Here is a 115,343-nt window from a genome sequence, read left to right on the forward strand (position 1 = left end):
CAATAACAAATGATGTTCCATTAATCGTAATACATATCGCCTTAAACTCATGCGATACATCGTTACACCCATATCATTTCTACTTCTACCAATATGCATATTACTTACAAAATCGCATTTCGCTTCTTGAGAAATTAAATGTTCGACTAAAAAAAAGAGATCTTCATGCTGCTCTGTATAGAGCAATTGCTCTTCTGGAATTCCCTCTACCTTTTTTAATGCGTGTAATATAACTTTAGCTTCTTCCTTTTTCATTAAATTTTCTTCTGTCAGCATCGCAATATGTGCTTTATGCACTTGAAACATATCTTTCAATAAGTAATTTCGTTGAAAATTAAATACATGTTGTAATACACAATCCACATATGTTTTTCCAGGGAAATCAGCGCCTTCACTCTTTATAAACTCTTCTTTACTCTGTTTCATCACCTTTTCCCCTCTCACCTAAGTATTACTACCCATCATACCCAGAGATAGAAAAAAAGTGCTTGTACATAAAAATAAACTCGGTGCTCTCTGCACCGAGTTTATTTAATAAAAGTCGCATCATACTTATCACTTTGCAACACTTGGAAATGTAAGTTTGCTAAATGTTTCCGTATTTCTGCACTATCGTCTTCATTTAAATTATTCGCCAAAAACACAATCTCCGTACAGTTTCCACGTTTATCCATAGCGTAAACTGCTTTTGTAACCGTCCACGGTGTGTAACCATTCTTTTGCCCAGCATGTCTGAATGTTTTACGGTATTTCTTGGCACTCATGTCTGTTTCAACGATATTTGCCCACACTTTTTCTTCAGCCTCTGTCAAGCCACCTTTATGGTTTGCCTTTTGAAGTAATACCATATAATCATTTGCAGAAGCTGCTGGTAATCTATCTGACCAAATTTTGTCGTAACGTTCCTCTAAATAAAGCGGAATTTCCTTCTGTAATAATGGTCCCTTCTTCTTTAAGCGTTCATGAATAATCATCGCATATTCACGATATTGCTCTTGAGACATTTCTTTTAACTTTTTCTCTATTTTATATTTTGGAACATGTAATTCTTTATGCAAATATCCCGGGATATACAAAGATGAAACGATTGGAAATAGTGGTTGATGTGCAGGAAGTGATAAACTTTGTAAATTTCGATTGATGTTATCTAATCCTAACAATTCCATTAAGTATTCAGCATTTGCATTCGAACTAAACTTAACCATTCCTTTTGCCACTTCTTCTAAAGAAACCGCTCCTTCAGTTATCTTGCCCGTCTTCTCCAAATACTTTTGCCATCTATCTTGTGCACCACCATCTGTATTCGGCACATAATAACGATTCACATCATTAATTGACACGAAACTAGAAGAATCAATTTTCCCTTCAGTAACTTGTTTCGTATATTCAAGCGCCACAATTAATTTCATCGTACTAGCAACTGGCAATACAACATTTGGGTTTACAGAATAAACAACTTTATCATTTCTCTTTACTAAAAGCGCACTATTTTTTTCATCTTTATGTTCTTCAATAAAAGATGCAATATACTGTGCATCATCATTATTTGAACTCCACACTTTTTTCACTAAAAAGTTACCCGATATTAGCAAAACAAAAATACCCACAATTACTGCGCATACTATAGTTTTTTTCAAGTAAAATTCCTCTCCTATTGTGTAACTCTTCTCTATTTATCATTTAAAAACAAAATAATGGAGATGGTCATTTAAATAACCATCTCCATTATTTTAACTTGTATGCTCCTATTATGTCTACGTCATAAATTTCACAAAATCCTCAAGAAACTTTTTATAATGTAACGACCAACCAATTCGCACCCAATTTTTTAATGCTTTTGCATCAGGTTGAGGCCGAAAATCAGCAATACTCTCTCCTTTTGCAATTCCAACTGTATCTACATCGACACGACGATATACATAATCTAAAAGGGATGGATTTGCCGCAACCATCATTGTAACGACGTCATGTACTGGACTTCCTTTTATTTTCGGATTTAACTTTCTATAAGCTTTATAATAGTACGTAAATATCGGCTCGATTAACTTATTAAAACTCGTTTTAGAGTGTTTCGTAATATATTTTACCATTTCCGGTGTAATAATTGCTTCAGATGTAACGTTAAGTGGCACTAATGTTACATTTTTGGCATTTTGCATAACTAATTGTGACGCAATGGGATCACCATGAAAATTCGCCTCTGCGACTGGTGTTACATTACCAGGCATTAAGAAAGCACCGCCCATTATATAATATTCTTTCACATACTTCATCATCGGCTTTTCTAAAATAAATGCTGTCGCTAATGTTGTTGATCTACCAGCATCGACTATTATTAATTCTCCTTTATATTTTTCAAGAAGATCAAAAAATGTACAAAAAGGCTTTATATTTGGTGAAAAAGTTTTTGGAGGTTTAATTGGCCCTAAACCGTCTGTCCCATGAATTTCTGGATAATACGTCGTAATATCTCCGGATAAAGGAATTTTCGCACCATTAATAACAGGTATATCTTCCCGTCCTGCCATTTGCAATAAATATGCGGCATTACTTGTCGCCTTTTCTTGTGTTACATTTCCATATCCCGTTACTACACCAACAATATCAATATCAGGATGCAACAATCCATACATAATTGCTAAAGAGTCATCAATGCCTGGGTCTCCTAAAAATAATACTTTTTTCATCGACCTCAACTCCATCCCCTCAGTTGTTATTAATTTATGAATAACCGTGGATATACAGAATAAAAAATGAACAAATTCACACAAAAAAACGCAGTCTTATAAGGACTACGTTTCTTCAGCTAACCTATACTGTTTTTTTTACAGCACTCATACTTCCAATGATGTAAGCGATAAACGCAAAACAAATCGGGAAGACAACTGTATGTATACCGAACGGATTTGGATAGAAAAGATGAATACACATATATGAGCCTACCCCAACTAAAATAGACGCAAGCGCTCCTGTAGCATTTCCTTTCCTCCAATATAACCCTAATACGATTGGCCAAATGAATGCTGCTTCTAATCCACCGAAAGAAAATAAATTTAGCCATATTAAAAAATCTGGTGGTTTAATTGCCGCTGCATAAACGAGTAGTCCTACAATACCCGTAATCCACAAACTTCCTTTTTTTATCGTACTGTCTGCTGCATCTTTATTTATGTAATTTACGTATATATCTTTAATAATTGACGAGCTTACAAGTAATAATAAAGAGTTTACTGTAGACATAATCGCTGCCATCGGTGCAGCTAAGAAAACTCCAGCTAACCAAGGTGGCAACACTTCCATCGCAAGTAGCGGCATTACTTTATCTGGTACCGTTATACCTGGAAGTACTACTCTTGCAAATACACCTGTTAAATGCATACCGATCATAATTGTGCCAACGACAACGGTTCCAATTATTAAAGCTTGGTGCATCGCTTTTGAATTTTTATAAGACATGGCACGCACGCTAATTTGCGGCAAACCGACAACGCCAATTCCAATTAAAATCCAAAATGATGTAACATATGATTTCGTTAAACTGCCATCTGCTCCGAATGGTGTAATTAACTTTGGATTAATTTGAACAAGTTCCTGCATAATCTTTTCAATTCCACCACCAGCAATGACAGTAGCAATTAAAATGATTGTTGTTCCAACTAACATAATGATTCCTAATAATGTATCTGATAGAGCAACTGCACGAAATCCACCAATTAATACGTACACAAGTACAGAAAAAGTAAATAAAAATAGTGCTGTTGTATACGATAGCCCCGTTAGTGACTCAATTAATCGTCCACCACCGACCCACTGGGCTACTGTCGCTGAAAATAAAAAGATAATAATACATAACGCAGAAAGTATAACAACTGCTTTATTATTGTATCTCCCTTTTAAATAATCGATAAGAGTAATTGCTTCCATCTTCCTAGCGATAATTGCAAACTTTTTACCGATAACCGTTAAAACGATATACCCTGTTACAACTTGAATCGCAGATAACAGTACCCATCCAAGACCCATATTGTAAGCAATACCAGGGCCACCAATAAAGCTACTTGCACTACCGTACGTAGCAATCATTGTCATCGCTAATAATAAACCGCCTAGCTCACGCCCACCAAGAAAATATTCTTGCAAAAATTTATTATGAGCAGTTGCTTGCACGCGTCTTGAAGCATATACACCAATTAAAAATACAACGATAAACGAAATTATCATTGGAATGATTACATACCAATTCATCTATTATTCCTCACTTTTTTCTTCCTCATCGAGTGAAATATCTTGAAATACAAAACGAACAACTAAACTAAGTAAAATAACCATAACGATAAATCCAACGATACAGCTATAAAAAAACCATGCGGGAAAACCTAATACATATGTATATTCATTCGGATTTTTACTACCAAGCCCATAAGCAAATCCGTACCAAATTATAAAATTAATAATAGCAAGTCCAAGACCAATTAACGCTTCTCTATGGGCTATTCGAAAGCGTGGATCATCATGATAATCTTTCATTTTTACCCCTCCTCTCACGATGTATTATTGTACCATTGTTCTTCTAGTTTTTCCTACTAGAAAGCAAAAACAAGCAGGATTTTTTTATAATCATATAGAAGATTCTCTTACATTACATATTTTTTACAATTGTAACACAAATGAAATTTGAATTTTCAGTATTTCTTAATTATGATTTTAATTAGAGGCTTTCCATCTAGTTTCCACATCCTTGATTTCGGAATAAGCGCCGTCTCGTACTGCGTTTACATTATATTTTCAAGGGGGTTATACAATGAGTCAACTAGCTGTAAATCTTCATGAAAAGGTAGAGAAGTTTCTTCAAGGTACAAAAAAGTTATATGTGAATGGATCTTTCATTGAAAGCGCTTCCGGTAAAACATTTAAAACACCTAACCCAGCAACTGGTGAAACACTTGCCGTCGTTTCTGAAGCTGGTCGCGAAGATATTCATAAAGCTGTAGTCGCAGCTCGTATGGCTTTTGACGAAGGTCCTTGGTCTCGTATGAGCACTGCTGAGCGAAGCCGTCTCATGTACAAGTTAGCTGATTTAATGGAAGAACATAAAGAAGAGCTCGCACAGCTCGAAACATTAGATAACGGAAAGCCAATCCGTGAAACAATGGCAGCAGACATCCCACTTGCAATTGAGCATATGCGCTATTACGCTGGCTGGGCTACGAAAATCGTTGGTCAAACAATTCCTGTTTCCGGTGATTACTTTAACTATACACGCCATGAAGCTGTTGGTGTCGTTGGTCAAATTATTCCTTGGAACTTCCCGCTTCTTATGGCAATGTGGAAAATGGGAGCAGCGCTTGCTACAGGATGTACAATCGTTTTAAAACCTGCAGAACAAACTCCACTATCTGCTCTATACTTAGCTGAATTAATTGAAGAAGCTGGATTCCCGAAAGGTGTTATTAATATCGTACCTGGATTCGGTGAATCAGCTGGACAAGCTCTCGTTAATCATCCACTCGTTGATAAAATTGCATTTACCGGTTCTACTCCTGTCGGTAAACAAATTATGCGACAAGCATCCGAATCATTAAAACGCGTTACACTTGAGTTAGGCGGTAAATCACCAAATATCATCTTGCCGGATGCTGATTTATCTCGCGCGATTCCTGGTGCACTTTCTGGTGTTATGTTTAACCAAGGACAAGTATGCTCTGCTGGATCACGTTTATTTGTTCCGAAGAAAATGTATGATAATGTCATGGCTGATCTCGTCCTCTATTCTAAAAAACTAAATCAAGGTGTCGGTCTTAACCCTGAAACAACAATTGGTCCTCTCGTTTCTGAAGAACAACAAAAACGTGTAATGGGCTACATTGAAAAAGGGATTGAAGAAGGCGCTGAAGTACTTTGCGGAGGAAGTAATCCATTCGATCAAGGCTACTTCGTTTCTCCTACAGTATTCGCTGACGTAAATGATGAAATGACGATCGCAAAAGAAGAAATTTTCGGTCCAGTTATTTCTGCAATACCATTTAACGATATTGATGAAGTAATTGAACGTGCAAATAAATCACAATTCGGCTTAGCGGCTGGTGTGTGGACAGAAAATGTTAAAACAGCACACTATGTTGCAAGTAAAGTACGTGCAGGTACAGTGTGGGTAAACTGTTATAACGTGTTTGATGCAGCATCTCCATTTGGAGGATTTAAACAATCTGGTCTTGGCCGTGAAATGGGATCTTATGCATTAAATAACTATACAGAAGTAAAGAGCGTTTGGCTTAACTTAAATTAATGAAAAGAACCTGACCTATCCGGTCAGGTTCTTTTCATTATGTATTCCTTTAAACTTGCAGTCCTCCGCTCACATTTAGTACTTCACCTGTAATATAAGATGCGTATTCTGATGCTAAAAAGGCTGCTGCGTTCGCAATATCTTCTGGCGTTCCAATTCTACCAACTGGAATAGCGCCAACCATCTTTTCTTTCACTTTATCTGGTATCGTTTTGGTCATATCTGTATCCATAAACCCCGGACAAATCGCATTACAAGTAATACCGAAACTTCCAACTTCTTTCGCTGCTGTTTTTGTTAATCCTACAACTCCAGCTTTCGTTGCAGCATAATTTGCCTGTCCAATATTCCCCTCTCTACTTATAGAAGAAATATTAATAATTCTTCCATATCCTTGTTGTCTCATATAAAGAAGTGCTGGTTGCATACAATAAAAAACACCAGTTAAATTCACTTGTAATACTTGTTCCCAAGCAGATTTCTCCATTTTATGTAACATTGCGTCTCTTGTAATTCCAGCATTATTCACCAAAATATGTAATGTACCAAATTTTTGAACCGCATATTCAATTAATGACTTTGCTTCATTTTGATTACTCACATCACATCGATATGAGCACACTTCATATCCTTCATCTGATAACTCACGTGTCGTTTTTTGTAGCTTCTCTTCATTTACATCGCTAATTAATACTTTCGCCCCTAGCTTTGCATAAACCTTTGCAATCTCTTTTCCAATTCCCTGTGCAGCTCCTGTTACAACAGCTGTTTTCCCATTTAAAAACTCCATTCCTATCCCCCATTTCTATTACTTATACTGTATATTTCGGCTTTTTACTTTCCAACTCCTCTTTGTATAAAAAAGTCTATTTGTGTCAAACTAACTTTGCAACGTCGCATAAAGTGAAACTTTAATTAGTGGGAAGTTTGTTCATCCCCCACTGATTATCAGCCCTCACCAATCGGGCATTTACGGACAGTTAATCTCCCACCTAGCTTCTTTGTTCCATCTGAGTTTTAAGGTGGGGGTTTTACTACCCGTTATGCGGGATAAAGTGCAAGGAGATTGTGTCGAATGAATAAAAAGAATTTCAAACAAAGCAAAGCAACTGATGGCATTGATGTTGAGTTCTCTCGCGAACTCGCTGACCACAATGACTTAGAAGCAAACGCACGTGCAAATGCCGCTGATGCACGTCAAAAGCGCCAACCAACCGAAAAATAAGGTACATCACAACCTTCTTCTTTTCAAAAGGGACCTACTACCCAACAAAATAAACCGAGAGACATCTCTCGGTTTATTTTCTATATTTTTTTGCATAATGAGCCAAAGTAAGCAACGGATATATATGAGCATAACTATGATAACGAATATAAAACCCACCTGGTAAACCTGTTCCAGTAGGATATTTTTCATTTATATAAGGGTTGGAGAGCAAATATGAAATACCTTTTCGAATAACTGACGTTTCTTTATCATAGTAAGAAATGAGGGCATCTAACGCCCATGCTGTTTGGGATGGTGTACTAAATGGCAAAGTAACAAATCTTTTTTCTACACTACTTTGGCAAGATTCTCCCCAGCCACCATCTTCATGCTGTATATGTTCAAGCCATAAAGCTGCTCGTTTCAATGATGGATCGCTAGATGGTATTCCTAGTGACCGTAAACCAGTCAACACTGCCCACGTACCATATATATAACAAATTCCCCATTTCCCATACCACGATCCATTTTCTTCCTGTACATTCATTAACCAATTTATCGCACTTTGTTTTTGTTTCTCGGGCAATTCATTTTGCGTATACGTCCCAAAAAATTCTAGCACTCTTCCTGTAATATCTGGTGTAGAAGGATCTGTAATCATATCACTTGCATTCTCGATTGGTAAATTTGCTAATATACGGCTCGTTACCCCTTTTTCAAAAGCTCCCCAACCACCATCATTATTTTGCAATCCTTTAACCCAATTAACCGCTCGCTTCCAAGCATTATCTACATTTTCGTTCCCTCTACTTCGCGCCAACGCTCTTAACACAGCAGTTGTATCATCAATATCTGGAATCGTCGTATTCACATCCGAAAAGCCCCAACCACCTGGGAAGAGATCCGGTGCATGTACACTCCAATCTACTTTCTTCGTTTGCTGTTTTCTTAGTAAATACGCTGATGCATTTTGAATCACTTTACTTACTTTCGGAACTTGAGCTTCTTGCAAAGCATAACTGAGTAAAGCTGTATCCCATATAGTTGACGGAGAGTTTTGCAAATGGCTCCCTCTCTCCATCTTCCATATATAAGATGTAATTCCCATTATAGCCTTCTCAATAATTGGTGATTGAATAGAATGTCCTAATGCAAGTAAAGCATAAATCATATAAAACGAGGCAGTTGCGTAGCTATATAATGTTCCATTTTCATCAATACGCCCTTTCATAAAACGTTCTACTTCCTCATATCCTTTATGATGCAAAGAAAGTGGATACGTTATAATTTTCTTCACGTCACTTACTAACGTTTGAAAAACTGGAGACCGATCCTCCCGAAACCATTCTCCGCCCCCGCCTGCAATGTGATTTAAATTTGGCAATAACTTTTTCCCTACTCGAAATCTTTTATTTAAACACAACATCATCGGAATTAAATGAATACGTGCTGAGCTACTCAGTTCAAATATACTGAGAGGGGAATCATTCTGCAGAAACATAATTGGTGTTGGCAAATGAAAGAGAAAAGGATATTCATATTCTCCATGAATCGCTAATAAAAACTTCGTCATAAAATGAGCACGCGCTACCCCACCGCGCTCATTTATAAACATTTCCGCTCGCTTCATATTCGCATCTTCTTTTGTATATTTTTCCGATGCAAGTAAGGCAGCATAAGATTGAATGGTAGCAGATAAATTACCTCCCACCTCATCTTCATACAATTTCCATGTTCCTTCATTTGTTTGAAGTGATGCTAATCTTTTTACAAACGGTTCTATCTCTTTATCTCTACCTAATAATTTTAATAAAAAAATCATATGGCAATCTGTTAATGGAGCTCCTTCAAAACAAAACCGCCACGTACCATCTTGCCGTTGCATTGTTTGAAGTGCAGTTGTTCTTCTCGCTATTTCTTCATGCACTTTTTCATATAATAACAAGTTACTCACCCACCCTTTCGAAATCCGTATAACGATATTCAAAAAGGTAGCTGAATATGTATAAAAACAAAGAAAAGCAGAACATATAAAATGTTCTGCTCATAAACAATACCCTACTCCGACAATAATTCCTAATAAAGCACCGACTACTACTTCATACGGTGTATGCCCAACAAGTTCATTTAACTTCTTATATTCTGTTTCTCTACCGTGAAAAAAGTCATTCAATATTTTTGCTTGTTTACTTACTGCGAGCCTTACTCCTGAAGCATCATACATAACAATAATGGCAAAAATAGTAGCAACCGCAAACATCGAGCTTTCCACACCTTCCACTACTCCAACTCCTGTAGCAAGCGCTGTAACTGTTGAAGCATGAGAACTTGGCATCCCACCTGAAGCAAAAAACTTTGCAAAATCAAATTCACCTGTTTTAACTAATTTAAAGACTACTTTCGTTAATTGTGCTAAAAACCATGAAATTACAGCTGCCATAAGCGGATCATTATGTAAAATTGTTTCCATGTTCTCAGCTCCTTACTAGCTATAATGGAAATCCTATATAGTATCAGTATAAAGAAAAATGCGTAGAAAATACTACGCATTATGATACTTTTGCTGATTTATTTTTTATAAATTTCGGTTGTTTCTGCACTAAAAACTTAGTCTTCGCTACCGAGAATACAAATAATGCAACCCATATACAGAAAAATGCAATCATATGAGTAGATGTGAAATGTTCACCAAATACGAATACACCTAAAATTAAGCTAATTGTTGGTGCAATATATTGTAAAAAACCTACCATATAAAGCGGAATAAGTTGGGCTCCTTTTGCAAAATAAAAAAGTGGTAGAGCTGTAACAATACCCGCTCCTATTAATAGTAATGTCGATAACATTGAGATAGAGCCAAATGAGCCGAAACCATGTACTCCTGTCATTACTAGATAAATAATCGCAAACGGCGTTACTAACATCGTTTCCATCGTAAGTCCAATTGTCGCATCATAGTTTAACAATTTTTTCGTTAATCCGTATAATCCAAATGAAAGGGCAAGTGATAAAGAAACCCACGGGATAGCCCCGAAACGTACTGTTAAAATGATAACCCCCACTCCAGCTAAACCAACTGCAACATATTGCCAGAAGTTTAACTTTTCCTTTAAAACGACTGTACCAAGTAAAATACTAATAAGCGGATTAATATAATAGCCAAGACTCGCTTCAATAACATGATTATGATTAACGGCCCATATGTAAACAAACCAGTTTCCGCTAATCAAGACTGAAGCTATTGTTAATGACATTAATAATTTAGGTCGTTTAAAAAGATTCACAAATTCCCCAATAAACTGGCGAAACCTCTTCGTAACACCTAATACGAGTAACATAAAAACAAACGCCCAAACGATGCGGTGTGCTAATATTTCATCTGCTGGAACTTCCTCAACCCATTTCCAATAAATCGGTAGGATTCCCCACATCGTGTAAGCACCAGCCGCATATAGTATCCCTTTTTTTTGCTCTGCTGATTGACTCCCCATCTTCCTTTTTCTCCTCTTCTCATTTTTTCTCCATTATACGGTCTCACATGCTCACTTTACCAATAATCAATCTGCATTTCTTTCGACATTTCTCATACAACGAATAATAAACATACCGTTATTACAACAAGTAACGGTATGCCGAAAACAAATTTCTTTTTATGAGTTTTATGATGAAACATATACATGCCAATCCAAGCTCCAACTGCTCCTCCAGCTGCCGCTGATAAAAACAACGTACTTTCTGGCGTTCTCCACTGTTTCTTCTTCGCTTTTCGTTTATCAAGCCCCATAAGGCTAAAAGCTATAATGTTAATAATAAGAAAATAAATCCATTTCATCGCTTTCTCTCCTTATGAAAAATTCGCTTAATGGTAACACGAAAAAACGACGGAAACAACTGAAGAACTCTTTTTATCCAACTAGTTTCATTCCTTTTTCTTAATTAGTTACCTTCATATTTACATAACCAACTAAAATCGCAGTTAAAGCATTTAATATAGAAAAATGTTATGAGCAGAATCCTATATTTCATTACATTCATCCACTACCATATCATCAAAAAAATTGCTCTCAATCACTTTCTCATCAAAACGAAGAACTACAATTAGCCCTACATATAAAGAAACAAAATTTAGAAACCATTCCCCATTCTCATCTTTCTTAGCTAAGCATTTAAATATCTCTTGAAATTGCATACGCTCATCTGTCGCAACAACCGGTCGCACGCCAAAATATTTCAATACAAGATGTAGGTTGAGCTGCACGGATAATGATAAAATATACTTTAATAACTCGGTATAATGAGCAACATTTTTTTGACTATATAACTTCACAAGCTCTTGATGTAAAGTAGAAATTGATAATTCTTCTTTAGTCACTTTTGTTGCTTCTATCATTTCAATCATCTTTTTCATATCCATTCCATTTACCCCTCCTGTTACAAAACAAAAGCCAAAGTATACTTATTTTATAATCAACAATAATTGATTATTTCTCGTCTCTCTTTCTTCTTCACTTACTAAGTCATACTTTTTTAAAAGATGAAATACATCATTTAATATTTCTTGTGAGTGATTACCTTGTAAAAAATTTTTTAACCCTTTAAAAATCCCTTCTGATAAAAAACTCTTTTGACTTTCAAGCTTATTCATCACATCTTCAATAGAATGATCAATGTTACATGCCATACTAAACTTCCCCCTCTATCCTCTATAAATAATATCCTCAGCTAACGATGTAAACACTTCTCCAACAAGAGAATCTTCATCATATACAGATGAACCATTATTTTCTTCACGTTTCGCAAAAGGTATTTGAGCAATTACTTCTGTTTGCAATTGTTCTGCAAGCATTTCGCCGCCGCCTTTTCCGAAGAGATAATTTTTCGATCCATCTTGTTCTTCATAATAAGCCATATTTTCCACAATACCTAAAATCTCATGCTTCGTATGTTTTGCCATTACACCGACTCTTGAAGCAACGAATGAAGCTACATTGTGCGGAGTTGTAACAATTATTTCTTTCGCTTGCGGAATCATCGCTGCAACATCGATCGCAACATCTCCTGTACCTGGTGGTAAATCAAGTAATAAATAATCTAATTCTCCCCAGTGCGTATTCGCAAGAAAATTTTGAATCCATTTATTTAGCATCGGTCCGCGCCACATAACTGGGTTATTTCCTTCTGTAAAAAATCCCATCGACATGATTTTAACACCGTGACTAATGACTGGAATTGCCGTTTGATCAATCATCGTTGGTTTCTTATTCGTTTCCATCATAGCTGGAATACTAAAACCATATATATCTGCATCTAATATCCCCACTTTTTTGCCCATACGCGCTAGTGCAGTTGCAAGATTAATTGTCACCGTTGATTTTCCAACTCCGCCTTTTCCGCTCGTTACAGTAATAAAACGTACTCCTGAATCCGGGCGAAGCATGCTCGGCATACCAGTTTCTGTTCTAGTATTTTTCTTTAATTTCTCTGTTAAAGCTGTACGTTCTTCTTGTGTCATAGAACCAAATGTTACCTCCACTTTAGAGGTACCAATTGCATGAAGTGATTCTTCAATATCTTGTTGAATTTTTGCTTTTAACGGACAACCTTGGATTGTTAGTACTACTTCAAGTTTAACCTCTGTTCCGTTCATTTGTATATTTCTAACCATATTTAATTCTACAACACTTTTGTGTAACTCTGGATCCTCTACATGTTTTAATGCATTCATTATTTGTTCTTGAGTAAGCATAGAACTCATCCCTTCTCTTATTCTAATTTATATACAACATTTTCTTGGCGCTTCATCTGGTGAAAAAGCTTATCATCCACCGCTAACAGGCGGGATTAATGCGACTATATCTCCAGCTTTTATCATCTCTTCATTCATTACAAACTCTTCGTTAACAGCGACCATCACTTTATCCAACGATTGTAAACAATAGCTGGCTTTAAGCCATTCTTTTAATTGTTGCACTGTCATTTCTTGCTTTTCTGAAATCACTAATCGATCCGATCCAACTTCCTCACGCAAATTTGCAAACAATAAAATTATAATCATTTTCTCATTCTTCCTTCTTTGGTTTTCCTTCTGGATATGGTGTATTTTCAAGTTGATCTCCAATCCACATCGTTCCATCTTCCCAAAATTCTTTTTTCCAAATTGGAACAATTCGTTTTATACGTTCAATCGCGTACTCATTCGCTTCATAAGCTACTTTACGATGCGGTGATGAAACTGCAATGACTACCGCAATATCCATTATTTCTAGCCGCCCTACACGGTGCGTAATTGCTACTTTTGTATCCGGCCATCTTTCACAAATTTCTTCTCCAATTCTCATAAGTTGTTTTACTGCCATCGGTTTATATGCTTCATACTCTAAATGTAGCGTTCGTTTTCCTTTTGTTAATTCTCTCACCGTACCAATAAATGTTGTAATCGCACCTGCTTCTCTTCTTGCGACTTTATTCGTTACTTCTTCAACTAAAATCGGATTATCTACAATCTCAAATAGCACTTGTTCCATTAAAACCACCTCTCACTTTATGAAATGTCCAAGGCCATTCACTACCTTCGTTATCTTCTAATAAAAGAACATCGACAAACATATCTTTTTTATATCCTCTTGTCCCGCCCGGCAATACGATAAACGCGTTGGATTCTGCCAATGAAGAAACTGAGCTAGATTTATCAAACCCTGATGGATAAGCGATTAATTTCCCCTCATCATATTGCAATTTTGCTCGTACAAATCTTGTAAATGGATTCGGTTTTAGAAAATCTTCTCCTAATAACGCTTTTTCTCTTTTTAAATGTACTTTTTCACTAAACATATACGTCCGAATACACGGTCTTACGAATAATTCAAACCCTACGTAACAAGCTGATGGATTTCCTGATAAACCAAATAATAACTTGCCATTTAATTGTGCTACAGTCGTAACACTTCCTGGTCGCATTGCAACTTTATTAAAAAGAACAGATGCACCTAACTTTTCGTAAATAGCTGGTAAATAATCATAATCTCCTACTGATACACCACCCGTTGTAATTAACATATCTACTTGGCCAAGCGCTTCTTTCACAGCTGTAAAACACGTATTAAAATCATCACTAAACTTCCCAAAATATTTTACTCTTCCGCCCGCTCTTCGAATTTGAGACAATATCATGTACGTATTACTGTTTCGGATTTTCCCTGGCTGTAATGAATCATTGACATCCAGTAATTCACTCCCAGTCGCTAACAGTCCAATTACAGGCTTTCTCGCAACTGGTACTTCACTATAACCGAATGTAGCAAGAAGAGCTGAAATACCTGGATTAATGTACGATCCCTTCTTTGCAAGAACTGTTCCTTTACGAGCATCTTCACCTTGAAAAGAAATATTGTCGCCCGTTTTGAATGATCGCTTCACTTCCATATAATTGTTGCCATTCTTCTCATATTGACGAGTCAGCTCTAACATAACAACCGCATCACACCCATTCGGAATTTGTGCTCCCGTCATAATTCGAACTGCTTGAAACGGACCTACTTTCTCATGGAATAGCGATCCTGCGCCAATTTCACCCATTACTTCAAATACAATTGGCGTTTCATAACTTGCTAAATTAGTATCTTCTGCTCGAATAGCAAATCCGTCATATGGCGAACGATTAAATGACGGTACATCATGGTCAGCTACTAAATCCTCTGCTAATATACGTCCATAAGCTAATTCAATTGGTAATAGCTCCTTTAAGCCTTTATCAGCAAATCCCATCACTTTACGAACAGCTTCTTCAACCGTAATTGGCACTCTTCTTTCCATTGTTGACACCCTCTCTATTAACCGAATACGCGATAATATAGTTGTTTCGCTTTCGAAATATCATTTGTACCATGAATAAAAACACGACCATCTCGAAAAACAACCACGCGGTAATCATCGAATTGGCAAGATAGTAAATACGGATTCCGATCTACTTTCCCCAATTTTTGTAATACTTTTTCTATATCATCAAAATTGTATTTCCTATTGTCTACTGTTCTAATTTGAACTGTATTTCTTCCGCATAAAACAGCTGCTTTCGTTTGGTTTTCGTATGATAAATAAGGATAAGTTCGATTTGAACCGCATGAGAGACAAGCGTCTGTTTTTATTTTCCCTAATTTTATAAAATGATTTTGATTACTCCATATATCAAACATGAAAAATGTTTTTCTAATTGCTGAGAAATCTTCCACTAAAATTTTGAGTGCTTCTGCCACTTGATATGCTGCGACGATTTGAACAGTAGGGCTAATAATTCCAGCGGTATCACATGTCACACCTGTAACAGGAATATTTTTAAGCATACAATGTAAACACGGTGTCTCTTGTGGAATAATTGTATAACTCATACCATACGATCCAACGCAAGAACCATATACCCACGGAATATTATGTTTTTGTGATAAATCATTTATTACAAATCGAATATCAAAATTATCTGTTGCATCAATGATTACATCTACATTTTTTAATAGACCTTCCATATTTTCTGAAGTTGCATCCATTACGAAAGCATGTATTTGTACTTCCGAATTAATTTGTTCTAACCGATTTTTTGCAGCAATTGCTTTCGGCATTTTCTCTCTCGCATTTTGTTCAGAGTACAATTGTTGCCTTTGTAAATTACTCCATTCAACGTAGTCACGATCAATAATCGTCAACTTGCCAACACCTGCACGTACGAAACTTTCGGCACTTGCACTTCCTAATGCGCCTGCCCCTACAATTAACACATGTTTATTTCGAATTTTTTCTTGTCCTTTACTCCCAATTGGTTTGAACAACTGTTGTCGTGAATACCGATCAGCCATTACATACCCTTCCTCTCAAGAACTCTATTTCATATTAGAATGTTGTTTCTGATAACAAGCAAAGTAAGCAAAACCAACAAACCCAGCTCCTCCAATTACATTTCCGATAAAAACAGGAACAAAATTTTTAGCCAGATCCATCCACGTTAGATGACCAGCAAAAATAACAGCGGAAATGACAAACATATTTGCTACTACTTGCTGAAATCCAATCACTACAAATGCCATAATTGGAATCCAAATTCCGATGATTTTTCCGACAAAATCACTCGTCCCGTAAGCGAGCCAAAGAGCAAGACAAACGAGCCAATTACAACCAATTGCTAAAATTAAAGTTCTCCCAAATGATTCATGTAACTTCCCTTCCGCTATCGCTACCGTTTTATTTAAATACTCTCCCTCTGTTAATCCGCCAAGATGCCCAAAGCAATACGCAACGAAAATTGCCCCAATAAAATTCATGAGAGTAATCCAAACCCAGTTATTCAGTACGCTTATCAATGTAATTTTCTTTGCATAAAGCGCCATAGACAGTGACATCATATTTCCCGTAATTAATTCTCCTCCTGCTAATACTACGAGCATGAGTCCAACAGGAAATACTGCTCCTCCTAAAACATTCACTAGACTTCCCCAGCGCTCAGGTAAATTCCCTAAAACTCGAATGTTAAGTAAAAAACCTATCGCAATAAACGCTCCTCCTAAAAAACCGAGAATAAGCATCGCTGGCAATGTCTGTCTTACTTTTTGAACACCGGCCTCAATGACAAGCTCAGCAATTTGTTCCGGCTTATGAAATGCCATTACCCATTCCTCCATTTTCTCCAAATAAAAAAGCAGCTTCAAAAAACCTCCTCAAAATAAAGGTTTTTGAATGCTGCTTAATTTCTCTGCACATCTTTTACAGAGATATCAATCATCACTTTTACTATAAAATAGAAAACCCACAACTCTTGTAAATTTTCCATTTTTCACTATGAAGCTAGCTTTATATATTAACCACCGATATGTGACATTTCAATTTTAGGTATTGTTTTCTTATTTGTATGATTTAAGCGTTCATCTGAATAACGATCTTCCCTATTATTCCATATATCGCGTACTACATCTGTAATGTCCTCATCTGTATGTTCAGAACGAAGCAATTCCCTTAAATCATTTCCTATAGAAGCAAATAAGCAAGTATATAATTTTCCTTCTGCAGAAATACGAGCTCTCGTACATGATGAGCAAAAAGAATCTGTTACTGATGAAATAATACCTATTTCCTCATCGCTTCCTATATAACGATACCTAGTAGCCACTTCACCAGAATAATTTGCTTCTATCCGTTCTAACGGCATAACTTGATGAATCGTATCTACTATTTCTTGTTTAGAGACGACCTCTTTTAAATCCCAACCATTATAATTTCCAACATCCATATACTCAATAAAACGAAGAATATGCTTATTTTCCTTAAAATATTGCGCCATCTGCAAAATGTCCTGTTCGTTTTTCCCCTTTTGAACGACCATGTTTATTTTAATTTTCATTCCAACTTCAGCTGCAGCCTGTATTCCTTCCAGAACCCTTTGCACTTTGCTCCTATTACCATTTAAATAGAAAAACCGCTCTTCTTCTAAGGAATCTAAGCTAACTGTTACACGTGATAGTCCCGCCTTATATAAATCAGGAGCAAACTTTTTAAGTAACGATCCATTGGTTGTTAAACCGATATCTTCTACACCATCAATTTTATTAAGGCGCTCAATAAGCTTTGGAAGCCCTCTTCGAAGTAACGGTTCTCCGCCCGTAATCCGTAATTTTCTCACACCTAAAGAAACGAAAATACGTGTTATCCTTTCAATTTCATCAAAAGATAAAATTTTATCATTAGACAAAAACGAGTAATCAGGACCAAATATTTCTTCTGGCATACAATATCGACAGCGAAAATTACAGCGATCAGTAACTGAAATACGTAAATCCTTTAACGGACGTTGCAACTTGTCTAATGTAACTGATTTCATCTTCATTGCCTCACTTTTATTTTATATTTAAAACACGTTCTGGATGGGTATATACATTTAAGGAGTGATTACGAATAAATCCTATTGTCGTAATACCTAAATCTTCCGCTAGTTGCAAAGCTAACTCAGTTGGAGCTGATTTTGATAGTATAATTTCACAACCGATTTTTGCAACTTTCAATAATATTTCCGAAGAAATACGACCACTAAAAACAATGATTTTATCTTTTATAGAAATATCGTTTCTTAAACAATAACCGTAAATTTTGTCTAATGCATTATGCCTACCAATATCCATTCGACTTAAAATAATACCATTCACATCACATAAAGCTGCATTATGAACCCCACCAGTATGATGAAACGTATCCGCAGATTGCTGCATTTCTTTCATTAACCGAAAACAATCCTCTGCAGCAACCTGTACATGGACACCCTTCATTTTTTTTGCACTTAGTGCATCATTTGCAAAAACAAACCCTTGCCTACTCATACCACAACAAGACGTAATATAGCGTTTATTTTGCATTTGTTCATAATACGGATTTACTTTTGTCGTTGTTACATGCACAAATCCTTCTTTCTCCTGCACCCATACACTATCAATATCTTCATACTTCCGAATGATTCCTTCAGACGCTAAGAAGCCTATTACCATATCTTCTATATATTCTGGAGTACTAACCATTGTAACAAACTCCTGTCCGTTCATTTTAATGGTGACAGGAAACTCTGTTACAATGCTGTCCTCTATATGTTTAAATGCTCCTTGTTCATAACGAAAGATTTCTCTTTCTACCTGTATCGGTTTCACGATCAGTATCCTTCTCTCACGTTATATTTTTATCAAAAACAAATACAGAAACTGCAATATCTTCTTCTACTTTCATATCTGAAAACAAATTCACTAATTTCGCTCCAACAAGTTCCTCCAAATGTTCACGTGAATTCACAGCATACACTTCTTGAATCATTTTCGTTCTAGCCATATGAACCATTTCCGCACCGTCCATCGTACTTGAAATAAATTTTTCAGTAGGTGTTAAGTTTCCATAAAGAGTCGCTATAGCCATATTTTCCGCAAAAACAGTATGAATTCGTTCTGGTCCTTTTCCGAAAAGTTCCTTTCGAAGTTTTCGTATCATATCATTAAATTCATGTACTTTTTTTGACATACAATTATACCTCCCAAAAGCCTCATTTTACTTTATTATATATTTTACCAAAATGAGCCTTCCGCCCAAACTATTTCGTACAAATATTTGGGCAGAAAGGTTCACTTCATGAAGTTTATTCGTCTTTTAACCCTTTCCCCATACCTTTTAAGAAATGAAGCCCAAACCCGATAGCACGGTTAATATCTGGGTCTTTCAATACTTTCATAAGATCGAATACCCCTACTTTTTTATTACTTTCTAGATGTTCATTACCTTCTTCTAGTCCGACTAATAAACTACCTATAAGCTTTTTCGTAAGTTCTGGGTCAAGTTCAGTTAACGCCCCTGCAGCACCCATCATATTATTAATTAAATTTGTAACAGGCTCACGAGTTACTTGACCTAGAACAATTTTCGCAATTGGTTCTTTCGCTTTTAGCATTGAATTTGCAGCTTCTAGCATTCCAATGTCATTTAATTCTCCTACTATATTAAACATCTGATTTAGAGCTTCCTCATTATTAGTTAGAAGCTCTTTTAAATCATCTAACTTTTGCTGTTTTATTTCTTCCTCAGTTAATTCTTGTTTTTGAATCATTTTTATAGGTGCAGCCATAGTTTTCTCCTCCTACTTATCCGTTAAATGCACATACCCTGGACGTGCCCACTTACGATGTACCTCAATTCCAGCTTGAGGGTGACGTTTTTTATTGCGTGGGTTCGCTTTTGGCATCGGATTTTCGCCATCAACTTCTAACACTTCCATACGCACTTTCGTTTGTTTATACGCAGGTGTATTCGTACGTACATCCACAGCAGGACCTGTTAAGAAATTAATTGCCGTTTCGTTATCTGTAGAGTTCATCGGTAAATATAACTCATTCGCTTTTACACGATTTGTAACGAGTGCACGTAATTTTAATGCTCCAAAAGGAGAGACAAGACGAACTAACGAACCTGTTTTTACGCCACGTTCTTTTGCAAGGTCTGGAGAGATTTCAACGAAAACACCAGGTACTTTCGTTTGAATACCTGTTGATTTATTTGTCATATTCCCTTCATGGAAATGCTCAAGCATACGACCGTTGTTAATGTGAAGGTCGAACTCAGCTGGAAATTCAGCTGGACGTACCCAGTCAGCAATCGCAAAACGAGCTTTTTTATCTGGGAAGTTAAATCCATCTTGGAACAGAAGCGGTGTATTTGTTCCATCAAAACTTCCCCAATGGAAACTGTTCCATCCTTCAAGCACTTCATAGTTCGCTTGCGAGAATAATGGTGATAAACTTGCCATTTCAGCAAAGATTTCACTTGGGTGGCTATAATTCCAGTTTGCCCCTAGTTTATTCGCAACCTCCTGGACGATCCACCAGTCTGGTTTCGCATCTCCTAGCGTAGGAAGCACTTGATATAATCTTTGGACACGGCGCTCTGTATTTGTAAAAGTACCTTCTTTCTCAAGAGATGGCGCTGCTGGTAATACAACATCTGCATATTGAGCAGTTTTAGAAAGGAAAACATCTTGCACAACGAAGAAATCAAGGCTCGACAACACTTCATGTACATGATTTGCATTAGAATCTACAAGAGCCATATCTTCTCCGACAAGATACATTGCTTTCATTTTTCCTTCGTCAATTGCGTGAAGCATTTCAATATTATTAAGACCTGGTTCACTATCAATTTTCACTCCGTAAGCAGTTTCAAATTTCGCACGTTCCATTTCGTTAGTAACGTGCTGATATCCTGGAAGCCATCCTGGTAAAGTACCCATATCACAAGCACCTTGTACGTTATTGTGACCTCGAAGTGGGTATGCACCTGCTCCTGGACGACGATAGTTCCCTGTTGCAAGAAGTAAGTTTGAAATTGCAGCGGAAGTATCAGAACCACCTGTATTTTGCGTTACCCCCATACCCCAAAGGATACATGTACCATCTGCATCACGAATCATTTCAGCCATTTGAATAAGTGTTTCTTTTGAAATACCTGTTACTTCTTCTGCATATTCAAGTGTATATTCTTCTAGGCTCTCTTTGAAATCTTCAAAGAAGTTTACATTCTCATTAATAAATTCCTGATCATGCCAACCTTGATCGATCATATATTTCGTAACAGCCATTAACCATACTTGATCTGTTCCTTGTTTTGGACTAATAAAGACATCTGATCGCTCTGCCATTTCGGTTTTACGAAGATCAGCTACAATTAACTTTTGTCCGTGTAATTTATGTGCACGTTTAATACGTGTAGCTAGAACAGGATGACCTTCTGTCGGATTACATCCCACAATAATAACAAGACCAGATTGCGCAATATCTTTAATCGTTCCGGCATCACCGCCCATACCAATTGTACGGAACAAACCATCCGTTGCTGGTGATTGGCAATAACGTGAGCAGTTATCAATATTATTCGTTCCAAATACTTGTCGAGCTAATTTTTGAATTACATAATTGTCTTCATTTGTAATTTTAGAGGAAGAAATAAATCCGATAGAACCTTTACCGTACTCTTCTTTAATAGCGCCTAATTTATTTGCAACTACATTCAGTGCTTCTTCCCATGTAGATTCAACAAACGTTCCATTTTTACGAATTAAAGGTTTTGTTATTCGTTCTTTAGAATTTACGAAATCCCAACCAAATTTCCCTTTTACACAAGTGGAAATTGCGTTAACTGGTGCATCTGAAGATGGCTGTACTTTAAGGATTTTACGCCCCTTCGTCCACACTTCAAACGAACAACCTACACCACAAAATGTACATACTGTTTTCGTTTTCTTCGTACGAGTATCACGCATGGCCGCTTCCACTTCTGATACCGCAAAAATACCGCTATACCCAGGCTCAACTTCTTTAATTAAATCTACCATCGGTTCAAGAATATCTGGTTTTAATCCCGTCATAAATCCAGCTTCACCGAGCATCGTTTTCTCCATTAAAGCGTTACAAGGACAAATCGTTACACATTGACCACAGCTAACGCATGAAGAATCATTAATATTTACTCCTTTATCCCAAATAACTCGTGGGCGTTCCGCTTCCCAGTCTATCGATAACGTTTCATTTACTTGTAAGTTTTGACACACCTCAACACATTGACCGCATGCAATACATTGATTAGGATCATAGCGATAAAACGGATGCGTCATATCAACTTCACTTACATCTACTTTCGGTTCATACGGATATTTTTGATGTTCGATTTCCATTAATTCTGCTGTATTATGCAGTTTACAGTTCCCATTGTTGTTGTCACATACTGTACAGTATAATAAATGATTTTCTAGTAACCGATCCATCGCCTCTGTTTGTGCTTCTTTTGCGCGAACAGAAGCACGTTCAATGTTCATACCTTCCGTTGCTATCGTCGAACAAGAACGCATTAACTTTCCGTCAACTTCTACAATACAAGTGTCACATGTTTGAATAGGATCTACTTCTGGCACGTAACAAATTTGCGGATGTTCAATCCCGTTCTCATTAATAACACCCAATATCGTTGAACCGGGCTCCGCTGTATACTTTTTTCCGTCAATTGTAATATGAACCATGTTGTTATTCATGGTCTTTCCCCCTTTTTGAGAATAAAAAAACTCCACCACGAAAATATACGCACCACATTTCGGCACGTTATTATCATGGTGGAGTAGTTTATTAGCACATCTTGCTAAAATACCAATCCATTTATTCATAAATAAAACGATAGAGTCATAACAGGTCATATCACGATTCCATCTTTAACACTATAATTATAGCGTTAAAGTTAAAAATATACAATATAAAATTTAAACTACGCATATGTCAGCTTGTAACTATCCATAATAATCCATATAAAACATAACAAGGAGTAAGCGAACAAATGGGGTCTTTTAATAAATGGATTCGTGGTGAAAAATCTTTTTCTACCCAAGAGCAAGCTAATCACACATTAAATAAATCTATCTCTTCTTCCCTTTCCCTTAATTTAAAGCACTTGTCCAAACTGTTTAGCGGTATTCCAGAATTAATAACACGCACTTTTCCATTAAAAAACGGACAGGAAGCTGCACTTATATATATGGAAGGACTTGTAGACAAAACTGTTATTAACGTAAACATTCTTCGTCCTCTCTTATTTAAAGAGTGGAATGAAGACGATTTTTGGGAAGCCTCTGTTTCTATCGGAAATATTAAAAAAGTTCAACAGTGGACAGACATTGAACAATCTCTTTTACACGGCAAAAGTATTTTATTTATAAACGGGCAACTATCCGCTTTAGAGCTTGATACGCAAGCGGCACCAAAAAGGAGCATTGAAGAACCTACAACAGAGAGCTCCATAAAAAGCTCACACGAAGGATTTAATGAGGTAGCGAGCGACAGCCTTGCACTTATTCGTCGATATATTCCAAATCGCGAATTGAAAGTGAAGGAATTCACTGTTGGTGAACGAGCTACTTCAAAGGTTTTTTTGCTTTATCTAGCAGATGTTGCGAACGAAAATGTCGTAAAAGAAATGGCATCCCGTATCGAGTCAGTAAAAGTTGATGCGATTCTTACTACTGGTGAATTAGAAGGATTTGTTGAAGATAATTCCTTTACTCTCTTTCCGCAATTATCAATAACTGAACGTCCTGACACAACAGCACATTATATTCTAGATGGGCGAATTGCCGTTATTGTAGATCGCTCACCAGGCGTATTAATAGGACCTATGACCTTTTCATCCTTTTTTCAGACGATAGATGATTACAGCTTCAGACCTATGATTCCATCTTTTATACGACTCCTTCGTTTCACTGGACTATTTATTGCAATATTTGCTCCTGCTCTTTATATTGCTATGATTTCCTTTCATTATGAAGTAATTCCACTTAAATTATTGTTAACAATTGGAGAATCTCGAGCCAAAATTCCTTTTCCGCCTATATTAGAAGCACTTTTGATGGAATTAGTACTTGAAATGCTACGCGAAGCTGCAGTTCGACTTCCCGGTCCCGTCGGACAAACAATTGGCGTCGTAGGAGGGATTGTTATTGGACAAGCTGCAGTTCAAGCAGGAATCGTAAGTAATGTTATGGTTATCGTCGTATCTATTACCGCAGTCGCTTCTTTTATCATTCCCAATCTGGAAATGTCAGCAGGAGTTCGGATTCTTCGCTTTCCAATGATGATAATCGCTTCTTTATTCGGAGTCATTGGAATTATGGTTGGAATGTCAGTTATCATCATCCATATTCTTTCTATGGAATCACTTGGTGTTCCTTACGGTAGTCCTTTTTCTCCATCATTTGCTACGGATTTAAAAGACGTTCTTGTGCGCTTGCCATGGAAACTAATGAAGAAACGACCACTATCCCTTAACTTAAAACAAGAAAATCGACAACCGGATATAGAAGAAAAGGAGGAAGATAAGTGACAAAGCGTGTAAAGAGGGAGATTAGTTTATTTCAATACATTTTAACGATTAGTGGTGTTCAAGTAGGATTCGGTGTACTTACACTGCCACGTGAAGTGGCCCAAGGGGCGAATACAGATGGCTGGATGTCTATTATTATAGGATGCGCTATCACTACTTTAGTCAGTCTATGTATTGTAAAAATCATGGAGAAGCATCCTGGTTACCATTTACTTGATGTGCTAACTCGTTATCTTGGAAAATGGTTAGGAAGAGTAGGAATGATTTTTTGGATTTTATATGCTGTTCTTGCAGCGGTTTCTTTAATTTTTTCCCTCTTATACGTTATTCACATTTGGATTTTGCCTAGATCTCCAATGTTTTTAATCATGATGCTATTATCTATTCCAATGGTAATGCTCGCATGTAAAGGTGTTCTTATTATTAGCCGCTATGCTGTTTTTACTGTCTTATTTACACTCTGGATGCCATTACTATTATTTATCCCACTTAAAGATGGGCATTGGATCTATCTTCTTCCTCTCCTTAAAGAGGGATGGATACCAGTTTTCAACACAGTAAAATCAACTATTATTGCCTTTCTCGGATTTGAGTTTGCATTCGTCCTTTATCCTTACCTCAGTAATAAATCATCTGCAAAAAAAGGGATTGTTATTGCAAATATGATTACTTTATTCGTTTACCTGCAAGTGACGTTCGTTTCTTTCCTTTATTTTAGCCCAGATGGTATAACTAAGTTTTTATGGCCTACCCTTTCTCTCGTTACACCATTTCACTTCTCATTTCTTGAGCGATTTGAAATTATCTTTTTGTCATTTTATCTCTTTATTATTTTTGATTCTTGCATTCCTTATATTTTTACTGCTTCAGATGGAATCAATCAATTACTTAACAAAAAAAGGAGTTCATTACCTATTTATGGTTTATTATTCGGGTGTATCTTCATCTTATTCTTTTATATCCCTTCCTCTTACCAAATAAGTGCGTTGCGAGAATTTTGGGGAACTGCAAGTTATTTTATCGTTTTTCTATTCCCGGTCGTATTTCTCTTATACATGACACTTTATCAGCATTGGAAAAGGAGAAGAGTTTAAATGAGGCGCTTTATTCATTTCACTATACTTTACTTTCTCATAACCTTTTTAACAGGCTGTGGAGATCGACTCGACTTAGAAAAACAATCGATTTCATTAATTTACGGCTTTGATGCAAAAGCAAAAGGAAAATTAATTGTGTACCACGTAAATCCTATTTTTAATGAAGACGTAGAAAAAAAGTACGAAACACATGAAGCGAAAGTACGTACACCTCGAGAAGCAAAAGCAACGTTTAATAGTTCAAGTGGCGGTTTAGTATCTACAGAAAAGTTACAGCTCATTTTATTTAGCACAAATTTTTTAAAACAAGAAGGGGCTATGCCTTACCTTGATGTTTGGTATCGTGATCCTAAAAACACTGGAAACATGCGCATGGTTGCAGTAGACGGTCCAATTTCTTCAGTTATATATAATAACTTTAAAGATAAGCCTGCCCTTCCCGAGTATTTAACAGATTTAATTAATACGAACAAACTGTACAATCGGACCGTTTTTACGACATTCCATGAATTTCACAGGCAAACGTTTAATAAAGGTATAACACCTGCTATTTCAGAAATAAAAAAAGGTAAAAAGGATGTTATCGTTACTGGTTCCGCGCTATTAACTTCTCGCGGAATTTATAAAATGTCATTAAATCGTTATGAAAGCGCCCTTCTTCTTTTGTTACAAAAGAAAGCAAATACACCGGTTTCGCTTACATTGAAAATCCCTTCTACTTCAGTTGAAAGTAATAGTGATTTAAAAGATACCGATGGCGGCGATTTCGTAACAATAAATGTTCTTAGCATGGATCGTGATATCCATACAGATTATAGCGATAACCACTTCAAATTTCATGTTAAAATGGATTTGAAAATTGCTGTCTCTGAACTTACATTCAATATGGATATAGACAAAGATAGAAAGAAATTAACTTCTCTTATTACAAAACAACTAAACAAAGATTTGAACGATTTAATCCACAACATTCAAAAACAGCAACTTGATCCATTCGGATTTGGTGATTATGCGAGAGCGTTTCAATATAAAGAATGGAAACAAGTCGAAGATGATTGGCCGAGTGCCTTTTCAAAAGCTAATGTGAAAGTGGCACCAACTATTAAAATTTTAGAAAATGGGATTATTAAATAGAAAAAACACGCTACTTGTTCTTATATGAATAAGTAGCGTGTTTTCATTTCCATTACAAGTATTATTTCAATGGACTATACTTTATTTCTATTTCTAACATTACTATGTTTTTTAGCATATACAAAATATATGAAAACCCCTATTATAATCCATGCCACAAAACTAATTAAAGTAAGCTTAGAAAGGTTCAATGCCAAATATATACAACTTACTATTGAAACGATAGGTAAAAAAGGTACTAGAGGGGCACGGAATGGCCTCTTCATATTAGGATGTGTCTTTCTTAATACAATGACAGCTATAGATACAAACACAAATGCTGTTATCGTTCCCATATTCACTAAATTAGCTAATAAATTCAAATCCACTAATCCCGCTAATAAAGCTGCTAGTATACCTGTAACCCACGTATTAAAAAATGGAGTTTGTAAACGTTTATGGACACTTGAAAGTCTTTTTGGTAACAGTCCATCTCGACTCATCGAGTAAGATACACGAACAAATGCAAACATAGCTACTAACAGAACTGTTGTTAGCCCTGCTATCGCTCCCACCGATAACAACCCAGCAATTCTATCTTCTCCTACAGTGCGCAACGCATATGCAACCGGATCAGCAACATTTAATTCCGTAAACGGAACCATTCCAGTTAGCACGAATGAAACACCTACATATAGAACGGTACAAATGAACAAGGAAACAAGTAGCCCAATTGGCACGTTACGTTGTGGACGCTTCACTTCCTCTGCGGCTGTTGCAACTGCATCAAATCCTAAAAAAGCAAAAAATACAGTAGCAGCGCCCCCTACCACACCGTGAAAACCAAACGGTAGAAATGGTTGCCAATTCTCTGGTCTTACATATTGTGTCCCTACAACAATAAATCCTACAATAACAGCCAGTTTAATAATAACCATTATATTATTAATTCGTGCACTTTCTTTTGCACCACGGCTTAATAAAAATGTAACAACTAAAATAATAAGAACTGCTGGTAAATCAATGATTCCACCCTTCCCCATTCCTGGTGCCGAAGCAAAAACCGTAGGAATGTGAATATTAAAACCTAGTAGCAATGACTGAAAATATGCTGACCAGCCTGCTGCAACCGCAGAAGTCGCTAATAAATACTCCAGCATAACACACCAGCCAACTATAAATGCAAAAATCTCACCTAGTGTCATATATGTATATGAATATACACTTCCCGAAACTGGAACTGTAGATGCAAATTCAGCATAACAGAAAGCTACACATGCACATATAATTGCCGCTAATACAAAAGATAATACAATCGCCGGACCAGCATGTTTCGCTGCTACAATACCAGTTAATACGAAAATACCTGTACCAATAATTGCTCCAATACCTAAAAGAGTTAAATCAATCGCTCCTAAAGTTTGATTCAATACTTTTTTCTTTTCTTCATCCATTGCTTTCTTTATGAAAAGACTCATTCTTTGAAACCTCTTTTTCAAGTTTATCTCTTACTTGTTACATTCTTTATTACTGTTCTATTTTAAAAATAAAAATATACATAGTTCACTTCCCCTATAGACTTAGTAACCCGTCTCAATAAAAACAGAAAAATCAATCTCTTTATACCGTATTGAATTTTCAAAATATTAACCATACCAAAAAACCATTAAGAATGCTGATTGAATTTATCATACAATTAATTATATTGTCAATAATAAATCACTCAAAAATAATCGGCTGATTATGTATCAAATGTTATTTTTATACATAATTATTTTCTCAAAAACATTGTTGTTTTCCACCTTAATATTCATATGCATTTTATTACATTGATTTTCATACAATTTTCATTACATACAATGCAATAAAAATCATAATAACCTCAAATAAATTATTATTTTTAGATAATAATTTATTTGAGGTTATGTCACCATTTTAATACTAACAAAAAAGTGCAGATTTTCATCTGCACTTTTTTTATTCTTCCACTTCAGCTTCTGCACTACTATTTTCAAGATGCTCCTTCTGAGCTTCCTCTTGCAACTCTGCTGAAATCATCCCATAATAAAGTTCCGGATATAACCCAAATATTTGATATACACTTCCTAAAAACGGCATCAGAATCCCTCTTTTCTAAAGTTGTATTGCCACTTTTAAGGATTCCCTTTTCATTCATTATACATTCGTTTTTGGAGTTTCTTCTTCATCTTGAACACTTAATAAATTTTGCCATTTTTTATACGGAGCGCTATTTGGATCTACATATCCTTTTGCATGCGAGCGATCCCACAATTGTTTAATAAACATTTCTTTCTCTTTCTTTGCCACCATATCGGCACCTGTACCGTAATAGTTCTGGAAATACAACTCGATTTCATCGAGGAATAGTCTTAATAATTCATCTGATGTTTCTTCTAATGTCGGATCATACTTCGCTTCACGGTCATACATTAAAATCATATCTAAAAGATTGTGGACATGTTCTTTTCTAAGCCATCTTACATCTTGGGCTCCTAATACGAACGGATGTGTATATAAATGTCCACCTTGTATCATCGCCTTTTCTTGCTCTTCTTCAAATCGTGACAAGATGTTTTCATAAATAAACGGATTATGAAGCAATGCTCTGTGTAATTTATAACTTTCGCTTGAAATATTTTTCCCCATCGACTGAATTAAAAAGCTACGTCCTACACCGTTATATTGATACACAAATTGTCCATCAACAGCAACTAAACTAATCCAGCGATACATATATGCGTATAGTAATGCACGATTACATTTATCATAATCTAATTTTGTTTGAGTCGCGTTTAAATCTGGCATAAAGGCTGGTAAGTGCCAATACTTATCTAAATGCGGCGTTAAACTAGATTTTTTACTATTTAATTTATTTACACGGCGATAATACGATTGGAAATAGTCACCTTTATCATTCATAAATCCGTTTGAAATATGTCCTGATGATAATTTAGGAAAATCTTGCAGCGATAAGCCGTAATGCGCTCGATAACAGATTACTTCAAATGGCGAAAAGGCTTCATGTACTGTATCTTTTTCTTTAAACATTTCTTGAATTAATTCCTCTTGCAGCTCTTTCTTTAAAGAAGGATGTATACCCCAATATTGTAATTCCCTATGATGAGCAACTTTCGGAACGAATGGACTCGCTAAATGGAACAGATCTTCAATTTTTTCACGAACGTATTCATCGCGATCACGTTTCTTATAATCTGCTTCTTTTCGCAACGCTTCAATGATATTCAGTTCTAATTTATCACGATAGCGTACTTGCAGTTCGTCATAACAATAGCTCAGTATATGTTCTCGGTAGAAATCCTCTACCTTTTTCGACTGAATCTCTTCTGTTTTCGCATCACGACAATATTCCCCGTACAAACTCATATAAATTTCCGCTGATATATCTTTCGGTAGTACACCTAAATTTAAATGTTGCTGCATATCTTGCCATATCTTTTCTTGCAGCTGTTCCTCAGCTAATACATATACATTCGTCGGGTTTGTTTTCCCTTCAAATTCCTTACTGCGCTTTTGGATTTCAAACAGTAAATTTTCACGTGTTTCATGTAAATTATCAAAAAATCTTTCCCAATATTGAATCATTTTATTAACTGCTTGATATAGCGATTGATATACAAGTTCTAATAGCATTTCTTTTCGATATTCATTTAATTTGTGTACATATTGCGTTATGATGTCTTCAAATTCTCTTTTGAATAAACGTTGCTGATTATTAATCATTTTTCCAAACCAGCCTTGTTGTTGAGCAATTTCTACTCGGCGTACAGCCGTTACCGTTCCATCGATATTACCCACATTAAATTTTTTATCGTAGTTTTGAATTACATTTCGCTTTTGTTCATTATTTTCATGTAGTCGATTCATTTTTTCCACTAACTGCTTTCGAATTTCATATAACATAAAACGTGCTGCTACTGGGTGAACTGGATCTGTTTTCTTTAAAAACCATGTATTTAATTGATAGGACTGCCCTTCAGAACCACTTGGTGAAAAGCGGTCTGATTCAATCATGTCATATAAAAGTGTCGTTACATGTTCATGTACACGGCTCGGAATCGCATACGCATATAAACGAACCGCATGATCCACTCTTGCCACTTCACCTTTCATTTGTTCCATCATTTTCAGTTTCGCAGCTGAAATTTTACACTCATGTTGCAGACGATTTAATTCCTCATCTTTTTGCACCGTTCGTTGTACATAACTTTCTACAGCTTCTAAAAACAGTTTTGATTTCGCAACTCCGAGCTTACCACCCTCTGCTCCTTCACGTGTTTCATTGTACATTTGTCTATAGAAAATATGAGCTTGCTCTGGACGGGTAGCAAGATGTTCCAAGTCCTCTAAATAACTTTTACCTCTCTCCGGCTTTTCACGCTGCATCCCACGTTTTACATCTTGGTCATATCTTTGCTTCTTCTCTTGAAACAGTTGATCTAAATGAAGCCACGATTCATCTAAACCTTGCACAGCCCATTTTAAAGCACAATATTTTAACACATGCTCATACGGATAAATGAGTTTTGCCGTTCCTGCCCCGCAATATCGTCCTTTTCCGCTTGATTCTGCTAATTGCTGAATTTGATTGTCTTCTTGTGCAAAATGACTTGTGGACATCGGGCTAAATAACTGTAAATAAATTGTATTTGCCATCTGTTCCATATAATCTGATAAATTGTGTAAATGGTGTCCATGTAGGTTTTCATAATCGTATAAGAAACAATAATTGTACGGTAAATGATGTTGTTTAATTGTATGATTCGTTCTTCCGTCTTCATCTACTTGATCAGGGCGATACTCTAATTCAATTGTTACACCGCCGCGTTTTGATAATTCTCCAGTAGAACCGAGCGTAATAGCATGTAATTCTTTTAACGATGCATAGCCATTTGCTTGCACCGTTTCAAATTCTTTCCCACTAACTGTTCTCGTCTTTACTAAAACATCCGGCATTAAAAACGCACCGCGTATTAAAATGTTATGATGCTGCAATTTCTTCCGAAGCATTTCACGTAAATATAAAGCAATTTGCAGAAACATCCCTGAACCTGTTCCGCCTGCTAGTGATGTTACTATAATGACACGCACACCATATTCCGTTTGATCACTTGTAACCGGAAAAATTTTCTCGATTTCTTGCCAAAAAGACGTCAATTTATCTTCTTTCATCGCAGCACGTAACGCTAAACGTGAAATAACGCGTAACTGTCCTGCTCCTTCTGTTAATGGCTTATCAAGTATAGTCGGATCCATCGGAAACCACTCTGGGATCGTTGGATCTCCTGCAATATACTCCCTGGGCGTTTTACTAGAACTTGTTTGTGTCTTAAACTTTCGAATATGATCAAATTTACTTAATGTATTCACATCTGTATCAAATACGTGCATTGCTACCTTTTTTCGGCGCTCTTCAGGCAGTTTTTCATATATTTGATGCGTCACAGTACTACCGATTCCACCTAAACCAATTAATATTGTTGGAACTTGTAATGTCATGTGAACCACCTTCCTATTCTTGCTTGTTTGAAAAAAGGGAAAGAGAATCAATACTCCATCCCCTTCTTATCCCTACCTACTATTCACATTCGTACTTGTAAATCTCCTTACCATATCCCCTATCAATTAGTAAAAGTTCATTTGGATATAGTGTCTTATGTTCCATTCCTACTTCATCCTCTGTTATAAACATTCCATCAATAATCATTCCAACTACTTGTGATTCTTTCGCTACAAAGACAGATTTCGAACCTTTCTTCGCTATAAATGTAACGGATTGCACAGTTTTTCTTTCTGCTCTAAATGGGATACCAAAATAATGGTTCCACCATTTATTTCGAAGTAATTCTGGTTCAGATTGATATAGCCAATCTTTCGCTACCTCTTGATCCCATTCATAATACAGTAGTGCTTTCCGGTGAAATCTTGGCCGAACAATCCATCCTAAAACAATGATTCCTACTACTAGCAGTAATAAAGTGATAGGAATGACAAACTTAAAAATAAGCGCATATTTTTCATAAAACGGAGCATCTTGAATATGGAATGTTATGTTCTTCTTTACTTCTTGTAACTTTGAATCCTGCATTACGATGGTAGCTTCTACGGTGCCGGTATCTGTAAAATTAAATGTGTCGGAGTAATAGGGACGAGGATAAACATAGATTTGATTTCCATGTTGCTTTATTTCATAATTGATTGATTGTTTAGATGTGACACCAGTAGATTTTAATAGTTTTTTTACAGCTTCTTCTGTCATCGGCTTACCATCTAACTGTGGTTGTAAAACAAATGGTTTACTATTCTCTAAATTTGTCACTTTTTCTTCATAATCTTTTGTAACAGTTTGAAGTGATAATTTCGGTTTCTCAGCTGTTTCAATTTTAAATTCTTTCGTCTGTCTGTAAAATCCCTTTATGTTCATATGAACTTTCCCACGCACTAGCCCTTTAGCAATCTTCATTTCGTAGTAAAATACATGTTTTTTATCGTCCCACTTCATCGGGTACTGTTTTCCTTCTATTTCTAATTCTGCCTGAAAGTAAGAAGACTGAACTGGCAACTCCGTAGGCTTTGCTTCAATAACAGCAGTAACACCTTCATACATTTTCTCTACATTTTTTTGACTACTATCATCTTTGGCATAAGTAGAAACCGTATAATTAAGCGCTGGTTCAACTAGTACTTGTAGTCCTTCTTTCTCAATGTCCTGGTCCACTTCTATCGTATAAGTTCCTGGTTTAATAACTTCCTCATTTTCCGTACTTATATGAACTATATTTCCGAACAATTTTGCTTCTCCTGGTGCATGTATGGAAAAAGAAGATTGTAATTGTAATGGTTTAGAAATTTGTGTGACCTGATAATCGGGCAGAGAAGGCGATTGTCGTACAAGCGTCATACGCTTTAACGGAAACGGTGTTGTAATCTCTACTCTTTTCCCCACTACTTTCGTTTTTACAATCGATTCAACAGAGGAGAATGGATCACGATTTGCAACTAATGCTGCCACTTGATTTACACTTTTTACAATGCCATCTTCTCCGCTTGACGGCATCGTAACACCATTTATCTCTTTCTTCCATATTTCCTTGAACGTATTTAGTTGTTCTTTTTCTTGTTGTCCTAAATCTTCTTCCATCGTAATTAAGACTGGATGTAACGATATCTTTTTTGCATCCATTTCTTTCTTAAACTGGGCTAATTTCTGCAAAATTTGTTCTTTTCCGCCAACCTTATCTTTCTCTAAATCATTAAATGCCCCGTCAGTTAATACAATAAGCCAAAATTCACGTTTTCCATCTATATCTGCTTCCTTTTTTATAGATTGCATCGCCGTTTCTACCGCGCTAAATGGAGTATTTAAATACGTTTTCCATGCTCCAATTCCCTCAATTTCTGTTTGCCTTTTATCCTTCGTTAACGAAATGTTTAATGGCTCATTCGGCTTACTCATTGGAACGTAAGAAAATTTATCTTTTTCATCCAATAGCGCAACTAAACTTTGCAAAGCATAATTGGCATATTTCCAGCGATCGTTATTTCTCATGCTGCCCGAATCGTCATATACAAGTGAAACGACCCTTTCCTTTGCCTCCTCTCCTTTTGCAAAAGCTGATAAAGGTAAACATATAAATAGAAACAACATGAACGTGGCACAAATTCGGATTTTCATGATGAGGCTTCGCCACCTTTGTAGACAAATTCCTATGTTTAAATTTATGAGAGGAAACAAGATATATGACTTGTATTTTAGGACAACGAACCCAGCATAATTTTATTATGTAAACAGTTATAAGAACTGAATATTATTCCTTCTAGCGTTTTCTATCCGATACTATAAGTAAAAAAGCCTGTTTAAGCTCCACACTTAAAACAGACTTTTCCTACTTTTTATTTTAAAAACACATAACAAAAAGTTTGATTTTTGACTTAACACATCACTTCTATTGTAAATCCACCAGGTGCTTCAACGTAAAACGTATACGCATGGACATGCTTAGGAGGCTCGACCAAAAATCCATCTTCCTTCAATCTTCGATTTATCTTATCTACTTGTTCTTCACTTTCTTGTGGAAATCCTACGTGAAATGTTCTTGGATACTGAACTTCTTTTCCTTTCATTAAAGTTAGTATAAATCCATCATTATCACGCATAACTGCAAAGCCATTTCCCCTTGTTCCACTACAAATTAGACCAAAATACTTCTCTAAAAACTCTCTAGCTGCTGTTACATCTGTAACTGTTAAATTAAGATGTTTAATTCCCAATCCTTCACCTTCTTTCTCAATTTTCTAACATTTTATCATACAAATAAAAAACACGCCTTCCACAGCGTGTTTCATTGCTTTACATACACTTCAACAATCGGATTCTCTTTATTATCCGCATGCAAGCGTATATTCTCTTCACTTGTATTATAAATACTAGCTAATAACATTATCGTTAACACATTAGGTGTCTTCGCATCACTTCCGTATTTTCTCTCAAGCGCTTCCTTATATTCAAAATCTAAATCCCCCTGCACATATGTATACACTTCAAAACCATCTTCTAAATTGCAAACTACTGTATCAATAATATCTGTCCCTACTTGCTTCTTCATTTCCTCTCGTAACGCTTCAATAAAATCTTCCCATGGTACTTCGTATGTCTGAAACTGATCTGTAGATTTCATGCCTTTTCCTCCTTATATATCCTCTTCTTATATTTCCCCTTTCCTATAACAATTATGATAGATAGGGCATTCGTACAAGCCGCACTTGTCCCCCTTACATATCGTATTACTGTAATGCGGAAGGAGGAAAGAATATGCATAGACAAAAATGTTATGATACATGCCAACGTTATTTCGGAAAAGTTGTTCGGATTGAAGACCGTGATGGCCGTATACATTTAGGTAAAATAATCGATGTGACACAAAACTCTGTATGGATCGAACCGGTGCAACAGCGCTCATCTTTTGATTCAGGGTTCGGATACTACGACGCTTATGCAAACGGTGGTTGTGACCTTTGTGGAGGCCTTAGCAGGTGTGATAGTTGTGGATTCGGATGCGGTGGTGGATTCAGCAGCTGCGGATGTGGTGGTCGTGGTTGTAGTAGTTGTGGTTGCGGCGGCTGGGGAGGCGGCGGTTGTGGCTGGGGTGTTGAACTCGGATTTGGTTTCATCTTCGGAATTACATTAGCTGCATTATTTTTCATTTAACATAGTAAAGAGTTGGCTACCTTTAGCCAACTCTTTTTCTTTATTTTTCACATATAAAAATACGATGCCCTAAAATGTGTTGGTACATAAGCCGTACATTTTCATGCTGTACCCACGCCTCATATAACTCATTCGGAATATGTGAGGATACATTCCATTCTGGCTCTTCTACATAGCCAGAGATCGTTTCTGCAATCGTGCCACCACCAGCAATTGTAATTCTTTTAAAATTTGCTTTCTGAAATAATTGTACCCACTCATTCTCAGTTAATAGTTCTTTCATACCATATAATTGGGCGATTTTTTCTTCCTCACCCTTATCAATGTGCCTATCAATAATCATTTCAATGACAACAAGCTTACCGTCCTGCTGTAATACACGATAACACTCCGAGATAACCCTTTCTTTGTCTGTAAAAGCGATGATTGATTCTCCAAGTACGAACTCAAATGAGTTATTCAAACACGGTAAATTCTCTACATTTCCTTCAATTAATTGTATATCTAACCCTTCAAACAACCATCTATCTTTTGCCTTTTGAATCATAATTTCATTCTTTTCAACCGCTGTTACTTTATAACCAAATTCCCTTGTCATATATGCCGCTGTTTTCCCTGTACCGCAACCTATCTCCAGGACATTCGCTCCATATTTAAAAGGCAGTTGTGCTAACAATTGTTTTGTTAACGTAAAACCACCAGGATGAGCACTTCCTATTCCGTAATAAGCTAGGAAATCGATGTATGTGTTTCGCTTCATGGGATTCTCCCTTTTTTATTTTATATATTCGAGGACGGAAGAAAAGTGCATAGAAAAAGGGGCGTATTGTACGCCCCTCATCTTACTTATCCTCTGTAATATATGCCCATTTATAGCTGTAGTCTCCACCAACTGGATGGTGAACAATACCTTTTACTTTAGGTCTTTGAACGATAGCATCACCACGTTGATATAATGGTGCAATTGCTGCATCTTCCAATAACATTTTCTCCGCTTTTAGTAAGCTATCCCAACGCTCTTTCGTTTTCGTTAATAGCTCACCTTTACCTTTTTGTACAATTTCATCATATTTAGGATTTGAATATCCTGTTTGGTTATGAGGGCCATTTGTAACGAACATATCAATGAATGTCATTGGATCTAAGTAGTCAGGTCCCCAACCAGCGTAAGATAAATCATAATCTAGATCTGATTCTAACTTTAACTTTTGTTTAAATGGCTGGTTTTTCAAATTCACTGTTAAACCTGGTAAGTTTTTCTCAAGTTCTCCTTTTAAGAATTCTCCTACTTTTTTCGCACCATCACCATCATAGTTTAATAGTTCTACTGTAATTGCATCTTTTCCAAGTTCTTTTTTCGCTTTTTCCCAATGCTCTTTTGCTTTTTTCACATCTGTTTTTAAAATATCTCCATTTTCTTTACGGAAGTCTTTTCCATCTGGGCTCTTAGCAAATTCTTTTGGTACTAAGTAATCTGCCGGTGTAGATCCGTCATTTAAAATAACGTTCGTTAAGCCTTTTTTATCATATGCCTTTGCAATCGCTAAACGTAAATCTTTGTTCTTTAATACTGTATCTTGCCCACCACGTTTTTGGTTTAAACGTAAGAAGAACGTTGATGGTGTTTTTTGTGTAAAGAAGTCGGGGCTTGATTTATATTTGTCAACAAATTCAGATGTAAGTCCTGAACGATCGATTTGTCCACTTTCATATAAATTAACACGTGTACCGCTATCTTTTACTACGTTAAAGTTGATTTCATCTAACTTAACTGTTTTATTATCCCAATATTGTGCATTTTTCTTTAACTTCCAACCTTCTTCATGTTTCCAGTCTGTCAATGTAAACGGTCCGTTGTATAACGTCGTATCTGATTCTAAACCGTACTTTTCACCTTTTTCTTTTACAAATTTCTCGTTTAATGGATAAAATGTTCCAAATGAAGTTAATTCTACAAAGTAAGGAACTGGATTTTCTAATTCTACTTCTAACGTATAGTCATCTACAGCTTTTACTCCTAACGTATCTAGTTCAGCTTTTCCTTCATTAATCGCTTGTGCATTTTTCAAATCAAACATAATGTATGCATATTCTGCTGCTGTATTTTTATCTACCGCACGTTTCCAAGCAAACACGAAATCTTTCGCTGTTACAGGCTCTCCATTTGACCATTTTGCATTTTTATTTAATGTAAATGTATACTTTTTACCATCATCACTCTTTTTATATGATTCAGCAACTCCTGGTGTTGCTTTATTATCTTTATCAAGTCGATATAAACCTTCCATTACGTTGTTTAAAGCTAGAAACGATACTTGGTCTGTCGCTTTAGCAGAGTCCATAGATGGAATCTCTTGAGACTCTGTTAAATTAAGCACTTGCTTCGCCGCTAGCTTTCCGCCTTCTTTTTCCCCGCTTTTTGGTGTTGTGCTTGCCTTCTCTTTATCTCCTGATCCAGAGCAAGCTGTTAATGCCATACTCATTACTAAAACTGGTGCTACGACCGCTGTCAATTTTTTCATCTTTTTTCTCTTCATTTTTTTGTACCCTCCCCAATTATATGTACGATATTAACATTTAGAAATTCTCTACTAACTTTCGTTATCAGAAAATTCTTATTAATTAATATTCTACTGTTTTTTTAAATTTTGTAAAGTATTTTTGTAAATTTTCTAAATATTTATTTTTTTATTATAGTAACTTGTTGTTTTAACTACTATATGAATTATCCCCCGTCTACTATATGTAAACATCTCTCCCCTTATTCCACTCTATTACTACGTTCTATATTTTTCTTATTAGCATGAGGTCTCTTACTATCATCTGTATTACTACTTACTGACCTCTCTAAATTCCTCCGATAGAACCTTCCTAATTACCTACCCGATTCTCAATAGACTAACGAGATTTATTCCCTTATACATACTAAAAAGCATTTCAAAAGCAGCTCAGCCACTTTTGAAATGCTTTCACTTTATTTTTTTCCGCCATCCTCAGTTACATACGCCCACTTAAAGCTATATTCTGGACTGATGTTATGTTTCACAATTCCTTTTACATTCGGTTTCATTACATACGATCTTCCTGTTTGATATAAAGGAACTAACCCTGCATCTTCTTCAAGGAATAATTTTTCAGCTTTCCCTAACGTTTCCCAGCGTTTTTTCGCATCACTCATTAATTCATTACCTGCTTTTCCTACCATTTCATCGTATTTTGGATTTGAATAACTCATTTGGTTGTACGGGCTCTTCGATTCAAACATATCAATAAATGTCATTGGATCCGCATAGTCTGGACTCCAACCTGCATAAGAAATTTCATAATCTTGCGCAGTTTCTAATTTTAATTTTTGTTTGAACGGCTGAATTTTCGTATTAATCGTTACACCTTTTAAATTTTTCTCAATTTGATCTTTTACATAGTCAGCAATCTTTTTCGCAGTTCCATCATCATAGCTTAGCAATTCAATTGTAACTTGATCTTTTCCAAGTTCTTTTTTCGCTTCTTCCCACGCTGCTGCTCCTTTTTTCGGATTATATTTCAGACCATTTTTAAATGTATCTTGATAATCTTTACCATCTGGCCCTGTCGCAAGTCCTTTTGGAACCAATTGATCTGTTGCTTTTGAACCATTATTTAAAATTACATTTGCCAATCCTTTTTTATCAACTGATAATGCAATTGCTTCACGAAGTTTTTTGCTCTTTAAAGGCGTATCTTGTCCGTTACGTTTTTGATTTAAACGTAAGAAGAATGTACTTGATTCCGCATACTCACCATATTCTTCTTTGTTCGATTTATATTTATCTACAAACTCTCCTGATAGTAATGTAAAATCAATTGATCCTGTATCATATAAGTTTACTTTCGTTGCAACCTCTTTTACTACACTATAGTTAATTTCTTCTAATTTCACAGTCTTTTTATCCCAGTACTTATCATTTTTCTTTAGCTGCCAACCTTGTTCATGTTTCCATGAAGACATAACGAATGGACCGTTATACACAGTTGTATCTGCTTCTAAACCGTACTTATCACCTTTTTCTTTTACGAATTTTTCATTTAATGGATAGTATGATGGGAATGCTAATAAATTTAAGAAATACGGTACCGGTTTTTCTAATTCTACTTCTAGCGTGTAATCATCTACCGCCTTCGCTCCTAATTCAGTTACAGGTTTTTCTCCTTTATTAATCGCTTCTGCATTTTTAATATAGTAAGCAATAAATGCATATTCTGCTGCAGTATTCTTATCAAGTAAGCGCTTCCAAGCAAAAACGAAATCTTTCGCTGTTACAGGATCACCATTTGACCATTTTGCATCTTTTCGCAGTTTAAACGTATACTTTTTACCATCTTCACTTTTCGTACTAGACTCTGCCGCAGCAGGAATTGGCTTATTATCTTTATCAAGGCGATATAGGCCTTCCATCGTGTTCCCTAAAATTTGCGAACCTAATGTATCAGTAGATTTAGAAGTATCCATCGTCGGAATTTCTTGGTTTTCCGTACGATTTAATACTTGTTTCGCTGCATATTTAATATCAGATTTTTTTTCTTCCCCACTATTTGATGTAGTAGTCGTTTTCTTTTCCCCACCTGACCCAGAACATGCTGTCAATGCAACACTCATCGCTAAAACTGGTACTACAACTGCCGTTAACTTTTTCATCTTTTTTCTCTTCATTTTTGTACCCTCCCTAATTATATGTACATTACCAACCCTTGAGAGACCCCTTACTAAAGATTTATTTTTCAGAAAATTGCAACTAATGTTATTCTACTCTTTTTTTCGTATTTGTAAATAGTTTTTTAAATATCCTGGTTTTTTTTAATTTAGTAGGATTTATCCCCCATCTACTATATGTACATACTATACACCTTATTCTCCTCTATTTAACCACACTAAAAATTAGTATTTTAAGCTCACAAAAAAAGCATTTAAAAGTAGCTAAGCCACTTTTAAATGCTTTTTCAACTCTATTATTTTTCAGTCACATATGCCCACTTAAAGCTAAATTCTGGACTGATATTATGTTTTACTACTCCCTTTACATTTGGTTGTAAAACATAAGAATCTCCTCGTTGATATAAAGGTACAATCGCTACATCTTCTTCAAGTAATGTTTTTTCAGCTTTTCCTAACTCTTCCCAACGTTTTTTCGCATCGCTCATTAATTCCGTTCCAGCTTTTTTCACCATGCCGTCATATTTAGGGTCAGAGAAGCTCATTTGGTTATGAGAATGTCCAGTCTCAAACATATCTAAGAACGTCATTGGATCTGCATAATCCGGATTCCATCCGCCATACGAAATATCATATTGTTGTTCAGTTTCTAATTTTAGTTTTTGCTTAAATGGTTGAAGTTTAATGTTAACTGTTACACCTTTTAAGTTTTTCTCAATCTGATCTTTAATATATTCGCCAACTTTTTTCGCATTACCAGTATCGTAGTTTAAGAATTCAATTGTAACTTGGTCTTTACCTAGCTCTTTTTTCGCTTCTTCCCAAGCTGCAGCAGCTTTTTTAGCATTTGGTTTTAAACCATTTTTAAACGTTTCTTGGAAGTCTTTACCGTCTGGTCCAGTTGCTAAACCTTTTGGTACTAAGAAGTCAGCTTCTTTTGATCCATCATTTAAAATTACGTTTGCTAAATTCTTTTTATCAACTGATAGTGCAATTGCTTCACGTAACTTTTTACTCTTTAATGGTGTATCTTGTCCATCACGTTTTTGGTTCATACGAATGAAATACGTACTCACTTGTGAATATGTTCCGAATTCATCTTTCTTATTTCTGTATTTATCTACGAACTCTCCAGTTAATAAAGCAAAGTCAACTTGACCGCTATCATATAAATTGATAAGAGTTGCTGGTTCTTTAACAACACTGAAGTTAACTTCTTCAAGTTTTACAGTCTTTTTATCCCAATATTGATCATTTTTCTTTAATTGCCATCCTTGTTCATGCTTCCAATCTTTAAGAACGAACGGTCCATTATAAACTGTTGTATCAGACTCTATACCGAACTTCTCGCCCTTTTCTTTAACGAACTTTTCGTTTAATGGATAATATGATGGGAATGCTACTAAGTTTAAGAAGTACGGTACTGCTTGCTCTAACTCAACTTCAAGCGTAAGATCATCTACTGCTTTTACTCCTAATTCAGTTACAGGTTTTTCTCCTTTATTTACTACTTCTGCATTTTTAATCGGGAATGCGATAAATGCATACTCAGCAGCTGTTTTTGGATCTAATAGACGTTGCCAAGCATATACGAAATCTTTCGCCGTTACTGGATCTCCATTTGACCATTTTGCATCTTTACGTAGTTTAAATGTATATTTTTTACCATCTTCACTTTTCGTGCTAGATTCTGCTGCAGCTGGAATAGGTTTATTATCTTTATCAAGACGATATAATCCTTCCATCGTATTCCCTAGCATTTGTGAAGATACTGTATCTGTTGATTTAGAAGAATCCATCGTTGGAATCTCTTGGTTTACTGTTCGATTCAACACTTGTTTTGCCGCTAATTTTCCCTCTGACTTGCTATCTCCACTTGAGTTTGTGCTTGTCTTTTTATCTCCGCCTGATGTAGAACATGCTGTTAGTGCCATGCTCATTGCCAAAACCGGTACTACAACTGCTGTTAGTTTTTTCATTTTTTTCTTTTTCATTTTCTGTACCCTCCCTAATTCTAAACGATAGCTATTAAAGAATTTTCTGATAATTCTGTTTTTCTCTATATATTTATCAGACGATTCTTACTAATTCTTATTCTACTAATTTTTTAATTTTTGTAAAGTATTATTATTGAAAATTTTTAAAAAATTATTTTTTTACAGTAATATTCATAAAAATTCCATATGTTGTTCAAACCTTATTTTGCATTCATACACATTCGTTGTTTTAATCACTTCGATCTCATTTACCGCTTGAATACTTGTTAATTATTGCTAATAAATAATGCATATATGTAAAAACATCTTTTCTACAAAAATAAAAAAGCAGACATTTCGTCTGCTTTAATTCTCCTCAATTTGCTTTTCACTTAACCCTAGATGTGTTCTAAGAGTATTACTCAAACTCTGTAGATCTTTTTTATTAGGATTATAATAATATACACGTTTCCCGTTTGGGCCATTAGGTAAGTATAAATCATCACCAGCTAATTGTATTTTTTCAACTGAACCGTTTAAACCGTATTTATAAAAAGATAAAATATCATCCATTACTAAATTTGTTTTAAAATCACCATCAACCGCCTCAACTATTTTTTCTAGCTTCGTAATCGATCCTACACTTTTTAATTTACTTAAAATCGCTTCAATAACAAGTTGTTGGCGCTGTCCTCTCATTGCATCACTATCAATATGGCGCGTTCTTGCTAGTGCAAGTGCTTCTTCCCCATTTAATTTTTGTAATCCTTTTTTCAAATGAATCGCATCAGGTTCATCTTTACTATTTTGCTCCGTAAATTCAACTGGGACATCCACTTCAATACCATCTAACCCATCAACAATTTTAGTAAAGGAACCAAAATTAAATTTCACAAAATAATCAACAGGCACCTGTAACAATTTTTCTACCGCTTCCACAGAAGCTTGCGGTCCTCCATCTTTACCATTTTTAACGAAACCACTTCCATATGCATGGGTTATTTTATCTTTTTTCTTTTCAACTGGAACATATGTATATGTATCACGCGGTATGCTTGTTAATTTCACTGTTTTATCGTCTTTATTAAAAGTCGCTAACAATAATGCATCTGTATGAAATGCACCATTATATTCCTTTTGTCGTTCTTGATTTTCATCAATTCCCATAATTAAAAGTGAAACATGATTTGCAATTGGCTTTACAGATTTCTCACGTAAATTGGATTTTTCACCTCGTGCTAAATTCAAATTAGATTTTTGTACAAGACTAGAAGTTTTCATATATACATAGGCTCCATAGCCAATTCCACCAAATAGTAATACCGCCAGTAGTAAACTTGTTATCTTTTTCTTTTTATATTTTTGCTTATTTTTCTCTTCTCTTAAAGATGAATGATTCCCCATTTACTCTCCTCCTGTTTCTATTGATCCAATATGTTTCTCATTTTTTCATATTTAGCGCTATCCTTTTGAAACATACTTTCTTTCAATCCCTTATCTATTTGTATCCATTCAGTCGTAACTGAATATTGAATCAAGCCTTCTTGAAAACTAAGAAATTTCAACATAATCCCTGTATTTTTCTCCACAACCATTTCGAATTTCCCTCTTAAATCTTCAGAGGTGCTAACAGGCATCTCTATGTTTATAACTCCTTCAATTTTGTAACAATCTAATCCAAGATATTTCGTTTCTTTATAATTCCAATCTTTATATCGAATTAATAAATCTGCGAATTCTGATTGAATACTATATTTAGCTAGCCCTACATATTCATCATCATATCTCTTTTTCTCATCTGATTTTCTCACTAACCTTTCCGTAGGATTTAATTTTAATAGTTCATTGTTTCTTTCTTTCGGGTTCCATTTTGTCTCTTTATAGGTATACTTCTCATCATCAAACTCTTTTTTCTTGCCCTCGTTATATATAATTGTTCGTTTTTTGGCTAGTTTATCTTCTTTCGAAGAGATACCTCTTTGTTTCTCCGTATCAATCGCATACTTATATGTTGTAGCAATTCTTGATGAGCTAGAATATTCCTCAAATTGTCCTGAAATATTTTTAAAATAATCAATAGAATCTAGCATTTTTTGATGAATCTTTTCTTTATCTGGATAATGTACATTCGATTTTATTTCTTCTTCATTTTCATAATCAGAAAACGCTTTTTTCTTTACATATTCAAATACTCCACCATTTTGCGCAAAACTTTGTATAGAAAACTCAGACATAGATACCACTGAAAGTATACAAACCGCTGCACTAATTATCATCATATGAATTTTGTAACTCTTCTTTTTTACCTTAAGATTATGTAGCGTACCATTAATCTTTTCATTTAACTCTGGAGGTACTATAACATTTTCATCTTTGATTCTCTTTTTTAATTTCTCATCAAATAATTTTTCATTATCCATCCTTTACACCCCCTATTCCATCTTTAATCGTTTTTGTAGTTGTTCCCTCGCGCGTGATAATCTTGATTTCACTGTTCCTTTCGGTATTTCTAACAGCTTTGCTATACTCTCTTGATTCATATCTTCATAATAATAAAGCACCGTAACAGCTCTTAATTCTTCATGTAACGATTGAATCGCATTACACAAATCTATATCTTCATACTGATCACACGCACTCATATTGTAATCATTCTCTTCTGTCACAATTACATTTTTATACGCTCTAATAATATTGTTACACTCATTTATTAGTATTCGAATTAACCAAGTGTGAAAAAATTCTTCTTTTTTTAATTTTTTTATATTTTCATAGGCTTTTAAAATTGTTGTCTGTATCGCATCCTCTATATTTGTCTCATCACGTAACATCGCCTTTGCTATTCGATACATCTTCACTTTTTCTGTATGTATAAGCGCTATAAAGGCTTCATGATCACCTTTTTTCGCTAAAGAAACATCCGTTTCTTCTTTTATAACCATTTTATATAAAGGGATTACTTTCACAATCGCTCCTCCTGCTTCATCCTCACTTCATCACTTCCAATTTAACTTTACATGTATTAGACGTATGAACCTAGAAAAAGGTTCACTTTTTTGAATATTTTTGTAATTAAAAAGATAAATATCCTTTATAAGGATGCAATAAACATACTAGTTTAAATTTACAAATAAAAAAAGCCCACTTTCTCAGTGGACTTTCTACTCTATAACGGTAAATCCCTCTTCCTAAATACTACAATCGCTACGATAAAAATACAAAGCGCTACAGCAGTTAAACCTATGCTTACCGGCCATATATTATATGATCCTTCAGCAATTTCTTTCGGACGAAACAGCGTGAATAATGATAGGTTTTTCATCCATTCTAACTTATCACTTAACTTCCCTACCATATCCAATACGAAAAATAAGATAGTTAAACTCGCTGAATAACTTAGTGCTTTTCTTTCGTCATTACATATACAAGAAAAGAAAAATGAATACGCACTAACGACTAAAAATATGAGCCCTCCGACTACATTTATCTTCAAAAATAACTCTTTATTTAAGTTATTATCTTGTAAAAACCATTCTGCACCTACTAACCCAGCTACATACGTAACAGATACAATAATCAGAAGTCCCAATATGAGAACAGCAGCTTGTGTAATCGCAATTTGCACTCTAGATACAGGTGTTGCTAGCATGTATGCCATTGCTCCTTTATCTACATGACGAGCAATTAAATGTGTCGCAACTGTTACGCAAAAAATTGTTAAAATGATAATAAACAATAAACTATAGTATTCGCCCGCTAGAAAATCCATTACGTTTTGAATCGGACTTTCCATACCAACGATTTTTTTCACACTATCAGGCATGGCACCTATTAATTCATTTAGCCCTTTCGCTGATACCATTGACGGGAATATCCAAATTAATAACCACAGATATAAAGCTGCACCAGACGCATAACTCAAAATACTTTTTTGTGTTTCTTTCAAACTAGCTAAAAATAATTGCTTATTCATGCGTTATCCCTTCTTTCTTATCGTAATAATGCATAAATAAATGTTCTAAATCCATCGCTCTCGTTTGAAGTGCCGTTACATTGTAGTTTGAAAGTGTTTGTAAAACAGTTTGATAGTTTCCTTGTACAATGATAGATGCCTCTCTGCCTTTTACCGCTTCAAATTGCAAATTACACTTTGTAAGAGACTCAATCTCTTCTTGTGATGATACTGTTACATCTATCACTTGTCTTCTCATACTTTGTAAATCGTGAATATTTTCAACTGTTACGAGTCGACCATCTTTAATAATAGCTACTCTGTCACAAGTTCTCTCAATTTCAGTGAAAATATGCGAAGACATAAGAATTGTTTTTCCTCTTTGCTTTTCCTCTAATATTAAATCTATAAACACTTGCTGCATAAGTGGATCAAGTCCAGATGTTGGTTCATCTAAAATTAACACCTCTGGATCGTGCATAAATGCAGCGACTATCCCTACTTTTTGCTTCATTCCTTTAGACATTTTGCGAATCGGTGTTTTCACATCAAATTGCAGACGCTCTATCAGTTCATCTCGTCTTTTCGTATCCTTTAATCCACGCATTCCTTGCATTAACTTTAAAAACTCTAATCCATTCATTCCTTCAATAAAAGAAATTTCTCCTGGTAAATAGCCAACTTCCCTTTGAATTTTCGCTGCTTCATTCCAACAATCTAATCCGAAAATTGTCGCTTTACCAGCTGTCGGTTTTATAAATCCCATTAAATTACGAATCGTCGTTGATTTTCCGGCACCATTCGGTCCTAAATAACCAAATACTTCTCCCTCTTTTACATCAAATGTAATATGAAACAAACCTTTTCCATTCGAAAACTGTTTTGTGACATCTTGAACTGAAATCATAATTCCACCTCATTTTTTGAAATATTTAATATGTGATATTTCAAAATTATTGTACTCCTCATCTTTCATATTCGCAACAACTTTTTGAAATATTTATCAGTCTATATTTCAAAATTATTGTTTTCCATTATTTTTTCTTGTATATTTTAAGTGAGGTGATTGCATTGAACGGCTTTGAAAGAGTAAAAGAAAAGAAAAAGCGTGCCATTAAAGAAGCAGCATTCTTATTATTTTCAGAACGTGGATTTAATGAAGTGAAAATAGAACATATCGCAAAAGAAGCAAACGTTTCTCAAGTTACAATTTATAATCATTTCGGAAGTAAAGATGCGTTATTTAGGGAGCTTATACAAGAATTTATCATATCTGAATTTCAATATTATAAAGAGCTTGCAGAAGAAAAATTACCTTTTCATGATATGATGCAAAAAATGATTGTAAGAAAAATGAATACTGGCGGATTATTTCAACCTGATATGTTACTACAAATGATGCAAAGGGACGAAGAACTCCGTAAGTTTATTTATAGTTATCAAAATGAAAAAATCCTACCCTGGTATTTAGAAATATTAGAACGAGCTCAGCGCAAAAACGAAATTAATCCACACCTTACTAAAGAAATGATGTTACTTTACATTCAAATGTTTACAAAATTAGGTGATGAATTTGGAGCACAACTTCTTGAAGGAGATCGGGAAAAACATATAAAAGATATCGTTACGATGTTCTTCTATGGTCTTTCTGTTCCACAAAAGTAATTTTTCTAAAGAACAAATAAAATCACCAAAAAGCCCCTTGGATATTTAAATCGCAAGGGCTTTTTCATATCAAAAAATGACTAAAACTAACTTTATCTTAAAGAAGTTAAATGCTGCTTTATAGATAACACCTTATTATAGATTAACTCTTTTAGCATCACAGGCTGAATTGAAATAATCGTTTCACCAAAATTTAGAAAATAACTTGAAATAAACTCAACTTCTTGCTTGTTAAAATAGCCTGTTATACTATAATTTTCATTTTCTTTTTGTATCCTCATGGAAGGATAATTCTCTTTATCAAAAATATCTTTTCCTTTTTGATTAACAATGACACTAAAATCAATTGCATCAGGTTTTCTGTGAAAGTTTGTAAGATAACTTAATAGTTCTTCAAGAGTTTTTGAATTCGTGTTGCTTGTTTCCTCAATAGAAAGAATTTTATCACATCTAATTATTTGAACATCATTTGTCTCAAAATTAAAGATTTTAGCATACCACTGGCCAAATTTAGATTCGATTCGAATAAATTGGGCGACCAATACTTTCTCCTCATCTTTTTTTAAATATGTTAAATAATAAACTCGCTCAGCAAAAATCCCCTGTAAAATTTCTTTTAAGAACGGACTAAAATTACTATGATTTGTTACTTCAAAGGAAAGCGTTCGTTCCATAATCGAAATGTTTTTACTCACATTATCAGGTAGTACATGTTTAAATTTATTTTCAAGCGCAATACTTTCTATATTAAATGGTTTTGTCTTGTATCCATTTAGTGTAAGAATCGAAAAGTATAACGCATACATTTCATCCACACTAAAATAAATTGGCGATAACACACTGTTTTCTATAATTTTATAACTTCCATTTCTACCTAGTTCAGAGTATATGGGTACACCTATTTCTTCCAATGATTGAATATCTCGTAAAGCTGTACTTTTAGAAATATCATATCTAACCATTAAATCTTTTAAATTAAAATTTCTTTTATTATTTAAGAAAATAAGCATATCATTTATTCGTTCCGTTTTTTTCATATTTACCTCCCGAAAGGTGTCATGTATTGAAACCTTTTTAGTCTATATTATAATTATTAACTAATAAAGGAGTTGTAAATTTATGACATTAGAAATAGCTATTTTTCTCTCAATGAATGGGCAAGCAAAGGAGGCAATTAACTTTTATACACGTAATTTAGAAGCCAAAAAATTAATGGTTGTTACGTATGAAGAACTGGCGAAAAGAGATCGTTCTTTTAAAATTACAAGTGAAAATAAAGAACATATCGCTCACTCTGTTTTACAAATTGGGAATACAAAGCTAATGATAGCAGAAGATACAATGAATACTAATGAACGTTATAACGTTGGAAATAACATGTCACTTTGCATTCAAAGCGCTAATTTAGAAGAAATACAAAGGTTTTATAATAATTTAATTTCCGATAAGCATGTGAAAATAATCTCTCCGCTAGAAAAAAATATATTTAGTGAAGCATATGGTATTATTGAAGATCCTTATGGCATACAAATCCAATTAATGTATGATAAACGACTAAACTAAATAATTAATCATATTCACATATTCCTAATAAAAAGACACGAATTTCGTGTCTTTTTATTTTATAGAAATGACTCTACCTTTTTCACTGCTTTCAATCGCTAATTGAATCAGTTTAATAACATCTAAACCTTCTTTTGCTGTTACAGGTAGTTTCTCACCATTTAATATACTATCTCGTACACCTTTATAATAATTGTCATAACAACCGACTTCTGTTGGAATACGCTCTAAGCTTTCTTCTGTTTCTAAAGTAGCAAAATTCTCTTCATCGTCTACTCCATAACCGTTATCACCTGGCTTCATTCCATTTTTTAATTGCTCTTCCTGCGAATCCATACCGTACTTCACGATAGAACCTTTCTCTCCATGCACTATAAAATGCGGTCCAGCTTTTTTCACATAACTGCTACTACGTAAAATGACACGTTTAACTCCGTAATGAAGTACTATGTGGAAATAATCATCCACCTCTGCACCTGGTCTTTGTTTTATTACATCTGCACTTATCGCATCGGGTTTCCCGAATATTGATAACGCTTGGTCAATTAAATGCGATCCTAAATCGTATAATATACCGGAGCCTGGTAGATTTTTTTCCCTCCATCGATCACGTACATGTGGACGGAAACGATCAAAATTCGATTCATATGCGTATACATTCCCTACTCTGTTTTCTCCTAACAATTTCTTAATTGTTAAGAAATCATTATCAAAACGACGATTATGATATACGCTTAACATTACATTATGCTGCTCTGCTAATGAAATAAGCTTTTCCCCTTCTTCAATTGAGACAACAAATGGTTTTTCTACAACAACATGCTTACCGTTTAAAATTGCTTCTTTTACATATGGAAAATGAGTTGTATTAGGTGATGTAATAACAACTAAGTCAACATCAGCTCGCTTCACCAATTCATCAATTGTACTAACAACATTAGCATTTGGTAATGTTTCTTTTACTACCTCTTCTTTTGAGGATAATACAGCACGAATATCATATTCTTCTATCGTTTGTAATAGTGGGATATGAAATGTCGTACTAGAAAAACCAAATCCTACAATCCCTACACCTATTTTTTTCATGTTGCCCCTCCATTTGTCCCGCTTTAACAGGCAGTAAGATTCCTAACCAAAAATTCAGCGAAAGCTAAGGAATTAGGTGAGAAATCAACTGCTTGTTAAAGCCCGATTGGTTCAACTAATAATCAGTGTGGATAAAGAAAATCCCCATTGATTAAAGTTTCACTTTATGAGAACGATTTCATTGAGTTATTATAACAAGATTATTATTATTTACATAATAAATTGCCTAGAAAAAAGCATCTTGCTATTATTCATAGCAAGATGCCCTCTTTATTCTGGTCTTTTCTTCGTCCACGTTTCTACTACTTCACCAGTATCATTAACATCTAGCACTAGGCTACCATTACTATACCGGTCTTTATTTCGATACGCTTTCGGATCAATCTCTTCTACAATGTTTTTCTCTGTCTTCATGTAAACTAATTCATCGTCCCGAACAATTTCAATACCGACAATGCGGTACGGATTACGTTTTAATTCTTTGAAAATAACAAGACCTCGTTTCGCCCTCGTTGATTTTTCAATTTCTGATGCTTTTAGACGTTTTACAGCACCGCGCTGTGTTACGAGAATAAGTTGATCTTTGTCACCATTTAACGGTTTACCAGAAGCGACATAGTCATCTTCTTTTAAATTAATTGCTTTCACGCCAGCAGCTCTTACACCGACTGGACTTACTTCATCTTCATGGAAAATAAGTGCATATGCACCGTGTGTAGCAAGAACGATATCACTCGTTCCATCTGTCGCAAATATATCGACAACTTCATCATCTTTTTTCAAGTTTACAGCAACGAATGCCCTTGAATAACGCTGAACTTTATATTGATTTAATTCTGTTTTCTTTATCATACCATTTCTTGTTACAAATACGATAAATCGTTTTTCTTCCTCAAAGTTCTGTACAACCGTTGCCCAAATGATTGTTTCATCCCGGTCGAGTGAAACGATATTAGCAACGTGCTGACCTAAATCTTTCCAACGAATATCTGGCATTTCGTATACTGGCAGATATATATAGTTTCCTTTATTCGTAAATAAGAGGACTGTCTCTGTCGTATTCGTATCGAATCGTTCAAGTAAGATGTCACCCTCTTTCATACCGAAGTCTTTGCCGTTTGAGGCATTGTGTGAGCGCCATCCAGTACGTTTCACATACCCTTCTTTCGTTACAGTAACGATGACATCTTCTTGTGGGATCATCACTTCTACATCGATTTTAATTTCCTCGATTTGATCTTCAATAATTGCGCGTCGATCATCACTATATGTTTTCTTAACTCTCTTTAAATCTGTTTTAATTACTTGAAGTAATCTTTTTTCACTTTGTAAAATTGCCTGTAGCTCAATAATTTTCTTATTAAGCTCATCTGCTTCTTCTTGTAACGCCGTAATGTCTGTATTCGTTAAGCGATATAATTGCAAGGAAACAATTGCTTCTGCCTGTGCTTCTGTAAAGCCAAATTTTGCACTTAAATTATCTTTCGCGTTACGTTTATCTTTTGAAGCTCGAATTGTTTCAATTACTTGGTCTAAAATCGATAATGCTTTCTTTAAACCTTCTACAATATGTTGACGATTTTCTGCTTTTCTTAATTCATATTGCGAACGTCTCGTAATAACCTCTTTTTGATGTCCAATATAAGCATCTAAAATTTTCGGTAATGTCATAAGTGTTGGACGACGATTATTGATCGCTACCATATTAAAGTTATATGGAATTTGCAAATCTGTATTTTTATATAAATAATTTAAAATACCTTCGGCGTTTGCTTCTTTCTTTAATTCAACAACAATTCGTAAACCAGTACGATCTGTCTCATCACGCACTTCAGCAATACCATCTAACTTTTTATCTAGACGTAATTCATCCATTTTCTTTACAAGATTTGCCTTATTCACTTCGTAAGGAATTTCAGTGATTACAATTTGTTGTTTCCCACCGCGCACTGTTTCAACTTCTGCTTTTCCGCGAATAATAATTTTACCTTTACCTGTTTCATACGCCTTTTTAATACCATCAATCCCCTGAATAATACCGCCTGTTGGGAAATCTGGTCCTTTCATAACTGTTAATAAATCATCAACAGTACTATTTGGCTTATCAATACGCATCATTGTAGCATCAATAACTTCTCCAAGATGATGCGGAGGAATTTCTGTTGCATAACCAGCGGAAATCCCTGTAGATCCGTTCACTAATAAATTCGGGAACGCTGCTGGTAATACAACCGGTTCTTCACTCGTATCATCAAAGTTTGACACGAATTCAACTGTTTCTTTATCAAGATCACGTAATAATTCAGATGCGATTGGTGATAAACGAGCTTCCGTATAACGCATCGCTGCCGCTGGGTCCCCATCAACACTACCGTTATTACCATGCATTTCAACTAAAACATTACGTACTTTCCAAGTTTGGCTTAAGCGTACCATTGCTTCATATACAGAGGAATCTCCATGTGGATGATAATTACCGATAACATTACCTACTGTTTTAGCTGATTTACGAAACGCTTTATCATGTACATTACCTTCTACATACATAGAATATAAAATACGTCTTTGTACTGGCTTTAAGCCATCACGTGCATCTGGAAGTGCACGATCTTGAATAATATATTTACTATAACGTGCAAAGCGATCACCTAACACGTCTTCAAGCGGGAGGTCATGAAACTTCTCTGCTTGCATGTTATTCCACCTCCGTCTCCATAATCATTTCATTTTCTAAAATATTTCCTTCTTCTTGCATACCAAACTGTACATTACGTTCAATCCATTTACGGCGCGGTTCTACTTTATCGCCCATTAATGTTGTAACGCGACGCTCTGCTCTTGCTGCATCATCAATTTTCACGCGAATTAATGTACGCGTTTCAGGATTCATTGTTGTTTCCCATAATTGATCCGCATTCATTTCACCAAGTCCTTTATAACGTTGTAGCATATAGCCTTTTCCAACTTTTTTCGTTACACCGTCTAATTCCTCGTCTGACCAAGCGTATTCAATTACCTCACTCTTACCTTTTCCTTTACTTACTTTGTATAAAGGAGGAAGCGCGATAAACACTTTACCAGCTTCGATAAGTGGCTTCATATATCTGTAGAAGAACGTTAATAACAATACTTGAATATGAGCCCCATCCGTATCGGCATCGGTCATAATTACAACTTTATCGTAGTTAATATCTTCAACATCAAATTCATTTCCTACACCGCCGCCAATCGCATAAATGATTGTATTAATCTCTTCATTTTTAAAGATATCAGCAAGCTTTGCTTTTTCTGTATTAATTACTTTACCACGTAACGGTAATACGGCCTGGAAACGTCGGTCTCGTCCTTGTTTCGCAGAACCACCGGCAGAGTCACCCTCTACTAGGTACAGTTCATTTTTTTGCGGGTTACGTGATTGTGCAGGTGTTAATTTCCCGCTTAACGTACCTTCTGATTTTTTCTTTTTCTTACCACTACGCGCTTCTTCTCTTGCTTTACGGGCTGCTTCACGGGCTTGTGCTGCTTTAATTGCTTTTCTCACAAGAAGTGTAGCTACATCAGGATTTTCTTCTAAAAAGTATGCTAAATGCTCAGATACAATGGCATCAATTGAAGAACGCGCTTCACTTGTACCTAGTTTCCCTTTCGTTTGCCCTTCAAACTGAAGCACTTCTTCTGGTACACGTACCGAAACGATAGCCGCTACACCTTCACGAATATCTGTGCCTTCTAAGTTTTTATCTTTTTCTTTTAATAGTGCTACTTTACGAGCATACTCGTTAAACACACGCGTCATCGCTGTTTTAAATCCAGCTTCGTGTGTTCCACCATCTTTTGTACGTACGTTATTTACAAACGATAAAATGTTTTCTGAGTAGCCATCGTTAAATTGAAATGCTAGTTCTGCTTCAATTCCATTTTGTTCACCAGTGAAATATACAACTGGATGAATGGAATCTTTTTCTTCGTTTAAATATGAAACGAAAGCTTCAATTCCCGTTTCATAATGAAATACATCCTCTAAATCATTTCGTTCATCTTTTATTGAGATTTTCATTCCTTTTAATAAGAATGCAGATTCACGTAATCTCTCACATAATGTTTCATAATTATAATTTGTTGTGCTGAAAATCGTTGTATCTGGTTTGAAATGCATCGTAGTACCAGACTCTTTCGTCTTCCCGATTTTCTCAAGCGTCGTTACAGGAACACCGCCATTTTCAAAGCGTTGTTCGTAAATATTTCCGTCACGCTTAATCGTTACGACTAACCATTCTGATAAGGCATTTACAACCGATGCCCCAACACCGTGCAAACCACCACTCGTTTTGTAACCACCTTGACCAAACTTACCACCGGCATGAAGTACAGTTAAAATAACTTCAGGTGTAGGTTTCCCAAGTTTATGCATTCCCGTAGGCATTCCTCGCCCTTTATCTATAACGCTAATACTATTATCTTTATGTATTACGACTGAAATTTCGTCGCCAAATCCCGCTAACGCTTCGTCAACGGAGTTATCTACTATTTCATATACTAAATGATGCAATCCACGGCTGTCCGTGCTCCCGATATACATACCCGGGCGTTTTCGAACGGCTTCAAGTCCTTCTAACACTTGAATCGCATCTTCATTATATTGGAACTGATGCTTCGCCAAACTCCTTGCCCCTTTCCTAATCCAAAATCAGAACATATGTTTCTATTATAGAATAACGCCTCGACTATAGTTTTGGCAAGTTATCTTATCTCTTTTATATACCATTTTCAATAGAAAAATCCTTGTTTTCTCACAAGGATTCCTCTAGGCTACTATTTCAGAAAAATAATCGTTTGTCAACGAGAAATGGATATGTATTCCAAGATTACACATTCCAAACCTTTATTATGATCCAAATGATCAAGATCCAAAATGGGATTACAAATAACAACCCCCAAAAACAGCCTTTAAAAAATCTCATGATGAACACCTCGTTCATCGGCCCTACTTATCTATAATGAGGGCTGAATCAATCTTTCTACCTTTAAATCTATACTATTTTGTCATCGCATGTTCTACTTTAATACAACGATCCATTATTACAGTATAGTCTTTTTCTTTTAAAAATTTGTATGTATCCTCATCTTGTACTCCTAATTGTGCCCAAAAAACATCTGCATCAATCTCTACAAATTCTTTTGCAACATCCATTAAAAACTCTGAGCGACGAAATACATTTACTATGTCAACGTGTTCCTTAATATCCTTTAGTGAAGAAACTGCCTTTTCTCCAAGCACCTCATCTACTGTTGGATTAACTGGAATAATGCGGTATCCAGCATCTTGCATTGCTTTTGAAACCATATACGATGTACGTTCTGGCTTATCTGATAATCCAACAACCGCAATTGTTTTGCTTTTCTTTAACACTTCACCAATTTCCGTACGAGTTGGGTTTTCAATTGTCATAATTAATCCCTCCTATTCCTTTAGTATAGCCGATAAAGAAAGTCTCTTTCAATATGAAAGAGACTTTCTTTTATTTCGATTATTGATTCTTTGTAGCTGAATTATCTGCTAAAGTAGCCGATTTCGTCATTTTTTGACCGTTACGGTAGAATGTAACTTCTACTTTCTCGCCTACTTTTTTCTTTTCATATAAATATTTACGGAATTGAAGCGCATTCTCTACTTTTTGATTATCTAATGCTACTACAATATCATATTGCTCTAAACCAGCTTTTTCAGCCGGTGATATTGGGTAAATTTTACCTAATACAACACCATTCGTTACTTCTTTCGGTACTTTCAATTGATTGACTGCATAAGCTTGCACATCTTCTAATGAAACGACACCTACTCCAAGCGCTGGACGTTTCACTACTCCGTCTTTTTCAAGTGATTCAATAACTGGCTTTGCGATATTAATTGGAATAGCAAATCCAATTCCTTCAACTTCTTGTTGTGCAATTTTACTTGAATTAATCCCAATTATTTCACCATTTTGGTTAAATAATGCACCACCACTGTTACCAGGGTTAATCGCTGCATCTGTTTGAATAACTTGTGCTTGCCAATCTGGTCGTTTATCGCCATCAATATCAACTGGAATTTCACGTTCTTTACTACTGATTATACCTTCCGTTACACTTCCATCAAAACCTAGTGGGTTACCGATTGCAATTGCTTTTTCACCCGCGCGGATTTTACTTGAGTCACCTAAAGTTGCAACTTTATTCACATTAGCCCCGTCAATTTCAACAACAGCTAAGTCTAACCAAGGATCTTTCCCTACTAACTTTGCATCTACCTTTTTACCATCACTTAGTTTTACAGCAAGTTTATTTGCACCATCTACTACGTGGTTGTTTGTTACGATATATGCTTTATTCCCTGCTTTTTTATAAATAACACCTGATCCTGAACCAGCTTGTTGTTCTTGACCTGTCGGTTGCATTGCAAATGGATCAACACTTTGTTGCATATTAATAACACCTACAACAACATCTTTCGCCCCTTCAATCATACCAGGTAAATCAGTTTCATTTTTCGCTTTATTTACAACAGGAACTACAGTACCTTCTACTTTTGAATCCGAACTAAATGATGATACTGGCGCTCCATTATTTTGAGCCCATGGCATATATGGTGCTGCAAAACTAATCGAAACCGCTCCGACTACAGCCCCCACTAAACCTGTGAAGAAATAGCCTTTTTTACTACCTGATTTTCTCACTTCTCTCGTTTCACTATGCTCTTCATTTAAATTTGGTCCGTCGTAATATCCCATGTTTTATTTCCCCTCTCTGGTGAATTCGTATTTTCAGTATAGTCACGTTTTGTGTCCTTCTTGTGAACTCATCGTGAAATCTAATTAAAAAAATACTCCTATCTAACATTGTAGACAAAAAAAGTATTTTTTGTACATTCTACCTTCAAAAGAGAGTATAAAATCGCCATTTCCCTAGGCTAAATTACACAAATCGTTCTAGATTATTCTTCAAATTTATAACCAACTCGAATAACAGTACCGATATGCTTCGCTTTATCTCCTAGCTTATTTCGAAGTTTTTTAATATGGGTATCAACCGTTCTGTCATCACCGTAATAGTCATATCCCCATAACTGATCTAATAAATGTTGACGTGATAACACGATTCCTTTGTTCTCCATTAAATACACAAGAAGTTCAAATTCTTTATGTGTCAATATAATTTCTTCTCCATCTACTAAAACAGTTCTAGATAGACGATTTACTTCTATTCCAGCTAAAGACATAGCATTTTCTTCCGCTACTCCTACCGCACCATCCGCACGTTTCAATAACGTCTTTGCGCGAGCTACTAATACTTTCGGGCTAAATGGTTTCGTTACATACTCGTCTGCACCTAATTCGAAACCTAGCAATGTATCATCCTCATCCGAACGTGCTGTCAACATAATAATTGGTACTGCTGATTCTTTTCTAATTCTTCTACAAACAGACCATCCATCTATTTCCGGTAACATAATATCTAACATAATTAAATCAATTTCATGCTCTGCAAATAACTCTAACGCTTTTTTTCCATCTTCTGCTTCGATTACTTCAAAGCCTTCATTACGAAAATAATCACTAACAATTTCACGTAATCTTCTTTCATCTTCAACAAGCAATACTGTTTTATTCATATAATCTATCCCGCCTTTTTACTCTTTCAATCGAATAATACGTTGATTGGAGCTTCCGCGAAATGGAAGTGTTAAATCTTTTTTCTCAATTTCAAACCTTCCATCGACTAAAACATCCCCATAATGTAACAACTCTATCATATCATTATTTTGAGAACTCTGTATCTCTTCTAACGTATAACCTGTATACATCCATAGGTTTTTTTTCAAATCTTTCACGATTTTTGCTACCTTTTTCACTTCAGCAGCTTGAAAAAATGGATCTCCACCTGAAAATGTTACATCAGTTAATGGATTACTTGCAATCTCTTTCACAATTTCTTCTACTGTCATTTCCGTTCCATTGCAAATATTCCACGATTTCGGATTATGGCAACCAACGCAACGATGCGGACAGCCCGCAAAAAACACGACTGTCCGCAATCCTTCTCCATCTACTACACTATCATGAATAATATTCATCACTTTCATTTATGTTTCACCCGATCTATCTCTTCACTACGTTTCGCACTATTCCACTTCGACATATCTCCTACAAGATAGCCTGTTATACGGCGAATTCTTTCTATATTAGCCTCATCTTTATTCCCGCAACTTGGACATTCATTCCCAATAACCCCGTGATAACTACAGCACTTACAACGGTCAACAGGATGATTAATTGAACCGTATCCAACGCCATGTTCTGCCATGGCTTGTACAATTTGTTTTAATGCCTTTTTGTTATGCATTGCTGCTCCATCTAGTTCAATATAAGTAATGTGTCCTCCATTACAGAGAGCGTGGAAAGGGCCTTCTAAACGGATTTTATTTATCGCTTGAATGTTATAATAAACTGGAATATGGAATGAATTCGTATAGTAATTATGGTTCGTTATACCGTTAATTTCACCAAATTCTTCTCTATCTTTTTTCACAAACTTCCCTGATAATCCTTCTGCTGGAGTTGCAATTACTGAGAAATTCAGTTGATGTTCTTCTGTCGCTTTATCCATTCTATCTCTCATAAAGGAAATAATTTCATACCCAAGTTTCCATGATTCTCCATCTTCCCCATGATGCTTTCCTGTTAAAGCTACTAAACATTCCGCAAGACCGATAAAACCAATACTTAACGTCCCTTGTTTTAAAATCGAGGCTACGGAGTCTTCAGGCTGCAACGTTTCTCCACCACGCCATACACCTTGTGAATATAAAAACTGAAAATCTCTTGCTCGCTTCGTACATTGATACGCATATCTTTCTAATAGCTGCTTAATTCCTAAATCTAAATAATAGTTTAGCGCTTCAAAAAACGCTTCTTTTGAACCACTAATTAACGCTAATTTCACTAAATTAATAGACGTAAATGATAAATTCCCTCTACCAATCGCTGTTTCTTCTCCATGTATATTAGACATAACACGGGTACGACATCCCATGTAACATACTTCACTTTCTGGTCTTCCATCATAATGTACTGCATTAAACGGAGCATCTAAAAATGAAAAGTTAGGGAATAATCGTTCAGCCGTTGTCTCTAATGCTAATTCAAATAAATCGTAGTTCGGATCACTTTCTTCAAAATTCACACCTTTTTTCATCTTGAAAATTTGAATCGGAAAAATCGGTGTCTCTCCTTTACCAAGTCCAGCTTGTGTCGCTTTTAAAAGTTGTTTAATTAACATTCTTCCTTCTTTTGATGTATCGGTTCCATAATTAATAGAAATAAACGGTACTTGTCCTCCGCCCCTACTATGCATACTATTCGAATTATGAACGAAAGCCTCACACGCTTGATACGTATCATTTTCCGTTTCTTTCCATGCGAATTCTTCTATTTGTTCTTTCGTAAGCGGATATGATTGTAATCGTTTTTTATGTCTCTCAATTGTTTTTCGTACATAAGGTGCTAAATCAATATCAAAGAGTGCAAACGATTGACCACCATGCTGCATATTTTGATTCGCTTGAAAAATAATAGACGAAAGAGCCAATGCACTTTTAATGTCTTGCGGTTGTCTCATATGTCCATGTCCAGTATCAAAACCGTTAGCAAGCATTTGCGCTAACGGAATTTGTGAACAAGTCGTCGTTCCTGTTGCATAAAAATCTAAATCATGTGGATATAATATATTTTCATTTATCGCTTTTTTCACTTGATCTGACAATAAATTCTCAACAGCATAATATTTTGCACTCTCAGATGCGAACGTTCCCATTACGCCCATTGGAGAGCGGCCGTCTACATTTGCATTTTCTTGCATCAAATCTTGTTCATTGCCGTGGACTATTGTCTCAAACACTTTCATTAATTCTTCTTCTCCACGTGTATTATTTTGTAACATTTATAACCCTCCACCAATATGTTGTTATCTTTTGATTAAAATGTTACTACATATAGTCTTACTGTTTCTGTGAGAAATGTAACATTACTGTGAAATTTTTTTCACGAAATAATGAATTTTTCATTTACAAAAAAGAAATGTGCTCTTTACAAATGTATGGTACAATATACGGGAAAAACTCTTTTTACCCTTTATCAACACATTTGAATAAAGGAGACTGAACTTATGGTTACTACATATCTTTTATTTATCGTTGCCTACTTACTTGGCTCGATTCCATTTGCACTAGTTGTTGGAAAAATCGGCTACGGAATCGATATTCGTGAGCACGGGAGCGGTAATCTAGGCGGAACAAACACATTCCGCACATTAGGGAAAAAAGCAGGTTTTACCGTTACAATTGCTGACATTTTAAAAGGGACATTAGCAACAAGTCTACCAATGATTTTCGGATTAGATATTCATCCACTATGGTTCGGGTTAGCGGCTGTTCTTGGACATGTCTATCCAATCTTCGCAAAATTCCGCGGTGGTAAAGCAGTTGCAACTTCTGCTGGGGTGCTATTATGCTATTCACCAGTTGTTTTTGCAATATTGGCTGTTGTATTTTTCACCCTTTTATTTACAACAAGATACGTATCACTTTCTTCTATGGTAACAGCAGTTGTTGCTGTTATTGCATCCATTGTTAGCGGGGATAAAATCTTCATTATTGCGATGTGTTTATTAGCAGGTATGGTTATTTATAAACACCGTGCAAATATCGGACGAATTATAAATAAAACTGAACCAAAAGCAAACTTTTCAAAAAAGCAAAAATAAGATCGTAACCCACATAACGCAAAAAGAAAACGTGAAGCATATTAATAGCGTCTTTTTGCGTTATTTTTTATACTAAAGAAAAAGCAACATAATTTGGAGGAACTATACATGAATCTTTCCGTAACAAAAGAAGCAGCACAATGGTATAAAAATGAATTAAACTTACAATCAAATGAAACACTACGCTTTTTCGTACAATACGGTGGTTGCAGTACTGTGCAAAAAGGACTTTCTTTAGGGATTCGTAAAGATGATCCTGCACATCCTGCTGTTCAAATTCAAGAAGAAGGTATTAACTTCTTTATTGAAGGCGATGATGAATGGTTCTTCGATGGACATAATTTATCTGTTACACTTAACGAAGGTGACGACTTCCCACAATTTAATTATGAAAAATAAAAAAACGTGGCTTCTGCCACGCTTTTTTATTTTTTCTTAATTTCCTCATATTTCGCATACCACTCAGGATATAACTTTTTAAATGATACAGGGCGGAACCCTTCTTTTTTCGCACAAATATTCGTCGTACTTGCAGTAATACAAAGTTCACCATCACCATTATATATTTCATATCCATATACAACGCGAAGTGGGCTCACAGTATCTACCCATGTTTTTACGATTGCTTTTTCTCCGTAACGCATCGCTTTACGGTATGAAATTTGTAAATCTAACACAGGAGAAATAATTCCTTCTTTCTCCATTTCAACATATGAAAAACCTAAATCTTGTATAAGTTTCGTGCGACCTAACTCAAGCCACACTAAGTAGTTTGAATGGTAAACAACACCCATTTGATCTGTTTCCGCATAACGGATTTCAACTTCATGTTCTGCTACAAACATATGTATTCGCCTTCTTTCACTTCTGCTACCTTGCATACATTTAATCATAATACAGTGACATCAAAAATAAAATAAAAATAGTGAATCTTTTCCCGAAAGGAGCAAGCATATGATTCAAATTGTAACGGTTCGTAGCGGTGATAGCGTATATAGCTTGGCATCAAAATATGGATCAACACCTGACGAAATAGTAAAAGACAATGGACTAAATCCCGCTGAAACGCTCGTTGTTGGTCAGGCACTTATCGTTAATACGAAAGGAAATAATTATTATGTACAGCCTGGTGACAGCCTCTATCGGATTTCTCAAACATATAATGTCCCCCTCGCTAGTTTAGCTAAAGTTAATAATTTATCTTTAAAATCTATTCTCCATGTCGGACAACAATTATATGTACCAAAAGGCACAAAACGAGCTGTAGAATCCATCGCTTATTTACAACCTTCCACTATACCGATTAAAGAGAGTTTAGTTAATGCTACACGTGCCATCAATCCATTTTTAACATATTTAGCTTATTTTAGTTTTGAGGCAAAAAGAGATGGCACATTAAAAGAACCTACTGAAACAGCTAAAATTGCTAATATTGCAACGCAAGGGCAAACAATCCCTATGCTCGTTATTACAAATATTGAAAATGGTAATTTCAGTGCCGATCTAACATCGGTTATTTTACGCGACGCAACGATTCAAAACAAATTTATTACTAACATTTTGCAAACAGCTGAAAAATATGGCATGCGAGACATTCATTTCGATTTCGAGAGTGTAGCACCCGAAGACCGCGAGGCGTATAATCGCTTTTTACGAAATGTAAAAACACGCTTACCTAGCGGGTACACATTAAGCACAACTCTCGTACCGAAAACAAGTTCAAATCAAAAGGGAAAATTTTTCGAAGCCCATGATTATAAAGCGCAAGGGCAAATTGTTGATTTCGTCGTCATTATGACATATGACTGGGGTTGGCAGGGCGGGCCACCAATGGCAATCTCTCCTATCGGTCCTGTAAAAGAAGTACTTCAATACGCAAAATCTCAAATGCCTCCCCAAAAAATTATGATGGGGCAAAACTTATACGGATTCGATTGGAAACTTCCGTTCAAACAAGGGAATCCACCAGCAAAAGCAGTTAGCTCTGTCGCAGCTGTTGCACTTGCTCGTAAATATAATGTTCCTATCCGCTATGATTTCACAGCTCAAGCTCCACATTTTAATTACTTTGACGAAAATGGCGTACAACATGAAGTTTGGTTTGAAGATGCGAGGTCTATTCAAAGTAAATTCAATTTAATGAAAGAGCAGGGCATTGGCGGTATTAGTTATTGGAAGATTGGCTTGCCATTTCCACAAAATTGGCGTTTACTTGTTGAAAACTTTACGATTACGAAAAAGGGCTGACAAAAGTCAGCCCTTTTTGTACATTTTGTTAAGATTCATCTTTGATTTCACTTTTTAATGAGTCAATACTTTCTAAACGTCTTTGATTTTTTGCTTCAATAGTAGCACGATCTTTTTCATTAGAAAGTTCCGCTGTTTCTTTTGCTTCATTAAAGTTATCAACTGTATTTTGCACCATTTCTTGTAACTTTTCAGCGTTGTCACTTCGATTATCTGGATTTGGCATGTACTTCCCTCCTAATATTGTATATACACACCATCTTAAATTACCTATCTTTCCTCAAATTTATACATAAAAAAGGAGAATGTAATATTCTCCTTTTCTTTAACCATTATCAACAATCGGTTGTTTACCTGTTTGATCTTGCATTTGCTTTCCTTTATTTCCACCAGCTTTTTTTGATTGTGTTCCAATATGATTCGGTGCAAAGTCTTTTGAATTTTTTTTCGGATTACCCATTACTATCGCCTCCTTAACACTAGTATCGTACTAGTGTTAAGAATTATTCAGCTTGCTTAAAAAGTTTCATTTCATAACGTTTTTCAATGCGCTCTTCAATGCGATCAATTGCCTCACGATCGCTTAATAATTGTTGTTTATTTTCATTTACAAGTTCTTCAAACGATTTACGGCGACTTCTTCTCATGTTGTTCACCCTCTCTCCTTCGCTTTCTTATTACATAGTATGAGCAAACAAAAAACTCTTTAATCAGATTTGTAAGAAAATTTTATGTTTTAGTACTCCTAAAAAAACTCCGTGTACAATATATTGCACACGGAGTTTTTTATACCATAATATTTAAATACTCTTTCAACTTTTCATCTGCATTCATTTCATTTTCTTTATAATCATGAAGCGCCTGTAATACAAAATCATACTGCTCTAAAATATAACTTTCTAATTTCATAACATCCTCTAAGCTATTAAGCATAATTCTCGTATTACCAACTTCACTTTTTAACGCCGGTTCACATTTTAAACTTGTACATATTTCTTTCACATCTTCTTCTAATATCTCTGTTAATACATATTTCTTTCGCCCTTTTACCTTTAATCTCATAACTGGATAAAAAGCTTTTATATCTAAATAACTTCCTACGTTCATACAACGTAGCCATTCTACATTACGTTTATTACATGCAAGTATTTCTTTCACCGCTTCATATACCGCAGTTTCATCAAGCATAGCCTTATTTACTTTTCGTTTCCCTTCTTCTTCAATAGCTGCACACTTTTGATAAACAGCAGCACACGTAATGCAATCGTCAAATGCATTATGAGAGCTTAAACGAATTCCAAGCATTCGTTTTAACGTTTCAAGTTTATGATTAGGCGCATGCTTCATGTATTTCTTTGCTAAAAATACAGTATCAATTACTTTATTTTTAGGTTCAGGCAACCCAAGCATATTTACATTACTTTTCAAAAAGCGCATATCAAAAGAAGCATTATGGGCCACAATAACATTTGTATGTAAAAATGCTAAAAATAAAGGTAACACTTCTTCAATCGTCGGTGCATCTGAAACGCGATAATTAGTAATACCTGTTAAACTCGTTATTCGGTCCGGAATTGGCCGCTCTGGATTCACGTATGAAACAAATTGATCTACTAATTCATGATTACGATATTTCACTGCTGCAACTTGAATAATTTTATCATTATAAGGGTTAAATCCTGTTGTTTCAAAATCAATTACAACATAATCTAACGGTAAGGATACATTCCCCACTCCATACACTCCTTTATCTCTAAACGGTTATATTTCTTACATCATATCATGAAGTGATTACTACTTGAAAAAGAAAAGGCAGAAATGGGAACTCTCCATCTCTACCTTTTCACCATTATTTTAATTTAGCAACTCTTTTCTCCATCTCTTTTTGTGTCATCGGCCCAATAAACTTATCTTGAATGACACCTTTTGTATCTATAAAATACGAAGTTGGAATCGTAATTACTTTATAAGCTGTTGTCACATCAATGTTCTTGTCCAATAAAATAGGAAAAGTAATTCCTTTTTCTTTAGCAAAATTGCTTACCTTCTCTTCCCCCCCACCTTTTTCTGAAGGCGTATAATTGACCGCTAAAATTTCTACGTTCTCTTTATGTTCTTTATAGAAAGCCTCCATATCAGGCATTTCTTGCTGACATGGTCCACACCACGTAGCCCAAAAGTTTAAAATTACTTTCTTTCCTTTTAAATCCGATAACTTTACATTTGTCCCATCTAACTTCGTTAATGTAAAGTCCGGTGCACTCTTCCCTATCTCAATACCATTCCTTGCGATAATCTCTTTCATCGCAGCTTCACTTTTTTCTTGCTTCACTTTTACCGCCTGCTCTTTATGACCAAACTGTTCATAAGCTGCATATCCCGCTAAACAAAGTAACACTACAATAATCGTAAGCTTCCGCCACATTTTATATCACCCTAACGTATTATCTTCTTTTAACACATTCATCACAATACTATATACCTTATTTTAGCTTATACGGACAAGCTTGGAAATATTCACATTCTAAATAATCAGAATTTTTATAACTAATATGAAATATTTACCTTTTAATCATATAATTAGAAATACATAGAACATTTTACAATGAAAGGAGCTCTCATGAATTTATTTTAAAAAATACTTCTATATATTCTTAGTTTTATATTTTCCCCAATCGGAATTATCACATGGATTATCTCACTATTTAGTAAAGATCCTGAAAAAAAACAAGTTGGACATATTTGTCTCTATATCGCATTAATCTCATTTATCCTTTTGGCAGGCCTCGGCATTATTACTTTTTTCACGATGACTACCATTACTACTATAGAATAGCTATAGAAAGGATGATTGTTTTGGGAGAACACCCTATCACCAAAGAGCTACGCTATATACGAATATGCTTAGTTATTTTAATAATCGTTCTTTTATTTTTCAACAGTGAAAAAGTCGTTGAAATTTCTACAAATCATGATTCCATAGAAAATGTTCCCACCAGTAATATGACACAAATCGCGGAAAATACATTCGCTATTCAAGAATATAATCCATTACTAAGTAGCGAACATACAATTAAGATTTTCAAATATAATCCAGATACAAATCAACTTACTCTCGTCAAAGAAGTTAATTCTAGTGATTCGAATTCTTATACTTATCAACTTAATGAGACCGAATAAAGTGAAACTTTAATCAGCCCTCACCAATCGGGCTGCCCGGCAAATAGCGGAATAAAGATAAGAGCATTACATATCTCTTATCTTTTTGTTTGCAACTCTTTGTACAATGAGTTGCAATTTAATAATTCTCTAGGATTCCCACATTCCACAATAGTCCCATTCTTTATGACAACAACACAATCTGCTATCATCGCTCTCTCTACATCATGTGTTGCCACAATTCTCGTTACATCTCTTCCTATCCCTTCAATCATATTCCAAACCAGTTCTTGATTGCCCGGATCTAGCCCAGCCGTCGGTTCATCTAAAATAATAAGAGTTGGATTTGATACAATCGCCCACATAACGGACAGGGAAAAAGAGCATCTCAATTGTCGCTAACACTGCAATGAGTGAACCAACTTCTATTTCTCCCCTCATTATTTTTTGTGCACCTATAATGAGAACAACAATATATGCTCCTGTTTCAATCACCGTTCCAACTACTCCAATGCAATGTTGCATCATCGTCTTCTTTACTTCTGATTTATACGATTGTGCCGTTACTTCTTTAAATAAGCGAATTGCCCATTTTTCTTTTTGTAAACTCCGCAAATCTTGTATCCCCTTTACAAACTGTGACACCATCTCTACAACACTTGAGTGATTTTTTTGAGAAACGCTTGCAATATCTCTTACCTTTTCTCCCATCAGTATTGGAACAATTGTACTTAAAAATAAAAACGGAGTTACCCACAATATAAACTGTATATCTATATGTTGTAGTGCTATGAAAGCTCCAATAAATTGGGCAATAGCGTGTATATATTCTATTAATATAGAGCCATATAATCTGACCCAGTTTGGAATATCAGACACGACCAAAGTTTCTAACTCTCCTTGCTTAATCTTCTCACTCTCTTCAAACGGTAATGAGAAATAGTAATAGTGACGCAATAATTCTATACGTTTCGTTTGTAATATACGTTGACTCGCTTTTGAACTTATATAATCAAATAAAAGATTGTTCGCCCACATTAAAAAGTGACTGCCCGCAAACAAAGCTATATATACATACGCACCTTTTAGCTCCCTTTGAATAAGATTGTCTACAATTAATCCCATGAAAATTGGGCGAGATAAATTTAAAATGGCAGCAATTATCCCACTGCATACAGCTGCTATTACTAATATTTTTTCTTTCTGTAACGGTAACAAAATTCTTTTATATTCTTTCATAATATCCCCTCCATTTTTATAGTAAAAAGAAAGGGATGAAACCAAATGGTTTCATCCCTTTCCATAAAACAAGGAAGCTAACAGTTGTTAGCTTCCTTCTCGTTCATTTCAATTATTTAGTTTGACACTTTAGATTCTTCAATTTTCTCACGAAGAACCATTTGTAAGATACCACCGTGACGGTAGTAGTCAATTTCAACTTCACTATCGAAACGAGCTACTACTTCAAATTGTTTTTCGTTGCCATCTGCATCAGTTGCAACTACTTTTACAAGATCGCGCGGTCTAACTGTTTTGTCAATTTGAATTTCAAATGACTCATTACCAACAAGACCTAATGTTTCAGCGCTTTCGCCATCTTTAAATTGAAGTGGTAGTACACCCATTAACACTAAGTTACTGCGGTGAATACGCTCAAAGCTTTCTGCAATTACTGCTTTAATACCTAGTAAGTTTGTTCCTTTCGCAGCCCAGTCACGAGAACTTCCCATACCGTAATCTTTACCAGCAACAACTAGAAGGCCTGTGCCATCTTCTTTATATTTCATAGCAGCATCATAGATAGACGTTACTTCACCTGTTGGCCAATATGTTGTATATCCGCCTTCTGTTCCTGGTGCGATTTGGTTTTTAATACGGATGTTCGCGAATGTACCACGCATCATAACTTCATGGTTACCACGACGAGAACCGTAAGAATTGAAGTCAACTGGTTGTACGCCGTTTTCTAATAAGTAGCGTCCAGCTGGTGTATGCTTACCGATTGAACCTGCTGGTGAAATGTGGTCTGTCGTTACAGAGTCACCAAATTTACCAACTACGCGTAGGCCTGATAATGTTTCAACTTCACCTGGCTCTTTAGATAATCCTTCAAAGAATGGTGGGTTTTGAATGTATGTTGAATCATTATCCCAAGTATATAACGCTTCATTTGAAGTTTGGATTTCATTCCAACGCTCATTGCTGTTAAATACTTGTGCATATTCTTTCTTGAACAGTTCAGATGTCACAACACTTTGAACTACATCTTCAATTTCTTTAGCTGATGGCCAAATATCGTTGAAGTAAACAGCATTGCCATTTGCATCTTTACCGATTTCATCATTTTTCAGGTCAATATCAACAGTACCTGCAAGTGCATATGCCACAACTAGTGGTGGTGATGCTAAGTAGTTTGCTTTTACAAGCGGGTGGATACGCCCTTCAAAGTTACGGTTACCAGATAAAACAGATGTTACTAGTAAGTCGTTTGCTGCGATTGCTTCTTCTAATTCTGGCGCTAATGGACCAGAGTTACCGATACAAGTCGTACAACCGTAACCAACTGTTTGGAAACCTAATTGATCTAAATATGTTGTTAAACCAGACTTATCTAAGTACTCTGTAACAACTTTAGATCCTGGTGCTAATGATGTTTTTACATACTCAGGTACTACAAGTCCTTTTTCAATTGCTTTCTTCGCAACTAGACCTGCTCCAATTAATACGTATGGGTTTGATGTGTTTGTACAGCTTGTAATTGCTGCGATTGCAATTGCACCTGTTTTCATCGTTACTTCTTTATCTTCTAATGTAACCTTCACTTCTTTATCGAACTCTTGCTCATTAAATCCAAGTCCTTGTGTTCCAACTGGTGCTACAACAGCTTCGTGGAACGCATCTTTCATATCTGAAAGTGGAATTAAATCTTGTGGGCGTTTCGGTCCAGAAAGGTTAGATTCGATTGTATTTAAATCAATTTCTACAAGATCAGTATAGATTGGATCTTTACTGTCTGCTGTATAGAATAAACCGTTCGCTTTACAGTATTCTTCAACAACGCGAATTTGTTCTTCATCTCTACCTGTTAAACGTAAGTATTCTAATGAAATATCATCGATTGGGAAGAATCCACAAGTTGCGCCGTATTCTGGTGCCATATTTGAAATTGTTGCACGGTCAGCTAAAGGCATGCTCTTTAGTCCATTACCGAAGAACTCAACGAATTTACCAACTACACCTTTTTGACGTAATACTTGCGTTACTTTTAAGGCAACGTCAGTTGCTGTAGTACCACTTGGAAGTGTACCTGTTAATTTCACACCGATTACTTCAGGTACTGGGAAGTATGAAGGCTGTCCAAGCATTCCTGCTTCTGCTTCAATACCACCAACACCCCATCCAAGAACGCCGATACCATTAATCATTGTTGTATGTGAGTCTGTTCCAACTAATGAATCTGGGTATGCAACTAAGTCACCTTCAGCATTTTTCACAGCATGAACAACTGGTGCTAAATATTCAAGGTTTACTTGGTGTACAATACCTGTAGCTGGTGGAACTGCACGATAGTTATCAAATGATTTTTGTGCCCAGCTTAAAAATTTATAACGTTCTTCATTACGTTTAAACTCTAAGTCCATGTTGAATGCAAGCGCGTCTGCCGTACCCGCTCTATCAACCTGTACAGAGTGATCAATTACAAGGTCTACAGTAATTTCTGGATTGATTTTATCAGGATCTCCACCCATGTCTGCCATTGCTTTACGAAGCGAAGCCAAATCAACAACAGCTGGTACACCAGTGAAATCTTGTAAAATTACACGAGATGGTTTAAATGGAACATCGATATCTTGCACATCTTTCGTTCCCCATTTCGCTAAATTTGTAACATGCTCTTCTGTAATTACACGTCCGTCTACTTGACGAAGTACTGATTCAAGTAAAACTTTTACGGAATATGGTAATTGAGATACGTTGCCAACCCCTGCATTTTCAAGCGCTTTCAAATCATAATAATGATACGTTTTTCCATCTACTTCAAAAGTTGCACGTGATTGAAATGGATTATGTTTGACCATTATGTTTCCCCCCTGTTAAACGTGACTAAGTTGTCTGAATATAAAATGTAGACAAACTTTTCAATACCTTACGATAATATCTTATTACAACTTTCTAAATAAGTAAATAATAAGAAACTTATAGATTATCATAAGTTTTCTTTATGTTTCTAAATTTGAATAGTGTTCATGCTCCTTATGAATACTATTACCATAAAGTAAAGTGCTCTATTAGCGCTTTACTTATAGTTCATACACACTATGAACTGCTCATCATTCAACATACAAAAAAATGTTATAGAGGTGAAATAAAATGGGTAAAAGAAAAGCAAATCATACTATTTCAGGAATGAATGCAGCATCCGCACAAGGACAAGGTACTGGTTATAACGAAGAGTTTGCAAATGAAAACTTAACTCCTGCAGAAAGACAAAATAATAAGAAACGCAAAAAGAACCAGTAACGAAAAATCCCAAAAGGAACATTCACCTTTTGGGATTTTTTCTAATGTTTATAACGTAACAATTCTGAAACCGTTACAAATCGATAGCCTTGTTTTTTTAGCTCAGGTAAAATTTTGGCTAGTGCTGCTACCGTTTGACTACGATCATTTCCTCCATCATGTAACAATACAATATCGCCACTTTTAGCATTTTTCACTACATGATTTACGATAGATTCCACCCCTGGATTTGCCCAATCACGTGGGTCTTGATGCCACGACCATAGAACGGTTTGATAACCTGCTTCTTTTGCTGTTTTAAATACAGCATCGTTAATATATCCACCAGGAGGACGGAATAGCAACGGTTCTTTCACCCATTTTTCGAAAAATTTCTTTCCATCCAAAATATCTTTTTTTAATTTTTCATCTGATGAACTATTTGCATATAAATGATTCATCGTATGATTTCCAATCTCATGTCCCTCTTTTAACACTTGTTTCACTAAATATGGATTGCGCTGAACTCGAAATCCAATCATAAAAAATGTCGCTTCAGCCTTATATTGACGTAATAAATGTAAAACTTGTGGTGTATATGTTGGATCTGGTCCATCATCAAATGTAATGGCAATAATTTTTTCATTATTAGGTACTTCCCACGTTACATAGCCAGTTGGTTCTAGCTCTTTTCTGAGCAACATTTTCGCTTCCACTTTTTCAACTTGAAATATATGTACTGCGCATAATAAAGAAAAAACGAATAGAAAAATTTTCTGTTTTCGCATAATGTTCATTAAAGTAAGAGGTTGTCAAATACACAACAACCTAATTTACTTTTCTAATTGATCTACATTTCGCATTATATTTTGGAGATTATTTTCATATTGCTCAAGTTGTGGACGTTGTGTTTCTGAAGCTACCTCTAGTGCATTTTGAATTTGTTCATATGCTTCCTGAACCTCTTGGCGTAATTCTTTTAAATCATGACCGTAGTTTGGATCATTTTTCACAATGTTGTTAAATGCATTTTCTGCTTGTGTAACGCCTTGCTGCGCTGCTTGAAACGCTTGTTGTTTATCTTTATGATATGGCATTATATAATCCCCTTTCTGTAATAGTTAGTCCCAATTATCTTTACCTTTTTTTCTAAAAACATTCTCGTATAAATTTGCAAACTTCTCTCATTCTAAAAAGGAAGAGGAGGTGTCACATACAATGGGAAAAAACAATCGTGAAGCGAAAGAAAAAAAAGGACAACCTGAACCATTAAGCGGATCTCATAAAGTAAAAAACCGTAACCATTCACGCCAAAAACATCATGCGCATCATGATATGTAAAACAAAAAGTGCACACTAGCTATCTTTTCCACATACAATGTTTATATTTTTCCATTTATTCTTCACCCCTAATTCATTCATGCATAACATAGTATGAATTGAGATTTTACGGAGGGTGTCTTACATGGGCAAGAAAAAGAAGGATTGTCTTTTTCATGTTGATGGTTTCGAAGAATGGATGGATCAGTTTTGTTCTGACTCTTGTAGTAACTTTAGTTTCCCAAATCAAATTCATATTGACCTTTGCGAAACTGAACAAGAATACATTTTGGAAACAGATGTACCAAATGCCAATGAACAAAATGTAGTCATTAAAAAGATGGAGACAGGCCTAACCATTTGCATACTTCATAAAAACATTTCTTTGCAGCGAACTATCCCTTTACCCGCTAATGTTATTTATAAGAAGATGCTAGCCTGCTTAGAGAATGGTTTTTTGGCCATTCATATTTCCAAAAATGAAGTTGCTGATAAACATGAAAAGAAAGTTCTTTTTTCAAATTAAGAGTTAATATAATACAAACATAAGCCCCAGTTGGTACTGGGGCTTATGTTATTTCGCATGCATTTCTATATTAGAATTTCTATCATATCTTTTTTTCAATAAACCTTTTGTAACTAAAAGCACAGGAAATGCCACAGTTGAGAATATAGCTAATGCTGAAAATACTGCAAACCCATTTTGGTACCCGTAGTAATCGAGAAGTACTCCTCCAAACCACGGACCTATTACTGCTCCAATTCCCGAAAAGCCCATCGCACCGAAGTATGTTCCTTTTAGATGCGCAACAGCAATATCATCAATAAATACATCCGTCATCGAAAACATTAAGACTTCTCCAATTGTAAAAATAATTGTACAAACGGCAGCACCTAGCATGGATTCTACTATTCCAAAGCCAAATAATCCCCCACTCACAAATAAAGCCCCCACCATAATGGATACTAACGGTGTATACTTTTTACAAATTTGAATAACAGGGTATTGAATTACGACTACAACAATCGCATTTAAAGCTAGCATATATGAAAATAATTTCACTCCATCCTGAAATATATGTGCATTTGCAAAATATTGAGATACTGTTGTCGTTAAATGTGAAAAACCACAATTACTCAAAATAATACCAACTAGTGCAACTAAAAATACGACATCCTTTCGCAAAATACGAATTGCCTTTAACATTGTGACAGGCTTTTCTGTATTTACTTTCTTTTTTTCAATCGGATACTTCTTAAATTGGAACGCTAATATAGCTGTATATAAAATGTATACTCCAGCTGCTACTAAAAACGGAATTGTTGATTTTGCGCTTCCAATCTGTAACCCGACAAGTGGGCCAATCGCTACTCCAACATTGATTGCACCGTAACGCAAATTATATACGAGTAAACGATACTCAGGTTTCGTTAAATCTGATAATAACGCTCTTGATGTTGGCTCAAAAAATGACCTACATAATCCATTCAAAGCATTTAATAAAAAGAAACTTAAAACATGATCTGCAAGTGAAAAACCAATGAATACAAAGACCCAAACGATCATGGACCATATTATAATCATATTTCGACCGAATCGATCTGATAAATTCCCTCCGATAAAACTAGCAAACACTCCAACAAGTGCACTCGTTCCGATAATAGCACCTGTCATTCCAGCTGATACACCTTTCACAGTCGTTAAATAAATTGCTAAAAAAGGAATACTCATTGACGTGGCGAACCTCGCAAATAAAGTCCCTATTATAATTGTCATTCCTAACGGATGAATATTTTGCAACTTCCCCTTCATCTTAAAAACCTACTCTCCCTGTTCTTACATAAAAAAAGAAAGCAAAGGATCTGCTTTCTTTTCCCTTTTTATACTTGCGCTGTTGATACCCGCGCTGTTCTCGTTATATCCATATCTATGCCATATGTAAACTGTAATTCTTTACAAACATCTTTAATTAATATTGCAACATTATACTTCTCATTAAATTGTAAAACGATGTTCTCCACTTCTTCATATGTATACTTATATTCGCCTGTAATGACACTTTTTAGATCAAAGCATTCGTTAATACAAAGTTGTACAAGTAGCTGGTCATATTTCTCTATTACATCTTCTTTCTTCCAAAGTAACTCTTTTACATATAACCGATCAAACTTCACACTTTCTCGATTACAATCCGTTAAAATCCGGGTCATTTCATTTAATTCTCGATACAATTCAGAAATATTTTTGCTTAAACTAAGCAGTTTATCTACGCCATTTTCATATAACATATTTATTCCACCCCCGCATTTTCTTCTTATTATAGCAAGAAAATTCTAAAAATAGTTTCTTTCTTCTGAAATATTAGGAAACTAATTTCAATTGCTTTACAATGAAACTAGTTAATGCGAGAGGAGAAAGAAAATTGGAGCACAAATTATATTACACTGACGCTTATAAGCAAGAATTTACTACTAAAATTATAAAGCAAGATTATGATAAAGACGGTAACTTATACGTTGTTTTAAACGAAACCGCATTTTATCCGACTGGTGGCGGACAACCACATGACACTGGAACTTTAAATGGTATTGCTGTACTTGATGTTGAAGAAGTCGACGAAGAAATCCGCCACTTCATTGCAGAACAATTACACACAGAAGACGTAGAAGGTAAAATCAATTGGGATCGCCGGTTTGATCATATGCAGCAACATGCAGCTCAGCACATTTTATCTGCTGTTTTTTGGGACTATTTCAACATACCTACGATTGGATTCCATCTTGGTAAAGAAACGGTAACAATCGATTTAGAAACAGAAAATCTGCATACAGAAACAGTTGAAAAAGCAGTACAAATTGCAAACAAAATTGTTTTTGAAAACCATCCAATCCGTATAGAGTGGATGAACTTAGAAGAAGCGAAAACATTACCTCTTCGTAAAGAACCGAATATGACAGAAAATATACGCGTTGTTATTATCGAAAATTACGACTACAACGGCTGTGGTGGAACCCATCCGAAATGCACTGGTGAAGTTGGTCCTATTCAAGTACTAGGATGGGAGCGCAATAAAGGTGGTATACGCTTAACCTTTATCGCTGGTTGGCGTACACTTAAATTAATGGGGCAACAGCAACAAATTATGAAAGATGTTTCCAAACAATTAAACAGTAGCGAAACTGATATCCCAGCAAAAGTAGCACAGCTTCTTACCTCTCAAAAGGAAAACGAAAAAACAATACAAACAATGAATGAAAAATTATTATTTGCAGAGGCAAATGAATTACTGCAACAGCCCACCGAAATACATGCTGGGTTACTTATTTCTAAAGCATTTACAGATCGTTCTATGCAAGAAATTGCAAAACTATCAGCTATCATTACAGAACAACAAGAGCATGCAATTACGTATTTCGTCATCGAAAATGATGACAAACTACAATGTATTCTCGCTTGCGGAAAAACAGTAACGCTCGATATGAATGCTCTTTTAAAAGATGCTCTTCCTGCAATTGAAGGAAAAGGTGGCGGAAATAAAAAGAGTGCACGCGGCGGCGGAAAAGCGGTGATGAACGGGGACGAGTTTTTAAATCAGCTTGTCTCTTCTTTACAGTCAGCAGTGTAAAACATGTTTATGAAGGATAGCTAACGGCTATCCTTCAACTATATTTACAGGCCTATATGTTGTTTCAACCCTTGATAACTTCCTGCATTTGCAAAACCGCCACTTATAAGATTGATAAAAGTTTCCGAAAAACCATAATAACTTAATTCGTTAATCGGTACCATTTGCACATCATGAATCGGATTATGATCGAACTCGTTAGAAGGTAGTTTAATTTCACCTTCAATCCTTTCAAGCAGAAACGTAATATGTAACAAAGATGGACTAGCATCTGGTTTATCACAAACATAGAGTAGCTTCTTAATTTTAACTTCTAATCCCGTTTCTTCTCTCATTTCTCGAATCATCGCTTCTTCTAACGTTTCACCATTCTCTACCCTTCCTCCAGGTAAAGACCAATCGCGATTAGCCACTTTTTGCTTTACTAGCAATACTTTTTCATCTTCAATTAAAATTCCCGTAACACGAACTTGCATTATATTTTCTATATATAACCTCCTCTTCCCATTATATTTACACATTAATCCTTCCATAAAAAGAACGTATGTTTTATAATTAAAGAAAATTATGGAAGAAAGTAGTTGTTACATTCATGCGACCATCTTTAACAAAAACTATATCTCTTACAGATTTCCAAAATTATTATTGGTTAAAAGCAGAACTGCAAACATTTTGTCGCGAGCATGGTCTGCCAGCTAGTGGCTCTAAGATCGAAATAACCGAGCGTATCTCACATTATTTAACTACGGGGAAAGTCTTAAAAAACAGCTCTGTGCAAAAAGTGAGCAAAGCTCCCCTCTCTTATAAAGACCTTTCTCTTCAAACGATTATTACTAAAAATCACCGCTGTAGCGAAGAGGTTCGTGCTTTTTTCAAAGAAAAAATCGGAACAAACTTCCGCTTTACAGTAGCTCTTCAAAAATTTTTCAAAGAGAATGTTGGAAAAACATATGAAGACGCGGTAGCTTTTTGGCATGAAGAAAACGAACGAAAAAAAGACCCTACATACAAAACAACTATCGGTGCACAATTTGAATACAATCGCTTTACTCGTGACTTTTTCGAAGATCCAAATAATAAAGGGAAAGCAAAAGCTGATGCGATTGCTGCTTGGAACGAAATGAAAGCGAAGCCTGGCAGCAATGTTTATGTTCCTCAAAAAGTAGAAAACTAGTTACCTCACTAGTCTTCTACTTTCTCAAATAATAGCGCAATCCCTATCCCGCCTCCAATTCCTAATGTAGCAATTCCATATTTCATAGACTCTCTTTGAGCCTGATAAAACAAACGTGTTACAAGCATAGCTCCAGATGCACCGTACGGATGACCGAGCGCAATTGCCCCACCATTTACATTTAATTTTTCATACGGAATTTGTAACTCTTTTGCGCAAGCAACAACTTTTGAGGCGAATGCTTCATTTATTTCAAAATAATCGATGTCCTCTACTTTTACATTCATTTCGTTTAATAATCTGTTCACCGCAAATATCGGACCAGTCCCTGGAAGATTGGGATCCACTCCCACTACAGTACTACGAACGAAACGAAGGACAGGTTTATAACCTAACTTTAAGGCTTGTCCCTCTTCCATTACAAGAACAGCACATGCCCCATCATTTACACCACATGAATTACCTGCCGTCACTGTTCCATTTTGTAAAAATGCGGGCTTTGTTCTTTTAATGATTCGTTCATAATTCATTTCTGGCTTTATAGATTCATCTAATAATCCATTAAAAGAAAATATTTCATCATGTATATATCCTTTTTCTAACGCTTGCAGTGTCCGCTTATAACTAAGACAAGCGTACTCGTCTTGCATTTCTCTCGTTATGTTATAACGCTCCGCAACATATTCAGCAGCTACTCCCATGTCAGGATCACCAATTGTTTCAGGTGAAAATCTTGCTCTTTTTTGAAAAGGTGACGTACTTGTACTCTCTACTCCTCCGGCGATATAGCAATTACCTGCCCCGCCTTGAATGAGATGACACGCAGTTCGAATTGCTTCTAAACCAGCACCACATTGCCGATCAATCGTTACACCAGGAATATGATAGCCAAGTCCTGCCTCTAAAGCAGATAATCTTGCAACATTCCCTCCTGGCCCAACAACATTTCCTAATATAACATCGTCTATCTCTCTCTTAATTCCTTTACTTAAAAACGTAAGAAGCGGCGTTGCTAATTGCTGAACTTCATACTCTTTTAATATCCCATCCTTCTTACCGATAGGTGTTCTTTTCGCCTCTACAATAACTGCCTTATTCATATGTTTTCTCCCGGTTTTCAATCATACTTTTTGCTTCCATACGAGCGATTTTCCCACTATTTGTATAAGGTATTCCATCTACAAAATGCCATTCTTTCGGTATTTTAAACGAGGATAATCGTTGTAAGCAAAAACTCTTTAATTGTTGTTTCGTAGCACTTCCTTTTACGATCGCGACGGGCTTTTCACCCCAGTAACTATCTTTCACACCAATTACAACTATTTCATCAACAGCTGGGTGTTCATGTAATACACTTTCTATTTCTTCTGGATAAATATTGATTCCTCCAAATAAAATCATATTCTTCTCTCTACCAACAATATATATAAAGCCTTCTTCATCTTCATAGCCTACATCTCGCACTGTCATCCAGCCATCTGCATTCAACTCCCGTGTTAAAACCCCATCTATTATGTATCCCATAAAAAACTGATCACTTTTCACATAAACAGTTCCTATCTCGCCTTTTTGTACTTCTTCGCCTGCTTCATTACATATTCGAACTTGCACATTGTGACAAGGTTTTCCTACTGAATTTGGCCTTCTTTCGCTTTCTGCATCGACTAGTGCTGTTACAAAACTTAACTCTGATGCACCATAAAATTCATATCTTTTCGCATAAGGAAATATATTCTTTATTTTTTCTTTCGCTTCAGCTTCCCATTTCGCTCCTGATGAAATAATTTTCATTTTATTTTCTATTAATTTATTTTCTATTAATCTATTTTCTTTATATAAAGATTCAAGCATTGTCGGAACTGTATACATAACCGATATATTTTCAGTTTCTAACTTATCTAATACTTGATTCGGAATGAACTTTCTCATAATGTGCACCGTTTGTCCTACATATAATGCACTTATTGCCCCGTATAAGAAAAGAGAATGAACGAGCGTCCCAGCTATTAAAATTGAATCCTCCATTTTCATATGAAAGTCATGTACATTACAATCAAAACTATGAACCCACGATTGCTGTGCACGTAAAAATGCTTTTGCTTTTCCAGTTGATCCTGATGTAAATCCCATATAAAAGGGAGCATTTCGTAAACTTTCTACAGTGGAATGTGTAGGAAGATATTTCTCTATCATTCTTTTCCACTCATCAATTTCAATTACTCTTCCTTCTTCATCAGGTAGATCATTTACCTTATATCGTTCTGTCACAATCATATCCAGATTACTGATCTCAATTCTTTCTCTGAGCTCATCTTGTTTCCACTTTATATCTAACGGAACACAAACCCACCCGGCCATAGCGGCACCAGCGAATAGTTGTAAAAACTCTATACGATTTTCTAATAGGATTGCTATTGTTTTATTCTTTGATTCTGTTGCGTGCAACCAGTTTGCTACTTTACAAACTGATTCGAACCACTCTTTATATGTTAAAACTCTATCATTTTCCTTTATCGCTATTTTATTTGGTTGTAAAGAGGCATGCTTTTTGTATTCTTTTGTAATACCCATATGAGACGTCCTTTCTTTACAAAAATAATAAAAAGAAACACGGAATTAACGTGTTTCTTCCCTTTATCATCCCGCATTTGTATATTTTCCATTCTTTAAAGCGGGCGTAATAATATGTTTCAATGAACGATGTAATTTTGTTACGAGAATCGCCGCGATAATTGCTTTTATACAATCCCCTGGTAAAAACACAGCACTCACTTTCATTGTCTCCCATACAGAAACATCCATTAAAAACGCTTGTACAGTAATACCAAATACATAAACTACGAAAATACCACCAATTATATTAATACATAATACTTTTATAATAGAAACTTCACGTAAACGCTCAATTAAATAACCAATAACAAACGCTCCAATGATGTAACCAAGTAAATATCCTGCACTTGGCCCAACAAATACACCAAGGCCACCGCGTCCACCAGCAAGTAATGGTGCTCCAACTCCTACAATAAGTAAGAAAATAAGCTGACTTAATGCACCAAGGCGTGACCCTAACAATCCACCCGCAAGCATAACACCGAGTGATTGCAATGTAATCGGAACTGGTGTAATAGAAAGAGCAATCGGAGGTATTAACCCTAACACTCCCATAATAGAACTAAATAAAGCGACGAAAACTAATTTTTTTGTATGCATATTTTCTTCTCCTGTTTGTAAACTTAAAAGTGGTTTTAGATAACATATCACGAAAATTATATTATCTTTCCACCCTTCTTTTGTCAACTTTTATTTCATTTAAGTTTACAAATAAGAATTCACTTATTTCTCTCTATGCAAATGCTCCAGTTCTTTCCGAAGCGCCTGTTTTAAAAACTTCCCAACAGATGTTTTCGGTATTTCTTCCATAAAGACAATATCGTCTGGCAACCACCACTTCGCAAACTGTGGTTTTAAAAACTCATATATTTCTTCTTTTGTAACCGTACTATTTTTCTTTTGAACGACGCAGGCAATTGGTCGCTCTTGCCACTGAGGGTGAGGAACTGCAACGACAGCCGCTTCAAATATAGCATCATGTGCCATTAAAGCATTTTCAAGATCGACCGAAGAAATCCATTCTCCCCCGCTTTTAATAACATCCTTCGTACGGTCAACAATTTTCACGCAGCCTTCCTCATCAACCGTAACGACATCTCCTGTATATAACCAACCATCACGAAAACCTTCGACAGTACGATTATCGTTATAATAGCTTTCAGCGATCCATGGCGCTCGTAAACATAGTTCTCCCATCTCCGTACCATCCCACTTCACTTCACCATTTGTACCGACTACTTTCATCTCTACACCAGGGACAAGATACCCTTGTTTTGATCTAATTTCTAATTGCTCTTCATACGATAATTCTGTTTCATAACTTTTTAAACGTGCAAGTGTTACGAGTGGGCTCGTTTCAGTCATACCATATGCATGTATGAATGGAACATTATGTTTCTGTTCAAATGCTTTAATAACGCTTTTCGGCGCAGCTGCACCTCCGCATAGTATTCTCGTCATACTAGATAAATCGTAACTATTATTTTCTAACTCTTGTAATACGCCGAGCCAAATTGTCGGCACACCCGCAGCTAACGTCACTTTTTCTGATTGAATCATCTCTAATAAAATTTTCGGGGTAAACATCGGTCCAGGAAGAACTTGTTTTGATCCAAACCAAGTAGCCGCAAAAGGAAGTCCCCAAGCGTTCACATGAAACATCGGGACAATTGCCATTGCTGCGTCACTTTCCGATAAAGCAGCTGTATCAGCTAAACCGAGTGCTATACAATGCAATACAGTACTACGATGCGTATATACAACACCTTTTGGGTTTCCTGTAGTCGCTGACGTATAACACATACCAGCAGGTGTATTTTCATCAATATCTTTTACAAATTGGAAATTGGGATCGCCTTCTTCTAATAGCTTTTCATAATGATATACAGGCTCCAGCATAGTATTTGGAAGTTCATCTTTATCAGTCATAATAATGTAAGCTTGTACAGTTGATAATTGTGATTGAATATTTTCAACGAGCGGTACGAGATCTTCATCTATAAGTAGAATTCGGTCTTCTGCGTGCTGAATAATGTATGAAATATGTTGAGGAGATAAACGAATATTAATCGTGTGCAAAACAGAAGCAATACCTGGAATAGCAAAATACGCTTCTACATGTCGATGATGGTTCCACGCTAACGTTCCTACACGTTCACCTTCTTTAATTCCAAGCTTTTTCAACGCACTGGAAAGTCTTCTCGTCCTTTCCCCTAACTGCTTATACGTTAACGTTGTAACTGTATCATGTGTCCGTGAAACAATTTCTTTCTTCGAAAACAGTTTCTCTGCTCTTTCCATCATAGAACTAATTGTTAGCGGTACATTCATCATCATATTGGTTATATCCCCCTTTAAAGCGTTTTCATTTTTCGTTTATTATAACAGAATTCCGCAAATGGTTACGACATTTTTCTGTTTTTTCTGAATTATTTCTTTGGAAATAATTCAGAAAAAACATGTTTTGAATACATTGATTCGAAACATGTTTTTTATCTTTTATAAACTATCTACCTTTTTTCTTACTTTCTTTTTCAGTTTAAAAATAAAACGATTACTGTATTCCTTATTTTCTACTAAAATTCGATATATCTCCCATACTCCTAACACACGAACAAAAAGATAAACTCCGATAGCAATAAGTACAACACAGTACGGATAATACTGAACTAATTCCCCTGAAGTGATATGCTTTTTCTCAAACAAAAACGGGATCGCGCCTGCTGCTATAAAACAAAATCCAACGATCATTACCGCAGCATACTTCTTCTTAATAATCACATATCTTTTTGTCAATTCTTTTAGAAAGTTTTGATCAAATAGTAGTTCTTCCTTTTTCAATACATTGTATCGACTCTCTTCTATCGTTACAGGTGCCATCATTGCTCCAATTCCAAGAACAGCAATGATAATGACAAGAAATGTCGACATTGTTGCATTTTCTTTAAATAATAGATACGGTATTGTAGACAAAATAAGCAAACTAAACCCTAACGCTATATATTTTGAAATCTTTTGTCCGTACACTATATACCCTTCTGCCATTTCCTGACTTACGTAATAGCCATCCACATTTTCATTACTTTGCTCTGCAGTTTCTTTTAATAAATAGTCGAGTGATACTTCAAAAACATTTCCAATCATTATTAACTTCTCAGTTTCAGGAAAACCTTGACCGTTTTCCCATTTACTAACCGCTTGCCTTGTTGTGTTTAATTTTTCAGCTAATGCTTCTTGAGAAAGGCCCTTTTCCTTTCTTAATTTAAAAAGCTTTTCACCAAATCCCATATGTGTGCCCCCCTTTGTTTTCTTACCTAAATTGTATGTAGACATTGCCCTTATCTCTATCTTCCCGGGGTTGCACTTTGTCAACTTACGGTTGCGATTGTGTTATTTAATGGTTTTATAGACGATTTAGCTATTTTCCTTCTATGATTATGGCGTTAATAAACCAAGACCCCTTAACAACCAATTATAATAATTAAAGGTAATTATTGTTATAAAAAATAAAAAAACTCCTTTATTCATTTAAAGGAGTTTTTTATATGAAATATTTCATTTATCCATATATCTTTCTCGAGATATACAATATCTTTTCGTGTCACGATACTTACCTTTAATGAACATATCCTTTTGAATCGTGCACTCGTACTCCATATTCAAACGTTTCATTAATTTTTCAGATGCTTCATTTTCTGAATCACATCCCGCTTCAATACTATTAAGATGCAACTCATGAAAACCATAGTAGAAAAAAGCTAATGCAGCCTCCGTAGCTAATCCTCTTCCCCAATATTTTCGAGATAAGGCGTATGCAATTTCTGCTGTATGTGTGACCAAATCATATTTTATAAATCCACACGTGCCTATAAGTTTCTTCTCCTCTTTTAATACAATTCCAAGAGGTGCTACTTGCCCTTCATTATATTGCCCCACAATTTCTTCTACATAGTTATATGTGTCACATAACGATCGATGAGCATCCCATACAGTAAAAGTTGTCATCTCTTTATCTGTAGCATACTCATATATATGTAAACTATCACTCATATTCATTTTCCTTAACATAAGTCGTTTCGTATACAAAGTTGGATATGACCACTTCTCAATAATCATAAAGGTTTCTGTTTAAACCTTTCATAATTCCTTACCTTTAATAAAAGGATATTCCCACAATCTGTACAAATATAAGCATCCACCGGTGAAGATGTGAACATCGTTTCCTTTTTCCGTATTTGTGCATATCCGACAAACTCACCTTCTCCTATATTTTGAGAACCACAATTAGAGCATGTCTGCACGTCTTTCTGTTTCATGAGAGCACCACCTTTAATCTGTTTCTACTCCCTTCGACAGTTCAATTCCATTTCCCTTCCAAAAAACTTCTTATTCTCCTACATTACAACAGGAATCTCAAAACAAAAATCGTATATATACTATGAAATATATTTATTAACGGAGGAATTTTATGACTACTGTTATGACACTCGATATAGCAACAGAAATTGAAAATGCAGAAATTGATATGCTCTCTTCTAGATTAGAGAGACTACAAACAATAAGCGGAAACCCCATGCAAGTGCAAATGAAAAAATTCGGTAGCGCCACTGCCTTTTCATCAAAAATAATTGCTGGTCCTGCTTTTAATACGGTAAAAGGTATTACAAATGCAGATGCGATTGATGCAATCATTTCTTATTATGAATCACTACAAATCCCTTGTCGTTTTGAAATTACCCCAGCACAAGGTACAACTGAATTATTTCAATACTTATCTCAAAAAGGGTTTTATCAATCTAGCTTCCATACCGCTTTGTATAGTATACCGAGAGAGGGTTCATCACTTCTTCCTTCTAATATTACAATACGAAAACTAAAAGAAAATGAGTTTGATATTTTTGCAGACATTTATGTATGTGGATTTAATATGCCATCCTTTACAAAAGATAGCGTGCGCCAAAATAATGAAATTCTTTACAATGAACCAGGATGGCATTTTTTCATAGCTGAAGTTCAAAATATCCCTGCTGGTATTGGTGTCCTGTATATAAATAAGGGTGTCGCATCATTAGCTGCTTCTGCTACTTTGCCAGAATTTCAGCGTAAAGGCTGTCATACTGCATTAATTCAAAAACGAATTAAGACAGCTATTGAATCCAATTGTACTTTAATAGTTGGACAAGCAAGGTTCGGTAGCGGCAGTCAAAATAACATGGAACGTGCCCACATGAAAATTGCTTATACAAAATCAATATGGACCGCAAGAGACATATTATAATTTACTTTATTTCTCCTTCCTTTACATTTTTAAACCTTTTATGACAATTCCTTTTCTATCCTATTAATCATTTGAATATTCCAACTAGATTTGTTACGCTATTACTAGGTACATCATTCAACTTGCACTATGAAAAGAGAATTCTAATCAAACTACAAGGAGGAGAAATGTATGACTAAGCATGAACACGGTTTAAAAGAAAAAGTAGAAGGTGCCATTGATAAGGTAAAAGGCGAAGTAAAAGAAGCTGTTGGGAAAGTAACTGACAATAAGAAATTACAAGCTGAAGGAAAATGGGATAAGGTGAAAGGCACTGCTAAAGATACAGTTGGTAATGTGAAAGAAAAAGTACATGAATATAAGGAACATAAATAATAAAAAACACGTTGGATGAATTTTCATCTAACGTGTTTTTTATTTTACTTTATATACATAATGAACCAAATGACATATGATATATTTTTATTTCTCTATGCTCTTTGTAAGCGGTTCTTTAAAGGCATTTCTATTCCATACAACAAAAACAATAAGAGAAATAATAAAGAATGCAACAAGACATATACCCAGATAATCAAAATTAACTACTTGTATGAGATTCCAAAACGGGCCCTGTAAATTATAGCTTTCAATAAGCAAAGATAATAGTTGATATCCCCCTATTAAAAAAGCCGTAATAACAGATATTGAGGTAATTAATACATTATATGAATTTCTTATTCGACTATTTTCCATTGCCCACTTATAATTCGTATTCATGAATGTACTATCTAATGTATCCATCAATGACATTCCGGCAGCAAACAAAACGGGGAAAGCAAATATACTTACAAGTGGAATAGATTGACTTGTTGCAGTTACTGTAGAAAGAGCAATTAATCCAATTTCACTCGCTGTATCAAAACCAAGTCCAAATAAAAAACCGATTATATACAATTGCTTCTGACTATCAATAAACGTAAATAAGCGCTGTGTGAAACGATATATAAACCCTAAATTTTCTGGCTGTTTGTCCTCGTGGCTTCTCAACACTTTAATAAGGTACAACAGATTGGTAAGACCAATAATGATAAGGAATGTACTAGAAACGATTGTACCGATAATACCGCCTATAGTTGAAAAGCTCTCCATTCCATGTTTTGCCGTTTTTCCAATTAAAGCAATTAATACAATCATCGCAAATACTACCGTAGAGTGTCCTAATGAGAAGTAAAATCCCACCCCCTGTGAGTTTTTACCTTTTTCAATTAATTTCCGAACAGTATTATCAATTGCGACAATATGATCACTATCAAACGCATGACGCAACCCTAAAGAATATGCAATAATAGCCATTCCGATTATGCTATTACCTTTATATAGCGCCGGTAATAATAATAAAATTCCAAGCACATGAAGAAATATAATAATAACAAAAAAGTTGGTTGCCTTTTTCAGTTCACTTTTCCACATAGTTACTAACCCTTTCTACTTTAAATTGAATACTCTTGAAAAAGAAAAGTGCCATAATAAAAACTAAAATCGTTATAATAGTCGCTAAAATAATTACAAAATTATTTAACACGTCGGTATGATTTGTAAGTGTTAACAGAGCTGGTACTGTTGCAGTAATCCAAGATTCAATGAAGCAAACAATACCTACATAAATATGAATCTTCTTTTTCAATCCATCTTGTAGGAAAAATAAAAACCAAAGGAATGCCCAAAAGAACCAAATTATTGTACTTTGCAAACTACCACTCTCATGTAATTGATTCACAATTCCCATAACCGTTGCAATGATAGCAACCCAAAGAGAATAGTAACCTACACCTGAAGAATCAAGTTTTAATATATTCGTAAGACCAACATATAAATAAGTAAAACCAAATAAAAAAATAGTTCCATTAGATAGGATAGTCCACTCATCGGATTGACTTCCTGTAAATAATAAATATAATGGTGTCAAAGTTTGTAATGCCCCTACAAATAAATTAAAGTATCCTACACTTTTGCTATCAATAAGTTTAAAAGCTGCTAGTGAATTCATAAATAGAACTGCACCGACAAACAATAATCCCACATTAGTCATAGTATCCCCTTCTCCTACTTAATATTTTCGATAGGATGTTAATTCTTCATGTAGACAATTCTCTCTAACAAAACGATGACACTGAAAAAATATAGACTCCATATCCTCAGTATTATGACTAAGTATGCGAATGACAAAGCCTTTACATGGTGTAGAAGATATTCCAATTTTCATATTGTTAGTGTTAGAAAGTGATGTTTTCAATGTTGCAATTAAATCATTTGTAATGTTCTCATTAATAACTATGAAAGTACCATAATGGGAATATTGATTTAATATTCCCATTTGATCTAACGACTCTTTGAAAGGGTTTAGCAATAAATGATCGTATACTACAAGTTTATTTTCCATATATATTTTTGTTAACGAATCAAAATATTGGTATGTGAACTTCTCCATATTTGGCGACCAACCAGGCGTAACTGAATCGCATAAAATCAATGTAGAATTATTTTGCATATATATATTTGTTTTTTGCTTATATGCTGCATCCTTGTACATAATTAACGGGTCTGGTAAATACTCCATAACAGCATTCTCACCAATATAAAAATTCAATTCTTGCAAAGCATAACTATTTGGAGTCTTGTAAACTTTCGTTGCTGATTGGCTTGTTATATATGTTTTCGCATCTTTACCAACATTTATATTTATAGAATAGAAATCTCCTTTTAAATAGCCTCCACCAGAATTCATAATATAGTAATATGCTCTACCATACTCATCCAAATATATTGGCTGCGTTACTTTTAAGGCATCTTTATGATAAACCTTAATAGGTACGGTTTTATGTCTCTTTTCCATCATATCAATGTTTAAGACACCTGTAGGGGATTTCATTTTTTCAGTCCTTCTAACATAATGTTCTGTCTCATCCAATTTATTAATTCTTGTAAACCTTCCTCATCCTTCAAATTTGTAAAAAAGTATGGTTTATTATGTCGGTAATTTTTCGTATCCTGCTCCATAACTCCAAGATTAGCTCCTACATAAGGTGCCAAATCCGTTTTATTAATTACAAATACATCAGATTTGATCATTCCTTGTCCACCTTTACGCGGAATCTTTTCTCCCTGTGCCACATCAATAATATAAATTGAAAAATCCACTAGCTCCGGACTAAATGTGGCAGCTAAATTATCACCCCCGCTTTCAATAAAAATAATATCTAAATTATTATGTCTAATCATGAGTTCTTCAATTGCTTCAAAATTCATAGAAGCGTCCTCTCGAATTGCTGTATGCGGGCACCCCCCTGTCTCTACACCAATAATTCTATCTTCTGATAAAACACCTGTTTTCAATAAAATCTTTGCATCTTCTTTCGTATAAATATCGTTTGTAATTGCTGCAATTTCATAATCTGTATTTAGATGTTTTGTTAACTTTTCAACTAACATGGTTTTCCCAGCACCTACGGGGCCACCGATACCAATTTTAATAGGCTTTATCATTTTATTCTTCCTCCCTATGACATGAAGACCCTTACATTTACATCTTCATGTTGCATTTGATTTATTTCGAATTCAGGATCATTCAATCCAAAATCTTCTAATGAAAGTATTTGAATTCTATCAATAGATTCGCAGATTAATTCATGGCATTCTTGTAATAGTTTTTGACCATCTGTTTGTCCAAGAGGAATGGCTCTCACACCGTTTTGAATTATACTTCCAACACTTGAGTATAAGAAAACTAAGAGCGTTTCTTCTATTGTCATTTTCAATTCCGCCCCTAATATTCCGTATACAATACTCGGATGACCTTGTAATTTATTACCCATAATATTTTCTTTATATATATTTAAATTTACAAACGAGAACAATTCACACAATAATTTAGAAGTACTTTTACTAATCATTCTATTTGCTTTTCTACATTCAAAAGGCAATGTTTGTGCTGTTATTAAATCATCTAAAAATGTAATTTGTTCTCCCTCATTATTCTTAATGGCTTCGTAAGTATATTTGCAAATTAAGCCGTCCGTGTATGTTAATTGGACTTTTACATATCGATTAACCCATTTGAAAAACCCGTCTTTATTTGTAACTTGTCCCTCTTGAATAAATGTTTCTAATCCAAAAGAGTGACTAAAACTTCCTGTTGGGAAGTTCGAATCACTAATTTGGAGTAGGTTAAGTAGGTTAAATATGTTTGTGCGAAGCATGCTTGAACGGTTTTGGTAATACTCTATTTTCTTTTTGATAAGGAACACCTTCCTTTTTAAGTAAATCTTCTACTAAGTAGTCGTTCGCCAAAATCATGCACCCTTCATCGAATTGTGCTGGTAAATGTCTATTCCCTAAGTTATGAGCAATAATCCCCATTTCTTTTATTGATTTTGGAGTAATTACAATTACCTCTTCTGGTAATACTTCAATATACACAATTCGATTTTCATCTTCATATAAAATATCACCGTTCTTTAATGTTTCTCTACTATCTAAAGACACCCCAATTTCAAAACCAGATTCTGAATATAATTTCTGAACTCTCTTCAGTAAAAGTTCACTAGAAATTAATATCTTATCAAGATGCTTTTTTGTGTTTGAGAAATCATTCATATTGCATACGTTGTTATTAATTTTTTCAATAATCATTTTATCTCCCCCGTTATATCAAAATAAAAAATATCTTTGAGCCATAGGTAGTACATCTACTGCTTCACACGTGATTACTTGTCCATCAACTTTAACTTCATATGTCTGCGGATCTACTTCAATTTCTGGTGTTGCATTATTTAGCTTCATATCTTGCTTCGAAATCTCTCTCGTATTTTTAACAGGTAATACAACTTTATTTAAACCTAATTTTTCTTTAATATTATTCTCATAAGCTACTTTCGATACAAATGTAATCGAACTTGACTGTACTGCTTTTCCATATGCACCAAACATCTTTTTTTCATAATATGGTTGTGGGGTAGGAATTGAAGCATTCTCGTCTCCCATTAATGCCATCACTACCATTCCGTTTTTCAAAACCATATCTGGCTTAACACCGAAAAATTGTGGATCCCATATTACAAGGTCTGCATACTTTCCTATTTCAATAGAGCCCACGTATTCTGAAATCCCATGTGTAATAGCTGGATTAATTGTATACTTAGCTATATAACGTTGAATTCTATTATTATCGTTATATTCTTTATCTCCCTCTAAACTACCAATCTGCTTTTTCATTTTATCGGCGGTTTGCCAATTGCGAATAATAACCTCTCCAACCCTTCCCATCGCCTGTGAGTCAGAGCTAATCATGCTGAAAACCCCTAAATCTTGCAAAATATCCTCTGCCGCGATTGTTTCTTTTCGAATCCTTGAATCTGCAAACATTACATCTTCTGGAATATTCGCTTTTAAATGATGACATACCATGAGCATATCTAAATGTTCATCCAGCGTATTCACTGTATATGGCAAGGTCGGGTTCGTTGATGATGGTAAAATATTATTCAGCGCAGCAATCTTTATAATATCTGGTGCATGCCCACCTCCAGCTCCTTCAGTGTGGTACGTATGAATAACACGATTATCAATAGCTTTTATCGTTTCTTCCACAAAACCACATTCGTTTAACGTATCCGTATGAATAGCGACTTGAATATCATATTTATCAGCAATCTGTAACGAGTGATTAATTGCTGACGAAGTTGCTCCCCAATCTTCATGGATTTTCAATCCGATAGCCCCTGCAAATATTTGTTCTTCCAGGGCAGGTAAACTTGAACTATTTCCTTTCCCTAAAAACCCAAGATTTATAGGAAAAGCTTCTGCTGCTTCTAGCATTTTTCTTAAATTCCAAGATCCAGGTGTTATTGTAGTTGCCTTAGTCCCTTCTGCCGGTCCTGTTCCCCCACCAATTAAAGTTGTTATACCTGAAGCCAATGCCGTATCAATTTGTTGTGGGGATATGAAATGCACATGTGTATCAATACCTCCAGCTGTAACGATTTTCCGCTCACCAGAAATTACTTCCGTTGATGTTCCAATGATGATATCAATATTATCCATAACTGAAGGATTACCACTCTTACCAATTGCTGAAATCTTCCCATCTTTTATACCAATATCCGCTTTATATACTCCCGTATAATCAATAATAATTGCATTCGTAATAACAACATCCACAACCCCCTGTTCTCTTGTAAGTTGTGAATTTTGTCCCATACCATCCCTAATTGATTTTCCTCCACCAAAGACAGCTTCATCACCATATACAGTGGCATTTCGATCAACATGTGCGAATAATTGTGTATCCGCTAAACGAATAGAATCTCCTGTAGTTGGACCATATAAATCAGCATATTGTTTACGTGACATCTTAAAACTCATGCTATCTCCCTCTTTTTGTGTAAGATTGAATATCGCCATCCACTTTATTTTTAAATCCATATACTTCTTGTTCCCCTGAATATGGAACTAGTTCAATCGTTTTTTCATCTCCAGGCTCAAATCTTACCGCTGTACCTGCTGGAATATTTAAATGTTGTCCAATTGCTACACTGCGATTGAATTTTAACGCCTCATTCACTTCATAAAAGTGGTAATGAGATCCAATTTGAATGGGTCTATCTCCCTGATTTATCACTTTGACTTTCATTGCTTTTTTATTTCCATTACATACTATGTCTTCTTTCGCAAGGATATATTGCCCTGGAATCATAACATTCACTTCCTTTAATGAATTGGCTGATGAATAGTTACTAATTTTGTTCCATCAGGAAAAGTTGCCTCAACTTGAATATCTGATATCATGTCTGCAATACCATCCATAACATCTTCAGCACTTAAAATGGTTTTTCCAAGTTCCATTAATTCCGCTACATTTTTACCATCTCTTGCTCCTTCCAAAATTTCATACGTAATAATAGCGATACTTTCTGGATAGTTTAACTTAAGCCCCCTCTCCTTTCGTCGATAAGCTAAATCAGCCGCAACAACTACTAGCAGTTTATCAATTTCTCTTGGCGTTAATCTCATTACAATCTTCCTTTCTGAAGTATTTTAAAACTAAGAATATTCTAAAAATAAAAGGTGTATTTTCAATGTCTTTTCCGTGTTTTCCCTATGTTTTTTTGCTATCAATCAAATAAAAAAAGAGCCCATCGGCTCTTTTTTTATTTTCCTTCATTCTTCTCTAACACGTATAAATCTTCTTCGATATTCGTTAATTTCTCACTTACAAGCTTTCTTGCATCTCCAATTGCTTGATTGTATGCAAATGGTCCAACTAATTTAACCATTTCTTCTATTAAACGCTCTGCTTGGAAACGTCCAATTTCATCTAAATCTTCTTCAACGAAAAATTGCTGAATTTGCGCTACAAGCTCTTCTTTTTTATCATTTGGTATTTTTATATTCATCATCGTTGTTACTCCTCTATATTTAAGATAATATCTTCCTTAACTCTACCATAGAAAAACGATTACCAGGACAGCTTTTTGTAACTCCTTCTAACTCTCTATGACCTAGTATATTTTCTTTCTTTATAGCAAATTGCTTCATAAACATTTTGCATAAAGAATATAATGCATTCACTTGTGCAGGAGTTGGATCGTATTTATCGAAATTTCCCGTCATACATATTCCAATTGTATGACGGTTATGGTCTTTCGCGTGCGCTCCAATATGTAAACCTCGCCCTTCCACTACAGTTCCGTCCTTTTCGATAAAATAGTTGTAACCAATCCCGCTCCACCCTCTTACAGTTTGATGAAATTCATGTGTTTTATACACGTCCCATCCATCTTCAGCTGTATGGTGGATAATCAGTTGATTTACTTTTTCTAAAGGAACTAATTCATCTTGAAATGTTAGATTGACATATTTAATTTCCATTTGAACTGCCTCCTCTTAAAAATCAATCATAATAATCGTTTTATCATCTGGTTTTATTCTCTTTTCCCCTTCCAGCTTTTCAATGATTGCTACATATTCGTTTATACTATTCTTTCTTATATATGCAACAGTTTGTTCTAATGACCAATCTGGATGGAATAACCCGTCTGAACAAATAAAAATTCCACTCACTTCATCTATATGTAATTCACCATGTTGTAAATAATGTATCGCTTCTTTCATTCCATTTGCAACTGAGTAACCATTTGGCATATTTGCAAGATAACGATTGTACTTTAATTGTTCTCGAACATCTTGAAAAACAGGTTCTTCCGGCACAGATAAACCTTTCTTACGATCTTCTTCCCTCTTCCTTTTTGCTCGTTTACTAATTCCTTCAACTGTGTCTTTCGTTAATACTTGCATCGTTCCATTTTGAAAAGTTGCGACAATCATACAGTCCCCAAGCTGCGCATATTCAATTTTCTCACCAACTATTTGAACTGCCGCGATACATGTGCACCACAAATGCTCTTTTTTTCTCGTGTCTACTTCATATTCTAACATTTTGCTTTGTAATGCTTCATTTGCTTTGGCAACTGCAAATTGTAAACTATGATTCTCTCGTAATGCAGTAAAATAATTTGCAAATAAATGCGAAGCGATGTATGCTCCATTATGTCCATTTTCATCACGAAACGGGACAAGTGGTGTTGCACCGTCACATACACCATAAATCTTTTTATCTTTATTACAAAAATAAGAATCCTCACATTCTTGCTTCAACGGGCTTTTCTGTTGATATGTTTTTATCTTCACAACTGTATCCCCTTTCAAATGATAAAATACTCAAATTCTTTCGATTAATCTAATTTACCAAAATAAACTGTTTTTACCCAAAACTTTCAATATCATATATAATCTTGAAATAATATGAATTTTTCAGTGAAGGACGGGAAAGAAATGGTCAGATTCCTTGGTGTTATTATCGGTTCTATTATTATTGCGGTTGCCTTTAATCTTTTCCTTATCCCCCACAAAATTTTAAGTAGTGGAATTGGCGGAATTGCTATTATTTTAGGGATTGTAACCCCTGTAAACACAGGCATTATTAACTTTGTATTAAACTTACCTATCCTTATTTTAGGGTACATAGGCCTTGGAAAAAAAGTAATTTTTAACACAGTTGTCTCTGTAGTTGTATTATCTGTTGCATTATACTACGTTCCAGTAAAAGTCGTAGCAACAGATCCATTGTTATCTTCTATCTTCGGGGGTGTCATCGCCGGAGCTGGTATTGGTCTTGTTTTTAACTGCAATGGATCCACTGGTGGATTTGATATTATCGGTATGCTTTTATCCCGCAAGCGAGACATTAAACTTGGCGGATTCCTTATTATTTTAAATGCAGTCGTTGTAATAATCGCAGGATTCTTCTTCACCTGGGATGTTGCACTTACAAGCTTACTTTCAATTTATGTAACTGGTAAAGTAATTGATGCTGTTCATACAAAACATCGTAAAGTTACACTTATGATTGTAACAAATGAAGCAGAAAAAATGAAAAAACAGCTTCTTTCAACTGTTGTACGTGGAATAACGTTACTTGATGGCGAAGGCGCTTATTCAAGTGAGAAAAAGCGTGTACTTATGACGGTCGTTTCTCGTGAAGAATTAGCAAGTATGAAACTTACAATTTCTGAAATTGACCCGAATGCATTCGTTAATATTACAGAAACTGTAGAAGTGTTAGGACTTTTCAGAAGAAGTTAAAGACTAGGTGGGGATACACCTAGTCTTTATTTTGCATAAATTCAATTCTGTTTCCAAACGGGTCTGATACGTAAAATCGAATTACATCTGGCCGTGCATAATCATCAATCACTTTTACACCTTGCTCTATAAGTGTTTGCTTAAATTCATTAATTTCATTCACATAAAAAGCTGGATGAGCCTTTTTAGCTGGTGTAAAGTTCCGCTCGACACCAATATGGATTTCTTGATTTCCACATTTAAACCAACATCCACCTCGTTTTTTCAACTCTTCTGGCTTTGGAATTTCTACCATACCAATTTTATTCCCATAAAAATCACGCGCCTCTTCTTCACACTCTACAGGTGCAGCTACTTGCACGTGATCAATCCCTTGAATATAATTTTTCATTTTCTCTCCCCCTCCTCTACCCTAATGTTATACGGAAAACAGCCGTCTGTAACTTACAAAAGGTTTATAAAACAATATAAGCTCCCCTTATTACCATCCTGCATTCACTTTGCAAAAAAAATAAAAAAACAAAATTTATTCTATAACTTCCATTTTTTATAGAAATACACATCACATCTATATTATAGTTATGAATAGACAAATCTTTTTAGATGCTATTTGTACGGAGGAACTATTATGAGTCGTAAAAAATATTCACCAACTCAAAAAAAACGTCATCCGAACATTTCTAGACGTTTGCGAAACCATATACAAGATCGTTCATTAACAGAAATGTACGCATCTCTGTTCGAACATAATCCTGATAGTATTATTTCATTAAACTTAGAAGGAGTTATTCTACATATAAATCCTTCTGCCGAAAGAATATTAGGTTACACTTCTTTAGAATTAGAACAGAAAAATATTACCTCTATTTTAGGAGCCCATATTTCTGAGCAAGTATTACAAAATATAAAGAATACTGAAGCGGATAATCAACAAGAGTATATCTTATCTATTTATCATAAAAATGGATTCTTATTAGATGTTGTGACAAAACTAGTTCCTATTTTTGTTCAAAATCGTCTTACTGGTGTATACGCTATTATGAAGCCACTTGAAAAATCAGAAAGAATTGAGAATATGCTAAAAGAAAGTGAGAAGAGATTACGTACATTAGTAAACTCCATGCCTGCGTTTGTTATATTTAAAGATCATGAAGGGCGCTGGCTTGAGGCAAATGACTACGCACTTTCTTGCTTCAACTTCCATCATGTACCTTACCACGGGAAAAAAGATAGTGAACTCATTCAATATAATGAAGCATACCGAGAAGCTTTTTTACATTGTGAAGAAGTCGATGAACTAGCATGGCAACAAAGACAAATTCTTCATGGCGAGGAATTTATTATACATAGAGATGATTTCGATTTAATCTTAAGTATATCAAAAGTTCCGCTTTATCATCCTGATGGTTCTCGCAAAGGTCTTATCGTGATGGGGAGAGATGTTACTGAGCTAAAAGAAACTGAAAAGTTACTACGAAAATCTGAGAAGCTCGCAGTAGTCGGACAACTGACAGCTGGAATTGCCCATGAAATTCGAAATCCACTCACTTCCCTAAAGGGTTTTCTAACATTGCTCCTCCCTGAAATAAATGAGGAGCAAAAATGGTATATCGATGTTATGTTAAGTGAGATTTCACAAATGGAATCCATCACGAGTCAATTTATGGCGATGTCTAAGCCACAAGTATTATCTATCCAAACTTGTAACATACAAACTTTAATTGAGGAGGTAGTTACATTTATTTTACCGACTGCAATTATGCATAGCGTTCATATCATCATGGATCATTTTGATTACGTATATGATATTCAATGTGACGGTAACCAATTAAAACAAGTTTTTATAAACATATTAAAAAATGCGATAGAAGCGATGCAAAATGGCGGAAATATTTTCATCCAAACAAAACCATTAGAGGATAATTTCATCTTAATACGAATTATCGATGAAGGTTGTGGCATTCCAGAAGATCGTATCTCCCGTCTAGGCGAACCTTTTTATAGTTTAAAAGAAAAAGGCACAGGACTAGGATTAATGATGTGTTACAAAATAATTGAAGAACATCATGGTAAATTACACATTTCAAGCGAATTAAATAAAGGTACAATTGTTGATATTGAGCTACCACTTTCTTCATCTCATCTTGCAATCCAGTCTTAAATAAAAAAGAAGCATCTGCTAATGGTTAGCAGATGCTTCTTTTTTAAAATACTTTGTCATACCACTCTTTTGCTTTTTCTACTTCACCCATCGTTAATTGATGCCCTCGATTTTCCCAATGCATTGTTACATTCGCGTTTGCATTTTCTAATAGTATCTTCAATTCCTCTGACTCTGCTGATGAACAAATTGGGTCATTTGTCCCAGCAGCAATAAACACAAATTTACCTGCTAAATTTGCTAATTGCATTCCTCTTCTTGGTACCATTGGGTGATGAAGCACAGCACCTTTCAATGCATTTTCGTAATGGAATAATAAGCTTGCTGCGATATTTGCCCCATTCGAATAACCGATAGCTACAATGTTATTTCTATCGAATTTATATTCTTTAGCCGCTTCATCTAAAAATTCATTTAATTCCTTCGTACGGAAAATTAAATCCTCTTCATCAAAAATGCCCTCTGCTAATCGGCGGAAGAAACGCGGCATCCCATTCTCTAACACATTTCCCCTAACGCTTAATACCGACGCTTCCGGATCAACTATTTCTGCAAGTGGTAGTAAATCTAATTCATTACCACCTGTGCCATGAAGTAATAACAACACTGGTTTTGACGTATCTTTTCCTTTTTGAAAAACATGTTTCATCATAATCCTGTTCCCCCTTCAATCACTTTAATCTAAATTTCTCACTTCAAATGGTAAAAGCGTTTGTTCAATCTGTTTTCTATGTTGTTCATATTGTTCCGGTAACTTTAATTCCTCACCCATCGTCTCTAACGATTCATCATGAGCGAAACCAGGAGGATCTGTTGCAATTTCAAATAAGATTTCACCATGTTCTCTAAAATAAATCGCGTTAAAATAATTTCGATCTTGTACAGGAGTTACGTGATATCCAAAACGCGACACATGCTCTTTCCAGTCTAGCTGATCAGCATCGTCACTCGCTCTCCAGGCAATATGATGAACTGTGCCAACGCCCATTTGGCCACGACCGATTGTTGATAATTTCAAATCAATAATATTTCCAATGTCAGCAGAAGAACGGAATCGAACAAATTCACCCTCTTCTCCAATTTTCTCAAGACCCATAATATGTTCTAACAATTCAGCTGTTTTTTGAGGCTGTGTAGATAAAAGAACAGCACCTCCAAACCCTTTAATTGCTACTTCTGGTGTAACTTCTCCAAAACTCCAATTATTTAATTCGCCTTTTTCTCTTTCAACTAATTCTATATGCAAACCATGCGGATCATCAAATTCTAAATACTGCTCTCCAAAACGAGTCATTTTTGTATACGAAACATCGAATTTTTCTAATCTATTTTCCCAAAACTCCATTGCACCTTTTGGTACAACGTAAGACGTAATTCCTACTTGACCATCTCCAATAATACCTTGACGAGCACCTGCCCATGGGAAAAACGTAATAATTGTTCCAGGCTTTCCTCCTTCATTTCCAAAATAAAGATGGTACGTACCTGGATCATCAAAATTCACTGTTTGTTTCACTAAACGTAACCCCAATACACCAGCATAAAAGTCTACATTTTCTTGTGGATGCCCTACAATCGCTGTAATATGATGGATTCCCATTGTTTTCTTTTCCATTTCTTCCACTCCTTTTTTATTTCATTATAAAAATTCTTTTACATTTAAATTCATTATTCATTTTGTCCATGCTACAAAGTAAAATCCGTCATTATAATTTTATCTCGAATCCGAGATATTAATCACAAAATTACGTATCGGCGTCTAACCTATTGGATTATCTCGAATTCAAGATAATTCACAAAAAATATTTGTTCGATTTATAACCATAATAAATTTTCATTATGAACATTATTTATCTCGAACTCAAGATTTATTATAAGTTACTTATTTTTTATTGTCAATAAGTCCTTACTTTCATTTTTCTTGTTTTCACTTATGGTTCCCTACCTTAACAAACATTTTTTGTTCTTTCAAGTGAACGAGCACTTTTCATTACATGTGAAAACCTTTATAAACGCCTTTATCCCAGTGGATTACAATGATTTTTCAAGAAATTAAAGTAATAATATTCAGAAAATTAAAGAGGTTTTTTCACACCTTATTTTCATTCCTTATTTTCATTCCTTTACCCGATAAATTTTAAAAACTAAAAGCCATACAAATGTATGACTTTTAGCTTATTGACGTCTCAAATTTTGCTTTCTCTACATATACTTTACGAAATTTCATATAGCATCCAATACGCCAAGGTACTATATAACAAACCGCAAGAGTGTAGAAAAGAATGCCGATTGACTTTGGATCTAGACCTTGTAAATGTCTTCTAAAATAAGCACGTAAAAGAACGATAACTAAAAATGTAGCAATAAAAGCGATACTTTTTTTTGCATAAATTTGACCATCTTCTCTGACTTCATACCCACTTAAAATAATAAGTGGAATTGATAATAACAGTCCGATCCCAGCAGCTATACCAATTTGCCAACCAGCAAGTTGTATCGGTGCTGCGTATAAAGAAAAACCTGGTAATAAAAAGAATAATGGCAATAGTAGTCGTCTTCCTTTATTATTAATTGGTCGATTCATAGAGCGCATGCGTCTAAATATAACGAGCCCTATGACGAGTAAAAAAATTGTAATACTGTACGAACCTTGCTGCAAGTGAATCTCTCCCTAAAAATAGTCATTTTCAAAAATACTTCCCTATTATACTCCTAATTTTTCCAAAAAATATGATTATTCCTCTAAAAAATCTTACATATCAAATATACTTTTAGGTTTGATTTACTATAGGAAACAATTCCGAAAGTGGAACTACTCTCCCCACCTCGTCTTTAAACACAATATGCTCTCTAGTTAAATGGCGCGGGCTCTTCACTCCCGCCGCTGCCGCTAATGAAAATAAACTATATCTCATACTAATAATATAATTCATGACTCGCCACTTCTTCTCATACGGATCTAACGCTTTTTGATAATGCGGATTCGTCGTGGCTACACCAGATGGACATTGGCCAGAATTACATTGAAGGGCCATAATACAGCCGCTTGCCATCATAAATCCGCGGGCTGAACTTACAGCATCCGCCCCAATCGCTAAAGCAATCGCCACTTTATCTGGTGTGATTAATTTACCCGATGCAAATACTTTAAACTTGTTACGGACACCATAATGGTTTGCTGTATCAATAAATGTAAGTAATGCTGGAATAAGCGGCAGTCCCATACAATCTGCCATCGATTTATACGTTGCCCCTGACCCGCCTTCTGAACCGTCGATTGTAATAAAATCTGGGTAAATGTTTAGTTCTTTCATTGTTTTTATTAAATCTTCCAAAGGCTCCTGCTGACCAATTACAATTTTCATTCCAACTGGTTTACCGCTGTTTTCTTGCAACTGTTGAATAAAACAAAGTGTATCCGCTGCATTCTTTAAAAATGAAAATCGATTCGGTGAATTAATCGTCTCTCCCTTTCGGACGTTGCGAACAAAAGCAATTTTCTCATTTACTTTTTGTCCCTCTAAATGACCACCACGTATTTTAGCACCTTGCCCAAATTTCAATTCGAATGCTCTAATATTACTTTCTTTCGCTTTCTCCATGAATTTTCCCATTGAAAAATTACCGTCTTCATCACGGTATCCAAATAACCCTGGACCAATTTGCGCAACGATATTCGCTCCTGTATGTAAATGTTCTGGAATAACGCCACCTTCACCCGTATTAATCCACGATCCGCCTGCCATTTTTGCTCCAAAACCACTCGCTAAAATATAATTTTCTCCAATCGCACCGTAAGAAGTCGCAGATGCACCAAACATGCCATGTAGCTTCCACGGATATTTACGGTTCTCACCGACTATAATTGCATCATCTTCTTCGTACAGCCAAAGATTCGTTGTATCCGCTGTCAATTTTTCTCTTCTTGAAAATAACCCTTCTTTATGAATCACGTACTTTTTACCTTCCCGCTCTTGCGTGAGATTCACACTTAATTCCTCAGTTAATATCGGAAATAATGTATTAGCAATATAATATCCAGAAGCTTCAAAATCTCGTTTTGATCCAAAACCAAGTATTTCAGAGCGATATTTCGCTAAAAACATAACACTTTGAAAATCATAACGTGAGAAAGGCTTTCCATCCGTATCATGATCAAACCAATATTGTCGAAATTCAGGCCCTATCTTTTCCAGTAAGTAGCGCATTCTTCCTAAGTACGGATGTAATTTTAAAATAGAATGGTGTGTTCGTTTTTTTATAAAAAATGTAATGATAAAAAAGACGATTAAAAGCAACATTAAAAATAGTAATATACTAATAATAACGAGTAGCGTTTCACTCATCCCGCTTCCCCCTATGAAGTTCCATAATAAAAGGAGAACACTCGACGTGCTCTCCTTTTATCTTTATTCATACTAACGTAGCAAGATGCTCTTTCGCGTCATATTCAACTAAACTTTCAGCGTGTTTAATTCGATGAACAAAGTCTGGATTAGCAATTAACGGTCTTCCGAATGCCGCTACATCAATCGTTCCTTCTTGCAACGCTTCTTCGGCCTCTTTCGGATTTAAATTACCAACCCCAACAATCGTACCATCCCAATATTTTCTTACTAGTTGATGAAAATTCTTTCCATCAGCAATCTCTTGCGTATAATTCATCGTTGAAGGATGGATCATCGTTAACCCAACCTCTTTAAACATATTTATGAACGTTTCAATTGCAAACTCAGGGTTTTCCCACATATAAGTAGGATTATCACCTTTGAAAGCAGAGAAACGAAGAAGTGTTTTATTAGCTCCAACAGCTTCTATTACAGCCGCCGTTACTTCTTTCATAAACGTTAACCTTTGTTTTAAATCACCGCCATATTTATCTGTTCGCTTATTCGCAAACTCATACGTAAATTGATCGATTAAATATCCGTGTGCACCGTGAATTTCTACTCCATCAAATCCAGCTTCGATCGCATTTTTCGCAGCTTGTGCGTATTGACCGATCACTTCTTGTATTTCTTCTAACGTCATTGCTTCTGGCGTATCAAACGGTTTACGAAAGCGTGGAACATTCCCCTCTGCAGCGATAGCCGACGGTGCTTGTGGCATTTGACCACCAATTATTTCATGATGACTCATACGCCCAACATGCCATATTTGAGCAATAATCGTCCCGCCTTCTTTATGTACTGCCTCTGTAACAGGTTTCCAAGAATCGATTTGTTCTTGTGTATAAATACCTGGTACTCCTGGGTTTCCTTTTGCTCTCGGACTAATGACAATTCCTTCTGTAATAATTAGTCCAATTCCATCCGCAGCACGTTTTCTGTAGTACTCCACTACATCAGCACCAACTACTCCAGTCTCATTATCTGCAAAGCATCTTGTCATCGGTGCCATCACTATACGATTACGAAGAGACCAAGCTCCAACTTGAATTGGATCAAACAACTTTGTTTCTTCAACGTTTTCAAAAAATCCCCCAGCATTTACATTTGTTCCTTCATAAATACTCGCTGCTTTATTACTTGAACTTGTCATTTTTCTTCCCCCCTAAAAAATCTTACTATAATCGCATCATACTTACTTTTAGATAGTAACGTCAATTTTTACGACTTTATAACAAAAAATTCGAATATTCAAAAACAAAACGCTGCAAATAATATTAAAAAGGTTTCCTTAGGAGGAAACCTTTTTTGTTGACCATATATGGCTGTCAATTCGTTTATCTCTTTAATAAAAAACACCTTATCAATAGAAGTGAAAATGGTTCAGTATTCTTCTAAAAATAATAACTTATATACCTAAAACAATGAAAGCCCTACCTCTCTTTCATCCTTACGGCTCCTCGTCCGTGCCAGTGTGAATCAGGATTGCAAAAATCAAGTAACTATTTTATCGAAGTATTCAATTAAACTTCGAACATTCATAAATGAAATTAAAAAATAAAAATGGATTTGATTGTAGTAATAACAATAGAGGTAATGCTCTAAAAGTGGTTTGAAAGAGTTGAATGTCTTTGAAATGATAAATTTTCTATAATTATGTTCCCAAAAAATTCAAGATCTTTTTTGGGATATAATACATTATTTGTAATGAACCTTAACAAAAGCTTTTTATCTGATTTTCTGTGATACCTTCAATTAATCCCAGTTCACTAATCAAAAATTCATATGCGTTATCTAACATCTTCTTTTCGCTTGCATTAAGTGCTTTTTCTTTCTGTATACGCATTAAATCACGCACAACTTCAGCACCTTCTTGCATTTTACCCGTCTTTATTTTATCAGTGTTCAATTTATACCTTTGTTTCCACGTAAGTAATCTATCTGATTCCCCATGTTGAAAAATATCCATTATGTGTGCTAATGCGGTTATATCCGTAACTGGTCGTATATTCGAATTCAATATTCTCCCTGCTGGAATCATTAGTTCCATATTACTAGCCGACATTTTTATAACATAATACTGTTGTTTTTCTCCTGAGATTTCCTTCTCTTCTATGGCTTTAATTATACCTGCTCCCTGCATTGGATAAACAATATTATCACCAATTTGAAACAAATAATCCACCTCCATATATGGTAACCTTCTCAAGCTTAACATACTTTTAGTTTTTTAGCAAAATTTTTATTTTATCATAAAATTATTTTACGAGTCAATACTTCAGAAGCAAGAAATTAAATTTACACAATACACTATAAAAATCGCAATTCCATTAACGGTTCCACACACATTCATTCTCCTTTAACACAAAAACACATCACTACATTTAAGTAGTGATGTGTTTTTGATAAGGCATAAATAAATATCTACTTTTCCGTCTATATACTAACCTGTTTGCTAACTGTTTCCCTCGCTAAAAGAAAACTCATAATCACTTGCGCTGCTACTCTACTCGTCATATCTCTGAAATCAAGAGTTGGATCAATCTCTACTATATCCATCCCTTGAACGAGCGATTCTTTACCAAGGAATTCAATCGCATCTAGTAAAGTCGTACTATCCATCCCACCAGGCCCAATTGCTGGACAACCTGGTGCAAACGCTTGGTCTAGCACATCCATATCAAGAGAAATATAAATAGAAGTCACACCTTGATTTCTTAATACTTCAATACTTTCCGTGATAATATCTTTTATTTCTCGCTCTCGTACGTCTTTCATTGTATACACTGTTACACCATGCTCTATTGCATATTCATGGTACGCACGTGCATTAGAAAAATTACGAATTCCAATTTGAACAAGTTGTTTTCCAGTAATGACATCATTTTCTAGTAAACTACGGAATGGTGTACCATTTGACGGGCCTCCATCATCTAAATTACGTAAATCATGATGAGCATCAAATTGAATAATTCCGACCTTTCCTTTACTGTTTGCAAAACCTGTTATACTCGGAAAACTAATCGAGTGGTCACCGCCAAGAACGATTGGTATCACGTTCGGGTTTACTTTCGTTACATGCCCAACTGTTTTCGCAATTCGTTTATGACTTTCTTTTATATCCGTCACATGCATCGTAATATCGCCGCAATCATATAAGACACTTTCTTTCATATCGTGTTCTTCTGTAATTGCATATGTGCTATATGCATCTAACATCGCACGAATTGTTTTTGGCGCAAAACTCGCTCCTGAATGACTAATAGACGGTTTAGAAAGGGGTGCTCCAATTAAGGCAGCACCGAATATTTCCACACCTTCCTCCCAATCTTTAATCATCTCACTCCATTTCGTCACTTCACGATCAATAAACTTTGCATTTTTCTTTAAATAGTGGCCGTGCTCCACGATTGTTCACCTCTTGTATATGCAATATTACCATTCTTCCATACTGTATTCACATGACTTACGCCGTAATGATACGGTACGTAAGCATAATTGTAAGCATCCCATAAAACTAAATCTGCCTTACGACCAACTCTAATTTTCCCAGCTACATCACCACGGTTAATGGCATATGATGAGTTAACCGTTACGGCATTCCAAACTTCTTCTGGTGTCATTTTCAATTTTAGCATCGCAATGCTCATAATAAGCTGAATATTTTCAGTTGGACAGCTACCTGGGTTAAAGTCTGTAGCTAACGCAACTGCAACACCTTCATCAATCATTTTACGTCCACGAGCAAAGCTTTCTTTATTTAAATAGAAAGTTGTTCCTGGTAATAAAGTTGCTACTGTATTAGAATTTGCAAGCATTTCAATTCCTTTATCAGAAGCACCAACTAAATGGTCCGCTGATGCTGCACCGATTTCTGCCGCTGCTTCCGCACCACCAAGAGGGTCGATTTCATCTGCATGAATTTTCACATCAAAGCCAAGCTCTTTCGCTTTTAATAAAAATTCTTTTGATTCTTCTACAGAGAACACACCTGTTTCACAGAAAATATCAACGAACTCCGCTAATTGCTTCTCTTTCATTTCTGGTAGTAGGTCTAACATCCATTGTAAAAATTCTTTCGATCTACCTTTATACTCTTTCGGAACTGCATGAGCACCTAAAAATGTTGAAACTAAATCGATCGGATGCTCTTTTTGTAATTGTGCTGTTGCCTCTAATTGTTTCCATTCCGTCTCATCATCTAATCCGTAACCACTCTTCGCTTCTACAGTAGTAACTCCGAAAGATAGCATACGGTCTAAATGGAATTTCGCTTTTTGAACAAGTTCTTCTTTCGACGCCTGTTTCGTTGCATTTACAGTTGAAAGTATGCCTCCGCCTTGTTCTAAAATTTCTAAGTACGGAACTCCTTGTAGTTTTAGTGCGATTTCATTTTCACGAGATCCACCAAATACAAGATGAGTATGCGGGTCAACGAGACCAGGAGAAACCATTTTCCCGCCGCAATCAATAACTTCTCTCGCTTGTAATCCTTTCGCTTCTTCCGCTGTTCCAACGAAAGTAATTACACCATTTTCAATTCCAACCGCACCGTTTTCGATAACAGGAAGCGTGTTCATCGCTTCCCGTCTTAACAAGCCATCTTCTTGATCCATTGTTAGTAATTGACCGATATTTATTAGTAAAGTGTCCAGCATGTTTTCTCCTCCTTATTTCATCATCGGAATGTTAACGCCTTTTTCTTTCGCAGTTTCCACAGCTAAGTCATACCCTGCATCCACGTGACGAACAACACCCATACCAGGGTCAGAAGTTAATACGCGCTCAATTCGTTTTGCTGCTGCTGCTGTTCCATCTGCAACGATAACCATTCCCGCATGAAGTGAATAACCCATACCAACGCCACCACCGTGGTGAACAGATACCCAGCTTGCACCGTTTACACTATTAATTAATGCATTTAAAATTGGCCAGTCAGCTACTGCATCACTACCATCTTTCATCGCTTCTGTTTCACGATTTGGAGATGCTACTGATCCACAATCTAAATGGTCACGACCGATAACGATTGGTGCTGATAATTCACCATTTGCAACCATTTCATTAATGATGCGACCAAATTTCGCTCGCTCACCGTAACCAAGCCAACAAATACGTGATGGAAGCCCTTGGAATTCAACTTGTTGACGTGCCATACGAATCCAGTTACATAAATGTTCATTATCAGCGAACTCACGTAAAATTACTTCGTCTGTTTTATAAATATCTTCTGGATCACCAGAAAGTGCTACCCAGCGGAATGGTCCTTTTCCTTCGCAGAATAATGGACGGATAAATGCTGGAACGAATCCTGGGAAATCGAATGCATTTTTCAAACCTTCATCGAAAGCAACTTGGCGAATGTTATTTCCGTAATCAAATGTAATTGCGCCTTTTTCTTGCATAGCAAGCATTGCTTCCACATGTTTTGTCATACTTTCTTTTGATAATTGTACGTAGCGTTCTGGATCTTCTTCACGAAGTTTCGCTGCTTCTTCTAACGTGTAGCCTACTGGAATATAACCGTTTAATGGATCATGAGCAGATGTTTGATCTGTAACTAAGTCTGGTGTAATATTGCGCTTCACTAGTTCTGGTAAAATTTCTGCCGCATTTCCTAATAAACCAATAGAAATCGGTTCTTTCTTCTCTTTATACTCGTTCGCAACCGTTAACGCTTCTTCTAATGATTCTGTATACATATCACAGTATCTCTTTTCAATACGACGATCGATGCTGCGCTTATCAACATCAATAGCAATGACAACACCGCCGTTCATCGTTACAGCAAGAGGTTGTGCACCACCCATACCACCTAAACCAGCAGTAAGTGTTAATGTACCTTTTAATGAACCATCGAAATGTTGACGAGCTGCTTCACCAAATGTTTCATATGTTCCTTGTAGAATCCCTTGCGTTCCAATGTAAATCCAGCTACCAGCTGTCATTTGTCCGTACATCATAAGACCTTTTTTCTCTAGTTCTCGGAAGTGATCCCAGTTTGCCCATTTCGGTACTAAGTTTGAGTTCGCTAACAAAACGCGAGGTGCATCTTCATGTGATTTAAAAATGGCAACTGGTTTTCCTGATTGAACAAGTAACGTTTCATCGCTTTCTAACGTTTTTAATGAATCTACAATCGCCTGATAACTTTCCCAGTTACGAGCTGCACGGCCAATTCCGCCATATACAACTAATTCTTCTGGTTTTTCAGCAACTTCAGGATCTAAATTGTTCATTAACATACGAAGTGCAGCTTCTTGCACCCACCCTTTCGTTTGTAACTCTGTACCTCTTGGCGCGCGAATTGTTTGTTGTACTTTTTCCATTTCAATCTCTCCCTTTTCTCATTTTATAGTGCTGCGTTTACATCTAATCTTTCTTTTATCGAATAATTCGTTTTTAACCAATGCGCAATATTTTCAATATCTGTTGAGAATATACGGTCATTTTTAATAGATGGCACCTGCTGACGACCTTGATGGTAGAAGCTCTTCGTCACTGTACTCATGTTTTCAATTCCGCGATATTCTGCTGCTTGCATTGCACAAATCATCTCAATAGAAAGAACACGTCTTGCATTTTGAATAATCTGATGTGCATGGCGTGAAGCAATTGTTCCCATACTTACATGATCTTCTTGGTTAGCAGAAGACGGAATTGAATCTACACTCGCCGGATGTGCCAACGTTTTATTTTCAGAAACTAGTGACGCTGCAGCATATTGCATAATCATCGCACCAGACTGAAGTCCTGGTTCTGGACTTAAAAATGGTGGTAAATCGTTTAACTGCGGATTCACTAAACGCTCAATACGGCGCTCTGAAATATTTGCAAGTTCTGCCATCCCTACTTTTAAGAAGTCCATCGCAAATGCAATTGGTTGACCGTGGAAATTACCACCTGAAATTACTTTTTCCCCACCATCAAAAATAAGTGGATTATCTGTCGCCGCATTCATTTCAATTTCTAATTTTTCTTTCACATAATTTAAAACTTGCCAAGAAGCACCGTGTACTTGCGGAATACAGCGAAGTGAATATGCATCCTGTACACGTAATTCTCCTTGTTTTGTTGTTAATTTACTATCATGAAGGATGTCACGAATTCTGCTTGCTACTTCCACTTGCTCTTTATAACCACGTGCTTTATGAACATTTTCATCAAATGCATCAATAATGCCTTGTAACCCTTCAATTGTCATCGAAGCAATTAGTTCAGCTTGATACGCCGTTGCTTCTGCTTCTATATAAGAAAGAACTCCTTGTGCTGTCATCGCCTGCGTACCATTAATTAACGCAAGACCTTCTTTTGCTTCAAGTTCAATTGGCTCAAGCCCTTCTTCTGTAAGAGCAACCATTGCATGAACGCGTTTCCCCTTATAGAACACTTCACCTTCGCCTAATAATACGAGCGCAAGATGAGATAAAGGTGCTAAATCGCCACTTGCACCAAGTGAACCTTGTTGCGGAACGACTGGATGAATTTTACGGTTTACAAACTCAAGAAGCATATTTACAACAAGCGGCCTAACACCAGATACTCCTTTAAGCATCGTGTTCGCTCGTAAAATTAACATTCCACGCGATACTTCTTCCGGGAATGGATCACCAATCCCACATGCATGTGACTGAATTAAATTATGTTGAAGTGCCTTTACATCATCTTTTTGGATAAGCACATCACTAAACTTTCCAAATCCAGTTGTAATTCCGTAAACGACTTTTCCGTCCTCTACAATTTTCTCAACTACTTCGCGGCACTCCGCTACCTTTTGCATACTAGTTGGACAAGCTGTTACACCTTCTCCTTCCAGTAATAACCTCTTCATTTCTTCAACTGTCAATGTATGTCCTGTTAACGTAATCATCATTTTTCCTCCTTAAAAAGGCAAAAGGGGACCTTATCTTTTTAAGACAGACTTCTGTCCTAAAAAAGTAAGGCCCCCTTCTAACTAATAGACTATGGGCAAATCATATGTGATTAATTCCTAAACCAATCGCCTCATGCTCAGATCCTTTTACAGGTGCACCAATCGTTCCATATAATGCAACAGCAACCCATTCGCCTTCTTTTTTTCCGTCGTATGGTGTACCGCGCACAATCGCAAAACGAAGTCCTACTGTACGAAGAACGTCTGCTAACTGAATTTGACCTCTCGTCACTCCGTACAAAGCTTCCATAATTGCATGATAAAGTGCATGTGTTTCTCTGTAAACGTCTGTTTCAATAACTTGGTTGCTTTTAGCCGCTGTTTCCATTGCTGCGACAACCTTTTGCGAATTCATCGAACCCACTTTCCCCGTACAATACTTCCAACCTTTTGGAATGGATAATACAGGACTTTCATTCTCATCCGCAAGTGCCAACAGCATGGCCATACGACCAATTCGATGTGTTCCTTGAAGAAGCATGTGACTCTCTCATTTCTTTTGAATTATTTGAATATTACTTAATTTAAGAATATATGAAAACGTTTAAATCGTCAATAGTTTAAACTCACATTCAAACAATTTTTTCATCCCCATAATTTTGTGTACACAAATGATTTACACAAAATTTCCAAGCATGCTATAGTCTCACTAACAGATGCAAAGGGGCGAGATTTCAGTGACAAAACGAAAAGATATTCATTTTCGAATTGAAGAGAAATTACTTAAAAGGTTTGAATCAGCACTCCATTACGAAGGTTTAAAGAAAACAGATGTATTAACACATGCAATCCAACAATTTTGCACAAAGGTGGAATGTGACAAAATGAATGATGTAAAACGTCAGTATAACGTTAGCAACCATTTACAAACACGCATCGACACACATACACATTACGAAGAAAAACACGTAGATTTAGATAAGATCGTCATTGAACATTTACAACTTCAAGGGGAAGAAAATATATTAGAGGTTGGGTGCGCTAGTGGAAAATTCCTTTCCCTTTTACAAACAAATGGTCATAAAGGCCCATTAACCGGGTTTGATCAATCCGAAGCTATGCTTGCTGAAGCTGCTAAAACAAATAACTTAATAGAATGGAAACGAGGGGATGCTAGTAAACTCCCTTTCGAAACAAATTGTTATGACCTAATAATTGCAAGACATATGTTATACCATGTGAAAGATGTTGAAAAAACGATTCAAGGATTCCATAAAGTAATTCGTCCTGGCGGAACACTTTTAGCTACAACAAATTCTAGCGTTACACTACCTCGTATAGTTGAAATGTGTAACCGTATGTTAGACGCATTTGATTTACCGAAAACAACATCATCAGTCACTCCATTTTGTTTAGAAAACGGTAAAGAGATATTACAATCTGTTTTTCCAACTGTTGAAGAAACAGTTATTCATAATGCTCTCGTTTTTCATCATGCTACTCCGATTGTAAACTATATTTCTAGCATGTTTCCGTCGCTAAATATACCTGATAATACATACCTTCACGCGGAAATGAAGGTATGGCTAAAAGAAGAAGTAGAAAATGAATTGTCACTTCATAACGGTATATGGCGTGACCCAAAAACGTTAGCCATTTATCGATGTCAAAAAGAAAAAAGCTAGCATTTGCTAGCTTCTACACGTTTTCTCGTAAAAGTTTCTCCATTACTACATTGCCTTTACCACAATAAAAATCTGTATTATGTTCGTCTGCCACTCCAAAATAAGAGGCAATTGCTATTCCAAATGGTACAAATGCATGCCCTTGTGCTGTAATGATATTTGAGTGTTTCACAACTTCTTCATACACGAAATTTTCTACTGGAAAACAATCAAATTTTTGATAATCTATAGTCGCAGTATAAGAAATCCCTTTAAATAACCCTGCTTTTGCTAGTGCATACGGTCCAGCACAAATTGCCGCCACTAATTTTTCTTGTTCATGAAATTGACGAATGATTGAAAAAAGAGGTTTTGCATCTTCCAACTGTCCTTCTTCTCCACCTGGAATAAGTATCCCCTCATACTCATCTACACGTACTTCACTTACTTCTATATGCGGCTGCACTTGCAATCCAGTTTCACTTATAACCAATTCTTTAGTTAAGCCCGCTGTAATGATTTCATATTTATTTTTCAGCAATGCCGTCGCTACTGTTATTTCAAACTCTGCAAATGTTGAGTATACAAATAAAAGTATTTTTTTCATATCCCTCTCTCCTTTAACCAGTCCATAAAATATACCTCTAAATCGTCCACTGTTAATCTATTCGTGTCCACATAAGTTACAGGAAATTTTTTATACCAGTCTTTTTCAGTTTCTACTAATTTAAATTGCTCCTCAAACGTACTTCTGTTTCTTGTTCTATCATTATTTTTTCTATCATATACATTCTTTTTCGTAACATCTAAGTAAAAAATCACATCCGAACGGCATGCTCTTAATTTATATAATTCATCTTTCAATTCAGTTTCTATATCCCACTCTTCTCCTATAATCGTTGGATAAAAGAGTGTAAAAAACTCAATGTCTTCTGGTCCGCGATCAAAAATTACGACTGAATCTTTCACATTTTGAAACTCCTTTATTTTTGCTTCCATAAACATTTTTTGATTCATAATAAACCCTACTTTTGAATTCATATCTAAATTCAATTTTTTTCGCTTCTCTACAATTGGATATGGATTTTCATATATAACTCGAAACCCTCTCTTTTCTAACCTTTTTGCTAATGTTGTTTTTCCGCTAGCCATCGGCCCTTGCAGTGAAATTACGTATGCCACACCTCTCATTCCCTTACACTTTAGTACACCTATAATATACAGAATCTTGAAAACTCTCAACATTATATATATCATCTTGTTTCTTATTCATATCTAACTTATAATAAAAAATAGAGATTATGACGGACGCATCAATAATGTAAGCTTGGAAACCCAAGCTTACATTATTTTTTGCTTTCCCTTTTCTAATAAAAAGAGTATACTAGATTAGAACGTATGTTCTTAATGATTACATACAGTAAGGAGATAGAACAATGGTATACGACACAAAAGCAATTTCTTGGAACGAGTCTTTAAAACAACTTCAACGCCGCTATACAAACAAACAAGTTGACCGAAAAGAATTTGAGGATATTGAACTGATGGAATTCTTCCGCGATAACGACTACATTTCTTTACCTACACATATAAGCGGCCTATCAAAAACACGTTTTACTTCTTACTCTATTTTCACAACTGAAGATAAAGATCGTAAAGTTGGCACACTTATTATTGAGTATGTTGAAGACGATAATAATAATTTATGTGTTGAACAACTATACTTCGTTTAAACTATAACGCTTGGTCAAAATGACCAAGCGTTCTTGCTTTCTATGAATCTCACTGTATATAATATGAATAAAAGAAAACCGCTATCATTAAGGGGGGATATGCGTGCTCGAAGGATGGTTCAGTTGGTTCATTGTATTATGGACGGTTATTTTATTAGGGCTTATGTCTATCGGTGGATACTTTATGTTCAGAAAATTTTTAAAACGTTTACCAAAAGAAGACGGCATGTCCATTTTGGATTGGGAAGAACACTACATAAATAAAACGAGACATTTATGGGCTGACGAACAAAAACAATTGTTAGAAGAGCTTGTAAGTCCTGTTCCAGAACTATTTCGTGATGTTGCAAAATCAAAGATTGCTGGCAAAATCGGGGAACTTGCATTACAAGAAAATGCCTCTCAAATTACACAAGACTTAATTATTAAAGGATATATCATTGCCACACCAAAGCGTGATCATAAATTTTTAATAAAAAAACTACAAGAAAAAAAGATTGATTATTCTAACTATCAATCTTTACTAACAAAATACCCCTCATGAAAAAAAGATTGCTAACTTATAGCAATCTTTTTTAACTTACAGTTACAGATTTTACGGCTGTTAATCTAGCTTCTGCTAAATCTATTTGTAATCCAACCGCACTCGTATAAATCGTATCGCCTGTACCTGTAATGTTGACTTGTGTAGATGTCGTATTTGGTGCAATTGATCCTGTTGCATTTACATTTGTAATATCAAATTCAGCTCTCGCATTTGCATTTGTAGTTGTCCCCGAAAAATTCCGATCTGCAAAACTACCAATTGTATTTAAATTCCCGTTAATATCATTCACTTGCCCTCTAAAAAAGTTCCCCAATGGATTATTCGGTCCCGTTAATGTCACAGAGTTCAATTGAAAGTTATCACCTGTAAAATTTGGATCACCATTCACCGCCATTACAAAAGCTCTTGCTGTCACCGTCCCTGTAGCCGGTGTGAAAAATCCAGAAAGTATTTGTGGTGTACCTGATAATAAAAAACCTGGGAATAAACTCACATTTCTCATCGGGTATGAGGAATCACGATATACAACAATCAACGACCATCCTGCACCATAACCAACTGGCTGACGCGTAGGTAATCTTGTTACGCTATATCTACCTGCTGCTCGATTAGGTAACCCTTGTAGTAAAGATGTAACGTCTGCCGCTCTGTTATATACATTGGCTATAAAAGGTAAATTCGTCCCTTCTGATGACCATGCCGAATTAATTGTCACTTGTGTACTCGTTCCATCAGGCGTAACTAGATTTGGAGGATTCGCATCAACAACAGCAGTTGTAACAGCCGTATCCAATCCACCTGACCAAACAAGTAATGCAAAATCCACAACCGCCGTAGCTGGAACAATAGTAGTTGACGGATTTAATTCAGCCCATGATCCATCTAATGTCCAATCATTTGTCGTACCTCCAAATGTATTTGGATCAGTTGATGAAGGTACTCCTCCAAAAGTTAAGTCAGTATTTAATGTAATAAGTGCATTGTAAGCAAAATTTGTATTTGCAGTACCACGCATTCCCATCGTATTGCCTGTGTGCATCATAAATAAGTTATCATTTTTACCGTAAGCTTGAACAAAAGCCAATAGAACTCACTCCTATTAGGATAAAAATTTTTATTAACTTTTCCTATTATTTCAACTTACAGTTACTGATTTTGTAGCTGCTAAACGTGCCTCTGCTAAATCTATTTGCAAACCAACAGCACCAGCGTAAATATAATCGAATGTATTTGGGATATTAACCGTAGTAGAAGTGGATGCAGCTGTTAATACGCCATTTGC

At 35.5% G+C, this 115,343-nt stretch carries 119 protein-coding genes and 1 pseudogene (2 of these 120 cut by a window edge); 25 read left to right on the forward strand and 95 right to left on the reverse strand.

Annotation, left to right across the window (positions count from 1 at the left end; all coding sequences use genetic code 11):
- The 5 genes from argH to BHV55_RS17630 form a co-directional block, all read right to left on the reverse strand.
- Positions 1-426: the start of an argininosuccinate lyase gene (gene argH / locus BHV55_RS17610; RefSeq protein ID WP_070756872.1), read on the reverse strand. Its footprint begins 1,083 nt before the window's first position; the window shows 426 of its 1,509 coding nt (coding positions 1-426); it begins with the start codon at positions 424-426; the stop codon falls past the left edge of the window.
- Positions 427-527: 101 nt separating this feature from the next.
- Entirely contained in the window at positions 528-1,637 is a 1,110-nt protein-coding gene (locus BHV55_RS17615) for a serine hydrolase (RefSeq protein ID WP_000751366.1), read from the reverse strand.
- A 117-nt stretch (positions 1,638-1,754) separates the two neighbouring features.
- A complete protein-coding gene (locus BHV55_RS17620) occupies positions 1,755-2,687 on the reverse strand; it encodes a nucleoside hydrolase (protein WP_000756459.1) in 933 nt (310 codons plus the stop codon).
- Positions 2,688-2,811: 124 nt separating this feature from the next.
- Entirely contained in the window at positions 2,812-4,245 is a 1,434-nt protein-coding gene (panF, locus tag BHV55_RS17625) for a sodium/pantothenate symporter (protein WP_001104819.1), read from the reverse strand.
- A gap of 3 nt (positions 4,246-4,248) precedes the next feature.
- Positions 4,249-4,527: a YhdT family protein gene (locus tag BHV55_RS17630; protein WP_000656239.1), complete on the reverse strand. Its 279-nt coding sequence runs from the start codon at positions 4,525-4,527 to the stop codon at positions 4,249-4,251.
- Positions 4,528-4,801: 274 nt separating this feature from the next.
- Between BHV55_RS17630 and dhaS the strand changes: the two genes are divergently transcribed.
- The gene (dhaS, locus tag BHV55_RS17635; protein ID WP_000080279.1) at positions 4,802-6,286 is read left to right on the forward strand and encodes an aldehyde dehydrogenase DhaS; all 1,485 of its coding nucleotides are present in this window, start codon (positions 4,802-4,804) and stop codon (positions 6,284-6,286) included.
- A gap of 49 nt (positions 6,287-6,335) precedes the next feature.
- On the opposite strand, the gene fabG is transcribed toward dhaS, so the two are convergent.
- Positions 6,336-7,076: a 3-oxoacyl-ACP reductase FabG gene (gene fabG, locus BHV55_RS17640; RefSeq protein WP_000395018.1), complete on the reverse strand. Its 741-nt coding sequence runs from the start codon at positions 7,074-7,076 to the stop codon at positions 6,336-6,338.
- Positions 7,077-7,361: 285 nt separating this feature from the next.
- Here fabG and BHV55_RS17645 point away from each other — a divergent pair, with 285 nt between their 5' ends.
- On the forward strand, positions 7,362-7,511 hold the full coding sequence (locus BHV55_RS17645) for a YfhD family protein (RefSeq protein ID WP_001035813.1): 150 nt from the start codon (positions 7,362-7,364) through the stop codon (positions 7,509-7,511).
- Between the two features lie 73 nt (positions 7,512-7,584).
- On the opposite strand, the gene BHV55_RS17650 is transcribed toward BHV55_RS17645, so the two are convergent.
- From BHV55_RS17650 to fdhF, 17 genes are all read right to left on the reverse strand, one after another.
- Positions 7,585-9,438: a terpene cyclase/mutase family protein gene (locus BHV55_RS17650; RefSeq protein ID WP_070756873.1), complete on the reverse strand. Its 1,854-nt coding sequence runs from the start codon at positions 9,436-9,438 to the stop codon at positions 7,585-7,587.
- Positions 9,439-9,537: 99 nt separating this feature from the next.
- Positions 9,538-9,963: a divergent PAP2 family protein gene (locus BHV55_RS17655; protein WP_000447820.1), complete on the reverse strand. Its 426-nt coding sequence runs from the start codon at positions 9,961-9,963 to the stop codon at positions 9,538-9,540.
- 79 nt (positions 9,964-10,042) lie between these two features.
- On the reverse strand, positions 10,043-10,984 hold the full coding sequence (gene rarD, locus BHV55_RS17660; protein ID WP_000535537.1) for an EamA family transporter RarD: 942 nt from the start codon (positions 10,982-10,984) through the stop codon (positions 10,043-10,045).
- Positions 10,985-11,076: 92 nt separating this feature from the next.
- Positions 11,077-11,325, reverse strand: coding sequence for a DUF1294 domain-containing protein (locus BHV55_RS17665; protein ID WP_000871346.1), 249 nt, complete (start codon positions 11,323-11,325; stop codon positions 11,077-11,079).
- 183 nt (positions 11,326-11,508) lie between these two features.
- Positions 11,509-11,907 (reverse strand): hypothetical protein, encoded by a 399-nt coding sequence (locus BHV55_RS17670; RefSeq protein ID WP_000367289.1) that lies wholly within the window; start codon positions 11,905-11,907, stop codon positions 11,509-11,511.
- Positions 11,908-11,949: 42 nt separating this feature from the next.
- The gene (locus BHV55_RS17675; protein WP_000752386.1) at positions 11,950-12,174 is read right to left on the reverse strand and encodes a hypothetical protein; all 225 of its coding nucleotides are present in this window, start codon (positions 12,172-12,174) and stop codon (positions 11,950-11,952) included.
- A 15-nt stretch (positions 12,175-12,189) separates the two neighbouring features.
- Positions 12,190-13,239: a P-loop NTPase gene (locus BHV55_RS17680; RefSeq protein ID WP_070756874.1), complete on the reverse strand. Its 1,050-nt coding sequence runs from the start codon at positions 13,237-13,239 to the stop codon at positions 12,190-12,192.
- A 72-nt stretch (positions 13,240-13,311) separates the two neighbouring features.
- Positions 13,312-13,548: a molybdopterin converting factor subunit 1 gene (gene moaD, locus BHV55_RS17685; protein WP_000583943.1), complete on the reverse strand. Its 237-nt coding sequence runs from the start codon at positions 13,546-13,548 to the stop codon at positions 13,312-13,314.
- A gap of 4 nt (positions 13,549-13,552) precedes the next feature.
- Complete coding sequence (gene moaE, locus BHV55_RS17690; protein WP_000438664.1) at positions 13,553-14,017, reverse strand: molybdopterin synthase catalytic subunit MoaE; 465 nt, start codon at positions 14,015-14,017, stop codon at positions 13,553-13,555.
- Positions 13,998-15,305, reverse strand: a complete 1,308-nt coding sequence (locus BHV55_RS17695) for a molybdopterin molybdotransferase MoeA (RefSeq protein ID WP_048568314.1) — start codon at positions 15,303-15,305, stop codon at positions 13,998-14,000. Before BHV55_RS17695 ends, moaE begins: the two co-directional genes overlap by 20 nt.
- 17 nt (positions 15,306-15,322) lie before the next feature.
- Positions 15,323-16,339, reverse strand: coding sequence for a molybdopterin-synthase adenylyltransferase MoeB (locus BHV55_RS17700; protein ID WP_000785270.1), 1,017 nt, complete (start codon positions 16,337-16,339; stop codon positions 15,323-15,325).
- Positions 16,340-16,363: 24 nt separating this feature from the next.
- The gene (locus BHV55_RS17705; RefSeq protein ID WP_000863998.1) at positions 16,364-17,143 is read right to left on the reverse strand and encodes a formate channel; all 780 of its coding nucleotides are present in this window, start codon (positions 17,141-17,143) and stop codon (positions 16,364-16,366) included.
- Positions 17,144-17,334: 191 nt separating this feature from the next.
- Complete coding sequence (moaA, locus tag BHV55_RS17710) at positions 17,335-18,351, reverse strand: GTP 3',8-cyclase MoaA (RefSeq protein WP_070756875.1); 1,017 nt, start codon at positions 18,349-18,351, stop codon at positions 17,335-17,337.
- Between the two features lie 16 nt (positions 18,352-18,367).
- Positions 18,368-19,165 (reverse strand): formate dehydrogenase accessory sulfurtransferase FdhD, encoded by a 798-nt coding sequence (gene fdhD, locus BHV55_RS17715; protein WP_000802689.1) that lies wholly within the window; start codon positions 19,163-19,165, stop codon positions 18,368-18,370.
- 16 nt (positions 19,166-19,181) lie between these two features.
- The gene (locus BHV55_RS17720; RefSeq protein ID WP_000039583.1) at positions 19,182-19,526 is read right to left on the reverse strand and encodes a Na-translocating system protein MpsC family protein; all 345 of its coding nucleotides are present in this window, start codon (positions 19,524-19,526) and stop codon (positions 19,182-19,184) included.
- Positions 19,527-19,641: 115 nt separating this feature from the next.
- Positions 19,642-20,124 carry a helical membrane plugin domain-containing protein gene (locus tag BHV55_RS17725; protein WP_000729897.1) on the reverse strand — a complete coding sequence of 161 codons (483 nt, stop codon included), beginning with the start codon at positions 20,122-20,124 and terminating at the stop codon, positions 19,642-19,644.
- Positions 20,125-20,136: 12 nt separating this feature from the next.
- The gene (gene fdhF, locus BHV55_RS17730; protein WP_070756876.1) at positions 20,137-23,076 is read right to left on the reverse strand and encodes a formate dehydrogenase subunit alpha; all 2,940 of its coding nucleotides are present in this window, start codon (positions 23,074-23,076) and stop codon (positions 20,137-20,139) included.
- Positions 23,077-23,372: 296 nt separating this feature from the next.
- On the opposite strand from fdhF, the gene BHV55_RS17735 reads away from it, so the two are divergent.
- The 3 genes from BHV55_RS17735 to gerSC are packed head-to-tail and all read left to right on the forward strand — an operon-like array spanning position 23,373 to position 27,142.
- The gene (locus tag BHV55_RS17735) at positions 23,373-24,911 is read left to right on the forward strand and encodes a spore germination protein (RefSeq protein WP_070756877.1); all 1,539 of its coding nucleotides are present in this window, start codon (positions 23,373-23,375) and stop codon (positions 24,909-24,911) included.
- Entirely contained in the window at positions 24,908-26,005 is a 1,098-nt protein-coding gene (locus tag BHV55_RS17740) for an endospore germination permease (protein WP_000167067.1), read from the forward strand. Before BHV55_RS17735 ends, BHV55_RS17740 begins: the two co-directional genes overlap by 4 nt.
- Entirely contained in the window at positions 26,006-27,142 is a 1,137-nt protein-coding gene (gerSC, locus tag BHV55_RS17745) for a spore germination protein GerSC (RefSeq protein ID WP_001252211.1), read from the forward strand.
- 74 nt (positions 27,143-27,216) lie between these two features.
- Here gerSC and BHV55_RS17750 read toward each other — a convergent pair whose 3' ends face one another.
- The 6 genes from BHV55_RS17750 to BHV55_RS17775 all read right to left on the reverse strand — a co-directional run bounded on the left by BHV55_RS17750 (position 27,217) and on the right by BHV55_RS17775 (position 35,838).
- Entirely contained in the window at positions 27,217-28,599 is a 1,383-nt protein-coding gene (locus BHV55_RS17750; RefSeq protein ID WP_000051665.1) for an APC family permease, read from the reverse strand.
- 499 nt (positions 28,600-29,098) lie between these two features.
- The gene (locus tag BHV55_RS17755) at positions 29,099-29,239 is read right to left on the reverse strand and encodes a hypothetical protein (protein ID WP_001116193.1); all 141 of its coding nucleotides are present in this window, start codon (positions 29,237-29,239) and stop codon (positions 29,099-29,101) included.
- 57 nt (positions 29,240-29,296) lie between these two features.
- A complete protein-coding gene (locus BHV55_RS17760) occupies positions 29,297-32,659 on the reverse strand; it encodes a tubulin-like doman-containing protein (RefSeq protein ID WP_070756878.1) in 3,363 nt (1,120 codons plus the stop codon).
- A gap of 79 nt (positions 32,660-32,738) precedes the next feature.
- The gene (locus tag BHV55_RS17765) at positions 32,739-34,835 is read right to left on the reverse strand and encodes a vWA domain-containing protein (RefSeq protein ID WP_069604875.1); all 2,097 of its coding nucleotides are present in this window, start codon (positions 34,833-34,835) and stop codon (positions 32,739-32,741) included.
- Positions 34,836-35,092: 257 nt separating this feature from the next.
- Positions 35,093-35,431: a VOC family protein gene (locus BHV55_RS17770; protein WP_069604874.1), complete on the reverse strand. Its 339-nt coding sequence runs from the start codon at positions 35,429-35,431 to the stop codon at positions 35,093-35,095.
- A gap of 71 nt (positions 35,432-35,502) precedes the next feature.
- On the reverse strand, positions 35,503-35,838 hold the full coding sequence (locus tag BHV55_RS17775) for a hypothetical protein (protein ID WP_000842888.1): 336 nt from the start codon (positions 35,836-35,838) through the stop codon (positions 35,503-35,505).
- Between the two features lie 134 nt (positions 35,839-35,972).
- Between BHV55_RS17775 and BHV55_RS17780 the strand changes: the two genes are divergently transcribed.
- Positions 35,973-36,368, forward strand: coding sequence for a hypothetical protein (locus BHV55_RS17780; protein WP_000554977.1), 396 nt, complete (start codon positions 35,973-35,975; stop codon positions 36,366-36,368).
- 40 nt (positions 36,369-36,408) lie between these two features.
- On the opposite strand, the gene BHV55_RS17785 is transcribed toward BHV55_RS17780, so the two are convergent.
- The 9 genes from BHV55_RS17785 to BHV55_RS17825 form a co-directional block, all read right to left on the reverse strand.
- Positions 36,409-37,128 carry a class I SAM-dependent methyltransferase gene (locus BHV55_RS17785; RefSeq protein WP_000828242.1) on the reverse strand — a complete coding sequence of 240 codons (720 nt, stop codon included), beginning with the start codon at positions 37,126-37,128 and terminating at the stop codon, positions 36,409-36,411.
- An 82-nt stretch (positions 37,129-37,210) separates the two neighbouring features.
- Entirely contained in the window at positions 37,211-38,905 is a 1,695-nt protein-coding gene (locus BHV55_RS17790; RefSeq protein ID WP_016111137.1) for a peptide ABC transporter substrate-binding protein, read from the reverse strand.
- Between the two features lie 437 nt (positions 38,906-39,342).
- Entirely contained in the window at positions 39,343-41,058 is a 1,716-nt protein-coding gene (locus BHV55_RS17795) for a peptide ABC transporter substrate-binding protein (RefSeq protein WP_000823472.1), read from the reverse strand.
- Between the two features lie 296 nt (positions 41,059-41,354).
- Positions 41,355-43,052, reverse strand: a complete 1,698-nt coding sequence (locus BHV55_RS17800; RefSeq protein WP_000727532.1) for a peptide ABC transporter substrate-binding protein — start codon at positions 43,050-43,052, stop codon at positions 41,355-41,357.
- A gap of 348 nt (positions 43,053-43,400) precedes the next feature.
- Positions 43,401-44,438 carry an LCP family protein gene (locus tag BHV55_RS17805; RefSeq protein ID WP_000526729.1) on the reverse strand — a complete coding sequence of 346 codons (1,038 nt, stop codon included), beginning with the start codon at positions 44,436-44,438 and terminating at the stop codon, positions 43,401-43,403.
- A gap of 17 nt (positions 44,439-44,455) precedes the next feature.
- Complete coding sequence (locus BHV55_RS17810) at positions 44,456-45,454, reverse strand: hypothetical protein (protein WP_000368243.1); 999 nt, start codon at positions 45,452-45,454, stop codon at positions 44,456-44,458.
- Positions 45,455-45,466: 12 nt separating this feature from the next.
- Positions 45,467-46,000, reverse strand: a complete 534-nt coding sequence (locus BHV55_RS17815) for an RNA polymerase sigma factor (protein WP_000864758.1) — start codon at positions 45,998-46,000, stop codon at positions 45,467-45,469.
- Positions 46,001-46,200: 200 nt separating this feature from the next.
- Positions 46,201-47,007 (reverse strand): ABC transporter permease subunit, encoded by an 807-nt coding sequence (locus BHV55_RS17820; RefSeq protein ID WP_001041439.1) that lies wholly within the window; start codon positions 47,005-47,007, stop codon positions 46,201-46,203.
- Positions 47,000-47,893 carry an ABC transporter ATP-binding protein gene (locus BHV55_RS17825; RefSeq protein ID WP_000626568.1) on the reverse strand — a complete coding sequence of 298 codons (894 nt, stop codon included), beginning with the start codon at positions 47,891-47,893 and terminating at the stop codon, positions 47,000-47,002. Before BHV55_RS17825 ends, BHV55_RS17820 begins: the two co-directional genes overlap by 8 nt.
- Positions 47,894-48,048: 155 nt before the next feature.
- Here BHV55_RS17825 and BHV55_RS17830 point away from each other — a divergent pair, with 155 nt between their 5' ends.
- Positions 48,049-48,651 (forward strand): TetR/AcrR family transcriptional regulator, encoded by a 603-nt coding sequence (locus BHV55_RS17830; protein ID WP_002005560.1) that lies wholly within the window; start codon positions 48,049-48,051, stop codon positions 48,649-48,651.
- A gap of 92 nt (positions 48,652-48,743) precedes the next feature.
- Here BHV55_RS17830 and BHV55_RS17835 read toward each other — a convergent pair whose 3' ends face one another.
- On the reverse strand, positions 48,744-49,688 hold the full coding sequence (locus BHV55_RS17835; RefSeq protein WP_048568323.1) for a helix-turn-helix transcriptional regulator: 945 nt from the start codon (positions 49,686-49,688) through the stop codon (positions 48,744-48,746).
- Positions 49,689-49,770: 82 nt separating this feature from the next.
- Here BHV55_RS17835 and BHV55_RS17840 point away from each other — a divergent pair, with 82 nt between their 5' ends.
- Positions 49,771-50,214: a VOC family protein gene (locus BHV55_RS17840; protein ID WP_000171346.1), complete on the forward strand. Its 444-nt coding sequence runs from the start codon at positions 49,771-49,773 to the stop codon at positions 50,212-50,214.
- A gap of 54 nt (positions 50,215-50,268) precedes the next feature.
- On the opposite strand, the gene BHV55_RS17845 is transcribed toward BHV55_RS17840, so the two are convergent.
- From BHV55_RS17845 to BHV55_RS17880, 8 genes are all read right to left on the reverse strand, one after another.
- Positions 50,269-51,300, reverse strand: a complete 1,032-nt coding sequence (locus tag BHV55_RS17845; protein ID WP_048568324.1) for an oxidoreductase — start codon at positions 51,298-51,300, stop codon at positions 50,269-50,271.
- Positions 51,301-51,570: 270 nt separating this feature from the next.
- Positions 51,571-53,994, reverse strand: a complete 2,424-nt coding sequence (gene parC, locus BHV55_RS17850; protein WP_001147465.1) for a DNA topoisomerase IV subunit A — start codon at positions 53,992-53,994, stop codon at positions 51,571-51,573.
- Position 53,995: 1 nt separating this feature from the next.
- Positions 53,996-55,960, reverse strand: coding sequence for a DNA topoisomerase IV subunit B (gene parE, locus BHV55_RS17855; protein ID WP_001062202.1), 1,965 nt, complete (start codon positions 55,958-55,960; stop codon positions 53,996-53,998).
- 375 nt (positions 55,961-56,335) lie between these two features.
- Complete coding sequence (locus BHV55_RS17860) at positions 56,336-56,749, reverse strand: CoA-binding protein (RefSeq protein WP_000151387.1); 414 nt, start codon at positions 56,747-56,749, stop codon at positions 56,336-56,338.
- A 79-nt stretch (positions 56,750-56,828) separates the two neighbouring features.
- A complete protein-coding gene (locus BHV55_RS17865) occupies positions 56,829-58,070 on the reverse strand; it encodes a S1C family serine protease (RefSeq protein WP_000542641.1) in 1,242 nt (413 codons plus the stop codon).
- 203 nt (positions 58,071-58,273) lie between these two features.
- Positions 58,274-58,951, reverse strand: a complete 678-nt coding sequence (locus BHV55_RS17870) for a response regulator transcription factor (protein ID WP_001044679.1) — start codon at positions 58,949-58,951, stop codon at positions 58,274-58,276.
- 18 nt (positions 58,952-58,969) lie between these two features.
- On the reverse strand, positions 58,970-59,422 hold the full coding sequence (nrdG, locus tag BHV55_RS17875) for an anaerobic ribonucleoside-triphosphate reductase activating protein (protein WP_000867078.1): 453 nt from the start codon (positions 59,420-59,422) through the stop codon (positions 58,970-58,972).
- Positions 59,419-61,278, reverse strand: coding sequence for an anaerobic ribonucleoside triphosphate reductase (locus tag BHV55_RS17880; protein WP_070756879.1), 1,860 nt, complete (start codon positions 61,276-61,278; stop codon positions 59,419-59,421). Before BHV55_RS17880 ends, nrdG begins: the two co-directional genes overlap by 4 nt.
- Before the next feature lie 225 nt (positions 61,279-61,503).
- Between BHV55_RS17880 and plsY the strand changes: the two genes are divergently transcribed.
- Both plsY and BHV55_RS17890 read left to right on the forward strand, forming a co-directional pair.
- Positions 61,504-62,100, forward strand: a complete 597-nt coding sequence (gene plsY / locus BHV55_RS17885) for a glycerol-3-phosphate 1-O-acyltransferase PlsY (RefSeq protein WP_000258974.1) — start codon at positions 61,504-61,506, stop codon at positions 62,098-62,100.
- Between the two features lie 108 nt (positions 62,101-62,208).
- Positions 62,209-62,499, forward strand: coding sequence for a HesB/YadR/YfhF family protein (locus BHV55_RS17890; RefSeq protein ID WP_001054453.1), 291 nt, complete (start codon positions 62,209-62,211; stop codon positions 62,497-62,499).
- A gap of 26 nt (positions 62,500-62,525) precedes the next feature.
- Here the strand turns inward: BHV55_RS17890 and BHV55_RS17895 are convergent, their stop codons facing one another.
- Complete coding sequence (locus BHV55_RS17895; protein ID WP_000495812.1) at positions 62,526-62,945, reverse strand: acyl-CoA thioesterase; 420 nt, start codon at positions 62,943-62,945, stop codon at positions 62,526-62,528.
- Positions 62,946-63,054: 109 nt separating this feature from the next.
- Here BHV55_RS17895 and BHV55_RS17900 point away from each other — a divergent pair, with 109 nt between their 5' ends.
- Positions 63,055-64,347, forward strand: coding sequence for a glycoside hydrolase family 18 protein (locus BHV55_RS17900; protein WP_000614862.1), 1,293 nt, complete (start codon positions 63,055-63,057; stop codon positions 64,345-64,347).
- A 28-nt stretch (positions 64,348-64,375) separates the two neighbouring features.
- On the opposite strand, the gene tlp is transcribed toward BHV55_RS17900, so the two are convergent.
- The 5 genes from tlp to BHV55_RS17925 form a co-directional block, all read right to left on the reverse strand.
- On the reverse strand, positions 64,376-64,573 hold the full coding sequence (gene tlp, locus BHV55_RS17905; protein ID WP_070756880.1) for a small acid-soluble spore protein Tlp: 198 nt from the start codon (positions 64,571-64,573) through the stop codon (positions 64,376-64,378).
- A 99-nt stretch (positions 64,574-64,672) separates the two neighbouring features.
- Positions 64,673-64,807, reverse strand: a complete 135-nt coding sequence (gene sspN, locus BHV55_RS17910) for an acid-soluble spore protein SspN (protein ID WP_000527987.1) — start codon at positions 64,805-64,807, stop codon at positions 64,673-64,675.
- A 43-nt stretch (positions 64,808-64,850) separates the two neighbouring features.
- Entirely contained in the window at positions 64,851-64,994 is a 144-nt protein-coding gene (locus BHV55_RS17915) for an FbpB family small basic protein (RefSeq protein ID WP_001254703.1), read from the reverse strand.
- Between the two features lie 139 nt (positions 64,995-65,133).
- Positions 65,134-66,081 carry a 3'-5' exonuclease gene (locus tag BHV55_RS17920; protein WP_000528755.1) on the reverse strand — a complete coding sequence of 316 codons (948 nt, stop codon included), beginning with the start codon at positions 66,079-66,081 and terminating at the stop codon, positions 65,134-65,136.
- Positions 66,082-66,196: 115 nt separating this feature from the next.
- Positions 66,197-66,772 (reverse strand): redoxin domain-containing protein, encoded by a 576-nt coding sequence (locus BHV55_RS17925; protein ID WP_000269054.1) that lies wholly within the window; start codon positions 66,770-66,772, stop codon positions 66,197-66,199.
- 213 nt (positions 66,773-66,985) lie between these two features.
- Between BHV55_RS17925 and BHV55_RS17930 the strand changes: the two genes are divergently transcribed.
- Entirely contained in the window at positions 66,986-67,183 is a 198-nt protein-coding gene (locus BHV55_RS17930; RefSeq protein ID WP_246874081.1) for a hypothetical protein, read from the forward strand.
- 11 nt (positions 67,184-67,194) lie between these two features.
- A complete protein-coding gene (locus tag BHV55_RS27785; RefSeq protein ID WP_082769912.1) occupies positions 67,195-67,527 on the forward strand; it encodes a YmzC family protein in 333 nt (110 codons plus the stop codon).
- A gap of 77 nt (positions 67,528-67,604) precedes the next feature.
- Here BHV55_RS27785 and BHV55_RS17940 read toward each other — a convergent pair.
- A pseudogene (locus BHV55_RS17940) lies at positions 67,605-68,745 on the reverse strand (ABC transporter transmembrane domain-containing protein).
- A gap of 116 nt (positions 68,746-68,861) precedes the next feature.
- Positions 68,862-71,585, reverse strand: coding sequence for an aconitate hydratase AcnA (gene acnA / locus BHV55_RS17945; protein WP_000238557.1), 2,724 nt, complete (start codon positions 71,583-71,585; stop codon positions 68,862-68,864).
- 292 nt (positions 71,586-71,877) lie between these two features.
- Here acnA and sspO point away from each other — a divergent pair, with 292 nt between their 5' ends.
- Entirely contained in the window at positions 71,878-72,027 is a 150-nt protein-coding gene (gene sspO, locus BHV55_RS17950; RefSeq protein WP_000518055.1) for an acid-soluble spore protein SspO, read from the forward strand.
- Between the two features lie 41 nt (positions 72,028-72,068).
- Here sspO and pdaB read toward each other — a convergent pair whose 3' ends face one another.
- Positions 72,069-72,794: a polysaccharide deacetylase family sporulation protein PdaB gene (gene pdaB / locus BHV55_RS17955; protein WP_003284976.1), complete on the reverse strand. Its 726-nt coding sequence runs from the start codon at positions 72,792-72,794 to the stop codon at positions 72,069-72,071.
- 45 nt (positions 72,795-72,839) lie between these two features.
- On the reverse strand, positions 72,840-73,103 hold the full coding sequence (locus BHV55_RS17960) for a hypothetical protein (protein ID WP_001146295.1): 264 nt from the start codon (positions 73,101-73,103) through the stop codon (positions 72,840-72,842).
- Between the two features lie 121 nt (positions 73,104-73,224).
- Here BHV55_RS17960 and BHV55_RS17965 point away from each other — a divergent pair, with 121 nt between their 5' ends.
- Positions 73,225-73,347, forward strand: a complete 123-nt coding sequence (locus BHV55_RS17965; protein ID WP_000517649.1) for a small acid-soluble spore protein P — start codon at positions 73,225-73,227, stop codon at positions 73,345-73,347.
- A gap of 124 nt (positions 73,348-73,471) precedes the next feature.
- A complete protein-coding gene (locus tag BHV55_RS17970; protein ID WP_000516731.1) occupies positions 73,472-73,852 on the forward strand; it encodes an Hsp20/alpha crystallin family protein in 381 nt (126 codons plus the stop codon).
- 48 nt (positions 73,853-73,900) lie between these two features.
- On the opposite strand, the gene BHV55_RS17975 is transcribed toward BHV55_RS17970, so the two are convergent.
- Together BHV55_RS17975 and BHV55_RS17980 are read right to left on the reverse strand one after the other, a co-directional pair.
- Positions 73,901-75,139 (reverse strand): MDR family MFS transporter, encoded by a 1,239-nt coding sequence (locus BHV55_RS17975; protein ID WP_070756881.1) that lies wholly within the window; start codon positions 75,137-75,139, stop codon positions 73,901-73,903.
- 68 nt (positions 75,140-75,207) lie between these two features.
- A complete protein-coding gene (locus BHV55_RS17980) occupies positions 75,208-75,615 on the reverse strand; it encodes a hypothetical protein (RefSeq protein WP_000965133.1) in 408 nt (135 codons plus the stop codon).
- A gap of 134 nt (positions 75,616-75,749) precedes the next feature.
- Here BHV55_RS17980 and BHV55_RS17985 point away from each other — a divergent pair, with 134 nt between their 5' ends.
- Positions 75,750-76,952: an alanyl-tRNA editing protein gene (locus BHV55_RS17985; protein ID WP_168369341.1), complete on the forward strand. Its 1,203-nt coding sequence runs from the start codon at positions 75,750-75,752 to the stop codon at positions 76,950-76,952.
- 44 nt (positions 76,953-76,996) lie between these two features.
- Here the strand turns inward: BHV55_RS17985 and BHV55_RS17990 are convergent, their stop codons facing one another.
- Complete coding sequence (locus BHV55_RS17990) at positions 76,997-77,485, reverse strand: NUDIX domain-containing protein (protein WP_139123366.1); 489 nt, start codon at positions 77,483-77,485, stop codon at positions 76,997-76,999.
- Between the two features lie 59 nt (positions 77,486-77,544).
- Between BHV55_RS17990 and BHV55_RS17995 the strand changes: the two genes are divergently transcribed.
- Positions 77,545-78,126: a DUF6434 domain-containing protein gene (locus BHV55_RS17995; RefSeq protein WP_070756882.1), complete on the forward strand. Its 582-nt coding sequence runs from the start codon at positions 77,545-77,547 to the stop codon at positions 78,124-78,126.
- 8 nt (positions 78,127-78,134) lie between these two features.
- On the opposite strand, the gene BHV55_RS18000 is transcribed toward BHV55_RS17995, so the two are convergent.
- The 7 genes from BHV55_RS18000 to BHV55_RS18030 form a co-directional block, all read right to left on the reverse strand.
- Positions 78,135-79,226 carry an acetyl-CoA C-acyltransferase gene (locus tag BHV55_RS18000; protein ID WP_070756883.1) on the reverse strand — a complete coding sequence of 364 codons (1,092 nt, stop codon included), beginning with the start codon at positions 79,224-79,226 and terminating at the stop codon, positions 78,135-78,137.
- Complete coding sequence (locus tag BHV55_RS18005) at positions 79,219-80,697, reverse strand: acyl-CoA synthetase (RefSeq protein WP_070756884.1); 1,479 nt, start codon at positions 80,695-80,697, stop codon at positions 79,219-79,221. The genes BHV55_RS18000 and BHV55_RS18005 overlap by 8 nt, the downstream gene beginning before the upstream one ends.
- Before the next feature lie 66 nt (positions 80,698-80,763).
- The gene (locus BHV55_RS18010) at positions 80,764-81,339 is read right to left on the reverse strand and encodes a biotin transporter BioY (protein WP_000556954.1); all 576 of its coding nucleotides are present in this window, start codon (positions 81,337-81,339) and stop codon (positions 80,764-80,766) included.
- A 123-nt stretch (positions 81,340-81,462) separates the two neighbouring features.
- Complete coding sequence (locus BHV55_RS18015; RefSeq protein ID WP_000980200.1) at positions 81,463-83,076, reverse strand: long-chain fatty acid--CoA ligase; 1,614 nt, start codon at positions 83,074-83,076, stop codon at positions 81,463-81,465.
- A gap of 162 nt (positions 83,077-83,238) precedes the next feature.
- On the reverse strand, positions 83,239-84,027 hold the full coding sequence (locus BHV55_RS18020) for a helix-turn-helix domain-containing protein (protein WP_000505614.1): 789 nt from the start codon (positions 84,025-84,027) through the stop codon (positions 83,239-83,241).
- A gap of 267 nt (positions 84,028-84,294) precedes the next feature.
- The gene (locus BHV55_RS18025; protein WP_000582844.1) at positions 84,295-84,855 is read right to left on the reverse strand and encodes a GNAT family N-acetyltransferase; all 561 of its coding nucleotides are present in this window, start codon (positions 84,853-84,855) and stop codon (positions 84,295-84,297) included.
- On the reverse strand, positions 84,852-85,055 hold the full coding sequence (locus BHV55_RS18030; RefSeq protein WP_000810210.1) for a hypothetical protein: 204 nt from the start codon (positions 85,053-85,055) through the stop codon (positions 84,852-84,854). The genes BHV55_RS18025 and BHV55_RS18030 overlap by 4 nt, the downstream gene beginning before the upstream one ends.
- A 152-nt stretch (positions 85,056-85,207) precedes the next feature.
- Here BHV55_RS18030 and BHV55_RS18035 point away from each other — a divergent pair, with 152 nt between their 5' ends.
- On the forward strand, positions 85,208-86,017 hold the full coding sequence (locus BHV55_RS18035; RefSeq protein ID WP_065703454.1) for a GNAT family N-acetyltransferase: 810 nt from the start codon (positions 85,208-85,210) through the stop codon (positions 86,015-86,017).
- Positions 86,018-86,188: 171 nt separating this feature from the next.
- Complete coding sequence (locus BHV55_RS18040; protein WP_000160423.1) at positions 86,189-86,392, forward strand: CsbD family protein; 204 nt, start codon at positions 86,189-86,191, stop codon at positions 86,390-86,392.
- Between the two features lie 87 nt (positions 86,393-86,479).
- On the opposite strand, the gene BHV55_RS18045 is transcribed toward BHV55_RS18040, so the two are convergent.
- The 12 genes from BHV55_RS18045 to BHV55_RS18100 all read right to left on the reverse strand — a co-directional run bounded on the left by BHV55_RS18045 (position 86,480) and on the right by BHV55_RS18100 (position 94,759).
- A complete protein-coding gene (locus BHV55_RS18045) occupies positions 86,480-87,466 on the reverse strand; it encodes a HoxN/HupN/NixA family nickel/cobalt transporter (RefSeq protein ID WP_000265977.1) in 987 nt (328 codons plus the stop codon).
- A complete protein-coding gene (locus BHV55_RS18050; RefSeq protein ID WP_000185993.1) occupies positions 87,453-88,085 on the reverse strand; it encodes an AmiS/UreI family transporter in 633 nt (210 codons plus the stop codon). The genes BHV55_RS18045 and BHV55_RS18050 overlap by 14 nt, the downstream gene beginning before the upstream one ends.
- A gap of 18 nt (positions 88,086-88,103) precedes the next feature.
- On the reverse strand, positions 88,104-88,925 hold the full coding sequence (locus tag BHV55_RS18055; protein ID WP_000841915.1) for an urease accessory protein UreD: 822 nt from the start codon (positions 88,923-88,925) through the stop codon (positions 88,104-88,106).
- Positions 88,922-89,539 (reverse strand): urease accessory protein UreG, encoded by a 618-nt coding sequence (gene ureG, locus BHV55_RS18060; protein ID WP_000594928.1) that lies wholly within the window; start codon positions 89,537-89,539, stop codon positions 88,922-88,924. The genes BHV55_RS18055 and ureG overlap by 4 nt, the downstream gene beginning before the upstream one ends.
- Positions 89,540-89,553: 14 nt before the next feature.
- Positions 89,554-90,252, reverse strand: a complete 699-nt coding sequence (locus BHV55_RS18065; RefSeq protein ID WP_000946573.1) for an urease accessory protein UreF — start codon at positions 90,250-90,252, stop codon at positions 89,554-89,556.
- Positions 90,230-90,685: an urease accessory protein UreE gene (locus tag BHV55_RS18070; RefSeq protein WP_070756885.1), complete on the reverse strand. Its 456-nt coding sequence runs from the start codon at positions 90,683-90,685 to the stop codon at positions 90,230-90,232. The genes BHV55_RS18065 and BHV55_RS18070 overlap by 23 nt, the downstream gene beginning before the upstream one ends.
- A gap of 18 nt (positions 90,686-90,703) precedes the next feature.
- Positions 90,704-92,416, reverse strand: coding sequence for an urease subunit alpha (gene ureC / locus BHV55_RS18075; RefSeq protein ID WP_000008664.1), 1,713 nt, complete (start codon positions 92,414-92,416; stop codon positions 90,704-90,706).
- 1 nt (position 92,417) lies between these two features.
- The gene (locus tag BHV55_RS18080) at positions 92,418-92,747 is read right to left on the reverse strand and encodes an urease subunit beta (protein WP_000612160.1); all 330 of its coding nucleotides are present in this window, start codon (positions 92,745-92,747) and stop codon (positions 92,418-92,420) included.
- Positions 92,748-92,761: 14 nt separating this feature from the next.
- A complete protein-coding gene (locus BHV55_RS18085; protein ID WP_001241328.1) occupies positions 92,762-93,064 on the reverse strand; it encodes an urease subunit gamma in 303 nt (100 codons plus the stop codon).
- 137 nt (positions 93,065-93,201) lie between these two features.
- A complete protein-coding gene (locus tag BHV55_RS18090; RefSeq protein ID WP_000981075.1) occupies positions 93,202-93,450 on the reverse strand; it encodes a DUF2164 domain-containing protein in 249 nt (82 codons plus the stop codon).
- Positions 93,451-93,469: 19 nt separating this feature from the next.
- Entirely contained in the window at positions 93,470-93,922 is a 453-nt protein-coding gene (locus BHV55_RS18095; RefSeq protein WP_000404192.1) for a peptidoglycan recognition protein family protein, read from the reverse strand.
- A gap of 15 nt (positions 93,923-93,937) precedes the next feature.
- Positions 93,938-94,759 (reverse strand): protein phosphatase 2C domain-containing protein, encoded by an 822-nt coding sequence (locus BHV55_RS18100; RefSeq protein WP_070756886.1) that lies wholly within the window; start codon positions 94,757-94,759, stop codon positions 93,938-93,940.
- A 126-nt stretch (positions 94,760-94,885) separates the two neighbouring features.
- Between BHV55_RS18100 and BHV55_RS18105 the strand changes: the two genes are divergently transcribed.
- Entirely contained in the window at positions 94,886-95,695 is an 810-nt protein-coding gene (locus BHV55_RS18105) for a YitT family protein (RefSeq protein ID WP_000251344.1), read from the forward strand.
- A gap of 19 nt (positions 95,696-95,714) precedes the next feature.
- On the opposite strand, the gene BHV55_RS18110 is transcribed toward BHV55_RS18105, so the two are convergent.
- The gene (locus tag BHV55_RS18110; protein ID WP_000800767.1) at positions 95,715-96,086 is read right to left on the reverse strand and encodes a VOC family protein; all 372 of its coding nucleotides are present in this window, start codon (positions 96,084-96,086) and stop codon (positions 95,715-95,717) included.
- Positions 96,087-96,323: 237 nt separating this feature from the next.
- Here BHV55_RS18110 and BHV55_RS18115 point away from each other — a divergent pair, with 237 nt between their 5' ends.
- Positions 96,324-97,856 (forward strand): BA3702 family sensor histidine kinase, encoded by a 1,533-nt coding sequence (locus BHV55_RS18115; protein WP_030027183.1) that lies wholly within the window; start codon positions 96,324-96,326, stop codon positions 97,854-97,856.
- Between the two features lie 43 nt (positions 97,857-97,899).
- Here BHV55_RS18115 and BHV55_RS18120 read toward each other — a convergent pair whose 3' ends face one another.
- The 11 genes from BHV55_RS18120 to hutP form a co-directional block, all read right to left on the reverse strand.
- The gene (locus tag BHV55_RS18120; RefSeq protein ID WP_000975483.1) at positions 97,900-98,508 is read right to left on the reverse strand and encodes an alpha/beta hydrolase; all 609 of its coding nucleotides are present in this window, start codon (positions 98,506-98,508) and stop codon (positions 97,900-97,902) included.
- A 24-nt stretch (positions 98,509-98,532) separates the two neighbouring features.
- Positions 98,533-99,471: a ring-cleaving dioxygenase gene (locus tag BHV55_RS18125; protein ID WP_000412731.1), complete on the reverse strand. Its 939-nt coding sequence runs from the start codon at positions 99,469-99,471 to the stop codon at positions 98,533-98,535.
- A gap of 555 nt (positions 99,472-100,026) precedes the next feature.
- On the reverse strand, positions 100,027-100,515 hold the full coding sequence (locus BHV55_RS18130; protein WP_001183922.1) for a cytochrome c biogenesis protein CcdC: 489 nt from the start codon (positions 100,513-100,515) through the stop codon (positions 100,027-100,029).
- Positions 100,516-100,627: 112 nt separating this feature from the next.
- Entirely contained in the window at positions 100,628-102,202 is a 1,575-nt protein-coding gene (locus BHV55_RS18135) for an FMN-binding glutamate synthase family protein (RefSeq protein ID WP_000005161.1), read from the reverse strand.
- A 67-nt stretch (positions 102,203-102,269) separates the two neighbouring features.
- Positions 102,270-103,397, reverse strand: coding sequence for an alkene reductase (locus BHV55_RS18140; protein ID WP_000204588.1), 1,128 nt, complete (start codon positions 103,395-103,397; stop codon positions 102,270-102,272).
- Positions 103,398-103,958: 561 nt separating this feature from the next.
- Positions 103,959-104,420, reverse strand: coding sequence for a CarD family transcriptional regulator (locus tag BHV55_RS18145; protein ID WP_170317877.1), 462 nt, complete (start codon positions 104,418-104,420; stop codon positions 103,959-103,961).
- Between the two features lie 260 nt (positions 104,421-104,680).
- Entirely contained in the window at positions 104,681-105,652 is a 972-nt protein-coding gene (gene hutG / locus BHV55_RS18150) for a formimidoylglutamase (protein ID WP_000399831.1), read from the reverse strand.
- A complete protein-coding gene (gene hutI, locus BHV55_RS18155) occupies positions 105,631-106,902 on the reverse strand; it encodes an imidazolonepropionase (RefSeq protein ID WP_000887540.1) in 1,272 nt (423 codons plus the stop codon). The genes hutG and hutI overlap by 22 nt, the downstream gene beginning before the upstream one ends.
- Positions 106,903-106,914: 12 nt before the next feature.
- A complete protein-coding gene (hutU, locus tag BHV55_RS18160) occupies positions 106,915-108,573 on the reverse strand; it encodes a urocanate hydratase (protein WP_070756887.1) in 1,659 nt (552 codons plus the stop codon).
- A 23-nt stretch (positions 108,574-108,596) separates the two neighbouring features.
- Positions 108,597-110,114 carry a histidine ammonia-lyase gene (hutH, locus tag BHV55_RS18165; RefSeq protein ID WP_000631875.1) on the reverse strand — a complete coding sequence of 506 codons (1,518 nt, stop codon included), beginning with the start codon at positions 110,112-110,114 and terminating at the stop codon, positions 108,597-108,599.
- Positions 110,115-110,217: 103 nt separating this feature from the next.
- Positions 110,218-110,658 (reverse strand): histidine utilization transcription antiterminator HutP, encoded by a 441-nt coding sequence (gene hutP / locus BHV55_RS18170; protein ID WP_000926516.1) that lies wholly within the window; start codon positions 110,656-110,658, stop codon positions 110,218-110,220.
- 196 nt (positions 110,659-110,854) lie between these two features.
- Here hutP and BHV55_RS18175 point away from each other — a divergent pair, with 196 nt between their 5' ends.
- The gene (locus BHV55_RS18175; protein ID WP_000166778.1) at positions 110,855-111,802 is read left to right on the forward strand and encodes a class I SAM-dependent methyltransferase; all 948 of its coding nucleotides are present in this window, start codon (positions 110,855-110,857) and stop codon (positions 111,800-111,802) included.
- Between the two features lie 13 nt (positions 111,803-111,815).
- Here the strand turns inward: BHV55_RS18175 and BHV55_RS18180 are convergent, their stop codons facing one another.
- Both BHV55_RS18180 and BHV55_RS18185 read right to left on the reverse strand, forming a co-directional pair.
- A complete protein-coding gene (locus tag BHV55_RS18180; protein ID WP_000722232.1) occupies positions 111,816-112,388 on the reverse strand; it encodes a DJ-1/PfpI family protein in 573 nt (190 codons plus the stop codon).
- Positions 112,385-112,972 carry an AAA family ATPase gene (locus BHV55_RS18185; protein WP_070756888.1) on the reverse strand — a complete coding sequence of 196 codons (588 nt, stop codon included), beginning with the start codon at positions 112,970-112,972 and terminating at the stop codon, positions 112,385-112,387. Before BHV55_RS18185 ends, BHV55_RS18180 begins: the two co-directional genes overlap by 4 nt.
- Positions 112,973-113,217: 245 nt before the next feature.
- Between BHV55_RS18185 and BHV55_RS18190 the strand changes: the two genes are divergently transcribed.
- Positions 113,218-113,514: a hypothetical protein gene (locus BHV55_RS18190; RefSeq protein ID WP_000262400.1), complete on the forward strand. Its 297-nt coding sequence runs from the start codon at positions 113,218-113,220 to the stop codon at positions 113,512-113,514.
- 103 nt (positions 113,515-113,617) lie between these two features.
- On the forward strand, positions 113,618-114,058 hold the full coding sequence (locus BHV55_RS18195) for a DUF2621 domain-containing protein (RefSeq protein WP_000889372.1): 441 nt from the start codon (positions 113,618-113,620) through the stop codon (positions 114,056-114,058).
- Between the two features lie 31 nt (positions 114,059-114,089).
- On the opposite strand, the gene BHV55_RS18200 is transcribed toward BHV55_RS18195, so the two are convergent.
- A complete protein-coding gene (locus BHV55_RS18200) occupies positions 114,090-115,145 on the reverse strand; it encodes a hypothetical protein (protein WP_070756889.1) in 1,056 nt (351 codons plus the stop codon).
- Positions 115,146-115,196: 51 nt separating this feature from the next.
- Positions 115,197-115,343 carry the 3' portion of a hypothetical protein gene (locus BHV55_RS18205; RefSeq protein WP_070756890.1) on the reverse strand. Its footprint extends 924 nt past the window's final position, so 147 of the gene's 1,071 nt are visible here — the last part of the coding sequence; the start codon falls outside the window, past its right edge — the gene reads right to left on this strand; the stop codon is at positions 115,197-115,199.

Source organism: Bacillus sp. RZ2MS9, assembly GCF_001816185.2.
GTDB lineage: Bacteria > Bacillota > Bacilli > Bacillales > Bacillaceae_G > Bacillus_A > Bacillus_A cereus.

What these genes read in the sequence shown, in the direction of transcription:
- BHV55_RS17620 (WP_000756459.1), bottom strand. Translation starts at nt 2,687, where the DNA reads ATGAAAAAAGTATTATTTTTAGGAGACCCAGGCATTGATGACTCTTTA.
- panF (WP_001104819.1), bottom strand. Translation starts at nt 4,245, where the DNA reads ATGAATTGGTATGTAATCATTCCAATGATAATTTCGTTTATCGTTGTA.
- BHV55_RS17630 (WP_000656239.1), bottom strand. Translation starts at nt 4,527, where the DNA reads ATGAAAGATTATCATGATGATCCACGCTTTCGAATAGCCCATAGAGAA.
- dhaS (WP_000080279.1), top strand. Translation starts at nt 4,802, where the DNA reads ATGAGTCAACTAGCTGTAAATCTTCATGAAAAGGTAGAGAAGTTTCTT.
- fabG (WP_000395018.1), bottom strand. Translation starts at nt 7,076, where the DNA reads ATGGAGTTTTTAAATGGGAAAACAGCTGTTGTAACAGGAGCTGCACAG.
- BHV55_RS17645 (WP_001035813.1), top strand. Translation starts at nt 7,362, where the DNA reads ATGAATAAAAAGAATTTCAAACAAAGCAAAGCAACTGATGGCATTGAT.
- BHV55_RS17655 (WP_000447820.1), bottom strand. Translation starts at nt 9,963, where the DNA reads ATGGAAACAATTTTACATAATGATCCGCTTATGGCAGCTGTAATTTCA.
- rarD (WP_000535537.1), bottom strand. Translation starts at nt 10,984, where the DNA reads ATGGGGAGTCAATCAGCAGAGCAAAAAAAAGGGATACTATATGCGGCT.
- BHV55_RS17665 (WP_000871346.1), bottom strand. Translation starts at nt 11,325, where the DNA reads ATGAAATGGATTTATTTTCTTATTATTAACATTATAGCTTTTAGCCTT.
- BHV55_RS17670 (WP_000367289.1), bottom strand. Translation starts at nt 11,907, where the DNA reads ATGGATATGAAAAAGATGATTGAAATGATAGAAGCAACAAAAGTGACT.
- BHV55_RS17675 (WP_000752386.1), bottom strand. Translation starts at nt 12,174, where the DNA reads ATGGCATGTAACATTGATCATTCTATTGAAGATGTGATGAATAAGCTT.
- BHV55_RS17680 (WP_070756874.1), bottom strand. Translation starts at nt 13,239, where the DNA reads ATGCTTACTCAAGAACAAATAATGAATGCATTAAAACATGTAGAGGAT.
- moaD (WP_000583943.1), bottom strand. Translation starts at nt 13,548, where the DNA reads ATGATTATAATTTTATTGTTTGCAAATTTGCGTGAGGAAGTTGGATCG.
- moaE (WP_000438664.1), bottom strand. Translation starts at nt 14,017, where the DNA reads ATGGAACAAGTGCTATTTGAGATTGTAGATAATCCGATTTTAGTTGAA.
- BHV55_RS17695 (WP_048568314.1), bottom strand. Translation starts at nt 15,305, where the DNA reads ATGGAAAGAAGAGTGCCAATTACGGTTGAAGAAGCTGTTCGTAAAGTG.
- BHV55_RS17700 (WP_000785270.1), bottom strand. Translation starts at nt 16,339, where the DNA reads ATGGCTGATCGGTATTCACGACAACAGTTGTTCAAACCAATTGGGAGT.
- BHV55_RS17705 (WP_000863998.1), bottom strand. Translation starts at nt 17,143, where the DNA reads ATGGCATTTCATAAGCCGGAACAAATTGCTGAGCTTGTCATTGAGGCC.
- moaA (WP_070756875.1), bottom strand. Translation starts at nt 18,351, where the DNA reads ATGAAATCAGTTACATTAGACAAGTTGCAACGTCCGTTAAAGGATTTA.
- BHV55_RS17720 (WP_000039583.1), bottom strand. Translation starts at nt 19,526, where the DNA reads ATGTCAAAAAAAGTACATGAATTTAATGATATGATACGAAAACTTCGA.
- BHV55_RS17725 (WP_000729897.1), bottom strand. Translation starts at nt 20,124, where the DNA reads ATGGCTGCACCTATAAAAATGATTCAAAAACAAGAATTAACTGAGGAA.
- fdhF (WP_070756876.1), bottom strand. Translation starts at nt 23,076, where the DNA reads ATGAATAACAACATGGTTCATATTACAATTGACGGAAAAAAGTATACA.
- BHV55_RS17735 (WP_070756877.1), top strand. Translation starts at nt 23,373, where the DNA reads ATGGGGTCTTTTAATAAATGGATTCGTGGTGAAAAATCTTTTTCTACC.
- gerSC (WP_001252211.1), top strand. Translation starts at nt 26,006, where the DNA reads ATGAGGCGCTTTATTCATTTCACTATACTTTACTTTCTCATAACCTTT.
- BHV55_RS17750 (WP_000051665.1), bottom strand. Translation starts at nt 28,599, where the DNA reads ATGAGTCTTTTCATAAAGAAAGCAATGGATGAAGAAAAGAAAAAAGTA.
- BHV55_RS17755 (WP_001116193.1), bottom strand. Translation starts at nt 29,239, where the DNA reads ATGCCGTTTTTAGGAAGTGTATATCAAATATTTGGGTTATATCCGGAA.
- BHV55_RS17760 (WP_070756878.1), bottom strand. Translation starts at nt 32,659, where the DNA reads ATGACATTACAAGTTCCAACAATATTAATTGGTTTAGGTGGAATCGGT.
- BHV55_RS17765 (WP_069604875.1), bottom strand. Translation starts at nt 34,835, where the DNA reads ATGAAAATCCGAATTTGTGCCACGTTCATGTTGTTTCTATTTATATGT.
- BHV55_RS17775 (WP_000842888.1), bottom strand. Translation starts at nt 35,838, where the DNA reads ATGAAATCTACAGATCAGTTTCAGACATACGAAGTACCATGGGAAGAT.
- BHV55_RS17780 (WP_000554977.1), top strand. Translation starts at nt 35,973, where the DNA reads ATGCATAGACAAAAATGTTATGATACATGCCAACGTTATTTCGGAAAA.
- BHV55_RS17785 (WP_000828242.1), bottom strand. Translation starts at nt 37,128, where the DNA reads ATGAAGCGAAACACATACATCGATTTCCTAGCTTATTACGGAATAGGA.
- BHV55_RS17790 (WP_016111137.1), bottom strand. Translation starts at nt 38,905, where the DNA reads ATGAAGAGAAAAAAGATGAAAAAATTGACAGCGGTCGTAGCACCAGTT.
- BHV55_RS17795 (WP_000823472.1), bottom strand. Translation starts at nt 41,058, where the DNA reads ATGAAGAGAAAAAAGATGAAAAAGTTAACGGCAGTTGTAGTACCAGTT.
- BHV55_RS17800 (WP_000727532.1), bottom strand. Translation starts at nt 43,052, where the DNA reads ATGAAAAAGAAAAAAATGAAAAAACTAACAGCAGTTGTAGTACCGGTT.
- BHV55_RS17805 (WP_000526729.1), bottom strand. Translation starts at nt 44,438, where the DNA reads ATGGGGAATCATTCATCTTTAAGAGAAGAGAAAAATAAGCAAAAATAT.
- BHV55_RS17810 (WP_000368243.1), bottom strand. Translation starts at nt 45,454, where the DNA reads ATGGATAATGAAAAATTATTTGATGAGAAATTAAAAAAGAGAATCAAA.
- BHV55_RS17820 (WP_001041439.1), bottom strand. Translation starts at nt 47,007, where the DNA reads ATGAATAAGCAATTATTTTTAGCTAGTTTGAAAGAAACACAAAAAAGT.
- BHV55_RS17825 (WP_000626568.1), bottom strand. Translation starts at nt 47,893, where the DNA reads ATGATTTCAGTTCAAGATGTCACAAAACAGTTTTCGAATGGAAAAGGT.
- BHV55_RS17835 (WP_048568323.1), bottom strand. Translation starts at nt 49,688, where the DNA reads ATGAAAAAAACGGAACGAATAAATGATATGCTTATTTTCTTAAATAAT.
- BHV55_RS17840 (WP_000171346.1), top strand. Translation starts at nt 49,771, where the DNA reads ATGACATTAGAAATAGCTATTTTTCTCTCAATGAATGGGCAAGCAAAG.
- BHV55_RS17845 (WP_048568324.1), bottom strand. Translation starts at nt 51,300, where the DNA reads ATGAAAAAAATAGGTGTAGGGATTGTAGGATTTGGTTTTTCTAGTACG.
- parC (WP_001147465.1), bottom strand. Translation starts at nt 53,994, where the DNA reads ATGCAAGCAGAGAAGTTTCATGACCTCCCGCTTGAAGACGTGTTAGGT.
- BHV55_RS17860 (WP_000151387.1), bottom strand. Translation starts at nt 56,749, where the DNA reads ATGACAATTGAAAACCCAACTCGTACGGAAATTGGTGAAGTGTTAAAG.
- BHV55_RS17865 (WP_000542641.1), bottom strand. Translation starts at nt 58,070, where the DNA reads ATGGGATATTACGACGGACCAAATTTAAATGAAGAGCATAGTGAAACG.
- BHV55_RS17870 (WP_001044679.1), bottom strand. Translation starts at nt 58,951, where the DNA reads ATGAATAAAACAGTATTGCTTGTTGAAGATGAAAGAAGATTACGTGAA.
- nrdG (WP_000867078.1), bottom strand. Translation starts at nt 59,422, where the DNA reads ATGAAAGTGATGAATATTATTCATGATAGTGTAGTAGATGGAGAAGGA.
- BHV55_RS17880 (WP_070756879.1), bottom strand. Translation starts at nt 61,278, where the DNA reads ATGTTACAAAATAATACACGTGGAGAAGAAGAATTAATGAAAGTGTTT.
- plsY (WP_000258974.1), top strand. Translation starts at nt 61,504, where the DNA reads ATGGTTACTACATATCTTTTATTTATCGTTGCCTACTTACTTGGCTCG.
- BHV55_RS17890 (WP_001054453.1), top strand. Translation starts at nt 62,209, where the DNA reads ATGAATCTTTCCGTAACAAAAGAAGCAGCACAATGGTATAAAAATGAA.
- BHV55_RS17895 (WP_000495812.1), bottom strand. Translation starts at nt 62,945, where the DNA reads ATGTTTGTAGCAGAACATGAAGTTGAAATCCGTTATGCGGAAACAGAT.
- BHV55_RS17900 (WP_000614862.1), top strand. Translation starts at nt 63,055, where the DNA reads ATGATTCAAATTGTAACGGTTCGTAGCGGTGATAGCGTATATAGCTTG.
- tlp (WP_070756880.1), bottom strand. Translation starts at nt 64,573, where the DNA reads ATGCCAAATCCAGATAATCGAAGTGACAACGCTGAAAAGTTACAAGAA.
- sspN (WP_000527987.1), bottom strand. Translation starts at nt 64,807, where the DNA reads ATGGGTAATCCGAAAAAAAATTCAAAAGACTTTGCACCGAATCATATT.
- BHV55_RS17915 (WP_001254703.1), bottom strand. Translation starts at nt 64,994, where the DNA reads ATGAGAAGAAGTCGCCGTAAATCGTTTGAAGAACTTGTAAATGAAAAT.
- BHV55_RS17925 (WP_000269054.1), bottom strand. Translation starts at nt 66,772, where the DNA reads ATGTGGCGGAAGCTTACGATTATTGTAGTGTTACTTTGTTTAGCGGGA.
- BHV55_RS27785 (WP_082769912.1), top strand. Translation starts at nt 67,195, where the DNA reads ATGATTGTTTTGGGAGAACACCCTATCACCAAAGAGCTACGCTATATA.
- acnA (WP_000238557.1), bottom strand. Translation starts at nt 71,585, where the DNA reads ATGGTCAAACATAATCCATTTCAATCACGTGCAACTTTTGAAGTAGAT.
- sspO (WP_000518055.1), top strand. Translation starts at nt 71,878, where the DNA reads ATGGGTAAAAGAAAAGCAAATCATACTATTTCAGGAATGAATGCAGCA.
- pdaB (WP_003284976.1), bottom strand. Translation starts at nt 72,794, where the DNA reads ATGCGAAAACAGAAAATTTTTCTATTCGTTTTTTCTTTATTATGCGCA.
- BHV55_RS17960 (WP_001146295.1), bottom strand. Translation starts at nt 73,103, where the DNA reads ATGCCATATCATAAAGATAAACAACAAGCGTTTCAAGCAGCGCAGCAA.
- BHV55_RS17965 (WP_000517649.1), top strand. Translation starts at nt 73,225, where the DNA reads ATGGGAAAAAACAATCGTGAAGCGAAAGAAAAAAAAGGACAACCTGAA.
- BHV55_RS17970 (WP_000516731.1), top strand. Translation starts at nt 73,472, where the DNA reads ATGGGCAAGAAAAAGAAGGATTGTCTTTTTCATGTTGATGGTTTCGAA.
- BHV55_RS17975 (WP_070756881.1), bottom strand. Translation starts at nt 75,139, where the DNA reads ATGAAGGGGAAGTTGCAAAATATTCATCCGTTAGGAATGACAATTATA.
- BHV55_RS17980 (WP_000965133.1), bottom strand. Translation starts at nt 75,615, where the DNA reads ATGTTATATGAAAATGGCGTAGATAAACTGCTTAGTTTAAGCAAAAAT.
- BHV55_RS17990 (WP_139123366.1), bottom strand. Translation starts at nt 77,485, where the DNA reads ATGGAAGGATTAATGTGTAAATATAATGGGAAGAGGAGGTTATATATA.
- BHV55_RS17995 (WP_070756882.1), top strand. Translation starts at nt 77,545, where the DNA reads ATGCGACCATCTTTAACAAAAACTATATCTCTTACAGATTTCCAAAAT.
- BHV55_RS18000 (WP_070756883.1), bottom strand. Translation starts at nt 79,226, where the DNA reads ATGAATAAGGCAGTTATTGTAGAGGCGAAAAGAACACCTATCGGTAAG.
- BHV55_RS18005 (WP_070756884.1), bottom strand. Translation starts at nt 80,697, where the DNA reads ATGGGTATTACAAAAGAATACAAAAAGCATGCCTCTTTACAACCAAAT.
- BHV55_RS18010 (WP_000556954.1), bottom strand. Translation starts at nt 81,339, where the DNA reads ATGCATACAAAAAAATTAGTTTTCGTCGCTTTATTTAGTTCTATTATG.
- BHV55_RS18015 (WP_000980200.1), bottom strand. Translation starts at nt 83,076, where the DNA reads ATGATGATGAATGTACCGCTAACAATTAGTTCTATGATGGAAAGAGCA.
- BHV55_RS18020 (WP_000505614.1), bottom strand. Translation starts at nt 84,027, where the DNA reads ATGGGATTTGGTGAAAAGCTTTTTAAATTAAGAAAGGAAAAGGGCCTT.
- BHV55_RS18025 (WP_000582844.1), bottom strand. Translation starts at nt 84,855, where the DNA reads ATGATTATTGAGAAGTGGTCATATCCAACTTTGTATACGAAACGACTT.
- BHV55_RS18030 (WP_000810210.1), bottom strand. Translation starts at nt 85,055, where the DNA reads ATGAAACAGAAAGACGTGCAGACATGCTCTAATTGTGGTTCTCAAAAT.
- BHV55_RS18035 (WP_065703454.1), top strand. Translation starts at nt 85,208, where the DNA reads ATGACTACTGTTATGACACTCGATATAGCAACAGAAATTGAAAATGCA.
- BHV55_RS18040 (WP_000160423.1), top strand. Translation starts at nt 86,189, where the DNA reads ATGACTAAGCATGAACACGGTTTAAAAGAAAAAGTAGAAGGTGCCATT.
- BHV55_RS18045 (WP_000265977.1), bottom strand. Translation starts at nt 87,466, where the DNA reads ATGTGGAAAAGTGAACTGAAAAAGGCAACCAACTTTTTTGTTATTATT.
- BHV55_RS18050 (WP_000185993.1), bottom strand. Translation starts at nt 88,085, where the DNA reads ATGACTAATGTGGGATTATTGTTTGTCGGTGCAGTTCTATTTATGAAT.
- BHV55_RS18055 (WP_000841915.1), bottom strand. Translation starts at nt 88,925, where the DNA reads ATGAAATCCCCTACAGGTGTCTTAAACATTGATATGATGGAAAAGAGA.
- ureG (WP_000594928.1), bottom strand. Translation starts at nt 89,539, where the DNA reads ATGATAAAGCCTATTAAAATTGGTATCGGTGGCCCCGTAGGTGCTGGG.
- BHV55_RS18065 (WP_000946573.1), bottom strand. Translation starts at nt 90,252, where the DNA reads ATGCTTCGCACAAACATATTTAACCTACTTAACCTACTCCAAATTAGT.
- BHV55_RS18070 (WP_070756885.1), bottom strand. Translation starts at nt 90,685, where the DNA reads ATGATTATTGAAAAAATTAATAACAACGTATGCAATATGAATGATTTC.
- ureC (WP_000008664.1), bottom strand. Translation starts at nt 92,416, where the DNA reads ATGAGTTTTAAGATGTCACGTAAACAATATGCTGATTTATATGGTCCA.
- BHV55_RS18080 (WP_000612160.1), bottom strand. Translation starts at nt 92,747, where the DNA reads ATGATTCCAGGGCAATATATCCTTGCGAAAGAAGACATAGTATGTAAT.
- BHV55_RS18085 (WP_001241328.1), bottom strand. Translation starts at nt 93,064, where the DNA reads ATGAGATTAACGCCAAGAGAAATTGATAAACTGCTAGTAGTTGTTGCG.
- BHV55_RS18090 (WP_000981075.1), bottom strand. Translation starts at nt 93,450, where the DNA reads ATGATGAATATAAAAATACCAAATGATAAAAAAGAAGAGCTTGTAGCG.
- BHV55_RS18095 (WP_000404192.1), bottom strand. Translation starts at nt 93,922, where the DNA reads ATGGAAATTAAATATGTCAATCTAACATTTCAAGATGAATTAGTTCCT.
- BHV55_RS18105 (WP_000251344.1), top strand. Translation starts at nt 94,886, where the DNA reads ATGGTCAGATTCCTTGGTGTTATTATCGGTTCTATTATTATTGCGGTT.
- BHV55_RS18110 (WP_000800767.1), bottom strand. Translation starts at nt 96,086, where the DNA reads ATGAAAAATTATATTCAAGGGATTGATCACGTGCAAGTAGCTGCACCT.
- BHV55_RS18115 (WP_030027183.1), top strand. Translation starts at nt 96,324, where the DNA reads ATGAGTCGTAAAAAATATTCACCAACTCAAAAAAAACGTCATCCGAAC.
- BHV55_RS18120 (WP_000975483.1), bottom strand. Translation starts at nt 98,508, where the DNA reads ATGATGAAACATGTTTTTCAAAAAGGAAAAGATACGTCAAAACCAGTG.
- BHV55_RS18125 (WP_000412731.1), bottom strand. Translation starts at nt 99,471, where the DNA reads ATGGAAAAGAAAACAATGGGAATCCATCATATTACAGCGATTGTAGGG.
- BHV55_RS18135 (WP_000005161.1), bottom strand. Translation starts at nt 102,202, where the DNA reads ATGAGTGAAACGCTACTCGTTATTATTAGTATATTACTATTTTTAATG.
- BHV55_RS18140 (WP_000204588.1), bottom strand. Translation starts at nt 103,397, where the DNA reads ATGACAAGTTCAAGTAATAAAGCAGCGAGTATTTATGAAGGAACAAAT.
- hutI (WP_000887540.1), bottom strand. Translation starts at nt 106,902, where the DNA reads ATGCTGGACACTTTACTAATAAATATCGGTCAATTACTAACAATGGAT.
- hutU (WP_070756887.1), bottom strand. Translation starts at nt 108,573, where the DNA reads ATGGAAAAAGTACAACAAACAATTCGCGCGCCAAGAGGTACAGAGTTA.
- hutH (WP_000631875.1), bottom strand. Translation starts at nt 110,114, where the DNA reads ATGATTACGTTAACAGGACATACATTGACAGTTGAAGAAATGAAGAGG.
- hutP (WP_000926516.1), bottom strand. Translation starts at nt 110,658, where the DNA reads ATGCTTCTTCAAGGAACACATCGAATTGGTCGTATGGCCATGCTGTTG.
- BHV55_RS18180 (WP_000722232.1), bottom strand. Translation starts at nt 112,388, where the DNA reads ATGAAAAAAATACTTTTATTTGTATACTCAACATTTGCAGAGTTTGAA.
- BHV55_RS18185 (WP_070756888.1), bottom strand. Translation starts at nt 112,972, where the DNA reads ATGAGAGGTGTGGCATACGTAATTTCACTGCAAGGGCCGATGGCTAGC.
- BHV55_RS18190 (WP_000262400.1), top strand. Translation starts at nt 113,218, where the DNA reads ATGGTATACGACACAAAAGCAATTTCTTGGAACGAGTCTTTAAAACAA.